The sequence below is a fragment of the Pseudalkalibacillus berkeleyi genome (assembly GCF_021608225.1).
Taxonomy (GTDB): Bacteria; Bacillota; Bacilli; order Bacillales; family Fictibacillaceae; genus Pseudalkalibacillus; species Pseudalkalibacillus berkeleyi.
The window spans coordinates 2,652,889-2,768,231 of sequence record NZ_JAKIJS010000001.1; the positions used below are offsets into that span (position 1 = coordinate 2,652,889).

Here is a 115,343-nt window from a genome sequence, read left to right on the forward strand (position 1 = left end):
CCTACTAATTTTAATGTACCAGCTGTTACACCTTCAGGACGCTCGGTTGTATCACGCATAACTAATACAGGCTTACCTAGGCTTGGTGCTTCTTCTTGAATACCTCCACTGTCGGTCAAGATTAAATGAGACCTTGAGAGAAAGTTATGAAAATCCAAGACTTCCAAAGGCTCAATTATTTTTACCCTTTCACAATCACCTAAAATTTCGTTAGCAGCTTCTCTAACTACCGGATTCATATGAATTGGATATATTGCCTTGATATCAGGCTGCTCATCGACAATTCTTTTGATAGCTCTAAACATATTTCTCATTTGTTCACCAAGATTTTCTCTTCTATGAGCTGTAATCATAATTAGTCTGCTATCCGCTGCCCAATCTAGATGCTCATGAAAATAGTCTTTTCGAACTGTCGTATTTAAAGCATCAATAGCAGTATTACCAGTAACATAAATATTATCTGAATTTTTACCTTCATTAATTAAGTTGTTTTTTGACATCTCTGTTGGAGCAAAATGGTAAGCTGCGACAATCCCAACTGCTTGCCGATTGAATTTTTCTGGATATGGCGAATAAATATTATATGTTCTTAGTCCAGCCTCAACATGCCCAACAGGAATTTGGAAGTATAAACAAGCTAAAGATGTTACAAATGTTGTGGAAGTGTCACCATGAACTAGGACTACATCTGGTTTAACTTCTTCTAATACACTTTTCATTTTTTCTAAAATATGTATAGTAACATCAAACAATGTCTGTTTCGGTTTCATAATTGAAAGATCAATATCTGGAACAACCTTAAAAGCACCCAATACCTGATCTAACATTTCTCTATGCTGACCTGTAACACAAACAATAGTTTCTATGTTTTTTCTTGTTTTTAGCTCTTTAACCAATGGACACATTTTTATTGCCTCTGGTCTAGTTCCAAAAACGACCATTACTTTCCTGCCCAATTTACCCACCATCTTCATTATAATTTATAGGAGCCATCAAATATACAAATATTCTTAGTATCTAGGACTAGCTTATCCTTTATAAGATCCATGTTGTTTTTGATATGCTCGTGTCCTACCATAACAACAAGAACCTCTATCTCATTTAAAAAGTCTTCAAAGTTCATAAATTGATGGTCTACAATTCTTTCTTTAACAAATGGATCAAAAACCTTAACTCCAAATGCTAAATGTTCATCCATTCGTTCTAATAGCTGAAGTGTTGGACTCTCTCTTGTATCGTCAACATTCTCTTTATAAGCTAATCCGTAAAGACCAACTTTAGATATATCTTTAATCCTATGCTCCCTCATAATATCTCTAATACGTCCTAAAACATGTCTTGGCATAGAATCGTTTATCTTACGTGCTGTTAAAATCAAGTTTGTTAAGTCTGGATAATCACCAACTAAAAACCACGGATCTACTGAAATACAATGCCCACCGACACCTGGACCAGGTTGTAGGATATTAACCCGTGGATGCATATTAGCAATTCTAATAATCTCATAAACATCCATATTATCAGTGCGACAAATCTTAGCTAACTCATTAGCAAATGCTATATTGATATCACGATATGTGTTCTCCACAACCTTAGACATTTCAGCTGATCTAATATCAGTAACAACAATCTCTGCCTTACATAAACTTGAATACAGGCCTTTAACTTTCTCACCAATTTCAAGGTTATCCGCTCCAATAGTTCTAGAATTGTGTTCAAGTTCATAAATCATATTACCTGGAATAATTCTTTCGGGAGCATGTACTAGATGTATGTCATCGCCAATTACAAAACCCCTTTTTTCTATCTCAGGGCGTATATATTTATCTATTGTTCCAGGAGAAATAGTTGATTCTATAATTACTATTGCACCTTTTTCACAAACATCAAGGGTACTATTCACGGCTGAGATTACATATTTAGGATCAAGCTTTTTGCTTTCTTTAATATAAGGGGTTGGAACTGCAAGAATATAAGTATGTGTATTTTGATATTCCGTAGTAAATTTAATTCCATTTGAAAGTGCCTCTTGAAACAGTTCTTCTAACCCCTCTTCTTCAAAAGTAAGCATACCTTCTGTTAATGAATTTACTAATTTAGTATTGTTATCGGTTCCTACTACCTTAACCCCACTTTTAGCAAACATAAGAGCTGTAGGTAAGCCTATATAACCAAGACCAATAATATTAATCATTTAGAATTCGCCCCTTCTAATATTGCCTTCAATTTTTCAAACTAATGTTAAACTGCATATTGCATTTCTTTTCATTTAGTGGACTACTAATAATCACACAATTTATTTCTTCTATTTTAAGGTAAAATAGACTTCTATAGGATTTTTTCAACTCTATTTCCACACCTACATACTCACTAATTGTAACGGTACAATTCAACTTACCTTTATCATAAAGTTCAAATCCACCTTCAATTATTTTCACTTCACAAGGGGTATGGAACAGAAATTTACAATATTCTCCTTTACCGATTACTTCATCCAATATCATAAACCCTTGCTCGTTCTTTTCAATATGCCTCAAGTGTTCATAGCCGTTTTTGGATACCATTCTTCCCTTAAATAAATTATCATTTACAATGATATTTCTGGGTTTAGTCCATTCGTAAATAAGAAATGGACCGCGCTTTTTCATTTGGTCCTTTCCATCAACCTTAACTGTATTGTGAGCAGCTGTTAAAGCCATTTCTTTTCCAATATCTGTTGCATAGGAGTATGTCCCACTATCGCAAAAGATATTTATGCCTTTATGCCAAAGGTCTATATGGAACTGATCCATCTGTGCTGGTCGAGTTTTAAAATTTTGTAGGACTGTCATTATATTGCCAGTATCTGTACGTAACGAATAAAATCCTGATTCATTAAATGCGGAGGATTTCTTTTCAATTATGGATATCGGTATTTCATCTAATTTTTTATCACCAAACCAGAGTAGTTCTTCATCATAATCTCCCGGTTTATAAACTCTCTTACCATCAATCAGACTAAAAATCGTATTAATTACCGCCCTAAAATCTCTATACCCACAAGTAGTTACTGGGAATATCAATGCCCCATCATTTGAGCCATAATTAGGTACATCACCTGAATTATCTTGCATTTGATACATCAATGTTACACTTTTCTTTATTAAACTTTTACTTCTATCTGAAATAGTTAATTTCGTTTTCTCGCTAATTTTCATCACTAGCTCTATAATTTGAAGGGCAAACCTTTGGTAATTAAATGAATATTGAATATAACCACCATCAGGAAGAAACTGTATTTGAATCTCTTTATCTAGTAATTCGTAAGCTTTTTTTAATCGTTTTTGATCATTGCAACTCCAGGCTCCAATTATTAAACCTACTATTTCTGAAAGAGTATGATTGTTTTTTATGCATTTATGAGCATAGAAGAAATTAGATAAGACTTTTTTATAACTACCCTCTATAAGCTTCTTTATGTTTAACTCATCTTTTTTCGTTGTTAATTTATTAGACTTGAAAATTTCAAAAGCTATTAATGCATTTATCATCCGCAATGTCGCCTCTTGACCACATTTGAAATGTGATCCAAACGGATATCTATTGTTCTGTAACCAATTGTTAAGCTGTTGGGAAAACCCTTCATAATACTTTGTATCCTTAGTTAACATAAAAGCTCTAGCAAAATAGAAAAAATGTGTGAAACGTGACGCTTCCCAAATCACTTTAATATCTCCACGCAGAGGGTCAAAGTCAGGGATTTGATACCATTTTAACTTTTTACTGACCTCAACTTTCGTTATTGGGTTTATATGCCAATTTATAGGGTTTCCATAGTCAAGTTCCATGGAAGAAAACCCCATAACTTTACCTACTAAAGCATTATCAGCTATCGTTACAATACCTTTTTTCTTTTCATTTGATACTTTATCTAAAAACTCATCGATCGCTCTTACATTCAGGTCAAGTATATCAACTCTTTTAACATTGACTTCTTTTTCAAACAACTTATCACTGTTTGGTATTGCCCTCATCATTTTCAACTTCGCTGAATAGAGTGAACGATTAAAAAGCCATGGCAATCCGTATTCAGTTATTAGTGATTTGATCATTGCAATACCTCATTTATTTGATTATTTAACACTTTCAATAACATTAATCAACTTACTAGTTAAATATTTAAAATCAAAATCTTCTGCACCTTTTCTGGCATTTTGCGCCAATGAATTATACTGCTCTTCCGAACTCTGTTTAATTTGTAAAATTGCGCCAGCCAACTCTTCAGGTGTACTATTTTCAAGTTCAATTCCACATTTATATTTATCTAAAATTGAATAACCCATCTTAACTGTGGAAATAATCGGCTTACCTGATGCCATGTACTCAAACAATTTATTTGAACTATTTCCCCTAGCCCAATTATACCGAGTCTGTGAATAATTAAGGATATTAACCGATGATTTACTGAGGATATTCGGTATTAAACGTTTATTCACAAAACCTTTCAACTTCACATTAGTCAAATTTTCCTCAACAACTCTTTTTTCTAGCATCTCCCTTTGATTACCATCACCATAAATTAAAAATTGGAGATCTTCTTTTTCTTTTAATATTGATGCGGCATCAAGAAGATTACCTACGTTATTTACTGGTCTTATAGCTCCGACATAAATTACGTTAAATTTTTCCGAGTTTAAATCTGTGTCATCAACTTCATTATTAGAAGCTAGTAATTTGAAGCTTCCTAGGTCAACGCCATTATTAATATAGTGACATTTATCAAGGTTAATATCTCCACCTTGTTCTACATCCCATTTCTTTTCTTTAATATAGTCAGTGTCACCCTCTTTAGTAAAAATTAGGGCATCTGCTTTTTTATAAATCCATTGTTCGCCAGCAGTGAGCCCTCTCCCTAAAAGACTGTTTTCTTTTGCTTTATTAAATGAAAATATAGCTTCTGGCCAAAGGTCGCGAATCTCACAAATGCAAGGAACACCAAACTTTTTAGCTATCTGTATTCCAGCAACCAAAGTTAATGGATGAACACTAGAAGCAAGGATGACATCTGGTTTTCCATTTAATTTTGCGTACTCTTTTGCTACTGAAAATAAATTGAAATAAAAGTAGCTCATGTTTTTAACTCTATCAATTCCATTCCCTATAGCGGTGAAAGTCTTTACAAACACAAAAGGAATATCATCAATAATGTCAGTAGAATATTTGTTCCTTTCCGTATCTATACTTTCTAGTTTATTATGAAATGTATTGGCACAAAACACGGTGACGTTATATCCTTGTTTAATTAAGTTTTCCGCAAACCAATAATGACGTCCTCCACGATTTTTATACATTTCTGTTGCATAGTGATTCCATAACCATATATTTTTCTTTTTCAAACTTAGTCCACTCCAATGCACATCACACTTATTTGTATATTATCCCTGCTTTATAAAATAAGTTCCAAATACAATTAACCGTAACTCTATAATGAAAATGATTTTCCCAAACAGTATCCGAACTCTTTTGAAGTTTGTACTGGAATACTATTCATGAAACTTTATAGGGTTTGCCGGAGCCCCTACAGCTGTACAATTAGCTGGTAATTCCTTCACTACTACTGCCCCTGCTCCTACAACGGTATTCTCACCAATGGTTACCCCCTGAATGATTGCCGAACCTGTTCCAACACTTACACATTCTTTGGTAACTACATTCCCAGATACATTAACACTTGGTAGTATTGTTGTATAATTACCTAAAGTAGCATCATGTCCTATAGTACAATCTAAATTAATGATTACATGGTTTCCAATCTGAATATCAGTAGTTAAAATATTAGCCGCGCATATGATTGAACCTGCTCCAAACCCTACTCTATCAGAGTAAATCACACTAGGATGTATTAAAACAGGAAAAGAGATTTTACTACCATTTAAACTTTCAATAGTTTTCTTTTTAGTAATAGGGTCTCCAATTGCACAAGCAACATTAACTTTTTGTTCCTTTAACCATTCAATGTCCCCAACAACTTTATATCCGCTAACTTCAGTACCTTGTATTTTCTCATTATCATCAACGAATCCAACTATATTCCATTCCTTATTTACTCTATTTATTTCTTCAATTAACCATGCAACTTCTCTTCCGAATCCACCTGCTCCAATAATAACTATATCTTTCATAATTAATTGTCCCCCAATCTTTTACTTCCTCTAAATGGTTCCATTGTTGCTGCACTTTCAGAATTGATACCTTCCCTAACAAATACCTTTTTTATTGTTAGAAAGATAATTTCCCAGTCTCCTATAAAACTAACGCTATCAACATATTTCACATCAAGATTAAATTTATCTTCCCAACTGATTGCATTTCTACCATTCACCTGTGATAACCCTGATAAACCAGGCCTCACTTCATGGCGACGCTTTTGATGTTCATTATAAAGAGGCAGGTACTGTACCAATAATGGTCTAGGACCAATAATAGACATATCACCTTTTAAGATGTTGAAGAGCTCAGGTAGTTCATCAAGAGATGTAGAACGAAGTAATCTACCAAACTTTGTTAATCTTACACTGTCCGGTAATAATCCCCCTTTCTCATCCCTTTCATCTGTCATCGTTCTAAACTTGTACATCATAAAGACTTTTTCATTCAGACCAGGTCGTTCCTGCTTAAATAATACAGGACTCCCTAACTTAACTCTCACGAGAATAGCAACTATTGGTAGAACGGGAATGATAGTTAGAGTGATAATTGCGACCAAAGAGAGAAGGAAGTCCATTGGTCTTTTTATAAACCTTTTATAAATACCACCCTTAGAATGTCTCATTACTTTAACCACAACCCTTTAATAGTCTTCACAACTCTTTCCAAATCCTTATCCGTCATCTTAGTATCAGACGGCAAACAAACACCATTCTCAAATAAACTTTCAGATACATCTGTTCCTATAAAATCATACTTCTCAAAGAATGGCTGCAAATGCATTGGCTTCCAAACTGGCCTTGACTCAATGTTTTCTTTTTCAAGAGCCGCCATAATATCAATCGGCCTAACCTTTCCTTTTAAAGTCATTGAACTTAACCAGTAATTTGGCTTATCCCAATCATTAATAGGCATGAACTCAACACCATCAAGCTCTCCAAGCTCGCGCTTATAAAACTCAAAAATATATTTTTTCTTTTCTACTCTCTGATCTAAAACCTTAAGTTGTCCCCGACCAATCCCAGCAACAACATTGCTCATTCGATAGTTAAATCCCAGTTCACTATGCTGATAGTGCCTTGCTTGATCTCTAGACTGAGTTGCCCAGAACCTCACTTTTGCAACTTTCTCTTCATTATTAGAAACTAGCATTCCACCACCAGAGGTAGTAATTATTTTGTTCCCATTAAAGGAGAAGATGCCATAATCACCAAATGTCCCTGTGTGTTGGCCTTTATAATAACCACCTAGTGACTCTGCTGCATCTTCTATAACCGTTACTTCATGTTTTTTACAAATCTCCATAATCTTATCCATATCAGCAGAAAGACCATAAAGGTGAACAACAATAACTGCTTTTACTTCTGGATACTTCTCGAAGGCTTTTGCCAAAGCATTAGGGCACATGTTCCAAGTCTCATAATCACTATCAATAAAAACAGGTAGCGCATTTTGGTAGATAATTGGATTAGCCGTTGCCGAGAAAGTAAATGTTGGACAAAAAACAATATCCCCCTCACCAACACCAGCAGCTCTTAATGCCAAATGAATAGCTCCAGTACCAGAAGATAAAGCAGCAGCCTCTTTCGAACCAACTTTAGCAGCTAGTTCCTTTTCAAATTCATTTACATTTTCTCCAAGAGGTGCAATCCAATTAGTATCAAAAGCTTCTTGTACAAATTTCAATTCATAACCTTCTACACTCATATGTGGTGATGAAAGAAATATTCTTTCGTTTACTTTTGTTGGCTTCATCTTTACGTCTTCCTTCCATTGATAGACTTAGGGTTTAGTAGTTTAGTACTTACCAGGAATATTTAATTGTATTTCCATATCAACTACTAAATTACTAAGTGTATTTATTCACACAAAAACAACCCCCACCAACCTTCGTTCTGGTGGGGGTTGTTTCATTAATTCGCATTACTTACTGCTAGAAACTCTTTCTCATTTGCCAAATCCAACACATATTCCGCTATTTCTTCCTGATTAAGGTTAAAGTGATTTTCTACCAAGTAAGATACTTTATCATAGTCCACATCAACCGATTTTCCAATAAAGATTTTCGGGAAAACCGCTTTTGGATGTACTTCCCCTTCTCCGAGTAACTCTTCGTACATCTTTTCACCTGGTCGAATACCTGAATAATTCAATCCTATCTCATTCACTGAATATCCTGAAAGTTGGATCAAATTTTTAGCAAGATCGACAATTTTAACGGATTCACCCATATCCAACACGAAGATTTCTCCTCCACGAGCAAGTGCCCCAGCTTGGATAACAAGGCGAGATGCTTCTGGTATCGTCATAAAGTATCTTGTCATATCCGGATGGGTTACCGTAACCGGTCCACCTGCTTGGATTTGTTTCTTAAATAATGGAATGACACTTCCACGACTACCTAATACGTTTCCAAATCGGACTGCTACAAAGTTCGTTTGACTCTTTTTATCTAACTCTTGAATAATCATTTCAGCAATCCGTTTCGTTGACCCCATTACGTTCGTAGGGTTAACAGCCTTATCAGAAGAGACGAGCACAAACGTTTTTACTCTGAATTCGTCCGCAGCTTCGGCTACATTTTTAGTACCTAGCACATTATTTTTTACAGCTTCTTTCGGATTATATTCCATTAATGGAACGTGCTTATGGGCAGCTGCATGATAAATGACATCTGGTTGATGTACATTCATCACCTCAAAAATTCTATCACGATCCTGAATATCCGCAATAATTGGGATGATTTTAATTTGCTCACCGTACTTTTGTCGCAACTCCATATCGATTTGATAAATGGAGTTTTCCCCATGACCAAGTAATAGGACCTTTTTCGGTGTGAACTTACAAACTTGGCGACAAATCTCAGATCCAATCGAACCACCAGCTCCCGTCACAAGGATCGTTTGACCTGTCAATTCTTTGGAGATGCTTTGAATGTCCAGTTCTACCGGATCACGTCCTAATAGATCTTCCACTTTCACATCTCGGAATTGGTTAATTGAAACATTCCCAAGCATGAGGTCTTCAATTTTAGGTAGTATTTGTGTCTTTATGTTCGTCTTCAAACATTCCTGATAAATGCGATTCAATTCAGATTTCTTTAATGATGGGATAGCGATAATAATATGATCTACTTCTAATTGTTCAACGATATCCTTTATATTTACTGTTGTTCCAGCAACCGGTACACCTAATATTTCAAGTTGTTGTTTTCTTACATCGTCATCTACAAATGCAACTGGGTATAGTTCTGTCAGGTTATTTTGCTTTAATTGACGTAACACCATCGTACCGGCAGAACCCGCGCCAATGATTAACGTTCGGTTTTGTTTATTGTTTGGATTCATGTATGTATCTCTATATACGCGCCAAATAAATCTTGACCCGCCCATTAAGAGCATATGTAACATCCAGGTAATGACCAGCGCTCTAAAATAAATGTCTTGAATAAAGATCATTTGGGCAAGTCCTGCTCCTAGCACAGAGAATGTAACCGTCTTAAAGATAATAATCAGTTCTCCGATACTCGCATACTGCCATACTCGCTTATACAACTTGTAATAGTAGGAAAAAATATGATGTCCAATTAATAAAATGAATGAACTAGCTAGTATAGAGGTGGAAAGTAGGATTTGATGGTAGTTTAAGAGGTAACTACTAGCGTAAATCGCTGTTAAGACAATAATAGAATCGATAAAGATTAAGAATGAAATCCTTTTCTTATACGTCACTCATTTCCACCTCACCCTCTAGTATTAATCTTTTCTCTTTCAATTAGTTGATCCAACTCAGTTAATACACTGTTTCTTAACTCTGGGTTGTTTATCGCAAATTGAATGGTCGTCATAATAAATCCTAGTTTTTCCCCGACATCATAACGTATACCTTCAAAGTCATATGCAAATACGTTTTGTAGTTGATTTAAACCTTGGATCGCATCGGTGAGTTGAATTTCCCCACCGGCACCTAGTTCTTGTTTTTCCAAGAAATCGAATATTTCCGGTGTTAAAATATAACGTCCCATAATTGCTAGGTTAGACGGTGGGTTTTCTTTAGGCTTTTCAACAAAATTGTTGACCTTGTACCGTCTTCCTTCCTTATTATTAGGATCAATAATTCCGTACCGATTCGTATGTTCTGACGGAACGGTTTGTACCCCAATCACTGATGAAGCCGTTTCTTCATATTGATTGATTAATTGCTTTAAGCACGGCTCGTCCGCTTGGACGATGTCATCCCCCAATAACACCGCAAATGGCTCATCTCCAATAAACTTCCTTGCACACCAAACCGCATGTCCTAAACCCTTTGGTTCCTTCTGTCTTATGTAATGGATATCTGCCATCCTTGAAGATTCTTGTACTTTTTCAAGTAACTCAAGTTTTCCTTTTTGAAATAGGTTGTGCTCTAATTCAAATGAATGGTCGAAATGATCTTCAATCGCTCTTTTGCCCTTACCAGTAACGATGATGATATCCTCTATGCCCGATGCAATTGCTTCTTCAACGATGTATTGGATTGTCGGTTTATCGACAATTGGTAGCATTTCTTTCGGCATTGCTTTTGTTGCTGGTAAGAACCTTGTCCCAAGACCCGCTGCCGGAATGATGGCTTTTTTAACTTTTTTCATATGAAAACACATCCCCTTTAAAACTGACTACCTTCTATATACATCCCTTACACTAAATAAGAAGCGTAAGCCTAATCTCTTATTCATTGTAAGAAATCCTCCTATAAATTCATCATTTATATATAAATTTAGTTATAACATGATGGGGCATTGAACCCCACCTCACACCAAACCAATGACAACAAGTGTCTAAGGTGTCAAAAAACACCCACAGCCTAGCCGAGTGCCTCCGTTGATAGTGGTTAGGAGGCATTACCAGTGAAAACATTAAAAATTTTTATTAAAATAGTCCAAGTATTTTCCGTCGTTTAATTGGTTCTGGTGTACTAGCTGTTATTGATTCGCCATTTATTAAAAGTGCTGGGTTCTCTTGCAATTCATAACGTTTTTTAATACCAAATTTCTTTTCAATCGCTTCATATGCCCCCCGCAAATGAAAGGATCGGTTCGAAATATTATGTGCGTCACTTGCGATGAAGTGACTTAGATTATGCTCAATAATCTGATATGAGAACTTTTGTATGTTTTTCCCGAAGTTCCCTACTACACTAGCAGCTGTCACTTGTGTTAGTGCACCTTCATTGACGAGCTCAAATAGTAAGTCTGGATTCTCTGTTAATTTCGTATTCCGTTCAGGGTGCACAATAATTGGTGTAATCCCCATTAGTTGTAATTCAAAAATAATAGACTTAGTGTGTCTTGGAACTTGGTTCGAGGGCAATTCAATATGTACATACTTTCTTTGATTACCTAATGTTAAGATTTCCCCCCGGTTTAACTCTTCAATAAAGTCCGCTGTAATTCTAGGTTCTTGTCCTTGAATCACTTCTATTTCTATATGGTTTTCCTTCAATTTTTCATTTAATCTAGCTACATGATTCTCAATTTCTAATCCGTGGTTTGGGAAATGATGATTGTGGTGAGGGGTGGCAATAATGGTCGTTATACCTTCTTCTATAGCTTTTTTAGCCATGTTCATACTATCTTCATATTGGCTTGCCCCATCATCAATTCCAGGCAAGATATGACAATGTATATCAATCATTTTTTACACCCCTAAACAAATACAGACTATTATCCTATTTAATCAATCTTGCATATATTATCTTACCATAACTATAATGGTAATCAATGGTATATCGTGTCTAATTTTGTCTAATTTCCATAATAATAGTAATAATTTTTATCGCTCATCTTTTTACGGTTTAATACAACACCTAGTAATTTCGCTTTTGCTGAAACGAGTAACTCTTTAGATTTCTGAGCTGCCTCATTTTCCGTTACACCACTTCCAACTACCAAGACGACACCATCGCATGTATTGGCGAGTATTTGCGCATCTGTAACCGCTAGTACTGGAGGTGTGTCGAATATGATTAGATCAAAATCATTTAATGCTTCTTTCGTCATTTCTTGCATCATTCTAGATCCTAGTAATTCAGCAGGATTTGGTGGTACTGGACCACTTGGCAAAATGTGTAAGCGTTCTACTTCCGTTTGTGTAACTGTTTCAAGTAAGGTCGTTTGTTTCGTCAATACATTCGTAAGACCTTTAGCATTACTCACCCTGAATGTATAGTGTGCTGTAGGTTTTCTTAAATCTGCGTCAATTAACAATACGCGTTTTCCTTGCTGCGCCATAACGACGGCAAGGTTTGCTGTTGTAGTGGATTTGCCTTCTCCTGGACCTGAGGATGTCACCATCAGTGTTCGATACTCCTCATCAATTGATGAAAAGTGAATATTGGAACGGATTGTACGATATTGTTCTGAGATCGGGGACTTTGAATTATAGTGTGTAATTAAGCTACGCTCTTTAAAATCTCTTACCGCTCTTTTCTGTTTACGCTTCAAAACGTTCACTCCCTACCCTAGCTTTACTCATTCGGTTAGATTGTTGTATTTGCTTTTCGTTCATCTCTGCTATGACACCGAGTACCGGTAGGTCTAACTGCTTTTCAATATCTTGTTCATTTTTAATCGTGTTATCAATGTATTCGAGTAAGAATGCAAGGCCGACACCAGCCATTAATCCAACAACTAACGCAATTGCCATGTTTAGCATTGGGCTCGGTTTTATTGGACTTATTGGGACTTCTGCTTTCGATAAAATTTTCACATTATCTACATTCATAATTGTCTTGATTTCAGATTCAAATGTACTTGCTACAGAATTTGCGATTTCTGCTACCATTTCAGGTTCAGCATGTTGAACCGATACAGTGAAAACTTGAGAGTTTTGTTCACTGTTTACTGTAACGACATTATTCAATTGGCTCGTAGACTCTTCTAGTCCAAGATCTTGTTGGACTTTCTCTAAAATTGTCGGGCTCTTAATAATGACTCGGTATGTATTAATCATTTCGACATTTGTTCTAACTTGATTGATGTCATAATTTTGTTGTCCCTCGTTTGATTGGTTGACGAGTATTTGTGTTGAAGATTGATAGATTGGTGTTAAGAACATATAACTGATAATCCCACTGATTGCTATTGCAATAACTGTAATTAATAGAATCATTGCGAAACGCTTTTTCAACGTGTCGAATAACTCCTTCAAACTAATCGTTTCTTCCATGTTTTCTCCTATCCCCTTTTACTTAATCTCTCTAGTCATCTTGTTGAATTATAGCATAGTACGTTGGAATTTTTAGCTATAATTATCAAACTTTATGTAAAAACTATGTAAAAATAGGTATTTCACCATACGAAATCATACAAATGTATTACATACTATATATCGTTCCTATTTAGAAATTCTTTATGGTTATTTACTCCTAATGTTTGTTTTTCTATTATCCTAAACAAAATAAGAGGATTGGAATTAAATTGAAAAAATATTCTAAAAAAACTTCTAGCGCTGTTTACATGCTAGAAGTTCTAGTTTCATTAATGATGGGGCGGCCAATGGAATGGTACTCTAATTCAGCAACTTTTGCTGACTCTAATGCATAACAATTACGTCCATCAAATATAAGTGGATAACTCATTTCTTCCTGATAATGTTGTAATGGAAATTTGATGATTTCTTTCCAGTCAGTGAGAATCAAAGCACAATCAGCATTAATTATTGCATCACTAATTGATTCAGCAAAAATTGTTGATGGCGGAAGTAATTCTTTCGCATTTTCATTTGCAATCGGGTCGTAAGCAACCACAGAAGCATCTTGAGATATGAGCTCATTAACAACATGAATGGACGCAGACTCTCTAACATCGTCCGTGTTTGGTTTAAAGGAAAGTCCCAAGACAGCTATTTTCTTTCCTTTTAAAGAACCGAGCCGTTTCATGGCTTTTTCAACGAGTAATTTTTGTTGATAGTTGTTTACCTTGATGACAGATTTCAGAAGTTCAAAATTATGCTCGACGTTACCGGCTAGTTGAACGAGCGCTTTTGTATCTTTTGGAAAGCAGGAGCCCCCATAACCAATTCCGGCTTGTAAGAACTGATTACCGATTCGTTGGTCCATCCCCATACCTTTCGCAACATCTTCCACATTTGCCCCAGTTTTCTCACATATGTTTGATATTTCATTTATAAAACTGATCTTTGTAGCCAAAAAAGCATTAGAAGCATATTTAATCATTTCAGCACTTCTCATGTCCGTTTTGTATATCGGAATGTTAAATGGTCGATTGACTTCCTCCATTAATTCAGCTGCTTTCTTTGAATCCGTTCCGATTACGATGCGGTCTCCTTCGAACGTATCTCTAACAGCTGATCCTTCTCTCAGGAACTCTGGATTGGAAACAACCTCTACTTTCACATCTTCTTTTAAGTGTTTTTTTACATATTGCTTCATATAATTGTTTGTTCCTACTGGTACTGTGCTTTTAATAACAAGGAAAATCGATTGTGTTATTTGAGTTGCAACTGATTTAACTGCTTCCTCCAAGTAAGTGAGATTAGCTGAGCCGTCTTCATTTTGAGGTGTTCCTACAGCAATATAAACAACTTCAGCAGATTTTACACCTCTACTGTAATTAGAGGTAAACGTTAATCGACCAGCTTCGATATTCCTTTGCATCATTTCTTCTAATCCTGGCTCATAAATCGGTGAGATTCCCGCTTTCATTTTTTTAACTTTTTCATGGTCAATATCGATACATGTCACTTGATGCCCAATTTCCGCCAAGCTAACACCAGTGACAAGACCTACGTATCCTGTTCCAACTACCGCAATTTTCATCTGTTTTTTCACCTTCTATAGCATGAGTGTAAGTATTTTATAAAAGTATTTCGTATTATGCGCTTGCCCGAAATAGTACTTTAGTATTATTTATAATTAGTCATATTTCCCCATAATTCCCTAAATCTTAATCCGATATAAACGTTAACAGACAATTTCTTCATTAAAAGGAGCACATACATGGTCTTTGATGGCATTCTTCTTGCAATATTAGTCGGTTTTCTTCGGAAAGGAAACTTGAAAGGATTTGGAGATTTACATATTAAGCATGGTTGGGTGTTTCCAGTCTTATTGCTCTCGCAATGGGTGATCTTCCTACTGCAAAATAAATACGAGCTACTCGGTACTGTAAGTAACTATATATTTATCGGTATTTATATCGTAGGACTCACATTGCTCTGGGTCAATCGAAAGCTCGGTCTCGGCATTTGGCTTATATTGATCGGTGTTCTGTTGAACTTTGTCGTCATGGGTGCAAACGGTGGACGAATGCCTGTTTCACTTGAAGCTGCTGGCGTACTCGATCCTGCATATGGCCAAGCCCTGCAGGAAGGTTATTACGGTAAACATACGCCTTTGACAGAGGATACTAAGTTTGGATTTTTGGGCGATGTCATACCTCTACCTGAGTTTTATCCAAGGGATCAAGTCATTAGTATCGGTGACATCATTATGAATATCGGTATCTTCCTATTCATTCAAATGTTGATGGTGAACAAACTCCAAACACGTAATCGATGGTCATTGTTACGTAAAGGAGGTGAAGAACATGTCAGTTAAAATGAAAACTGTACTTATGAATTTATTCGTAATCGGTACTGCAGTAGTAGCACTAACTTCTGGGTTCAAATTGGTTTAATACTTAGTTCGGGAGGAGCTGAATGAGCTTCTCCTATTATTAATTAGATACGAGGGTGATTCCCTATGCATATACTTAAGAAATTATTCATACCTGTCAATACATACCTGGCGCTGATAAGCGTAACAGGATTGACGATGTCATCGTTACACCTATTTAAGGTGAATTTTCCTTATTTACCTTGGATCTTATTCATTTTTTTAATCGCTATCATATTATTACTTAATCATTTTTCAATTTTAATGCCACCAAGAGGCAATTCTTTGACGATGGATTCGCCTGTATTCTTGAGTGTACTCTTCATTTATGGGGTATCAGCAAGTTTACAATTATTGTTCATTACAACAATCTTCTTCGTGTTTTTACAGAGAAATATTCAATGGTGGAAGCATGTATTTAACTTCTCACTATATGCAATGATGCTGATGTCAGCAAGTAGCGCTTTCACTTTTATCGGTGGTGATCAAGGACCCATAGAGACTAACAATCTAATGCCGTACGTAGTTGCCTTAACAATCTACTTCGGTATGAACGTTTCTATGATTGGTGTATACTTTTTTCTCACAATCAAGAAAGGGCTCTCAGACGAAATTCGCGGCATATTAATGGAAGGGACAAGTAGTTATTTCATTACACTCGTCCTTTCACTTGTCCTATCTTTCTTAATGGAAGTCCAAGTTTACATCGGTTTGTTGTTGTTTACTACCCTCGGTGTGCTACTGTCACTCGCTTTCAGGCAGTACTTCAACTTATATCAAAAAGTATCTGAAAAAGCGAATCGCGACCAGTTAACAGGGCTCTATAACCACGGTTGTTTCAAAGAGTTACTTGAAGAGAAGGTTCAAGATGCTATTGATAGCCACCAACCAATCAGCATGGCGATTATTGATATAGATGACTTTAAGAAGTTCAATGATACGTTCGGGCATTTAGAAGGCGACAAGTTGTTGAAGAATGTTGGAACCCTAATCCAAGATTCTGCCGATCAAAAGGATATTGTTGCGCGTTACGGTGGAGAAGAATTCGTCATTCTTATGCCTAATACTTCTGAAGATCTTGCCTTTAAGAGGTTGAATACGTTACGAAAGAAAATGAATGATACTTACTATGAGGGTGTAGAAGTATTTCCATATGGATGTCTTTCCTTCTCAGGTGGTGTTTTCCAATATAAAGAGGGCACGAGTGCTGACTTCTTACATAAGACAGACTTGGCGATGTATCTCGCAAAAAGAAAAGGGAAAAACATGATCAGCCGTTTAGATGAAGATTCCATGTATGGCGATGCGATCTTTTGTGACGAAAAGTTAAAGCTCGCAAAACAACAAGTCGATATTTTCCTTACAAAGGACTTAATGACTTATCGCCATTCGAACCGGGTTCATGACTATGCGAATGAATTCAGTAAACGGATTGACCTTACAAAGAAAGAGAAACAATTGCTCATACTTGGTTCACTTGTTCATGATATTGGTAAAATAGAAGTACCACGTGAGCTTTTGACAAAAGCTGGTAAACTATCATTAGATGAATGGGAAATGATGAAGAAACACGTTACATGGGGTAAGGATTGGGTCCAATCTATAAAAGGTTTTGAGGATATCATCCCATTGGTAGAGCTTCATCACGAACGATTTGATGGTAAGGGTTATCCCTATGGTTTGAAAGGATATTCGATACCGAAACTAGCAAGAGTCCTCTGTATCTTAGATTCCTTTGATGCCATGACAACTGAACGTCCTTACCAACCGACGAAAACATTCCAAGAAGCGATCAATGAATTACGCCGCTGCTCAGGAACCCAATTCGATCCCGACCTAGTAGAACCATTTATTGAAATGATTGAAGAATGTTATATGGAAGAAGAAGTGATGGTTTGAATGAATGAATAGATGCACAAAAAAACTCTCCGAAAGTGGGAGAGTTTTTTGTTTTATAGGTAAATTTTAGGTTGGTAGTCTACCAGATTCATGTTAGGATAATAGTATCTTTAAATTGGTATTGTATGGAAGGTGTGTTAAATTTTGAAGTATTTTGTAAAGGTTGTTTTGGGTGTGGCTCTAGCTTGTATTTTTGCTTTAGTTAACCAAGGGGAAGCGAGTGCAGAAAGTATTTCTAGCAAGTGTAGTTACACTCCGGTTAATGGTGAAAACCCGGATATGAGTACGACAAATTGTTTATTGACAGAAGCTGCTTTAGCAAAGAATGTTCCACCTGAAATTGTTAAAGCAATTGCTGAAGGTGAAAGTGGGAATTGGCGTCAATTTGATAGTAACGGAGATCCAATTGTTACTTCAGATAATGGAATCGGAATTATGCAGATTACAAATAAATCAGGATATGACGAAGAGAAGTTAAAAAATGACATCGTCTATAATATTGAAGCAGGTGTCAAAGTACTTGATGAAATGTATCGTCGTAGTGACTTACCTTCCATCAATGCAGGTGATCGAGATGTGTTAGAACATTGGTATTTTGCAATTATGGCATACAACGGCACGAAGCCAGTGAATAGTCCTATCGTTCAATCAACTGGTGATAGGAATACAGATGCTTATCAAGAGAAAGTATTAAAAATCATAGATGATTTGGGCTTAATAAAGCCTCAAACTCTACCATTTAAGAGTTCTGACTTTAAATATGATAGTAACAGCAGCAAAAACATAGAGTTCATTACGATGGACTATCATTTCACAATACCTCTTACTAAAACGAAGCATCGATTTTTGAAAGATGATCAAGTGAAAACGACGACTGCAACACGGTTACGTACTGGACCATCTACTGATACATCGATAAAAGCGTCCCTTCAAGAAGGAGAAGTACTTACGGTTAACGGACCTTTTGTATATGAAAAGGTTGCTGACAGGAAAAACCACTATGTTTGGTACCCTGTGAAGCGTAGCGATGGATCAACAGGATATGTTGCCTCAAGCTTTCTGAAGTTTAAATTTAAAGATGTACCTGCTAATTACTGGGCTGAGGATCACATCTACTACCTTTATGACTCTACACTATTGTACGGGATGGGTAATGGACAGTTTGGTCTTGGTAAGAATTTAACTCGAGCTCATGCAGCAATCCTAATGAACAGAGCGAAGAACATTTCAACTGAGAACCGACCAGACCCTGGGTTTACCGATGTACCTAAAGATCATAAATACTATGACGACATTGCAGCTGCAGTAGATGAAGGTCTATTCGTAGGAGTAAAAGAAACAAAATTCGATCCTGATGCAACACTCACAAGAGCACAAATGGCTGTCGTACTACAAAGGGTTTACGAATTCCCTAAAGCATCAAATGATCATCCATTTACTGATGTGAAAAATGGAAGCTGGTATGATGAAGCTGTCACACGCTTATATGATGCAGAAATCACAGCCGGTGTGACAAAGACGAAATTCGGTCCTGATGATAAGATTACCCGTGAACAATTCGCCGTGTTTATGGGAAGATCAATTCAATATAAATAAACTTAAAAACCAGAATCCGTTCGGATTCTGGTTTTTTTAAGGCTTCTTGCTATTAAATGAAACTTGAAAGGCCTACCAAACAAGTACAAATTAAATTGTACCTGGTACGTAACTTACTCCTCAACAATCAATGGAATTTCCATGTCTTCTCCAACCTCAAGGACAACATTTGAACGGTCTTTAACTGGTGCAAAGACCATTATGAAAACCCCAAGTTTACTTTCTATTTCGCCCTTACTAAAGTTTGGAACGATTCTTTCTCCACTAGCATCTAGAAACACGCCAGATTTTCCTTCAGCTACGGTATAACCAGAACCTTGGTTTATTTGTCGGGCATTTAAAAATTGATGTTCTAGTTTGCTTTTGGTTTGATATTGATTTCCATCTTGATCTGTATAGATCATGTCGGAGCCTCTAATTACAAGCCTTGTTTCTAGTTCAGAATACTCGACTCTTTCAATGGTGTATGTTTCATTTTTAAATGTGAATTCTTTATTCATCTCAACAATTTCACGGTCTGTGATGTAGGATTTATCTAAGTTGAACTCGAGAGGCCATACGGTCTTAACTTCGTCCATTCCTTTTTTGTCCCATATAGTGATGTTTTCAATTTCTATACGAATGTTTTGTCCTTCATATTCCTTAATAGAATCAAATGATAATGCTGTCGCAACTTTGTTTTCTTCTTTATTGTAATGTCTGCTTCCCCAACCGATATTATCAAGCTCTTGTCTCTGACCATCATCTGTTATTAAATAAACTTTACTAGTACCTTCATAGATGTCAATATAGTAATTTTCTAAATCTGTAGTATTACTATTAAAGGTCAATAACAGTTTTGTCTCAGCATTATCTGTCATCACATTCTCAAAATTTACTGCAATATCATTTTGTTTATCATAATATGTTTGACTAATGGTTTGTCCATGACCATCTTTTAATGCAACTTTTAGACCTGGATCATCAATGTGTTGACTCTCAAAGATTTTATCATATGCTTGTTTAATTGCTGCTCCTACCGGTGTATAGGTTATTGCCGAAAACGTAATCAAACAAGATGCTGCAATGAGTGAAAGTCTTTTTTTCGTATTATTTTTACCTTTTAAATCATTTTTTGCATGTTTAACTCCGAGCTTTGCTCGATCGTGTAGATTATTAGGAATGTTAATCTTTTCTACTTCTCTTTTAAAGTTACTCATGAAAATCAGCCTCCTTAAATTCCTTTTGAAGTTTATGAATTGAACGATAAAGGACCGATTTCACTGTTCCTAAAGGTAAATTTAAAAGCTTCGATATTTCCTTAAATGTATATCCTTCATAGTACTTCAGCATCACGATACTTCTCTCATGTTCATTTAGCTGCTCCAAGAATTCTTGCAATGTAATCGATAGAGATATGTCTTTATCCTCTATGCCGATCTGTTCATGAGATTCTGGTTTTAAATGAACCACTTTTTTGTTTTTACGAATGATGTCAATAGAACAAGTAATGGTGATTTTTATTAACCACGTTTTGAAATACTTAGGATTTTTTAGAGTTTCAATTTTTTTAAAGGAACGATATGCTACTTCCTGAACAACATCTAATGCATCATTTTCATTTTTTACATACACATAAGCCATCCGATAAATATCTGCTTCATATTTCTGAAATAGCTTTAAAAAGGCTCGCTCATTTCCCTTTTGGGCTTTTGTTATTAAATGAATCATCAGTATTCACCCTTTCTGTTTTGCACCATCTATTTATTAGACAAATAAACATGTAAAATGGCTTAAAACTTTTAATGAAATTTAGGCAACGGAAAATAAGCATTAAACCAGTCTTTAAATAAAGAAGCTAATCTGGTGGTTCCAGATTAGCTTCTTTGGTGATATTATGCGGCATCCTTTGTTTCAGATGGATTTTTATCTGCAGGTGTTTCTTCAGTGTTAGTTCCATCTTTACTAGGGTCTTCTGGTTGTTCTTCTTTCGGGTCTTCGTCTTTAGGTTGCTCTTCTGTTGGTTCCCCATCTTCTGGTTCACCTTCAGCAGGCTGTTCTTCCTTAGACTTTTCTCCTTCAGGTTTTTCTTCTGCATTTTGATCAGATGGTGTACCACTTTCATCTGTCTCAGGCTTTTCTTCTGTATTGCTTGGATCTGTCTCAGGCTTTTCTTCTGTATTGCTTGGATCTGTCGTAGGTTGTTCTTCTTTACTTTCTTCTACGTTTTGATCCGTTTCTTCTTTTTGTTCAGTTGGTTCTTTAGTTTCTTCGTTCGTTGGTTCAGTTTCCGGTTCGCTTGTTGCTGCCGGTTCTGTCTTAGTTGTGATGGTTACGGTGTACGTTTCGCTATCCCATTTGATGTCTTCGGTATTTAGCGTTTCAGACAAGAATCGCAGTGGTACAAGTGTTCTACCGTTAATTTCTTGAGCTGGTACATCAAGCTCAACTTCTTCTCCGTTTACGACCGCTGTTTTAGAACCAATTGTAAGTACGATTGTCTTATCTTCAGTCGTTACCGTTGCTTGTTGCTTTTCTTGATTCCATGAGAATTCAGCACCAAGCTGATCAAGGCTTCCTCTAATTGGAATCATCGTACGATAGTCAATGGAGATGGCTGGTGTGTCGTATTCCTGTTCTTTTCCATCAATAATTACCGTTACAATACGATATTTCTTGTTTCCAACTTCTAAATACTCTGGATCTGGTGTAGGTTCTTCTTCTACTGGTGTTTCAATTGAAGCAGTTAATGTACTACTATCCCAATAAACCTTTGCTCCTAGCGCTTCAGTTACGAAACGTAACGGAACCATCGTGCGATAACTTATCATTTTCGATGCTACATCTAGCGTCACTTTTTTACCATTAATGTAGGCTGTCTTAGATCCTACTTTAAGTGAAATTTTCTTATCGCCTTTAGTAATATAGACGGTTTCAGTCGATTGTTCCCACTTAATATCAGCACCTAGTTGCTCAAAGACTCCTCTAAGTGGTACAAGCGTTCTTCCATTTTCAAGGATAGCTGACTGATCAAAATCTTGTTTTTTACCGTCTATTTCAACTGTTACTTCAATTGGATCGTCCTTATGTTTAGCGTAGTATAGGTCGTAGCCTTTTTTTGCTGCATAAAGTCCAACCGCTTTATTTTGTTGCCATGTAGGACCAAATTCATAGATTGGTAGATGGCGTTCTCCAGGATAATTTCCAATTTCAACAGTAATTCCTGGACGTTTAAATTTGCTGATAAACCAATCGGTATAACCACCACCTGATGGGTTTGGACCAGGGTAGATGAGTCGATAACCTGTCATACTACCAATCTTTTTTGCAAATTGATGGTCTCGGTCGTATCTGCTACCCGATTGATGGAAGTTCCAGAAAAGAATTTTTCCTGCACTATGATAAGCGACTGCAACTTCAGGATCGATTTCATGTGTGAAGTTAACGATTGTCTTGGCTTCATCAGCTGTATGGGGTGCTTCTCCTTTGTAATTCTTCCAGCTTGGATGACCAGTATTGTTCTTAATATTTGCCCAATCTGCATTATACTGACGGTTTAGGTCAACACCCTTACCGTTAGCTTTCCACCTCGTAAAATCTCTGCTCCAGTAATTCATTTGAAGCAAATCATCGTGATAGCTTTGTGGAAATGCATTTAAACCTTCTTGTTGAAGAGTGACGCCGTCTGGATTAACCATAGGTACAAACCAGATCTTCGTCTTGCTTAACGTACTTTTTACGTTATAGCCCCCGATCGATTTGTTACCGTAATAGGCTTGTGCATATTGATCAATCATGTACATGTTCAAGTTGGTTGTTAACCATTCTCTTGCATGATGGGAGCCGTTAATGAAAATTTCCGCTTTTCCTGTCCCTAAAGAAACGGCATAAATGTCATTGCCCCATTCACTCTTCCCAATAACTTTATAAGAGATGAGTGCTGGATACTTCTTCTTTAATGCTTTGATGTCTCGGACCATTTCATTGTATGTATAAGTTTGGTATGGATCGACTGTGTCTGCAGCTTTAGCCGACGATGGTGATAACACGAGTCCCCCTGCGATTAGCACTAAACCGCATATGAGAAAGTGTTGAAACAGCTTTCTTAAATTCATTTGCTTTAGTATCCCCCTATGTAGTATTGGATTCTCAAGAGTAGTCTCAGATGCTCAGACTCGCCCCCTTTTTACAAGATTCATAGATATGTAACTACTATCGTATTATAGCACTAATTGTAGACGAAGAATTGTGAACATTGGTGTGTTTATACATTAGACGAACGAGGTTACGCAAGCAATTCACATTAATAGTCTTGAATTATCAGAATTATAATAAAGTTAAATAGGTGGAATTTAATGGATGTATTAATGTTGAGTACAAAAAGGGGGGGCTTATGAGGTATGATGGCGTGATTTTCATTATTGTTGGTCTACTGTTAATGATATTCAGTCCAGACATTGCAGATAAATGGACGGATTACATAGATTATTGGGGTGATTTGTATTACTACGACTATGTAGTTAGATCTATTATTATCATCTTAATAGGTTTCGGTTCTTTTGTATCGGGCATGTTTTTACTCATCATTCAATATCACTTTAATGATTAATACTTTTCCCTTCCACTGTGTTTCTTCTAAAATATTTTCGGTAATATTGGGAAAATCCACCTAGGACTTAGGCGATATTTCATAACTTTTTATGTCCATTTTCCCAAGTTATTAATTGGAAATTTATAGTATTATTATACATATGGTTTAATTTTAGAATATTTTGTATTTTAAAAAAGAATTAGGAGGGATTTCATGTCGATCACTGTAAAGTCGACGACGATAAGTGAAAGAATTGATCAATGGTATGAAGTTATCAAAGCCTTTCACACTGAAAAAGCGATGTCGATCAAAGAAGAGTTAAAAGGTAGTTTATCAACTATTGAAGAAGATCCGTATGCATCCAAGCACTATAAACTTATCTTGTTCCGCTACCATCTACTATCAAAGGATACGAATTCAGCTAAAGAAGTGCTTAAGGATCTAGAACCTTTTCAAGAAACTAATGAACTTCTTCAGTACTACTATTACAGCTTCAAGGGAATCTATTACTACATTCTGAATGATTACCAAGATTCGATTGAAAGCTTCAAGAAAGCTCAACCATACATAATTTTCACAGAACACCGAGACGAGATTGGTGAGTTCCATTACAAGATGGCAGCCTCTTATTATGAGCTTTTCAAAAACGCTTTATCGATTAAACACTTGGAGAGTGCGTTAACCATTTTCCAGAAGAATTATCAGTATAAGAGAAGCGCAGACTGTGAGCTTCTACTGGGGTTAAATCTACAAGATATTAAGGAATTTGAAGAGGCAGAGATTCATTTCCATAACGCATTACACTATTGTGATCACTTTAACGACGAAGAATATAAACATACAACACTCTATAACATAGGTCTCTTCTATCAATCACAAAATTATAATGAAGAAGCTATTCAATATTTTAATAAATCAAGAAACTACTTTGTAAAAGAAAATCAAACGAAATATACGATTAAGGCCACTTACCAACTGGCTAAACTCTACTATGTTATTAATAATGTAGAGCTAGCAAAACAGTATCAAACTGATGGGTTAATACTCACTCAGAAGGAAAACGATCATCGCTATTATCAAAAATTCCAAACCCTTTATACTTATTCAGAAGAAATGTTACCTGAACATGTTCATAAACTCTTAGAAGCATTATCATTCTTCAATGAAAATAAAATGTGGGATGAAATGACACATTTAGGTGAGTTTTTGACAAATTACTACCATAAAAAACAGGAATTTGAGGAAGCAAGTCGAATTTCTCAAACAGTGTTACTCGCAAAAGAAAAACTGTATGCATAAGGGGGGAATTAATATGAAGAAAAAATTATCCTTAATTCTGGTCAGCACAGGCCTTATTTTCACTGCGTTTGGTATGACTGATTTAAGTACTAACGCAAGAGATGCGATTGTACCTGATTCAGAAAAGCAGCTGCTCGTGGAGAGAGACGCTATTGTTCCTGATGCTGAAAAGCTACTTCTAGCACAAAGAGAAGCAATCGTTCCTGATTCCGAAAAGAAAACTGAAGCTTAAACGCTATTTAAAGCATCGTTCATTTGAACGGTGCTTTTTTATTTTCATAGGAAATCTCATGATATAATAGGAAATATTGGTTTTTTCGAGGGGTTTTTTATCATGAAAAAGGGTTTAAAAACGATCGGTATTCTTGCCGGTGTTCTTATTGTTGTTCCTATTATAGGGTATTTGCTTTTTATGTTCATAATAATGACTGACCATAATACGGAAGAAAGAAAATCTGCCAATAAGGTAGAGGATTATCTAGAGAAAAAGTATAACATTCCATTTCATGTTAAATACGAGTATACCCAATTTGTAGGTTCAACGATCGCAGCAAACCCTATCAACAATTCTGGTTTAACATTTCTCGTCAAAAAAAATAGACAGGGCAAATATGTAGATCACTTTCTTGACGCGCTCTATAAAGAGGACATTGATTCAGCAATCGAACGTCATTTAAGTTGGCAAAGTGACGAGGCTCCAGTAGAGAAGAAGGAAATCGATCCAGCATTAGAACATCACCCAAATTTGAAGGATAATGATACTGTAAGGGTAATGGTTTATTTTGATCCTAATGCTTCAGTTGGAAAGAAGTTCGACTTTAGTGAAGGATATCCGGACCTGATTGATATTCCAATTCCCCTTACCATCAAAGTTAATAGCGATCAAAAAAGAGAAATCTACCGCGGTGCTGTATTTGAGTATTTACATACAACGATGTCTATGATTCAAGAAGAGAATTTGCCTAATGAACAGGTAACATCAACCATTATGGTCGATGCTGGTGACGTCGTTCATTATTACACATATAAGATCCCTAGAGAATCTTATAATAGATTCACGTCAGTAGTAGATTTGAAGAAGTATGAGAAAGTTAAGTCGGTTAAACGTCAATAATTATTTAGAGATACAAGGGGACCGTAAAATGTTAAAGAAAAATCCGTTGGTTGTATTTGGGATCATAGGCGGAATCATTATTTTTATTCTTGCACTACCCTATTTGGGACTCATGTTCTTCAACCTTTTTCTTACTGTCACTATGAAAATCGGTGATTTGAAGGTTGCACACGAAATGGATCGCCATTTGGAAGAGAAGTATGACCTTAACTTCCATGTTAGCTCTGACTCAAATGGATTTGTCGGAACCGATTTTACCGCTTACCCTTGGAGAAACATGAAACTAAAATTCTCTGTAAAAGAAAATAAACAGGGTAAGTATGTCGATTATTTTCTCGATGCAATTTATAAGAAGGACATCAACACAGCTTTAGAACGTTATCCATTATTGAAAAACGATGAGGCTGTTAGAGTTATGATTTATTTTGATGTCAATGCCACAGTCGGTAAGAAGTTTGATTTTAGTGATGGGTATCCAGACCTTGCTGATAGTCCCATTCCCTTAACAATTAAAATAAGTAATTCTCAAAATCTTGAGGAGATCGACCGTGAAGCTGTCCTTACATACTTAAAAACATCGATGAAAATGGTTCAGGAAGAAAAGCTCCCAAATCATCAAATAACATCGACCATAACGGTCGATGCCGGAGAAGTCGTGCACTATTATACATACACAATTCCTAGAGAAGCATACTCAAGCTTCAATACTGTAGAAGACATGAAAGAATATGAGGAAGTGAAGTCGGTTAAGCGTCAATCATAATATTCATGTAATGAGTTGTGACAAATTTTTCATTTCATCAAACAAGCGTTTGTTTGACGACAAACAGTGCTGTAAATGAGTGATAGAGAGGAATGTTTCCTATTTTCAAAAAGTTGCTTATTGTATTTTTCTTCGTGCTTGGTGGTGTACTACTTTATATTAACGCACTCCCAATCATTGATATGACTTCTAATTTGTTTAATATTTTTAGTAGTGCAGTTAATAAGGAAACTAATATTGAAAATGAAGTTGAAGAATATTTGGAAAATAAATATAATCTCCAGTTCAAGGTGAATGCTGACGTTGATTTTGAACAAGGTACATCAATTGCTGCGTACCCAGTAAATGAATCATCCTATATCTTTTCTGTAGAGGAAACTAAGAATGGCACTTATATGGACAATTTTATTGGTAGCCTTTACAAGCATCAGATTATATCAGCTTTAAAGCGATATCCTACCTTGAGTAACAATGATTCGATTAGGATCATCACTCAGTTCGATCCTAAAGCGACAATGGGAAAAACATATGACTTTCATATTGCTTACCCTAGCTTGTCTGATCGTTTAGCCGTTCCATATTTGAAGCTATCCGGAAATCAAGAAGGCGATGATATTAACCGTGAAGAGGTGTTTGAATGGCTAAAGAGTATGATTACGTTTATCCAGAAAGAAAATATTCCACACAATGAATTAAACGCAACCATAACGGTCAAAGCACCGGACGTTTATTACTACTATACATATACAATTCCAAAGGATGCATTTCCTAAGTTTCAATCGATTGAAGACATCAAAGCCTTTGAAAAAGTGAAAGCAGTTAAGCCTCAGCCTTAAGTCTAAACTAAAAGCTATCTGAATGGAGTTTCAGATAGCTTTTATTTGTGCTTTTTCGGGACAAGGGGACAGTCCCGTCGACCCGCTTTTTAGTTTTATGCAATGCACTGTGAGTTTATTTTATTGAATGGTTCGAATGGACGCATCGACACGATTTTTATTTCGTCAATCAAATGTTTGATTGAACAGTTCAAACGTTGATGGATAAGGATGTTTGGTGTTTTGGGTCAAGGTACCTGTCCCTCCGACCCACTCACTTTACTCCCAGCTTTTGATTCGTTGGATGATTTTTTTGTTGAATTTGGTGAGTAGGGTTTCTTTACCGTCTGATGTTTTTTGCTTATGCCACTCGTTGTAGCTGGCTACTGCAATTAGTACTGAGCCTCCAATTAATAGGTAAACCCACCACGGCATGTTGCCCCAAAACGGTCTTGTTTGTAGGAATAAGTTTAGCAATAGCACTCCAGCTCCAACAAAGAAGAAGGATTTGATTCTATAGGCCATCCCTCCGAGCATCGAAGCGAGTGATAGAGTACCGACAATGATAGCATCATAAACTGTCGAGCTTGCCATTCCGTCCTGAACGAGCAGTAGTGAAACGATAATCAATACCGCCCACTGTATTCTATTTGCAATCAGCTTGTGTTCGGTTACTTTTTTCAAGTAAATCGCTAAGGCGACCCATGGTAACACGAAAAATTCTCGTTCGAAGAGCACTGGAATTTCCCCATTGTTTAATAGTGCATAGTAAGGTTGTATTAAATATCCTATCGCAATAAATACGAGCCACTTAGACGGGACATTTACAATGCGATTACGTTGTAAAAATAACCATACTGAAATCAGGAGACCTGGTAACAGTTTCGTCCAAAGTGCTTCTCCGGAGTATATATACAAGCTTACAAGTGTGAAGAGACCGAAAATGGTGTACCAATCGATTTGTCCCCATTTATTTTCGGTAAAGGCTCGATCATAGATCCATTTATAAATGGTCATTCCTACAATTGTAAGGAGGACCGCTAATCCGCTATATGCAAGGAATGCGAAATGCTCCCATAGTGGATGTGATTGACCAAATAGTCTTACTGCAGAATAAACCATTAGGAGTGGGACGATCGAAAAGAGATCCCACTTTTCTTTATGCATAATGAACAAGACACCTGTTGCAGAAACCAAGGTTAATACAAACGTATCTAAATCAAATGGGTAAACACCCATATATACAACTATACTTATAAGTGAAAACGGAACAAGATAAATAGCGATTCTTCTTGGCCATTCCCCTCTGCTTAAATACCAAGCTGCCATCATTAAAACAGACGATATGAAATAAGCATAGTGATCATAACTTGCCATATCTAAGCGGTTAATGATCAAATGAACGAAAAGTGTAAAGGATGTGAGCGAAGCGTAAAGAAACGTTTTTATCTTCCACTCTTCGTTTGCCATGTACAAGCTTGTTCCGTAAATAATCGTCGTAAGTAAAACCGGCCAAATGGCATGGTCACCATAAAAGAAATAGCTTGCAAGTAGTGCCACTGGTAAGTAAAGATGTCCAATCCACCAGAATCCTCTTGTTAATAGAGGGGCTTTCTTCATAATGATGAGACCAATGATGAATAAGAGCGCACCGCCAAATACATATTGTAGCGAATTAAGTATGTCAGACGTTATGCGCCACTCTGAATGAATAGCAAGTAACAAAGTCAAATACGATAGTAGCGAAAGACCGCTAATGACGTATGGCATGACGATCCATTTTGTTCGCTGATAAAGGAGAAGCGCCATTCCAACTCCGCCTAGTACAATGATCGCACGGAGAAATAGATCCACTTGTAAGGAAAATGAAGCGACAAGTCCCAGTCCGTAGAACACCTGCGATACGAAGAATGCACTTGTAGAATATCCGTCACGCTTCAGTACTTTCCATATAGCACTGCCAAGTAACAACGCAATTCCACTTCCAATGAAGTTAACCGCTTCGAAAGGCTGATTGATCGTATAAAAATTGCTTACTTGCTCAATGAACATAACAATCGCAAGGCCGAAGGATATTGCATGAATCCACGGTGCACTTACCTTGAAAGTTTTTCTTTTTTCAAATTGGTCGGCAAGTAATGCAGCAATACTGAACAACAAGAACATCGTCCCGCTCTGCCACCAGTTCATTAGTACAATGCCATATAAAATGGATATTCCCATTACTAATGCACTGACATCTCTCGTACTTTCTTCAATGTTTTTAAAGAAATTGAGCTTGTTATAGCAACCTAAAAGACAATAAAGAAGAAAAGCTGCAATAAATAATGGTAATTCAATTGTGTTATAACCCATCCATTTTTCACCTAATAAAATCACTTCATAAAGTGAACTAATAAGGAAGACCGGGCTTAAGTACATAAATAGCCTTTGTTTCGTTACGTTTGAAAGGTAAATGAAGTTCATGGATATGATGATGTATGCAACCATTAAAGCGAATGAAGGTTCATTCAATTTTATTAGGATACCTTCAAAGCTAATATAAATAAATGCACATCCTGAAACGAAAGCACTCGTATATCGAAATACCTTCTTTAATGGGAATTGATCACTCAGGAAGTTCGGTAAAACTAAAAACAGAACTCCTAGTAATGCATAAAAGATACTTCCGAACTCATCTAAAATCGAATGCTCAATCAATTGGTAGGCACCATATACGAGCATTGCACTAAACACGAAGTGGTACTCTTTTCGATTAGTCACATAAATCATAGACATATAAAGTACCGCAGTTAAGATTAAATTAAAGCTATAGAAAAGCTCTTGATTATAAAATACAAGCATGAGTAAAGTAGATAAAATCAAGTTCGCCTGTATATACGAAACAAACTCTTTAGAAATCCAATTAAGTTTTTCGTTATTTCTTACAAAACGATAACCTATAATTAGCATGGCGTTGAACAGCATAATTCCAAGATAAAAGCCGTCAACTGGTAGATACATAGCGGCAATTGCGAAGCCCGCAAATAAACTGAAGGTTATATAAGAGAACCAAACGAATAGTCTTGATGATAGCCTTTTAGATAAGGATAAATATACTGGTAGTATCGCTAAACTGCCAGCTGCTCCAAGTATATAGCGACCTTCCCCTGCAACTGAAAAATAGGCACCAAACAATTCAAAATAACCGGCAGACAAAATAACAATCGGTAAAAACAAACTACCAAGTACATAAAATGCAAAAGTCGTTTTGTTGATCTTAAGTACATTGCTACTAAAGTAAGCCAATCCAAAAAATAGGATTGACACTAATGCAACAAGCCCAGTTTTCATCCAACTATCAAGTGTTTCCCAAGTACTCGTCGCAAGAACCAGTCCACCGATTAACAGCATAATAACCCCTAGGTTCAGTGACCAAGTAATGTTCCGCTCTCGTACCTCCTGTGGTGATAACACTTTTTTCTCTTTTTTAGGCTTTGGTGGTGCAATAGGTGCGCCCTTAGGACGATCCTCTATCATTGCTTGACGATCCTTTTGAAGCTCTGCCTCTGAGCGACCCTCACTCAGCTCTTCATGTTTCTTTTGCAATTCCGCTGTTTTCTGCTCTGTCTGATCTATGTAGAATTTACTCTGCGCTTGATAAACCCTTTCAAACTCTTCTGAAGAAATATACCCCTCTCTCTGAAGATCCTTCAACCCCTCTTTAATAATGACATTCTTCTTCTCCGACGAAATATAATCCATCAAACCACCCCCTGTAATAATGGGTCATGGGGACAGGTCCCTTGACCCATTTAAACATCCAACTCTACAAAACTCATTTTATGAAACTAGTACCCTATGTATTACATCGACCAAGTATGCTTAGAAATTTATACCAATTTAGATGAGATGTCAATGTGGGGGCGTGTTGTGGGTCGGGGGGACAGTTGGGTCGGGGGGACTGGTCCCTCGACCCACTTTGAGGGATTTAACTTGGGTAAAGTTATCTAATCGTTGTTACAGAGTCGACACCTCTTCTTCCACTCTTAATCAAGCGTTTAATTGAAGGCTTAAACTGTTTTCCTTGCTACCGAGCACCCAGAGCACCTCTTTGAGTGTTCAGTATCGCGGTTTTCTCTTACCTGTGACTCATGAATCAAAGTGAGTGCACTTGTCGACATTCTTGTGAAATGTTCAATAAAACGTTTGATTGAACCGGTCCAGCTCCTGATACATAAGGATTCTTGGATTTAATCAAACGTATGTTTAACTCATTCCAAAGGACATTATTTCGTCCCTACCATTATAGGCAGACCCCTTTTAGTTTTTGCTCTAAGAAGCAATATGAACATTAATTCTGATATATGCACGATAAATCGATTTACAATTACCAAGCTTTTGGATGATTATCACTTGATAAAAAGTCTGTTAACGAGCAAAAAAAAAGCATCCATTGTGGGATGCCTTTCTACTTAAAATATTTATTATGTTCGAAGTCTAACCTTTCCACTTTAACGGCAGCTAAATTTTGACCATCTGCTAATGCAGACTCAACGCCAAATGTTATGGTGTCTGTTCCTAGGAGGTCATCTTCACTATAAGATTGTACAGTGAATTTGAGGATGTACGAGTGACTTAATTGTCTCCCCTTTTCACTTTGCATGATTTCGACTACATCATACTTATTGTCAAACCAGTTATACTGAACCCTTACCAAATCCTTTTGATAATAGTCCTTCACTGCACGATTAATTTCATTTTGAAATTGCATTAACATAAATTGATCAAATGCTTGTTCCATACCTACTGAATCATGTTTATGCTGCTCTTCAGCACTAACGGAAATGCTGTTGAGACTAAAAGCCAAAACAGAAACAACGATCACAAACCACTTTTTCATCACATCATCTCCTTTGGGTTATTATGAGGAGATGGATGAAATGTATACAGCTATTGCCGACATAATTTTCAAGTAGTCAATCAAGCGTCTGATTGACCTCTACGATAGTGTGAAAACAGAACATCCTCTAAAAGAATTGAACGGAGACAAATTTCTCATTTAGTTAAACAAACGTTTATTTGAGGTCTTTTGATTGTGGTTGTTATCCAATATTTCCTCCCATACAAATCCTGAATGTAGGTGTTATACTTAACCTGAAAGGTGGTGAAAATGATGGAACAAAACCAGATTTTACAAGCGATTAATGAGCTACAAAACCAGATGAATGAAGGCTTTAATCGATTGGACATGCGAATGGATAACCTTGATTCAAGAACGGAACGAATCGAATCTAGAATGAACAGTCTTGAATCGAGAATGGACAAACTTGAATCTAGGATGGGAAGCCTCCAATCGAGAATGGACAGAGTTGAAACTAAATTGGATAGTCTTGAATCAAAAGTGGACAAGCTAGAGGATGGACAAGAACACATTAAAGACCAGCTTGAGCTTTTTTTACATGAACATTGGGCGCATAAAAATGATATTCACAAACTGAAGAAGCTCATTAAACTTGAACAAAGGTAATCTACAGAGTGCATAACCTCATATAGAACTCCTCTTAATATTTTAGCAACCTCATACATTTCAATATCAGCAAAAAGTGTCAGGTGCTTTTTAGGATTCCTTGTACATAAAGGATCTCAAAAAGTGCCTGACACTTATCCTTGTACTACAAATATTTAATAGGAATATAGACGACAATCTTCTCATTTCGTCAAACAAATGTTTGTTTGAGCAAATAAAGCTAGTAAATCCTCGCTTAATGTGATTGTACAGACGTTAAAGTCAGAAACTTCTATACAAGGAACATCTTCTTTTAATAATTGCCATTGCCACAAGTACGAGCTTTCTCCATTAAATGAAGGTTCAATGTATTTGTTGAATAAAAATATGGCAGTGGAATTTAATCCACCAGAAATCACTACACTATCTTGCATACCATCCCAAGGTTTCTGAATGGTTCCACTTAAACTCAAAAATTCATCCTTACCTGTCATCAGTGGATTCTCTTCATCACATTTTCCAATGGGATATACAATGTTGAAGTGATTCGCATAAGTTAGGCAGGATTTATAAACCTTCTCCCAATCATCAAAATCCATAATGTTCGGATAGACTTTTTTCATTTTTTCCCTTCCTCCAAATGAAGCTTAATTGTATTCGACATGAATTGTATTCCATCAAACAAACATTTGATTGAACTAGAAAGAGTGCCTGGCAATCTTATCGGCACCCTTGGTATATCAAATATCGGTTGTTGTAATGAATAGTGGGTCAAGGGACCTGTCCCCATGACCCACTTACACACCCCAGAATCTTTGGGTGATTTGTTGTTGGGTGGTGGGGTGTTTGTGTTGTGTGGCTAGGCTTGCGACGATGTATCCGATGAAGGATAGGACGATTGGGACGACGACGGTATGCATGCCGAATAGGTTTGGTTCGTTCAAATGGATAAGCATGTACGAGCCTACCCCGACAAACATTGATGTGAATGCTCCGTATGCGTTACCTTTCTTCCAGTATAGGCCGAGTACGACTGGCCAGATGAATGCCGCTTCAAGTCCTCCGAAGGCAAAGAGGTTCAGCCAGATCAGTAGGTCTGGTGGGTTGACTGCCATCAAGAAAACCAAAACGCCTAAAAGCGCGGTTACCGATAGACTGATTGTTTTCACCTGTCTTTGGGACGCAGATGGTTTTACATAATTGACGTAGACGTCCTTAATGACCGCTGAGCTTACTAGTAATAAAAACGAATCGACTGTCGACATGACTGCGGCCATTGGGGCTGCGAGAACAATTCCTGCGAGCCAGCCTGGTAAAACTTCGAGCGCAACGAGCGGCATGACCTTGTCGCCTACCTCAACGCCCGGTATGACAACCCGAGCAAACACACCGATTAAATGCATCCCTAGCATAATAAACCCGACGACGACTGTTCCGATGATCATCGCTTTGTGCATCGCTTTTGAATCCCGGTACGACATCGCGCGAACAGAAACTTGTGGTAACCCTACTACCCCTACACCAACCAAGATCCAGAATGAGGATACGAAAAGTGGCGTTAGCGAACGGTCTGCTCCGTATGGTGAGACGAGGTTCGGATTCTCGAGAGTGAGTTCGGTCATGATGTTCGTTAACCCGCCACCCGCAATGATCGTTCCGATCAGCAGTAACAACGTTCCAATAAACATGACGATGCCTTGTAAGCTGTCTGTAATCGCAACCGCGCGAAAGCCTCCAATGACAACATAGACGAGGACGGATATGGCAAAAATAAACAATGCCGTCGTATAAGATAGTCCTGTGAACGATTCAATCAGTCTTCCCCCGCCTATCCATTGAGCTGCCATTGCACTGAAAAGGAAAATGATGATACTTGCCGCTGACAATAGAACGACCCACTTACTTTGATAACGTTCTTTTAAGAAATCGATCAGGGTGACCGCGTTGATTTTACGAGCGATAATCGCGAACTTCTTCCCAAGAACCGCGAGCGTAAAATAACCCGTTACGAGCTGGGACATGGCAAGCAACACCCAACCGAGTCCGAGGTTGTAAGCGACACCTGGTCCTCCGACAAAACTGCTCGCACTTCCGAACGTCGCAACCATCGTCAATGCCAAGATAAAACCATTTAACTGGCGGCTTCCTAGAAAGTATTCTTGCAAGAAATCCGGAGCCTTTGAGATATGCTTTGATGCATAAATTCCGATCAAAAATACTAGTACAAGGAATCCGATTAACGGTATGATCACGTCCCAATTCATTCTGATTCCTCCTCTTGATCCTCAAATGGAACCTCCACAAAAAAGAGCTTTACCATAACGAAGACGAGAAGTGAAAAGAGAATAAATCCGACGATGCAGCTATAGAAAAACCAAGTTGGAAATCCAAAAATGTATGTATACTCTTCCGGTGGTTTTTGCCCTAATCCATAGGCAAACCCGAACCACCATATGAAATTCACGATAGCTAGTCCAACACCCATCAAAGCCTCACGATTGGCAATTCGAAAGCGTGGATCTTCCTGAAATTGATTTTGATCTTCCTTCAATGCAATCCCTCAAATCTAATCCTTCATTTTTTCCTATTTTATCAGATTAAATGGATTGAGTAACGCGCTCCTCTTCTGAAATCACTTTTGTTCCTGCTAGAAGATCTCCAACTCTTCTATGATCTTTTCTAACAAAACCAATGAATAGTTCTATTGGACCCATAAACATAAATGTGATATTTCTTAGTATGACTCTAAACAAAGAAGATTTTTCATTGGTAGTAACGTCTACAATCCTTAATTTCTTTATTATTTTCCCTAGACTTCTACCACCAAAAATATCTTTGCTGACAACAATAATAATAAGTCCAATATTATATACAAGAGAATATTCGAATGAAAAATAATCGGCGTTACTCCCAAATAACAAGGGCATAATTAGTATGGTGTATAGACTAAAGGCTATACCGATAAAAATCATATCAATTATAAAGGCAACAACTCTGTTACTTAACACTGTATTTCCGATCATATCTTCTACCTCCTGCCCGCCCTTATTTTACCACTTAATTGTAATACGAGATCTAAAATTGGTAAGATTTTGTTTTGATAGATACATAGTTGATGTATAATCATATCTAGATGTAAATTTCATGAATAAGAGAGGGTTTATATGTTAAAAAAATTCATTTGGGCGTTTGTGATCATGATAGGAATTGTTGTGGTCGGAATTGCAGGGTACGCCTATTACTTGTATGATTCTGTGAAGGATACAGCGAACGATATTCATGAGCCGATTGATCCGGAACGGGAAAAAGAACAACCAAAACCAAAAGTTGATGATAAAAATGCACCACAGCCAATATCAATTTTATTATTGGGTGTCGATGAAAGAGAGAATGATCAAGGAAGATCAGACACAATGATTGTAATGACTGTGAATCCAGAAAAGAAATCGATGTATATGTTTAACATTCCTAGAGATAGTCGAACTGAAATTATCGGTAAAGGTATTGACGACAAAATCAATCATGCCTATGCATTCGGTGGTACAAAAATGGCCGTTGAAACGGTAGAAAACTTTCTTGATATACCAATCAACTACTATATAAAAGTGAACATGGAGTCATTCCAAGATATAGTCGATGCAGTCGGTGGCGTTACTGTCGATAACCGACTTGCTTTTTCCGACAATGGATTCAGCTATCCTAAAGGACAAATTCAATTGGAAAACGGTGAAAAAGCTCTTACATACGTCAGAATGAGAAAACAAGACCATCGAGGCGACTTAGGGCGAAATGAGAGACAACGTCAAGTCATAAAAGGCGTGATTGATAAAGGGGCTCGAGTAAGTTCCATTTCAAAGTTTGATAACATACTAGATGTTATTAGCGATAATGTAAAAACAAATATGACTTTTTCAGAAATGAAAGATATCCAAGCCAACTATAAAGATGCAAGAAAAGATTTGAAAACTTTTGAAGTTGATGCAAGAGGAACAAACATTAATGGCATCTTCTACTTCATCGTCTCTGAAGAAGAGCGCAATTCCATTAGCGAGAGATTGAAAGAACACTTAGAGATTAATAGCAGTAACGCTTCAACTGAAGAAGACGCAGCGTAAACCAGCTGTACTATGAATAATTGATTAATGAAATAAAAGTGTCCTGTGAAATAACACAGGACACTTTACTTTTATTCTTAGCGATTGACACCTCTGGTATTTCATAAACCAAGGTAGTTCATGGCGGTGAAACTATTTTTTTACTGGCTAAACTAAGTATTTGGAGATGTGGGAATGTTGAAATATATTTTGGTAATACTTGTGCCACCATTTTACCTGTCTTTAGAATTCATGAGGTTTTTTCCAGAGGTAAGTCCATTTCAATTAATGATTCTACTTGGACTAATAGAAATGATTATGATCTATAAGAAATGGTACATAAAACACTGGTCCTCAATCATTCTTTTAAATTCAGTTACTAACTCTGGATACATGATCTATGTACTTGTCGGCTTGGGGTGGGATTTATCCGTATAAAAAGCCTCTTTTAAAATCTAATATTACAAAAAAAGTTACTCTTTATCCATTTCTAACAAGTGTAGAAGATTTTTTTATGCTTTCATATCTGAAATTTAATTTTTCCTAACAAAGTGCTTCGCAAAATGTGTAATAAACCATGACAATATTGCTGATTATATTTAAACCAACCAAAAGCAATACCAACTTTTTAATATGCTTAAATTTATGTAGCAATAATAATTGTACAGTTAATAGAATTGCAAAAAGGTAGGGGGTTACATCGTTCTTTAAAGCAATACTCACAAAGAATGCATAACCGTAAGGAGGTATCATAAGTACAACCATGTATTTCAGTAAATTTAATTTGTGTTTAACAAGCATAAAAATCGAGCTTAATATTGCAATGATTAGCACAAAAGCCAAATAATAAATAAACCCTATTCCCATTAATGCATCACCTTTCTATCTCCTAAACAATTATATACATAATTGACTTAACAAAATACCATAAATGTTAGAATTTGGTTCGCTACATTTTATCTCTTAGGTTACGATTTACATTTTCAGGGTATTGTGTGTGTATGACTTATGGTTTTTTGAGGGGATGGTTTGTATGAAGAAAGCGATGATTATTGTGAACCCTTCTTCTGGGAAGGAAGAGGCGGAGAAAAATCAGCATAGAGTGGAAGAAGTGTTACGGAATAAAGGCTATGATGTGATTGTTAAAATGACGAAGAAGCAGCTTGATGCGACGAAGTTTGCTCGAACCTCTTGTGAGGATGCCTATGACCTTGTCGTATCTATGGGTGGAGATGGCACGTTAAATGAAACGGTTAATGGGCTCGCGAACCAGGAGCATTGTCCACGCTTCGGGATCATCCCGACAGGCACAGTGAATGACTTTGCTCGTGCACTCAACATTCCTTTAGACTTTGAGGAGGCTCTTAGTTTGATAGAGCAAGGGGACACACGTCCTGTCGACATCGGAAAAGTGAATGATCAATATTTTATGAACATCGCTGCTGTCGGTGCAATTGCTGAGGCGACTTATGAAGTTTCTCCTAAGCAAAAAACGATGCTTGGACCGCTCGCTTATATGCTTGAAGGGCTCAAGACTTTAAGCTCTAAAAAGTCGTACAATATTCAGCTGAAGCATGATCAAGGTGAATGGGAAGGCGAGGCGTTGCTTGTGTTGGCCGCCCTTACGAACTCAGTTGGTGGATTTGAAAAAGTCGCGCCTGATGCAGAAGTTGATGATGGTAAATTGAAATGTCTCGTCGTGCATGATGTCGCTCTCCCTAAGTTCATTAAAATCGTCACTGAGTTATTAGGTGGAAAGCACGTTGATGATGAAAACGTTGAATACATCAGTACTTCAAAACTAGAAATCTCTTCATCAGAAAAATTGCACTCCAACATCGATGGTGATGAAGGGGATACACTGCCGTTAAACATTGAAATTCTGCCAAGACACCTGGATATATATGTACCATAATGAAAAGAAGTGACCGAAATAGAGTTTTTTCGGTCACTTTTTTTCTTTTTCTATAACTATTGCCATCTATTTCATCCTACCTGCTAACAATCATTTCATATGAGCTGTTTAATTCGATCATTTCAGCTGTTAATCTGCTCATTTGAGCTCCTAATCCGATCATTTGAGCTCTTAATCTGATCATTTGAGCTGTTAATCTGCTCATTTCAGCTGATTATCCGCCCATTTGAGCTCCTAATCCGATCATTTCAGCTGTTTATTCGATCAATTTAGTAACATAGTCCCTACTCTAGTTCGCATCTTACCAATCTCACCAACGAAAAAAGCTGACTAAAGGTATAGCCCTTTGAGTCAGCTTTTTCTTAGTATGTGGTTAGACGCAAGAACTTCTGGACGGCATATATACCGCGTTGAAGATAGGTCAGTTTATCATTGTGGGTTTCAAAGTCTACGGTATATTTACCTCCGTCGTTGTTCCAGAGTCTTTCAAAATATGCATCCACCTGTTTCATGACTTCTGTGTCATTTGATCCTTGTATTTGTATGTCTGCCTCAAGGTTGAACGCTTCTAGATTTCTTTTTGTGTAATTAGCAGATCCTGCAATGATTGTGGATTCTTGATTCCCTTTCACATAAAGCATTTTCGTGTGATATTGCTCCATCGTTGTGTTGTACCAACGGATATCGACTTTCCCACCAGAATCCTCCACCATTTCCATCGCGACTGGAATGTTCGGGAGACCGGTTTTCTTGTTACCGAATGCTACTTGATTGGGATCCAATATGATTTTTACATCGACTCCACGGTCAGTTGCTTTGATTAATGGTTCTATTACTGATCGGTCAGCAATGTAGAACATGCCAAGATGGATTTCTTGACCAGGTTTTGTTTGTTCGATTGCCTCAACGATGTGTTTGTGTGCTTTTCCTTCAGTAAAGTATTGAAGTTTATATTTACCTTCTTCTTTATTTGCGTCTTCTTTCGGCGTGTACGCTGGAAGTTCCACACCTTTTTCAGACATGCTTACTGCTGCTTGTTCACCATTGATGATTTCTTGAGTGATTGGACCTTTCACTTCAAAAGCGACGTTGTTGTGGTAGCCAGATGCATCATGCGGATTTGCGGATGACACAAGTGCTGACTTGTCTGTTGCAACAATTTTACGATGATTCGCCTTAACATTTAAAAGCTTAAGGTAAGACCTCGCGGTTAATTCAGGGGCTGTATTAGCAAATGGATTCCTGATCCACCCATCCCCCTCCTGACCGAACCACTGGAAAAACATCCGCCATACGCCTGAGTAAAGGGGCGTTGGATCGCGTAATCGATTCAAGTTCGTGTAGACGACTTCGACGCCGTGATCCTCCAGCTTAGATAATAGCTTAGACTCGTACGAATTATAGCCTGTGTTGATTTCGTCTGATATGAAAACCACGTCAATATCTGAATCTTGTTGCTTCTTTTTGATAATCGCTTCCGCCAAGTTCTCACTGATCGGTGGGAACTCTTTCTTTTTGTCATGATATCCATTAAACATGAACATATCGATGACGATAAACTCATCCGCTTCAGAAATCATTTCATTAATGCGATTGAAAATATTCAGCTCATGATTGATTTGATCGCCCTTTTTATAGGTAAGATCATAGTGAAACTTCACGTCATCAACCTGATAGATATCACTTTCGTAAGAAATACCCTCTGGAATGGGCTTATATGTTTGGTAAACCATTGTTGTTATGTAAATGAGAATGAGCGCCCATATTAGCCCCCACTTTATCGTTTTCTTCGTTACTTTTATCTTTCCCAATGACTTTTCCCCCGCTTCTTCTATATCTAGGATCAAAAACACACGACCATAATCCTATTCATTCCCTAAAACGAAGGGTCTGACACCTTATAAAAAACGACGGACCTTGAGACTTATGAAAAAGTATCCAGAATCGGTTCGACAAGATTTTCATTTCGTCAATCAAGCGTTTGATTGACACCCGATAATCATTGACATAAGAAGGAAAGCCGCCTGTCTGCAGTAGACTGACGGCCATCATTTTTGTGTTTTAGTAGTTTTCTAGTATTTCATCAATTTCTTCAATGAGTTCTTCAGCAAATTCCTTATCGATGTGTTTTTTACTCTTTTTCTTAATCCATGTCTTGAGTTTTTTCAGTTTCTTTTCTTTCTTTTTTGCTTTTTCTAGATCTTGAATTTTGTCTATTTTAGCATGAAGGGATTTGGCGATGCCTTTGTTCTTGAATTTCCCTTCTGCCATTCCCTCGTCTACCATTTCATGAAGCTCTTCCAGTTTTTCCTCTTCGCTTTCCTCTTCACCAAAGTAGAATGTTTGGAACGCTTCTTTATTAAAGTTCTGGTCAATGGATCGGATATCGAGTTGATGAACCTGGTCGTCATAATCGTCTTCAGAGAAAGTGAGCGTGTTTCCTTCTACTATAGTCCACTCTCCACCATTCAAGCGATACTCAGTTTTTAATAGTCCAACACCTTCACCGTCGGAGGATTCAATTGTAAATACAACATCGGCTTCTCCACTTTGCGTCACGTTTGTCATCGGTGCTACGTAATCACTACTGATTCGAGCATCTGGATACATTTCAATTGGTTCTGCAAAACGCTCAATATAGTTGATCGTTCCGTCTAAGTCGATTGGACCTTGAACTGGATTTTCTCCAAGCTCGTCTAATCGATATCGGTCTGTTCCGTGTGGATACATATAGCTGTTCACGACAACGGTGTACGTTGCACCAGGATCCATCTCACTACCATCTGGTAAGTATAGGCTTACGACTTCGTTCGTCTCTTCATTCCATGTGTATCGGAAGCCACCGATACTTAAGTCTGGACCATATGTTGGGTGGAATTGTGTGTTCAATACGTTACGTAGATCGTCACCTGTTAACTCGATTTTTACTAATGTGTTTCCGAAAGGTTGAATGTTGTAAAGCTCACCCCAAGTGATTTCACCGGCATCAAGATCGTCACGGATTCCGCCACCGTTCATGAGCGCAAAGTCCGCATCCATCTCCGTACGCATGCCTTCAGCAATCAAGTTTCCAAGTGCGTTATCTCCAACGAGTCCTTTTTCCGCATATCCGCCTTCAAGAGCGATTGCTGCTTCTCCAACCACCTCGTTTAGCTTCGGTCCTACGATTTCTAAATATTCATCTAGCATAGCTGTCACTTCAGCATCAGGTGTTACGCCGTTTTGCACGACATCTACAATTTCAGCTGTTTTACTGACAACGTCGTTTGTCACCGGGTCGATTTCTAGATCGATGTCTGAGAACGCCATGCCGTATTCCCAAGACTGGACGATCAGCTTGTTATCGACGACTGCATTTACTTTTACATGGTTATGACCAGCAACAATGACGTCAACTGCGTCGTTAATGTTGTTCGCTAAGTCTGCTGCTTCTCCGGTCGCATCGTCACCTTCAACATCTACTGGCTCATGTGCTAAGACGACAATTGCTTCAACGCCTTGTGACTGAAGCTCTGGCACATATTTGTTCACTGCTTCGGCTTCATCTGTAAAACGGATGTCCTTGATGCCTTCAGGAATGACCATGCTTGGTGCGTTGTCTGTTACGATTCCGATAAAGCCGACTTTCGTACCACCAATTTCAAAGATTTTATATGGATCAAGAAGGAGTTCTCCCGTTTCCTTGTACTCAACGTTTGCCGCAAGTAACGGATAGTCCATTCCATCGTAGTTATCAAGTCCATTCGGATGCTCGCCACCGTTTACGAGGCGAAGTAATTCATCAACACCTTCATCAAACTCATGGTTACCAGCCGCTCCGACATCAAAGCCGACTGCTTCCATTAATTCAACTGTCGGTTCATCTTGCAAAAGTGCTGAGACCGGAGAGCTTGCGCCAACCATATCCCCAGCGTGAACCGTTAATGTATTCGGGTTTGTTGCTTCCCGCTCCTTTAGGTAAGTTGCGAGATAATTAATGCGTCCGTAAGATACGTCGCCGTCTTTCTTTGTCACGTCAATTTTACCGTGAAGGTCGTTCAGCCCTAAAAGCTGTACCTTAATCAACTCTCCACTACCACTTCCAGCTTTCGTATATCCAGCGTCAATTGCCGCTTGTTCTTCAAAGAAAAAGACGCGATTCTCGACCGGGATATCCTCCCATTTGTCCGGTGTTACGTATTCCTTTGTAAAATAGTCACCTACAAACTTATCCGGTCCGCCTCTTAAGTTAAAACGGAACTCATATGGAAGCTCTTCTATTGGGTTGTTCGGGTCCCACATGCCGCTTCCGTTTTCAATCGCTTCTTTCGTTGCAGTACTGTACGCCTCAAAATGTTCCAAGTTCGGGTGAATGAAATAAGGTACGGCGCGTCCAAGACGAACCATTTCTTTGTTTACGTCCATTTCGCCTTTATGGATGTGCGCGAGTAATCTTCCATAAGCGTCTTGTGGCTCGTCACCAAGTTCAACGGTTACCTTCGTACCTGCTGGTAATAAACGCTTCAGCTCTTCAGTCGCAGCTTCAGCATGCGCACCTTGAGATTGGTCGTTGTAATTCGTTTCTGGTGTATCAATCGATAGCATTCTAATTTTTGTTGAGCCGATAATTGGATCTTGAATGTGAACCGTATCACCGTCTACTACCCGGTCGATTGTCGCTTCATAGGATTCTTTCGGTTGTGGAGCTGGTGGTTGTTCCTCTGAAAGCTTGAAATCTTCCACTGTTCTCGGTAAAAGTTGATAGTCATTGTACTGGCCTACAATTGCAGTAACATCGTACCACTTGCCTTCTTGTATCGTTGAAACGTCAATGCCAGTTGCATTCTCAACTCTTATGGTCGTACCTTGTAAGCTATCATCAATAAAGGAAATGTTGTAACCACTACCTGCATTGCTAGTCGGAACGGATTGTACATACCCGTTGACCTGAACAAGTGATCCTTCTAATGGTTCAGCATCACCGTTATAGAGTGTTGCAAGATCAACTTTCTGCGCTGCCGGGATGTCGTTTCCACTAGAAAGGATCTCGACCGTACCTGGTACGATTTCTGTGAGACCTTTATAACTCTTAATTTCTCCAGTCACTTGTATGCGCTGACCTTCCTGTAAATCTACTAAATTCTCGTTAAAAGAAAAAACATTGATCCCTGCTGTGTCATCTTGTATGTATGCTGATAGATTACTGCTTGTAAAATCAGCTGTAACGATGCCCTCTACTGTTACATTTTGTCCAGTCATCGTTTTTGCATCTGTAATAGATGTTGTTGCCGCTTGTGCCATTCCTGTCGGTAGTAACGCCGCAAGCATCGCGACTAGGACGAGTAAAGTTGTCCATTTTTTGAGTAAATGATGCTTCATATCATTAGCCTCCCTTAAGCTGTTTTATATACACTAGTTATTACTTTACTAGACTTTCATTTAGGTGGAATGAACAATTTGTAAAAGTTAGGAAAGATCATCCTCTCTTACCATTAAAAGGTCTGACAACTACGATATTGTCCTCATACAACATCCATACAACCTTTTAAAAAAGCAGGTCTATTACACTATTTAACTATTTACAAAGATTGGACTATAATGTAAAATAATTCCTACACGAAAAAACAGATGTCTGACATATTGGGGGATTCAAAAATGAATAGAACTAGAACTGTAGCGATTGATAAAAATGATGAAGTTTATTCCTTGCAAAAGCTGATGTATGAATATAGTAAACAACTTGATAGTTTCTCTGATCCTTTAATAGTGAAGATTAGTCAGCAGCTTGATGAGAAGCTGAATTACATACAAAAAACCAAAATGAAAAACTAAAATACATAACTCGCTCATTGTCGCATTGACAATGAGTTTTTTATTTAATTGAGGTACTGTTGATTTTCGTTATAGGGTACTCGCTTTCCGCGGGCGGTTCGGGAGCCTCCTCACTTGTACAGGATGTACTGGCTTCGACGTTCACCACAGGACGTGGTGGCATTTAGTCGAAGATCCTTAATAAGTGTGCGGGGTCTCTCCTGACCCGCTTTTCCCGCTGGAGTCTCGCACCCTCACCTATAATCAACAAAGAAAAATTTAACATAATTCGTTGTTTCGTATTTATTTTTTGTTTAGTAACTTGTAGCAACCAGATCTTTCTGTCTTTCTAACAGCTCCAATTTCCACATTGCAAATAAAATCCAACCTTCGCTTGCGCTTGGCTTTCTCAAGTTTTCCCTTTTTGTGGGCAAGTTCTCCTAGGCTCGTTCATAGACTGAGAGTAGACAAGGGGGAATGCAGCTTGGAAAACATCTCGGTCATTGTCATTGCGATTATCGGTTTCATTACGTTGTTTGGCATAATCGGCAATATGCAAGCAAGAATTAAACTGACAGATTGGTTGAAAGAGCTCAGCCACATTGACTCGGCAACGGTCGACGCTGGCAGAAGTTCAAGATGGATGAACAACGCGATTGAGGAGTATCGCAATTTCCACCTATCGGGTGTTGCGAATGTGAACAGCCCTGTATTGGTTGAAAAACATTTAATGAAAGAACCGATAAGGGTGCTCGGCATATTCAAGGTTCCGACTGGGAACATCATCCGATTGATTCACGGACTCCCTTCCCTTGCGATTATTGTAGGTGTACTCGGAACTTTTGTCGGTCTGACCATAGCGATCATGGCGATGCAAGATACACTCGTCGGAATTGGTAATCAACCAGGAGGCGCAAACTTATCTGTATCATCAATCGTAACAGCGATTTCTGAGCCGTTTCGTGGGATGAGCATTGCTTTTGTGACCAGTATCGCCGGAATCGGAAGCTCACTCCTTTTATCTCTCGTACAATCCGGATTTTTAACGGGTGGAACGTCTCTCAGCTATTTGCAAGACCGGGTCATTTCGGAGGCGGAAGGTGTGCTCGATCACGTTGTTCAAGAAAAGCTACAAAATGAAAAACCGAAAGATTCACTTGAACGTCTTTTAGACCGGCTCGTTTCGAAGGTGCAAGAGAGCTTTCAAGAGAGCATCGGTGATTTTAGTGAAAAAATGATCGGCTTCACTTCCGGGCTTGAGGACGCCATGAATGACGTAAAAGGAATTTTGTCAGCGCAACGTGACCATACGGAGCAGTTTAAACAGAGCTCAGATGTACTCGTCATGTTCGGCGATCGTTTTTCCGATACGATTACGAAGCTTGAGTCTGTACAGCATTCAGTTGATAAAGGGCTGACGAAACTCGGTGATCATGTGTCTGGATTTGAAAAACAATATAAAAGAACGAGCGAGCAGTTAGAGCAGGGGCAAAAACGGATGGAGCATGTAATGAAACACTCTGACCGGATGATTGAGGATTCGCAAAAGAAAACGGAAGAACTTGGCCGTTCCCTCGTTGGTGGAGTGGAGACGGTGCTTTCACGGTACGAAACGAAGCAGGAGGACTTTGAAAGAAGAATGGCTCAGCAAAACGATGAGTGGTTTCACCGTTATCAAGATAAAACAGAGCAATACGGGAGAGCGAACGATACCTTCGCCGGTTCTGTGCAACACTTAGAGAAAGCGTGGTACTCGACGATAGAAACGTTCAAACGAGATTTTATAGATCAGCTTGGCTATATGTTTGAACGAGAACGGCAATCCCGGCAAGAGCCTGGTAAAGACCAAGAGATGCGTGAGCTGATTAGGGCCCTCGATTCCGTCTATCAAAACTTATCTCGTGAATTTAAACAGACGCATCAATATTTCGGAGATGTCTATCATGTGCTACAGCGTTTGTTAGATGCGACGGTTCAATCCGCAAATGCGCGCCATGACCGCGACCCTTACGATCAACCACGCCGAATCACAATTCAAGATCAGAATCACCGGTGAGCGCGATGAGAAAAAGAAGATGGAAAAACGACGAGGAAGGTGTTCAAGGCTATTTCTGGCCGTCCTTCACAGATATGATGGCGATGATGGTTCTGGTCATGCTATTCATCGCGATTATTGCCTATATCCAGAGCATTTACAACGCTTACGAACAGACGGAAGTCCGCCATGAGCTTGCTAAAGTGGCAGACGTGAAACAACACATATCGGATTTGATTGAAAAACGATTAGAAGAAAACGTCGGTAAGGATAAAATCATTCGCGGTCCGAACAACACGATCTCAATCGAAGGAAATATCTTATTCGATACCGGTAGTGCCGATATTAGTGCTTCTGGAAAAAAAGTACTCGGACAGCTCTCGGATGCGCTCGTTCAAATCATTGACGAGCAAGAGCTGAGCAGATACTTGTACATTATATTAATCGAAGGTCACACCGACTCCGTTCCATATGACAACTGGTCCTTATCGACGGAACGAGCGGTTTCGGTTGTGAAATATATGGCTGAGGTGAACCCGAAGTTTAAAGAGCCTAAATACGCACAATATGTGGCGGCAACTGGTTATTCAGAGTACAAACCGATTGAAGAAGGCAATACAAATGAATCCCTTCAGAAGAACCGCCGTATCTCCTTCCAAATCATCTTGGACGACGAAAAATGGCAGAACAAACTAAAAGGGATCATTAATGAGTATTAATCAGAGAGGAGCGACCCGTTTTGGTCGCTCCTTTTCATATTAAGGCATGTTTTTATGACTAATTCTAGGTCTATCCAGTTCGCTCGTGGAACTTTTGTGTTCACTTGGGGAACTTTGGAGCTTACTTGTGGAACTTTCCTGGCCGCTTGTGGAACTTTGCGACTCCCTTGTGGAACTTTCGGGCTCACATGTGGAACTTTGCGACTCTCTTGTGGAACTTTGGAGCTTACTTGTGGAAAATAGTAAGATGTAATCACAAAAACTCCTGCCATTCACCAGAATTCGGGTGGAGAACTACTATAGTCCGCAGACTCCTTTCGACAACTATTCGTTTCCACCTAGCATGCCTTGAAATACTTTCTTTACTTTAGGTACTACGTAATGGCTACCCTCTCTATCCTTTACATCTTCGATCATCATTGAAATGAGAAGCTGTGGATTTTCAGTGTTCCATGCAACGAACCAGCCGTTCTCTTTCCCTTCCGCTTCTTTCGATTTCTTCAGTTCAGCAGTACCCGTTTTACCTGCTAATTTTATGTTGGCTAGTTTGGGTTCATGTCCTGTTCCATAAGGTTTCTCAATGACTTGAACGAGATCCTTGGTGATGGTTTTCGCTGTTTCTTCAGTCATTACATTCTCTTTCCAGGTTTGAGACTTGGTTTCGTCTGCAAAAAGGATTGGCTTAATCATAGCTCCGTTATTGATAAACGGAGTATATGTTAACCCTAAATGAAGTGAACTCATCTCCACTTGACCTTGACCATAACCGGTATCTGCGAGTTGACCTTCACTTTTGAATCCTTCATTTGTAATTTTGGATTTCGAAATACCGATTGGAAACGGAATTTTCTCATCAAATCCAAACTTTTTCGATTCTCGTAAAAAAGCATCTCCACCGATATCTAGGATTGCCTTTGCAAAATAAATGTTATCCGAGCGGACGAGCGCATCTTCTAAGTTCACCTTTGTATCTGGACTTTTCACACGCGTCACAAAATGGTCTCCCCAATTGTCCTTTTGCCATCGGTTGTTCGCTGGAATTTGTTTTTCTTCAGCTGGTTTGATCAAGCCAGTTTCCACACCAATTGCTGCGGTGATCGGTTTAAAGGTAGAACCTGGTGCATATGTGCTCGTGAACCTATTGGTGAGCGGTTTTAATGGGTCCTCCGATAATCTCGTGTATTTATTACCTGTCACGCCGAAGTTCGGATCATAGGAGGGTGTACTCACGAGCGCGAGAACTTCACCAGTAGTTGGATGTATGGCAGCAGCAGATCCAGCATCTCCTTGCATTTGGCTATAAAGTAAGGATTGAATGGATGCATCAACCGTTAGTGTGATGTCCTTACCTTTCACCGGTTCTTGTTTCGCAAGGATATCCCGAATATTCCCTTCAGCATCCTTAATGACGATTTCACCACCAAGATCCCCTCTCAATTCTTCTTCGAAAATAAGTTCTAGACCTGATTTTCCAATTACATCGTTCGCTTTATAGCCTTTGTCTTTCTTTTTTTCTAACTGCTCTTTCGTAATAAGATCCACATATCCTGTCAAATGTGCAGCCGCAGACTTTAGCGGGTATACTCTTGCTTTTTTCTCAACAAATTTCGTTCCATTCAAAGGACGAATCGCTTCAATTTTGTCGTGATCGTCAGCTGCAACCGCTCCGAGTGGAACATAAGAATCTGGTTTTACCCATGATTGATTTAACTTTGCGTCGATTTTTTCTATTGGAACATCAATTAACTTTGCCAGCTTTTCCTTCACTTCTTCTGCATCTTCCTTCATCCAGGCGGGTACAAGACCTACCTCTTGGATCACACCATTTACAGCTAATCCTTCCCCATTCACATCAAAAATTTCTGCGCGTTCAGGTTTCGAAACGATTGCCTTAACTTGGTCACCCTTTTTCATGCCTACCAAAACATTTGATGGATTCCAGTTAATGGACCACTTGTCAGCCTCTTCCCCTTTCTCAAAAACAAGATCTGTTTGATAGGAGCTTTCGATTGGACCTGCGATCGTTTCCATTTTGACAACATAATTAAATGATGGTTTGTCCTCTTCATCATATTCTTTCTCTTCTTTAGGTAGTTTGTATGTAACTTCTAAGTCACTCATCTTTATTTCTTCGTAGCTCGTTGTGTATGTCTCAGTAAACTCCTTTTTGCTGAATTCTTTTTTCTTTTCTTCAGTTATGTAACTATACATTTTTTCATAGTCCTGTTTCTCCCAAGCTTTCATATAACTTTCGAAAGTGGTTTCTGGCTTCGGTTTGTCTGAACAGCCAACTAACGCGATCAAACAAATGATCAAAAATACTAATTTTCGCAATTGAGATCCCCCCTGACAAATACTGTATCCTATACTATCATTTCTACTATATTTTTCCTAAAGAAATACTACATTGTTAAAAGGATTTTACAGTCCATCATGGAAGTACTTACCCATATAGAAAATATAGGGTGAGGCATATTATGAAACAGCATTTATGGAAATACGTCCGGGGAGTCATGTGGGATTATGAGAGCGTTCCTGATTCAGTCGAGTTTGTGGAACGAGATGAGCTCCTTATGTATAAAACGGAGGGGTCTAACAGCATCCTTTCAAATAAAGTTGCGAAGTTTGATACTGATGAGAATGTTGAGCGCTTATACGATCAAGTTCGTTCTTTTTATGGTGAAAAAGCTTTTTCCTGGTGGATTGGTCCAGATTCTAAGCCGGATCATCTTGCTTCATTCTTACAAGATAAAGGTTTTACGTATGAGGATACTTACTATGGAATGGTTTTACCTGTAAATGAGAACAGTCGAAAAAATAAAGATGAGTATGATGTTATTGAGGTTGAATCTGAAAAAGATGTCCGAAATTACGTAGAAGTAGGCGCTCAGATTTGGAATTATGATGAAGCGACGATTGCACATTTGGTTAAACAAAGACTAAGTTATGTGAAAGATGAGAACCGTCGCGGCGGTTTACTCATTATGCTAGATGGTGACGAACCTGTAGGTCATGCTGGATATCGGTTTAGTGCTGATGGAGTCGCTATGTACTTAGCTGGTTCTGGAGTCATACCGCAATACCGGAAGCAAGGTATTTATCGTTCACTATTAGCTAAAAGGATGGAGCTAGCTCGTTTGAACAGCGCTAAATATATCGTTACTCAAGCACGCAAGGATAACTCTGAACCGGTTTTACGAAAGCTCGGATTTGTAGAATTAGGGAATTATGAGGTATACCGAACACCTATTAAGTGATAGAAGGTTATGAAAAAAGGAAGGAGCATCTCAATGGGGTCTAAGCATGAAGGAATTGGTGGTTGGTTGATTCTTATGGCAGTTGGTCTTATGATGGTTCCACTCATTCGTCTCTATTCTCTTTATCAAAGTTATTGGACCGTATATCATACGCCCGCTTGGAGTTCTTTGACAGAGTCCGGAAACCCACTGTATCACGCATGGTTCCAACCAACTTTCTGGCTGAATATTGCAGTTGACATTGGATTTATCGGATTATCTGTTGCAGCGCTATGGCTGTTGTTTACAAAGCATTCGTTGTTCCCAAAGTTCATGATCTATTACCTAGTTGGTTTGACCGTGTTTGCCATTATAGATGGTTTGATAACGAATTGGATATTCGGCTCACTCCCACTTACAGCTGAAACATTGGATTATGTCAAAAACCAATCATACAGACAACAAGCAGGCTCTCTACTTTTATGTTTAATTTGGATCCCTTACTTGTTAAGGTCACAAAGAGTTAAAACTACATTTGTAAACAGTCCAAAAAAGCAAACCGTCGCCGATAACAATTTGACGTTTTGAGAAAAACTTCTTATTTCTTAGCGTCTTGTTTTTCTAGTTTGTCGTGTATCTTTTTCACATACTTACTCGTTTCAGAGCTATCAATACCCATTCTTACACCATAATAAATGATCCCAAACAGCAAAACAGAACTGATTAACATACCTATTATCATCATAAAAAAACACAACCTTTCTGTGAGATGATTGAGATTTAGTCTAACATAATGGATGAGAGGCAACAAAAAGGCTGCTCCATCAGGAACAGCCTTTTTGTTATTCTACAATTGAATTAATCATCGTCATTTTCATCGTCTTCGTCGTCTTTTTCATCTTCATCTTCGTCATCTTCGTCTCTTTCATCATCGTCTTCGTCATCGTCTTTATCTTCGTCACGGTCACGATCTTTTTTCTTTTCTTTCTTTCGTTTTTCTTCACGCTCTTTATCTTCATCATCTTTACGCTTTTCTTTTTCATCATTTTCATCTTTATCTTCGTCTTCGTCTTCGTCGTCATCTCGGTCATGCTTTTTATTGCGCTTTTCTTCTTGCTTTTCTTTCTTTTCTTTTGCTTTTTCTCGTTTTTCTTTAGCTTTTTCTTTTTTATGTTTTTCTTTTTTATCAGACTTTACTGGAGCTACATCAGACTCATCTTCTTCATCTTCATTTCCTTCATCATCCTCTGATGCGTCAGAATCTGAATCGTCGGACTCATCTTCGTCAGTGTCTCTATCATCATCCGAGTCTTTCTCGTCATCATCGGATTCTTCGTCTTCATCTTCATCTTTAGCCTTTTTGTTTTTCTTTTTTTCAAGCTTCGCAATTTTCTTATCTAGCTTTGCGAATGCCTTTTGGATATTTTTCATTAGAGACTCTTGTGCTTGAGGATTCTCAACGTTTCCAAGAGCTAATAAGAGTGCGTCAATGTTGTTGGACAACTTCGCGCGCAGTTCATCCATTTCAGAGTCTTCGTCGGTTTCATCGTCACCAGGCTCACCTTCTCCAGAAGTCGACTCACCTTCAGATCCGTCAACATTTCCATCCTCATCTTCTTTACCTTCTTCATCTGAAGCTTCTTCTTTTTCTTCAGACTTATTAAACGCTTCCTCTTGGGCTTTAATCGCTTCTTCAAGCGTTTTCTCCGCTAACTCAGTCTCACCTGCAGCAAAGAGAGCATTCGCTTCTGCAATACGGTTAGATGCAATATCAGCTAAAACTTGTGCCTTTTCATAATCGTCTGACGCAACCGCAAGGCGTACATTTTCAATCATTGTTTTTACGAAATAAAAGAAATCCCCAGGAACTAGTGAAGGTTCTTCTACTTCTTCCTCTGATTCATTTTCAGATTCTTCTTCTGAGCCTTCTTCTGATTCTTCTTCATTTTCTTCTTCAGTAATAGATTCCTCATTTTCCTCTGAAGATGTTTCCTCTTCGGTTGCTTCTTCTTGGCTCGACGTTTCATCTGATAACTCTACTTTTGGAGCATCTGTGTTTGCAAATGCAGCTGGAGTAGCACCAAACAAAAGTAAAGATGCCGCACTTAACATCGCAATCCATTTCTTCATCATTGACCTCATCCCTTCAGTATTTTTTGCATAAAAAAAGCAGATTACGAAGGTTGCAACTTGCAACCTTGTAATATGCCTAGGAGTCCTTGTATTGCGTACTTTCTTATGTATGACGGGTCCTCAGGCAACTGGCTGACATAGGTGAAACACCCTTAGTCCCTATAGTTTTGCGCCACTACCTTTCGATAGTTTTGCCATTATCTGCTTGTTAATAGTTTTAAGTATACAACAATTCGACAACATTCTCGAAGTCCAATAGACCTGTTTTTTCAGAAAATTCATAGTACCTTTTAATCATTATTGTTGGTTAAAAAGTACTATGCTGTAAGGATAATCCTTACTAGCAAAAAAAGAGAGCTGCAGTTAGCAGCTCCAATGTGAGGGTAGGGTAGGTGTGGTGCCTACTATTAAATTTTTTAAAATATAATCAAGATCCCTCTTCAGATGATTCACCGTCTTCAGTGGATGTTTCGCTATCTTCCTTAGAAGTGCCACTGTCATCGGTGTTTGTTTCTTGCTCTTCTGATGAAGGTTCTTCATTAGCGGGTTCATCTTCAGTTCCATTACAAGCTGTAATTAACATGATTGCGAGTAGTGCAGAGCCTAGTTTAGCGAGAAAACTTTTTTTCACGTTCAATCCACTCCTTATGTCGCAAAATTACCGGCTTGTTTCCGGCTAATTTCACTATAGTAGATTTTTCGTGAAATTTGTTAGGATTTACCGAATGTATATACATTCATTACCAAGTTTACTTCACATTCATACTGGCTTAACAATCAACGTCTTAAAATAGCTCGAACAGGGCTTGCATCCGAATCTGCTAACGGAAGAGGCAGAGCGATGAGTTCATAGACACCCTCTTCAACCTCATCTAGTATGACACTTTCGAGAATATGGATATCGTGATTCAGTAGACTGTGATGGGACGCCAAATCTTTTGAATCGAGTTGATCAACAGATGGTACGTCCACTCCGATGAGTCTAATCCCATTTTCTTTTAAAAATGGCGCTAATTCTGGTGAGAGATACGTAATAGACTCAGGAAATTGACTGCGGTCTTTCCAAGAACTTGTCTTGATCAACAACCGCTCCACATTACTTAAATCATAGCCTTTGAGGTCATCAGGTGTAATCGACTCCCTGTTTTCCAAATGGACGACGAGCGCATCACCAACATAGAGTTCTGGTTGTAGATCGAGCATTCTTTTTCCATCGTCATCAAAATGGTACGGCGCATCTACATGCGTTCCGGTATGTGTACTTAAGCTGAGGTTACCGACATTTACAGAGCCTGTTTCCTCTTTTGTCCAGTTGAGCTTGAACGTAAATGGCGTATCACCCGGCCAAGTCGGAACGCCATCCTTCAATGGCTGCGATATATCCCAAATCTTCAACTCCAATTCCCCCTCGACTCGCTTATGCGTCTTCTTTTTTACCTAACGCAAACATAATTTCCGCTTCACAAGCTACTTCTCCATCGACTGTTGCAACAGCTTTCCCTTTACCCATCGATCCGCGAACGCGTGTCAGTTCGACTTCTAGGCGTAGCTGGTCTCCTGGGCGTACTTGTCTTTTAAAACGGCAGCTGTCAATACCTGCAAAGAATGCAAGACGTCCGCGATTTTCTTCTTTTATCAATAACGCAACTGCACCAACTTGAGCGAGCGCTTCTACGATTAGAACACCAGGCATAACAGGGTATTCAGGAAAATGTCCGTTGAAAAACTCCTCATTTGCAGAGACATTCTTCAGTCCGATTGCTCGCTTACCCTCTTCTACTTCAGTAATTTGATCCACAAGTAAAAATGGATAACGGTGCGGAATAATTTCCTTAATTTCATCAATATTCAACATATATGTATCCTCCTATAGTTAACTCTTTTTCCTAATGATAGCATAATTCATTGTTGGAGAAGAAATTGATATGAAGTACCTGTAGGTGATTTTTCATATGAACATAACTGAACATAATTTCTAAACAAAGTGTATTTATGTATAAAAACCCTTTCAATTGATGGTGCTTTACTATTCAGTATAAATGTCTCTCTCTATATGCTCTAACAAATTAGAAATTTCATTTAAATATTTAACTTGTTCCTTTAATTGTAGCCCAATGTACAATAACACAAAAAATAATGCTATTAATAAAACAAAGTAGAAAATATCTTTTATCTTCACATTATCACTCCCCTATTAGCTTAACTGTTAATGTCAACGTTCTAAGTCAGCACTTGTTTATAATACACATAAATGTAAATGATTTCTATAACGGTCTGATTCATAGTATAAATTAAATTCTTATTTGTTTTCCTATGATTTGACGGTCTTTTCGGATCAAATCTTTGCCCTTTCTAAACAGTTGTAGGGATTCGCTTATGTACATTGTGAGGAACAAGCTCTGACCCCAATAGAAAACCCAGATGTACGCTAAATTTAGGGTACATCTGGGTTTATAGAATGGATCAGTTTTCCTTTTTAACTAAATCTACAATATGTTGCCATGTGTCTTTGCTGAAGGCGTCTTTCACGTTTCCGTCTCCGATGACGCTGAAGCCGATTGCGAGTCCTGCAGCGAGACAGAGAATGAAAATGAGAACAATGATAATAAGGCGTAGCCAAATTGGGATGACACGCACACGAAGCTTTAGGCTCTCTTCGTTCTTCATCTCTTCTCTAGAAGGGGCATCCGCTTTTTTCTTACTCGCTTTATATTGTTCTCTTGATGTCGATTGTCCGTTGGAACCTGAATTATTCTGAACCATAATAACTCCTTATTCATCCTACTTATCGTATCGAATTCACAAGTCCCATCATTTGATCAGCCATTGTAACGGCCTTAGCGTTCATCTGATAAGAGCGTTGTGTGGTTAAGAGCTGTGTCATTTCGTGAGAAACATCAACATTGGATTGTTCCAATGCACCTTGCTGTATGAAGCCGTCTCTACCTTGGACTCGAATAAGCGCCTGATCAAGCTGAGTGCCAGGCTCAACGCGATAACGGTTATCTCCAGTCGATTCTAGTAGTTGCGGTCTCGTCACTTCTACTAACGAAAGTCTGCCTGCATTTACGATCGTTTGGTCTGGCATTGTCACCTGAACCGCTCCATCTGATCCGATGTTTATCGAGCTAAATCCTGCTGGTACGGTGATCGGTCCATTTTCTCCAACTAAGCGATCTCCATTGGCGGCAGTCATTTGCAATTCATTCGGGTTTCCTTCTACTGGTGTTACGTAAAAAGACCCCTCTCTAGTATATTCAACGATTTCCTCACCATTTTCAAGAGTTTTTCGCACTTGGAACATCATATTCGGGTTTAATAGCGCAATATCCAACGAACGACCGGTATCTACAACTGTACCTTGTTCCATTCGTAGTACCGTTCCCGTTACTCTAGCACCATTCCCTAATCGGATGTTGTTAGGCGTTAACCTACCTACTTCTTTATTCTGATTAGGTTGGTTATTCATTTCTTGTGTGAGCAAATCAGAAAATTGTACGTTACGTCGTTTGTATCCATATGTATTACTGTTCGATAAGTTATTTGAAATCGTGTCTAACTGTCTTTGGAGCTGCCCCATTGAAACAGATGCAGTAATCATCGATCGATTCATTATTCTACCTCCTTGAAGTCCATATGTTTTAGCCTAAGCGTCCAATTTCATTAGATGATTTTTCCATCGTCCGATCATACGCTTGCAAAACTTTCTGGTTCGCTTCAAAAGTTCGGTAAGCGTTCAACATTTCAACCGTCGTCTGCTCTACATCAACGTTGGAGCGTTCTACGAAACCTTGCTTCAGTTGGTAGGAAACATCGGGGTTTCCTATCGCGCTACCGAATCCAGCCTCTTCTTCCAATCTGAAAAGTCCGTTGCCTTCTTTTTCTAGTAAATTAGGATTCTCAACTAAAGCAACGTTCACTTGTGCATTAGCCTGAGGTATGAAGCCATTTGAATCCATTTCAAAATCGGATCCTCCAACTACAATCCTGTTTCCATTTGTATCGAGTACAAAGTCCCCATTAGATGTAACGAGATTGCCGTTCGCATCAACAGAAAAATTTCCATTCCGGGTCATTCGGAGGTCTCCCGCTTCATTTTGTACGGTAAAAAAGAGAGCACCTTGCGTTCCGGTTTCTTCATCTGTAGGTACAGCACCTTGGAGTAGAGCAACATCTAAGCGATTTCCAGTTTCCTGAATGTCCCCTTGTTTAAACTTCGGCAAGGCTTCTTGCATATAAACGGCAGTTGCAAGCGTTCCTAGCTGCTTTTTAGTAGGGACTGAATGGTCTCCCATGTTCGTCTCACCTAATCGACTCATCAGCATTTGCGGAAAAGCCCGAAGTGAAGCTTGATCTGCCTTGTATCCTGGCGTATTCACATTTGCTAGATTGTTCGTTAACAAGTCCTGACGTCTTTGCTGGGCAATCATTCCGGAAGCTGCTGTGTAAAATCCTCGAAACATGCTGCTCTCCTCCTATGTTTTTTACATTGGGCTTGTTGATTTTCGCTTTGGGTACTCGCTTTCCGCGGGCGGTTCGGGAGCCCCCTACTTGCACAAAGGATGTACTAGTTTCGCCGTTCACCACAGGACGTGGCTGCACTTAGTCGAACGTCCTAATTGTTAGACGAAGATCATAAATCCCTTATGCGGGGTCTCCCCTGACCCGCTTTTCCCGCAGGAGTCTCGTACCCACGTCTTCAATCAAAATTCTAAAATCTATTAATAACCGTACTGTTTGAACATCCTCTTAAAAGCTTGTCCACGATTGTTCTATTTGATAGATTCAATTCATATATTTATGATAACTTCTGTTTTGGTAACTTATCAATGTGTTCTAGCATTAATCCTGTTCCTCTAGCGACACACGTCATCGGCTCGTCGGCTACGTGGACAGGTACTTTCAATTCTTCTGAGAAAAGTTCAGCAATACCGTGCATAAGCGCACCACCACCCGTTAGGATAATGCCGCGATCAATAATATCTGCTGAAAGTTCAGGCGGCGTTTTTTCAAGAACGCTTTTCGCCGTCATGACAACCGAGTAAATCGATTCTTGAAGTGCTTCTTCTATCTCTGAAGAACGGATCGTAATATTACGCGGGAGACCGCTTACCATGTCCCGACCACGAATGTCCATCTCTTCATTTCGAGAACCAGGGAATACGGTTGCTACTTGCATCTTAATGCTTTCAGAAGTACGTTCACCGATTAACAACTTATACTTCTGCTTAATGTATTGTAAAATGTCTTGGTCGAACTTGTCCCCTGCAACTTTAATCGAAGAGGCGGTGACGATATCGCCCATGGAAAGCACGGCAACATCAGTTGTTCCACCGCCTATATCAACGACCATATTTCCATACGGCTGGAATATATCCATGCCCGCACCAATTGCAGCAACTTTCGGCTCCTCTTCAAGAATGACATATTTGCCTCCACTTTTCTGAGCAGCTTCACGTATTGCCTTTTGTTCGACCGTAGTAATGTTCGTCGGCGTACAAATTAAGATCCTCGGCTTTGAGACTAATCCCCTCACGTTGATCTTTTCTAGAAAATATCTAAGCATGGCTTCTGTTCCTTCAAAGTCAGCGATGACGCCATCCTTCAAAGGTCTAGTCGCAACGATATTTCCTGGCGTTCGGCCGACCATTCTACGTGCTTCTTCTCCAACTTCTATTACGCGGTCCGTATTTTTATCAATAGCTACGACGGATGGCTCATCAAGGACAATCCCCCGTCCTTTCACGTAAATGAGTACATTCGCCGTACCCAGATCAATTCCAACATCCCTTGAAAACATCTGGTAAATCCCCCTATATCAGACTAGTTCTATTGTTAGATCGAATTGTTAAATTTATGTAGTTCATCCATTATTATAGTTTACCATAGTTTGTGTTGAATAGGGGTATAATTTGTCAAAAAATAGTACCTAATCACTACCCAGAAATTAATTGACCACCTTTTCGGTCGATTTTTTGTATTTTTCCCGGGTTGCCTCTCCACCTCTAAGATGTCGTACCGATTTATGGTACTCTAAGATCTCCTTTACACTGTTGGCTAGCTCCGGGTTAATTTCAGGTAATCGTTCCGTTAAATCTTTGTGGACAGTACTTTTAGAAACACCGAATTCTTTCGCGATCATACGAACGGTTTTTCTTGTCTCCACGATATACCTGCCTATCTTGATGGTTCGTTCTTTGATGTAATCGTGCACACCACTCGCCTCCCTAAATTGGATGTAAGAGGTGCGATATGAGACTTCAATATCTAGGCTGCGAAATGTTTAATTGTCATTTCCCCCTAAGAATGAATGACCTGCTAAGCTCGCACGCAGCTGTACTTAGACTTCTCATCGCGTTCCCCTAATGTTCGTTTTGTAACATTTTATTATTAGGAATGAGGTTATATACCTAAAAGTCAAGTGGGACAAGGGAATTTGTTTACTTTTTATTGGAAGGTTGTTTTGGTTGTTTAAAAGGAGCATTCTAAAACCCAAGTCCCACATGGGTTTATGATCATTGATCAACACGATTTGTGACCTTACATCGAAAAGTTTATTTTCTGAAGTATCTGACTTTTTATTATTCCAATCATGATTATTTTCCTAAAAAAGCTTGTAAATGATGTTGGTAAAAATTTGGACAATCAGCTACGGTCACGATTCATGATTGTCATGCACTCTAGTCCACCTGACAGTGTATGAGGAAATATTTTGATTTCTAGGACTTTTCGACAGTATTAGTGGTTTTATTGTCTTGATATGGGGAATCCAATAGTGTACGCTGAAAGTGTTAGAATTTTCTAAATAATATTAATGGGAAGGGGCCATTGAATGTTTAAGACATATGAAATAGAATCTTTCTTTGATGAGATGCTCCAGGAAATCGGAAGGCCGCGTAGTCATTATCAAACACTTTATGATCGATTGTCGGACCTTCCCGATGAAGAATTGAAGACACGTCATGAAGCTGCTCAACAAAATTTCCTCAGACAGGGCATTACGTTTACTGTCTACAACGATAATCAAGGCTCTGAGCGAACGATCCCTTTCGACTTCGTGCCTAACATTATCCCGAAGGATGAATGGAAGAAGCTTGAAGAAGGATTGATCCAGAGGGTTAAAGCATTGAATCTCTTTCTAGATGATATATACAATGACCAGCAAATCTTAAAGGACGGGCTCATCCCTCGCGAACTCGTCGTCACATGTAACCACTTCTATCCTCAAGTTGCGAAAATCAAAGTTCCACGCCGGAATCACATCTTTATGGCTGGGATCGATCTTGTAAAGGATGACAACGGAGAATTCCGTGTCCTTGAGGATAATTTACGGAATCCGTCAGGACTTTCCTATGTGTTCCAAAACCGTTACGTCATGCGGCACATTTTCTCTGACTTTTTCCATGACTATGAAGTTCAGTCTCTCGAAAACCAGTTTACTCACATACATGAAGCACTATCCTCCATTGCTCCAAACGGGGTAAGTAACCCTAACATTGTACTCCTCACACCAGGGATTTATAACTCTGCTTATTTTGATCATAGTTTCATAGCTCAACAGTTAGGCATCGAGTTAGTTGAAGGTCGGGATTTACTCATTCGAGATCGGGTCGTCTATATGAAAACGACACGTGGATTGAAACGGGTGGACGTCATTTACAGACGTATTGATGATGATTTCCTTGATCCACTAGAATTCCGTCCAGATTCAATGCTTGGTGTCCCGGGTCTCATAGATGCTTATCGTGCTGGAAACGTAACGATCAGCAACGGTATTGGAAACGGGGTTGCTGATGATAAGGCGATCTATCATTATGTGCCGAACATGATCCGCTACTACCTCGGGGAAGAACCGATGATTAAGAATGTAGAGACATACTTTTTGCGTGATGAAGAACAGCGAAACTATGTCCTTGAAAACTTAGATAAACTTGTCGTGAAGCAAACAGATGGTTCGGGTGGATACAACCTGTTAATTGGTCCACATGCTTCACAAGAAGAACGCGATGCCTACCGCGTGCAAATTGAGAAAAATCCGAACAACTACATTGCCCAACCGATGATCAAGTTGTCCCGCCTTCCTGTCTTTAGAGGGGAAAAATTTTCGGGCTGTCACATTGACCTTCGCGCCTACATCTTTAATGGTGAGAAGCCACATGTCTTTCCAGGCGGATTGACAAGGGTTGCATTAAAGGAAGGTTCTATGGTCGTCAATTCTTCACAAGGAGGCGGCGGCAAAGACACATGGGTGATGACCGAATAATGAGGAGGGACAAGCATGCTAAGTAGAGTATCGAATTCACTTTATTGGATGTCACGTAATATTGAGCGTGCCGAGAATACGGCCCGCCTAATTTCTGTACGTCTGATTGGCAGTATTGAGCATAAAGAAAATCACTGGGATGAACTCGTTTCGATCGTAGGGGCAAATGAAGATTTCGAAAAACAATTTGATCGGTATGATGCAAAGTCTGTTATGGATTTCATGTCCTTTTCGAGTGAGAATGCAAATTCGATTTTAAATTGTGTAAAATTAGCCCGAGAAGATGCGCGTGCGATTCGCGAAATCATCCCTCAAGAGCTATGGGAAATGATCAACGCCTTCTATTGGGAGGTTAAACAGTATAAACATGAAAATTGGTCGCCTGAAACGATTGATGATTTTTATCAAATGATCATTAGACAATCGGCATTGTTCCAAGGCATGGTTGAAGCGACACTTTCATTTGATGAAGCTTACCTTTTTATCAAAATGGCGAAGTTCATTGAGCGTGCCGAAAAGACGTCTCGGATTTTGAATATTTATTATTACCGCTCAGAAGATCCTGAACATAACGACCCTTCGCTATATCGGCATTGGTTTGCAGTGCTTCAATCCGTCAGTGGGCATGAGGCTTACTTGAAAAAGCATCATCCATTCATTACTGGAGAGCGGGTCATTGAATTTTTGTTATTTGATGAGTCTTTCCCGAGGTCGATTCGATATTGCGTGGATCAGGTGTATCAAGTCTTTCAGAAGCTTGAACAAGGAAAAATTGAGCACTATTCAGAGGAGCTTCTAGAGTTGATTGCAAAAATGAGGCACAGCTTCCAGACGATGACCGTGATTGATGTCATGACCGATGATATTCATCAATTTTTACAGGAATTCCAGTCGAACTGCTTCAAGCTTGGTCGCTTAATCAACAAAACCTACTATTTAGGGGAAGTTGGTGTATGAGATATAAGATCACCCAGCATACACACTACACTTACGAACAACCAGTAAGTCATAGCATTAACCAGTTCCGCTTGAAGCCGATTGATGATCTGAAGCAGGATTGCATGTCATTCGAGAAAATCATTACGCCAGCGGCCCCATCATATGTTCATTACGACTATTGGGGTAACCACGTGGAGACGTTCTATGCTTGGGAAGAACATACGGAGTTGATGTTAGAAACAACCTCTGAGGTAATGATCGACCCTTATGCATTCAAGGATGCGATTTCCTTCAGTTCTCAGATGAATGATGCGATGTTTTCTAGCTCGTTCAGACATCAGTATGCAGAATATTTGATGGCGACAAATTATACGAGTTTACCTGCTGAAGTGTGTAAGGAAGTGACCACACCACTTTGGGAGGAATCAACAAACCCGTTCGATTATGTAAAATTAGTGAATCAATACATTTACGAAACGTTCACGTATGAGCCAGGAACGACTACAGTGAACACGACTGCAGCTGAAGCATTAGAGAATAAGGTTGGGGTCTGTCAGGACTATACACATCTGATGCTAGCGCTGTGCCGCTATAGAGGTATTCCAGCGCGTTATGTAAGTGGATATTTATATATCGGAGAAAATTCCGCTATGCGAGGAGATGCAGCTACACACGCTTGGGTTGAGGTCAAGCTCCCGACAGCTGGATGGGTCGGATTCGATCCTACGAACAATATTGTAGCAAAAGATCAGCACATCCGAATCGCAGTCGGACGAGATTACTCAGACATCGTCCCACTGAAAGGCGTCTATCAAGGTGGCATGCAAAACCTCGATGTAAAAGTGAGTGTACATGCGATTGAAGAAAATATTCCGGTGAAGTAAAGAAAGCGTAGGGGCTGAATGATCGCCCTCACGCTTTTTTGGTGTGTAGAATTAATGCTTTTTCAAGAATTCAAGAATTTCTAGATCAATGTAGCCTCGCTTTTGCTCGCGTTCTTCGAAGTTCTCTTGGTGAATGAGTACACGGAGGGCATCAAGCACCGCTTCTTCACTATGCTCATCACTTCGTTCAACAAAGCCGAGCCGCTCAAGCTGAAAGGTGAGCTCACTGAATATCTCGCCATCAATTTTTACAACATTCTGCTCTTTTGATCGTGAAAAATAAAGCTGATGCAATTCGTGTAGTCGAATCAATTCCATGATCGGTTCATGGTGATCATCTACTCGGAGGTCGATCGCTCTGTCATTGAATCCACCGTATCCGCCTTTCTCTTTAACGATTAAAAGCGCTGCCGACTGCTTTCCTCTGCTGTCTCCTCCAGCCTGCTGACCAGCGTTGAGGGCTGTTAGTAGACGCTCGGCGAGTGTTCCATCAGTCGTTTCAAATGTTGAACCCATTTGCGTGACGGTATCTTGATTGACGAGAATGTTCCCTTGGGCCGCAAAGTTTTTCCCTGTTAATCCACCAGCCCAATCATAACACTCCGATCCAGTAAACGTTGCGGCATTTCCTTTCGCATCGACAATACCAACTTGACGAAGCTCCCGTTCACGATCCTTTTCGGTTAATAGTCTCATTGTTTCTTCAGCGGATTTTCCAGAAGCCATATGCTCGAGGCCTTTTGGTCCATAAGACGTGTTCGCAAATGACTGGGTCGCTACTGCTCCAACCCCCGCCTTTGCCCAAGGGACGACTGACCCCACTCCGATAAACTTGGACTGGACAGCAATACCGATCTCTTCCGTTTCAGGATCATAACCAACAATAGAAAACGTTGCGACTAAATCTTTTGGAATTTTACCTGTGTACATCAAGTCTCCCTCCTTACTATACCCACATAATTCTCGACACCCCCTACTGACACCTTCTTTAAAATTAGCGTTCATTATTGAGGAGTTAAGCACAAGGCGTGGAGTGTCCGGAAATTCATTTTCTGTCCGCCGTATGCTCGTTTGACCGCTACCGCGGATAGTAAGCACCTCTTTCTGTCCGCCGTTTTCCGGTTTGACCTCTACCGCGGATAGAAAGCACCCCTTTCTGTCCGCCGTATGCTCGTTTGACCGCTACCGCGGATAGTAAGCACCTCTTTCTGTCCGCCGTATGCTCGTTTGACCGCTACCGCGGATAGTAAGCACCCCTTTCTGTCCGCCGTATGCCCGTTTGACCGCTACCGCGGATAGTAAGCACCTCTTTCTGTCCGCCGTATGCCCGTTTGACCGCTACCGCGGATAGTAACCACCCCTTTCTGTCCGCCGTATTCCCAATTGATCTCTACCGCGGATAGAAAGAGAACCAAAAGAAAAGCCCTGGACTTTGTCCAGAGCTTTGTAAGTTGATTTTAATCTGACGCGGGTTGAGTTTATGCGCCAGACTTGTCTTCATCCTCAGTTGAGTTCTCATTAGGCGAAGCGTCGTCGTTTTGAGTTTCGTTTGCATCATTTTTTTCAGCTGGGTCAACATCAGCGTTTTCCTCAGCATCTGTTGCATCTGTGTTCGTTTTGTTAGCATCCTGCTTTTGATCAGGAACGTCAGTGACTGACTTGTTGAAGTATTCTTCAGGATTAACTGCTAAGCCATCCTTACGTACTTCAAAGTGTGCATGCACCTTAGATTCCTTATCCAGAAGATTCATTCCAGCATTACCTAGAACATCTCCTTGTTTTACAGTATCGCCTTTTTCCACTTGTAAGTCTGCAAGACTAGAGTAATGTGTCATAACACCATTGTCATGCTCGATGTGAACAACATATCCAAGAAGTGGTTCTTGTGTTGCTTTCACAACTTTACCGCTTAAGCTCGCTTTCACTTCAAATGGCTCACCGCTCTCGGTAGCATAGTTGAGTCCTTTATTCTGGAAGTAGGTATTATTATAGAATACGAGAGCTGCTTCTTGTGCTGCTTCTGATGCTTCACTGTCATAGTACTTCTTTTGTACTTGTACAGCTTTGTCATCGACTGGAGACTTGAACACTTCTGCATCAGCAATTACAGGAACTGAATCTCTTTCATCATATCCGATTGGATCGGCTTCTTCATTTAGCTTGTCCCCAATCGAGTTTTGATACCAAAGAACAGATGCTAGAATTACTGCTGCAAACCCAAGATATACTGCTGGATAAACCCAACGCTTCTTTTTGTACCACTTTGCCTTAAGAGGATTAACTGATTTTTGTTTTTCTTCTTCTCTCATTTAACATCACCTCAGCAACATTGTCGGCACTTTTTTCAAATTATATACATCGGCTGAAATTTTTTCTGAATAATATTTCGACAAACAGGGGAAAGTAACGAGTTGCTAGGCTGGAAGCCGCTTCTTTAACGCTTTAAAATAGGCAATTACATCAGAAAGGCTTAGAGGAAAATCTCCTCTAAGCCCATTTAATATTTCAGTTATTTGTCTTATTTTTGTGCAGTTAGTTTCGCTGTGTATGCTTTGGTGTCGGTAATTTCAACACCGTTATAGTAGTGCTTGACGATTTGTTTGTAGTCTTCACCTTCTTGAGCCATGCCATTTGCGCCGTATTGGCTCATACCGACGCCGTGTCCGTAGCCACGTGTTTGGACGATTACTTGGTCGTCCTTTTTCAAGATTGTAAAGTCAGATGATTTCAAGTTGAGATTGACTCGGATTTCCCGGCCGGTCATCTTTTTTCCGTTAATATCGATTTCATCCACATAGTTACCGGATGTGCGTTTGAGGACCTTACCAACTTCACCATCACCAGTCAGTTTTACCTTAAGCTTTGATTCTACTTCCTCAACGGAAAATTTTTGTTGATAATAATATTTCGGTGAGTCCTTATCCCAAGGGCTTTCTACACTGCGTAAATAAGGGAAAGAGCTTGGATAGTAATCTTCAGAGTTTTGTGTATGACCGTTACTTGTCGAGAAAAATAATGCCTCGATTGGCTTTCCTTCAAATGTGAGAATCTTACCTTCTGTTTCTTTTACGGCTTTTCTGATCTTGTTGATTTTATATTCGTAGTCTTTTCCCCATGCTTTCTTTAAGTGCGCATCACTTTGAAAAACTTGGTGTAGGACTGTGTCTGTTACATCTGCTCCTTCAGGGAGATTCAAATCCGTTTGACTCAACAGCATTTTAATGATGTACGTTCTTGCCGTCAGTGCTTGAGCCTTTAGTGCTTCCATTTCAAAATCCGTTGACATTTCTGATGCGACAACCCCAACAACGTAATCTTCTAGTGGGAGTGTCTCAATGGCTTTTGCTTCTGTTTTATATACAGAAACATCGACTTCGGAATTTAAAACAATCGGCTCATCTGGAATAACGGTGTCGGACTGTGTAGGTTGAGCGATTAATTTGGCTTTGTCATCGAAAGGCAAGACAATCATTGCAGGCAGTAGAAGTATAAGTGCGAGTAAACCAATAATAAGAATGTAGTAGGGCATCCTGTTTCGATTAGACTTCATAAGCAATCCTCCAAAATATGACGGTTTATAGTATAGCTTATGGGCTAGGACAACCATTTAGAACCGGTGACCAACAGATTTCAGCCTCTAAAACCTCACAAACAGCATGTCCCAAAGAATAACACTGCTAAACCTTTTTTTATTTCAGACTGAGTCAGTTTAATCGAACCACTTCTCCCTCACCGCATGTAAAAACGAAAAAACCGTCACCTAGTGTTTGGGTGACGGTTTCACATGATAAATCTAAATATATTATGCCATATTAGGCTTTGCGTTCAATGTTTGGTCGTTTTGTTCATTTGTGATTTCTTCAGTTTCTTCGTTCACACGTTCAACGTCTGCACCTAGTGCGGCTAATTTACCAGAGAAATTAACGTATCCGCGATCTAAATGCTTCAATTCAGTGACACGTGTGTAGCCATCGGCAATTAATCCCGCTAAAATCAATGCTGCTCCTGCACGGAGGTCAGTTGCTGCTACCTCTGCACCTTGAAGCTTTGCTGGTCCGTTCACTACTGCTGAACGTCCTTCAATTTTAATATCACCATTCATACGACGGAATTCTTCCACGTGCATGAAACGATTTTCAAAAACCGTTTCCGTAATAACGCTTGTGCCTTCTGCTGCTAATTGTAAAGCCATCATTTGTGACTGAAGATCAGTAGGGAAACCTGGATGTGGCATCGTCTTGATGTCAACTGGTTTCAATGTTTCAGGTCCGATAATGCGAACACCTTCACTTGTATCAGTGATTGAAACACCCATTTCTTCAAGCTTAGCAACGAGTGGTCTTAAATGCTCCTGTTGCGCATTTGTAATCGTAACGTCACCGCCAGTAATAGCAGCTGCGACCATAAATGTACCAGCTTCAATGCGGTCGGCAATAACTTGGTGGTTAGCACCGTGCATCTCTTCAACACCTTCAATTCGAAGTGTGCCAGTTCCTGCTCCATAAACTTTCGCGCCCATTGCGTTTAAGTAATTTGCAAGACATTCGATTTCAGGTTCTTTTGCTACGTTTTCAATAATACTTGTGCCTTCAGCTAATGCTGCAGCCATCATGATGTTTTCAGTTGCACCTACACTTGGGAAGTCTAAATAGATCTTAGCTCCTTGTAGGCGTCCTTCTTTCTTCGCTTCAATAAATCCGTTTCCGATTTTCACTTCAGCTCCCATAGCTTCAAAGCCTTTAAGATGCTGATCAATCGGTCGAGATCCAATTGCACAACCACCAGGTAATGCAATTCTTGCGACTCCAACTCTAGCTAGCAATGGTCCCATCACTAGGAAAGATGCTCTCATTTTTCGTACATATTCGAACGGCGCTTCCGTTTTCAAAGTACGTGTTGCATCAACCTTGATTTGGTTATTCGCGTAATTAGCGTCTATGTTCAAATGGCGTAATACTTCTTGAATTGTATAAACATCGGCAAGTGCAGGCACCTCCGAAATAGTGCTTGTTCCTTTACTTGCTAAAATCGATGCTGCGATGACAGGCAATACGGCGTTTTTTGCTCCTTCAACTTTTACGGAGCCTTCTAACCGCCTACCACCACGGACGATGATTTTTTCCAAGATATTTCCCCTCCGCGTCCAATTTATATATTAATATTCAGTCGTTATAATCGGTGTTCCAATAGTAATGGTTGTCTTTCCGCCTATTCCGTCATTTCGAAGTCCAATTTGCAAGTTCATATCGTGTTGTTTCGTTCGAATGGAATGCTTCCATTCGTCAGTATATGCTGATAAGGACAGAAATGTCTCTTCATTTAAAGATTCGATGATCGTTGCGTCAAATGACTGAACGAGTTGTTTCGCTAAATTTCGCAAAACAATACCCATCATATCATCCATTCCACCTATAACACAAGTATAAATAGTAGGATTATTTCCAAGCAGCAATCGGACTTTGTCACTATAGGACGGTTTAAATGCTTCCCAAACTTTTTGAGACCAAGTTTTTCCCTCAAGTTCATAAATAATGTACGTCTTATACTGTTTTTTGTGGGGGTAAGCGAACACGGTAACCTTTTCAGTCAGTCCGTATGCATTTTTGGTATAACCCTGGACTTCCCAATGTTCGTCGGTTTCGACAACCCTATCCCACCGTAAATCTGGTGTTTTTGCCTGCAGGCTTTCTACTAACAATACATACCCACTAAAATCTGAAACAAAACCAATTTTGCTTTTTCCGTATAAAGACCATTCTTGAATTGCAATTTCAGAGGCTTTCATTACACGGGTAATGTCGATAAGTTCTGTATCATTTATAACAGGTTGCTTCGCTTCAGCTCCTGAAAAACATGCAAGCAAAATCACCAAACTTAAATTCATGATCATGAATTTCTTTTTCATCTTCCCCACACCTCTCGCCCACTAAGATAAAAGTTCTCCCTTAGTTACATTGTGGACCCTGAGCAAATGTCTCATACATGGAAGATGTAGTCATAAACCGACATATTGTATAGGTTATGCGCAGTTTTATGAAATGCTTGCGATACCTTTAATAACTTAGACGTAAAATAAGTACTTAAGTTGCAGTGACCAAGATAAATAATTCAAGAAAAATGTACTGACCAACGATGCGATCGCGATTGTAAGCAGGATCATAAGTAATCTTGCTTGTACGACTTTTCCACTTTTAATGAATTTTTCAAAGTTCAATCCTTGTATTGCCCACCAGGATACAGCTAGAAAAACAAGATTGATTATAATGCTTAACAGTGACTGCTGACCAAACGGTTGCATAAACGTACCTCCATCAATTGCTCTATATATTTTTCGACAAGATTTACACTTTTCCTGCTGTATATTACATGCTTTTACATTTTCATCCTAACGTCCTACAAAAATGTTATTTCCCACGCAATATACGACATCATTTTCCCCTGTACTTGTCTATCTACTGAAATTTCCGATTTGCCTAGGATAACTGCTTTCCTCCCATATGAAAAGTAATCCGAATTGAAAAAGCACCCTAATCATCATAGGGTGCCTTCTCGTGGTGTTTATTTTTCAAGTAGTTGGGTCATGTCGAATCCGTTATGAAAGAATTCGAGGGCTGCACTTGGATAGATACCGAATGCTAGCGTTCCGACTGTACAGATGACCATTACGAGTAGAAGCCCAACCGATGGTCGGATGCGATCGACCACACCGTTCCGGAAATACATTTGTACTAGCACATTAAAGTAGTACACGTATGAGATAACTGTCGTCGTAACCATGACAGAGGCCAAAACGTAATGCCCGGTGCTCAGCGTACTCATGAAAATTCCAAATTTCCCGATAAAACCAGCGGTAAATGGAAGTCCGGCAAGGGAAATCATAAATAGTGACATCATAACCGCTACAAGTGGTGATCGTTTATATAATCCGGAAAATGCAGTGATATCTTCAGATTTATCTCTTTCTGAAATAAATTGGATCACTGCAAATGCACCAATGTTCATTAACAAATAGGCGAGTAAATAGAACCATGTCGCTTTAAATACGAGTAGTGATAATGATACGAACGGCACGAGCACATAACCTGCGTGTGCAATACTTGAGTACGCAAACATGCGCTTAATGTTCCTTTGTCTGAGAGCAATAACATTTCCGACAATCATCGTAATCCCTGCAATAAACGCGATGTACGGCTGAAGCTCCAGAAGGATCGTGGTATGCCATCCGCCTTGACCAGAAAGAAAGCTCAGAATGAACACTTTCAGGATTAACACGAATCCAGCAGTCTTAGATACGACACTTAAGAAAGCTGTAATCGGTGTTGGTGATCCTTGGTACACATCTGGCGCCCACATATGGAAAGGAGCTGCCGCGATTTTAAAGGACAGACCAACGAATAGCATGACAAAAGCGATCAGTAGCAAGAAACCGTTTTGTTCGACGATTGGATCGGTTAGCGCTTCGCCAATGGAATAAAGATTCGTTGTACCAGTCAATCCATATACGTAGCTCATCCCAAATAATGTGATCGCAGTGGCGATACCGCCGTTTACGACATATTTAAAAGCTGCTTCATTAGAATGTAGATTTGTCTTTCTAATTCCGGCTAAAATGTAAGACGAAATCGAGAGTAGTTCAAGCCCTACAAATAGCGTGATCAAATCTGCACTTGATGCCATCATCATCGCACCGAGTAAAGCAGTCAATATTAAGTAAAAGAATTCACCACGATATTGCCAGTTCTTTTCTCCTTTATAATCCATCGCTAGCAACAAAATCAGTCCAGTGGCAAACAGGAACAATAATTTAAATGCTAAGGCAAATGCATCAAACCGGTACGTATCAAAGAGGATAGAACCTGTGGGATCACCAATTTGTAACGTTGCAAACACGATGGCGATTACGACACCAGCAATTGCAAACAGTGCGAGCGGCTTGCGACTTGCCTTGTTCGGCATAAACAAATCAATGAGTGACAGCAACGTTGCAACAATCAGGATCGTAAATTCAGGGGCCATCATTCCCCAGTCAAAGCTCAGTAATTTTTGCGTAGTCATGACATCGCCCCCTTACCTGCTGTCATCGCTTCAATTGTAAGGTGCAACATGTCAGATAGGATCGCTGGGTAAACACCAATTAATATAATGAAGAAAGTCAAAATCAGTGCCGGAAGCCATTCGACAAATCGGGCTTCTTTAATTGAAATCAACATCGGTTTCGTTTCCCCAAATGTAATCGTAAGGACTGCGCGCAGTATATAAACAGCAGTCAATATGATACCAAGCGTTCCGATCGCTGCTAAGACAGGCATCGTCTTGAACAAGCCGAGGAAAGCCATGAATTCACTAATGAACCCGGACATCCCAGGTAAACCAAGTGACGCTAATCCACCGACAAGTAAAAAGCCTGCTGTAATCGGCATCACTTTCGCTAGGCCACCTAGATGGGTGATGAGCGATGTGCCTGTACGTTGGTAGATCAACCCGACAATAAAGAATAACAGCGCAGATATTAATCCGTGTGAGACGACTTGAAACATCGCCCCTTGTGTACCTGCTTCGGTCAAACTTGCAATCCCAATGAGCACGATCCCCATATGGGAAACACTTGAGTAAGCAAGTACCTTTTTAAAATCGATTTGTACGAATGCGATAAACGCCCCATATAACAGATTAATCACGCCGAGTAAGGCAATCCAGAAGGCGATTTTCTCAAATTCACCTGGGAAGAAGCCAACCCCGAATTGTAATAGTCCGTATGCCCCGATCTTCAGCAAAATACCTGAGTGGATCATGACAATTGGAGGAGGTGCTTGCACGTGTACTTGTAGCATCCACGAGTGTAGCGGTACAATCGGTAATTTGACTCCTAATGCAACGAGCAAAGCAATCAGGAGTCCGAGCCGGAAGTCCTCCCCCATATATAACCGTTCGAGCATTTCTGGTGATTGGCTTAAGTATGCGGATAAGCCTGTAAAATTCATCGTTCCTGCCTTCATATAAAGGATGATGAATACGATCAATAATATCGCTGACCCTAGACCGTTATAGATTAAGAAGCTATAGGCTGCCTTCTCTTTATCAAGGTAACCCCACTTTCCGATTAAGAAGAACGTCGGAATTAACGTAATCTCGAAAAAGATGAAGAAGAGTAGTAAATTCTGTGAAGCGAAAACCCCAAGCATACCGATTTCTAACAAGAGGAACAGCATGAAGTAGCCCTTCCATTGATCCTTAATCCAAACAGAGGCTGCTGCCGCTAAGGTAGAAACGATTGCCGTTAACAGCAGCAACACGACAGAAAGCCCGTTCACCCCAAGATCATAACTGATGACAAAGTCGTTTCCAGCATCGAGCGGTTGTATGTGGAAATCGATCCATTTATACTGCTCAGCAAATTGGAGCGCTTCTTTCGTTTGGTCAAATCCGATAAAGACGAGAAATGCTAAAGCAAGTGGTAAAAGTGTCGCCAACAAGCCGACCCACTTAATGACCACTTCATCTGTTTTCGGTACGAATAACAAGACTAAAATTCCGAGTAACGGGGAGAAAATCAATGCGGATAATAATATCGAATCCATTATGTTAAATACCCCCCTAACAATGCAACGATGAGTAGTAGGATTGCCATCCCGCTAAATGCGACTGCTCCGTACAATTGAACCTGCCCGCTATGCATCTTCGATCCGAGCTTACTGACCCATGCAACGATACCCGTGATGAGTTGGACTAGTCCTTCTACAACGAAACGGTCGACATAGTACCAGAGATAACTGAAACCTCTCGTCCCTTTAACAAAGCTGTAATCATATGTTTCGTCGATAAAATATTTGTTCAATAAAATGTAGTGGAAGTCTGGTGACGCTGCTGACAGCCTCGCAACCTTTTTCTTCGCGTAAACGAGCCATGCCATGAAGATGCCAAGTAATGAAACACCTGTTGCGACGACAGGAATCCACCAATGTGTATCGTGGTGATGAATGTCCAAGTAAGGATTTTGTGCTAAGAAGTCTCCTAGCAACGGTGCCATCGGCGTGTTAATGTACCCAGCCACAATTGCTAGAACGCCTAGGATCACCATCGGAAAGACCATGACGCCTGGTGATTCGTGTACCTTCAGCTTCTTGTCCGATGCACGGGATTCACCGGTAAAGACGAGGAAAAATAGGCGGAACATATAGAACGCCGTTATAAATGCTGCAACGACCGCTATCCAGAATAAGCCGAAACGACCATCTGCATAGGTCGATGCTAAAATTTCATCCTTACTGAAAAATCCAGACAGTAAAGGGACGCCAGAAATCGCCATTGCCCCGATTAAAAACAGTGGAGCGGTCCATTTCATTTTCTTCCAAAGCCCACCCATTTCATGGATGTTTTGTGTATGTACTGCATGTATGACACTTCCAGCCGCAAGAAATAGCAATGCTTTAAAGAAGGCGTGCGTCGTTAAGTGGAAGATTCCCGCAACATAACCTGAGGAACCGAGCGCGAGCATCATATACCCAAGCTGACTGACAGTCGAATAGGCGAGCACTCGCTTGATATCTGCTTGTGCTAAACCGATTGTAGCTGCAAAAATGGCAGTAAATCCACCGACGACAGCAACGGTTGTCATAGCGGTTTCGGATGCTTCAAATAACGGGAACATCGCGGCTACTAAGTAAACACCTGCTGCAACCATTGTAGCGGCATGAATTAAAGCCGATACGGGTGTTGGACCTTCCATAGCGTCCGGCAACCACGTATGTATCGGGAATTGACCTGACTTACCCATTGCCCCGACAAAGATTAAGATGGCTGTTAATGTAATCCATCCTTCTGATATATCGCCACCCGATACAGCGTCAAAAATGGCATCGAGCTCGAAACTACCGACTTGCCAGAACAATAGGATCATCCCGATGAATAATCCAACGTCCCCGATACGCGTCATGATAAATGCTTTCTTCGCCGCTTCACGTGCTTCACTTTTATAAAAGTAATAACCGATCAATAGGAACGATCCTACCCCGACGAGCTCCCAAAAAATATACAACTGAAGCAAGTTCGGTGATAAGACGAGACCTAGCATAGCAAATGTGAATAAGCCTAAATATCCGAAAAAGATAGGGAAACGTTCATCTCCGTGCATATACCCTTTCGAATATACTTGAACTAAAAAGCTGACGAGTGAAACAATAACGAGCATAAGTGCATTAAGCGGATTGATGAGATAACCGACTGTTAAAACGGTATCTCCAATTGCAAGCCATTCAAACGTTGACTTGACCGACTCTCCACCCCACTGCCCTGCAAAAATGATGGCAGATAAGATGAGAGATCCAAGTGTCAGCAAGGAGCCGACAAGTGCTGATGCTTCCTTCAACCTACGACCAAACAATAAGAGAAGGACGAAGGATAAAAGCGGTAATGCAGGTATGATCCAAATAATCGGGTTCATAATTCGACCTCCTCCTTATCGTTTCAATATGTTCATTTCATCTACGTTTACTGTTTTACGGTTTCGGTATAGCGCGATGAGAATCGCAAGCCCTACCGCAGCTTCTGCAGCAGCAACCGTAATGGTGAATAAAGCAAAGATTTGTCCCGTTATGTTCGGATTGATTCCAAATTTCGCAAATGCGACGAGATTGATATTCACTGCGTTGAGCATTAATTCGATAGAAATCAAAACAATTACAGCATTCCGTTTCGTTAATGCACCATACAGACCGATACAAAATAAGATTAAAGCAAGGACAAGATAGACGGATAAAGGAACACTACTCATTGTCCTCTGCCTCCTTCTCATCATCCCGTTTTGCAAGAACAATTGCGCCGACTAAGGCAACGAGTAACAGAACGGACGTCAATTCAAATGGAATGATGTATTTCGAGTAAAGCTCAATTCCGATTTTCTCTGCGTTATCGACATGCAGTTCAGCCGCCTGTTCACCAAAGCTGAGGTCATTAATCTGTAAGAACATAATAACGAAGAACACCGCAATACCTGATAGGACAATGATCGATTTCGGTAAAGATACCTTTTTTTCGGCTCGATCATCGTGTCTTGTCAGCATAATGCCAAATAACATGATGATTGTAATGGCACCTGAGTAGATCAGGATTTGAACAAACGCGAGAAATTCTGCCGATAGCATAATATATAAACCAGCAATCGATAGAAACGTAAACACGAGCGCGATGACCATATGGACGACCTTTGTCAGGTTCAACATGAGTACACCGCTTCCGATTGCCACGAGTGCGAGGACGAAGAATAAGATCAACTCACCATTCATGCCTTATTCTCCCTTCGTACATTCCGATCATTTTCATCGAGCCATTCTAGATTTTTGAACAGCTCATCGCGGCTATATTCTGCAAGCTCAAAATTGTTCGTCATGACAATCGCTTCTGTCGGACAAACCTCTGTACATAAATCGCAAAGAATACAAATCTCGAAATTGATATCATACGTATCGATGATTTTCCCTTTTTTATTCGGGTCCGGATGCTTCTTACCAGTCAGCTCGATACAATCCGTCGGACAGATGTTGGCACATTGGTTACAGACGATGCATTTCTCCGGATAAAACTTCTGGATGCCGCGGAAACGGTCTGGCATTTCAATCGGTTCGTCCGGATATGACGTCGTAACGTTCTGTTTCGTTAAGTTTTTGAGTGTGTATTTTAACCCTTTTACGAGTCCTTTCATTGTAATCCCTCCGTTAGAACCAGATTTCCTTGATAACCGCGCTTATGAAAATGTTCAGTAACGCTAACGGTAAGAGCACTTTCCATCCAAATGACATGAGCTGATCCGCTCGTAGACGTGGTAAAGTTGCTCGGATCCAAATCATGACGAACACGATGAAACTGAACTTGATTGCAAACCAGATGACGCCAGGTATGAAGTCTAGGAAAGGAATTGGGTTCCATCCACCTAAGAAAAGAATCGTCGTGATCGATGCCATTGCAAACAAGTAGACGTATTCAGTGAGCATGAAGAACGCCCACCTGAACCCAGAGTACTCGACATGGTAACCGGCAACAAGCTCCGACTCGGCCTCTGGTAAATCAAATGGTGTTCGGTTCAATTCCGCGACTGAAGCGATGATAAAGATGAAAAATGCAAGCGGTTGAACGAATAAGTAAGCTAAGTTCTGCTGTGCTTCAACGATTTCAACAAGATTCAAGCTACCGGTAAGTAAAATAATACCAATCACCGACATGACGAGCGGGACTTCGTATGAAATCATTTGAGCTGCTGAACGCATGCCCCCGAGAAGTGCATACTTATTATTCGATGCCCATCCACCCATCAAGATCCCAACAGTGGATATACCGGAAATCGCAATGTAATAGAGTAATCCGATTCCGATATCAGAGAACCTGAGTGATTCGGAAAACGGGATGACAGCAAGCACCATGAATGCTGGAGCGAACGCAATGACTGGTGCGAGAATGAACAATGGTCTGTCTGCCGCTTTTGGTATTGTGTCTTCCTTTAATAAAAGCTTCAGTACATCAGCGACCGTTTGCAGTAATCCGAGTGGACCACCGACACGGTTCGGTCCGACACGTAGTTGCATGAAACCGATGACTTTACGCTCTGCTAAAATCGCGTACGTAACGAAACCAAGTACCATCATGAGAAGTCCTGCACCTAAGGCGAAAAAGATCAACGTATTCAAGTAGGAAGGTGCTGAATAGAGAAGATCTTGGATCATTAGCCGTCAACCTCCCCGAGTACGATATCGATCCCACCGAGAATGGTGATTAAGTTTGCGATATTTTCCCCTTCTAAAAGCTTCGGTAAAATTTGCAGGTTATAGAAGGACGGTCGTCGGAACTTCAATCGATAAGGTTCCTTTTTTCCTTTTGAAGCGATATAGCATCCAATTTCTCCGCGTGGAGATTCTATGCGGACGTATGTTTCACCTGCTGGCGGCTTGATGATTCTTGGCACTTTTGCCATAATCTCACCTTCAGATGGAAACTGCTCTACTGCTTGTTCGATAATTTTTAACGATTCTTCGATTTCAGCCATTCGGCATTGATAGCGCGTCCACGCATCTCCACCATCCTTGACAGGAACATTAAAATCGAAGCGGTCGTACAAGGAATACGGCTCGTTTTTCCGAAGATCCCAATCGACGCCTGTGCAACGTAGGTTTGCACCACTTAATGAGTAAGCAAAAGCATCTTCCTTCGTATATGTGCCGACACCTTTTACACGATTCAAGAAAATTTCGTTGCCACTAATCAGATCGTGGTAACCCGCAAGCTGTTCACGCATATGCGGTACGAAATCTCGGACTTTCTCAATCCAACCTTCTGGCGCATCCCACTTAACGCCCCCAACACGCATGTAGTTGAACGTCAGTCTTGCACCAGAAATTTCGTTTAAAAAGTTGATGATCATTTCCCGCTCTCTGAATGCATACAGGAACGGACTCATCGCACCAATATCAAGTAAATATGTACCGAACCAGACGAGGTGACTCGCAACTCTACCAAGTTCCATCACAAGTACGCGAAGGTAATCCGCTCGCTCTGGAATTTCGAGCTCCATCATCGTTTCAACTGCATGACAGAGGATGTAGTTGTTCGTCATCGCCGAAAGGTAATCCATTCGGTCTGTATAAGGAATAATTTGTGTGTATTGCAGATCTTCGGCAAGCTTTTCTGTTCCGCGATGGAGGTAACCGATCACAGGTGTTGCTTCTTTAATGATTTCTCCATCAATTTTCAGGACAATCCGAAACACGCCGTGTGTACTTGGATGTTGAGGTCCAACATTTAATAACATTTCTTCAGTACGGATCATAGGTTACACCTCCACATCGTATGGTTCATAGTCTTTGCGCATCGGGTGTCCAACCCAATCATCTGGCATAAGGATGCGCGTCATATTTGGATGTCCTGTAAAATGAATGCCTAGTAAGTCGAACGCTTCCCGCTCTGGCCAGTTTGCACCAGGCCATAACGGTGCGAGTGATGCCACTTCAGGCTTGTCGCGATCAACCTTTACTTTCAGCGCGACGGGCTGGTTGTTTTTAAATGAGAAGAGATGGGTATAGATTTCCATATGTGTTTCAAAATCAGTACCGTGCAGTTCACTTACATATTCAAAATCAAACTGTTCATTGTACTTCATGAATTCTGCTAGTTTATAGTATTGGTCGTGCTTGGCAACAAGTGTTGGTACGTCCTTTGCCAATCGGTTAATATATGAATCTTCTAGGATGTCATCGCCAAGATTGTCCTTGATCACCTTGACGTATTTGTCTAAGAGGGGTTGATTGGTTGATGGCTTTTCTTCTGCTGGTTCATCTTCTGTTGGGCTAGCACCTGCGCCTTGCTTCGCTTTTGCGGCAGCGGCCGCCTTTGCTTTTGCCTTAGCAGCGGCAATCGCCTTCGCTTTTTCGTCGTCCGTTGCTCCTCCGCCTGATGCTTTTGCCTTTGCGGCAGCAGCTGCTTTTGCCTTGGCTACAGCGGCTGCCTTCGCCTTAGCTTTTTCATCGTCCGTTGCTGATCCACCTGATGCCTTCGCTTTCGCGGCAGCAGCGGCTTTTGCTTTGGCTGCTGCGGCTGCTTTCGCCTTGGCTGCAGCCTTCGCCTTTTCGTCAGCTGGGGCGCCTTCACTTGGTGATTCTTCAGCTTCTTTAGCTGCTTTTTTCTCAGTAGCTTTTCGTTTCGCCTCTTCTACCGCTTTTCGCTTCGCTTCCGCCTTCTCTTCTTCGTTCATTTCTGAGAACGGTTTTTCCGCTGGTTTTTCAGTGGCTGCTTCCTTTGCTGCCTTCTTCTCCGCAGCCTTCCGTTTTGCCTCTTCTACTGCTTTACGCTTCGCTTCCGCTTTCTCTTCCTCGTTCATTTCAGAGAACGGTTTTTCCGCTGGTTTTTCTGAGGTTGCTTCCTTTGCTGCTTTTTTCTCAGCAGCTTTTCGTTTCGCCTCTTCTACCGCTTTTCGCTTCGCTTCCGCTTTCTCTTCTTCGTTCATTTCAGAGAACGGTTTTTCCGCTGGTTTTTCTGAGGCTGCTTCCTTTGCTGCCTTCTTCTCCGCAGCTTTCCGTTTCGCCTCTTCTACTGCTTTACGCTTCGCTTCCGCTTTCTCTTCTTCGTTCATTTCGGAGAACGGCTTTTCTTGATCGCTCATTGATCCGTCACCCGCTTCCCAGTCTTAGCTTCATAGCGGATTTTTTCTTGTAATTTATTGATTCCATAGATTAAAGCCGCCGGATTTGGCGGGCATCCTGGAATATACACATCAACAGGGACGATTTGATCGACCCCTTTTACAACTGCATAAGATTTTATGTATGGTCCACCTGCTGTTGCGCAAGAACCCATGGCGATAACCCATTTCGGTTCTGGCATTTGATCATAAAGTCGCTTTAGAACTGGTGCCATCTTCTTTGTAACTGTACCTGAAACGATCATCACGTCCGATTGGCGCGGTGATGTGCGGAAAATCGATCCGAAACGGTCAAGGTCATAATGTGACGCACCTGTCCCCATCATTTCAATGGCACAGCAAGCTAACCCGAACGTGAGCGGCCACAGCGAGTTACTTCTAGCCCATGCCTTCACTTGCTCGAGCGTGACAAAGAATACATTCTTTTGAAGCTCTTGATGGTCTTGTGGGGAGATATCTTCTAGTCTTACATCCATTTTAGCACCTTCTTTTTCCACGCATAGATGAGTCCGATCAACAACATGATGATGAAGATCGTCATTTCAATCAATGCAAAAATCCCGAGCTTTTCATACGCGACAGCCCAAGGGTATAAGAAAACGGTCTCTACATCGAAAATAACGAATAATAGAGCGAAGATATAATAACGAACATTGTATTGAACCCAGCTTTGATGAAAGGGCTCGATACCACTTTCATAGGTTGTCTGCTTTTCTTTGGTCGGTTTCGATGGTCGTAATAGTTTCCCAGCTGTCAAAGCGACAACAGGTAAAAGGATTCCTAAGAGCAGGAACATGAGGACGACCAGATAATTGTTTTGATACAAGTGATAGAGCTCCATATGTACCCCCCGATCTCAATCTGTCAATCAATGTCATTGTTAGAAAGTTTTCAAAATTGTAATCGTTATCAATTATACCAAATACCATTTTGAGTGTCGACACGCTGTACGATAATGAATTCCATATTCAGTAAATGATTCGAAATAAGGAAATATCCCCTACAAATATCGGTAACTTTCTATTGATTTTTACATTCACCCACCTTTAGTAGATAAAAAGTTTTGTGGGTCGAGGGAACTGTCCCCCTGACTCGCTATAAAAATACGCCGCCATAAACGAGTGCACCTGCTATGACAATCGCTGGATGTACTTTGAAGCGGACGAGCGTTAAATAGCTGGCTGCCAAGAGGATAATCGTTTGTAAGATACCGCTGCTTTCATAAGAGCTTTGAAAAAACTGAAATGCCATAACACCGAGCAGTACTGCGATGGCTGGACGCACTGTCACCGTCATCCGCTTCACTTTTTCAGACTCTTTGTACTTCATTAAAACTTTCAACAGGATGATCATAAGTAGTAAGGAAGGTGCTATCGTTGCGAAAACACCGACGACAGCACCGAGCCAACCACCTTCTACGAATCCGATATAGCCCGCCATTTTAGTGGCAATCGGTCCTGGTAATGCATTGCCGAGCGCTAGCACTTCACTAAACTCTTGGGTAGACATCCATCCGTATCGGTCGACGACTTCATTTTCCACTAATGGAATCGATGCCGGTCCACCACCATATCCAAGAATCCCTGGAATGAAAAAGGCGAGAAAAATATGCCAGTAAATCATGCTACCTCCCTCCGATTCTTACCGAGAAGTGCGTATCCGAGTAACAGCCCGATCATAATACCTGGGTGGAGGTTCAGGACTTCCATCAAAATAACTGAAAGCACGATGATGACGATGGCTTGTGTCCATCCGAGACCTGCTTTCGATTTTTTCGTAAACTGCCAAGTGAGCTGAGCGAGCATAAAGCCAACGACAGGAATAACCGCATTCGTCATCCCTTGGACCCAAGGCTTATCTTTGTACATCGTTAATGTGGTAAGGAGGACAATCATCGCAATAATAGATGGTAAAATCGTTGCCATAACTGCGTTGATCATGCCTATCACACCAGCCACCCGAAAGCCGATGTAACCAGCAAGTTTGGTCGCAATCGGTCCTGGGAGTGTGTTTCCGAGTGCGAGTAAATCTCCAAATTCTTCATCGGTAAACCAACGATAGTGCTCAACAACTTCCTTATGTATGAGCGGAATGGACGATGGTCCACCGCCATAACCGAAAATACCGACTCGAAAAAAGGCGAGAAACAATGAAAGCTGTTTGTTCTTCATCATCACCAAGCAGCGACACTGCCATCTGTTCTAGATTCCGTTCCCCCAGCTAAAACGCCCGTCTCAGGATCGCGCCAAATGATTTGTCCTCGTCCAAACGGTCCACCATCCATCGCCACTTGGATGTGGTGTCCTTTTCTCGCTAACGCTTGAGCAATATGGTTCGGAAAGCTGGGCTCAACGAGAACCTTCTTATCCTCCATCCATTGCCATCTCGGTGAGTCGAGTGCGGCCTGTGGATGAAGGTGGAAATCGACGGTGTTCATAACAACTTGTAGATGGCCTTGCGGTTGCATGAAACCACCCATAACACCGAACGGGCCGACTGGCTGATCTCCTTTTGTCAAAAATCCTGGAATAATTGTGTGAAATGTCTTTTTTCCGCCATCAAGGGCATTATCATGATTGGGATCCATCGAAAAATTGTGACCTCTATTTTGGAGTGCGACCCCCGTACCAGGAACGACGAGTCCAGAGCCAAATCCCATGTAATTACTTTGAATGAAAGAAACCATGTTGCCTTCCTCATCTGCAGTCGCAAGATAAACCGTTCCGCCTTTTGGAGGCGTGCCAGGTTCAGGTTGCATCGCCTGCCCACCGATTAATTGACGACGTTCTTCTGCGTATGTATTCGATAAAAGTGATTCCACTGATGTCGTCATACTCCGACCTTCCGTTACATACTTAAGCCCATCCGTAAATGCGAGTTTCATAGCTTCGATTTGCTTATGATACGTTTCGACGTACTCTTTTCCGGTAAACTCGTAACCCTTTAGAATGTTGAGCGCTATAAGTGTCACGATCCCTTGTCCGTTAGGTGGAATCTCCCAAACTTTGTAGCCCCGGTAATCAACACCGATCGGATCGACCCATTCTGGTTGATAGGCTGCTAGATCTTCTTTACGCAAAAAACCACCGTAATGTTTGGAAAATGCATCGATTTCGTCTGCAATTCTCCCACGGTAAAATGATTCTGCTTTCGTTTCAGCAATTTCTTTTAACGTAGCGGCATGACCTTCAGAACGCCATACCTCTCCGATTTCAGGTGCTTTTCCGTTAGGTGCAAAAGTCTCAAACCAATGCTTGAATTCCTCATCATTCAGTACATTTTTAAAGTGTTCCGCTGCCGCTCTCCAAAACTTCCCGAGCGTTGGTGAGACCGGATATCCGTCCTCCGCATATTTAATCGCTGGCGCCAACACTTCTGTTAGCGGTAACTTTCCGAAACGCTCGGATAAAGCAGTCCAAGCGGATGGCGCACCTGGCACTGTCACAGGTGTCCAACCGAATTTCGGGATTTCATTGATTCCTTTTTCCTTAAGAGCTTCAATCGAGATCGAATGGGGTGATGGTCCACTCGCGTTGAGCCCGTGGAGTTTGCCTTTTACCCAAACGAGTGCAAAAGCATCTCCGCCAATTCCATTCGAGGTTGGTTCAACAACCGTCAGACATGCCGCGGTTGCTATTGCAGCATCAATGGCATTGCCCCCTTTTTTTAAAATATCCAGCCCAGCTTGTGCTGCCAACGGTTGCGATGTCGCAACCATTCCTCTTTTCCCAAAGGTCGTCATCCGCTGTGACGGATATGGATTGTATAAATAGTCATGATTCATAGCAAACATCCTCTCAAGATCTTCGTGGGTTATGTCCATTATATCGAGTATGAGCGAACGTTCAATTCTTTTGTCTGAATATTCTGGTTCAATTAGGTGAAAAAGTGAGAATTTTTTTGTTGTTTTGAGCAGATTGAAAGCTTTTTGTGAAAACTTGGGGGACTTTCATGCTGTTTTGTGGAACTTTTGAGTGAACTTGTGGAACTTCTAGGTGTACTTGTGGAACTTTTGCCTCGACTTGGGGAACTCGGTACTTCTTTACTACAAAAAAGCACGAAATTCAGAAGCCTAATTCTGGGGGTGTTCTTTAGTAACGGTTACATTTAAGGCTGAAATTTTTCTACAACGTAGAACAAATTTTAATCTGAAATTAATGTCCTAAATGAAGATATGAAAAAAGACCCTTTCGTTTCCGAAAGGGTCTTCTGACATTTATTTTCCCGCAAGGTTGATTCGGTTGATTGCACGGTCCAACGCTAGTTGTGCTCGTGCGAAGTCAACACCCTCTTGCTTGGATTTTTGCAGACGGTTCTCTGCACGCTCTTTCGCTGCTGCTGCACGGTCAACGTTAATGTCTCCCGGACGCTCAGCTGCTTGAGCGAGAATTGTAACCTTTTCAGGTCGTACTTCTATAAATCCACCACTAACAGCCAATGTCTGTGTATTGTTGTCCTTCTTAATGCGAACTGCATTAATGGTTAACGGAGCTACGAGCGGAACGTGGCCTGGCAGGATTCCAAGCTCACCGCTGGTGGCTTTCGTGCTGACCATTTCTGCGCCTGTCTCTTCATACACAGGGCCATCAGGGGTGACGACACTTACTGTGAATGTCTTCATGAAACCCCTCCTCGGGCCTTAATCATGTTATGAAGTACAAATACTCCGGTAAAAATAGCTCTCGCATATTTTATCTTCATTTTGTACATTCATCATAAATAATTTTTTATGCCATTTGCTCTGCTTTTGCAACTACTTCTTCAATGCGTCCTACTAGACGGAATGCGTCTTCTGGAACGTCGTCATGCTTACCATCAAGAATCTCACGGAATCCGCTGATCGTTTCTTTTACAGGTACGTATGAACCTTTTTGTCCTGTAAACTGTTCAGCAACGTGGAAGTTTTGAGATAAGAAGAACTGGATACGACGTGCACGTGATACAGTCATCTTGTCTTCGTCACTCAACTCATCCATTCCTAGGATTGCGATGATATCTTGAAGTTCTTTATAACGCTGAAGTGTTTGTTGAACTTCACGCGCAACGTTGTAGTGCTCTTCTCCAACAATTTCAGGTGCAAGTGCACGAGAAGTTGAAGCAAGTGGATCCACCGCTGGGTAGATACCCATTTCAGAAAGCTTACGCTCAAGGTTCGTTGTTGCATCCAAGTGAGCGAAAGTTGTTGCTGGTGCTGGGTCAGTGTAGTCATCGGCAGGTACGTAGATCGCCTGGATAGACGTTACAGAACCTTTTTTCGTTGATGTAATACGCTCTTGCAATTGACCCATTTCAGTAGCAAGTGTCGGCTGATAACCAACCGCTGAAGGCATACGTCCAAGAAGTGCGGATACCTCAGAACCTGCTTGTGTGAATCGGAAAATGTTATCGATGAAGAACAATACGTCTTGTCCTTGCTCATCACGGAAATGTTCCGCCATAGTAAGTCCAGTCAATGCAACACGTTGACGAGCTCCTGGTGGTTCGTTCATTTGACCGAATACCATTGCTGTCTTGTTGATTACACCGGAATCTTTCATTTCGTAGTAAAGGTCATTACCTTCACGTGTACGCTCACCAACACCTGCGAATACGGAAATACCACCGTGTTCTTGTGCGATGTTGTTGATTAGCTCCTGGATTAGAACTGTCTTACCTACTCCAGCTCCTCCGAACAAACCGATCTTACCACCCTTTACGTATGGTGCAAGAAGGTCAACGACTTTAATCCCTGTTTCAAGGATTTCAGTTTTTGTTGTAAGTTCGTCGAATTTCGGTGCTTCACGGTGGATTGGGTCACGTTGAATACCCGCTGCCAATTCTTCATCAAGGTCAATCTTTTCACCTAATACGTTGAAAACACGACCTAATGTTACGTCACCGACTGGTACCGAGATTGGAGATCCAGTATCGAGTGCTTCCATTCCTCTTACAACTCCGTCGGTAGATGCCATTGCGACGGTACGAACAGTATCATCACCAAGGTGAAGTGAAACTTCAAGAGTCAGCTCAATCGCTTTCTCTCCCTCAGTGTTTTGGACTTTAAGTGCATTATAAATCTCAGGTAGGCTCCCGCTGTCGAATTGTACGTCGACGACTGGACCCATGACTTGAGTGATGCGTCCTTTGTTCATGTTTTTCCCTCCTAACGTCCTATTGAGGATGCTTTTATAATTCTGACCTACAGGTCGTTATGTCTATTCTAGTGCAGCTGCTCCACCAACGATTTCCGTAATTTCTTGCGTAATCGCGGCCTGACGAGCGCGGTTGTAGGAAAGCGTGAGACTGCCAATAATATCGTCGGCATTGTCCGTCGCACTCTTCATCGCTGTCATACGAGAAGCATGTTCACTCGCTTTCGCATCTAGCAATGCACCATAAATCAAGCTCTCTGCGTACTGAGGAAGTAACTCTTCAAGAATTTCTTCTTCAGATGGCTCGTATTCATAGGAGCTTTTCGCTTGTTCCTCTCCACCGATGTCAGTAAGTGGCAACAACTTCTTTTCTGTGAGATCCGATTGTATCGCACTCACATAATGGTTGTAGTACATGTACAATTCATCGTATGTTTCTTCAGAAAATCGCTTCACTGCTTCACTTGCAATGGACTTGATGTCAGCGAATTCAGGTTGATCATCCATTCCGACGATGCTATCAAGTACCGGCATATTGCGGTTTTTGAAAAAGCTAAGTCCGACTTTACCAACGACGATGATTGTATATTCGTCCGTCGACTTATGTCGTTCCTTGATCGTACGGAAAACATGACGAAGAACGTTACTGTTATAAGGACCAGCTAATCCTCTGTCAGATGTGATGACGAGGTAACCAGTCTTTTTGACAGGTCGTGACTGGAGCATAGGGTGACGTGCATTCGTGCTGCCACTCGCTATTCCAGTAACAACCTCTTGGATTTTTTCCATATATGGCACGAAGGATTTTGCGTTGTTTTCAGCTTGATTCAATTTCGCTGCTGAAACCATCTCCATTGCCTTCGTGATTTGTTTCGTCTTTTTCGTAGAGTTAATACGCGTTTTTATATCACGTAACGATGCCACTCGTTTCACCACCTTTATTAAGGGGACGAAATACAGGAGTCCGTCCCATTATGATCCGAAAGAAAACTTAGTTTACCGACAAATTACTCAGATACAACGAAAGTTTTCTTGAATTCGTTAATCGCGCTGTTCATTTCGTCTTCGTCTGGAAGGTTTCCAGTTTCGCGAACACCAGCAAGAAGTTCCTTGCGGTTGTGTTCCATCCAAGTGTGATATTCTGCTTCAAAACGTTGAATATCTTCAACTGGGATGTCGTCTAAGAAGCCGCGAGTCAACGCATAAAGGCTGGCAACCTGCTTTTCAACAGCAAGTGGCTTGTGAAGACCTTGCTTCAATACTTCAACCGTACGTGCACCACGGTTCAATTTCGCTTGAGTTGCTTTATCAAGGTCAGATCCAAATTGTGCGAATGCTTCTAGCTCACGATATGATGCTAAGTCAAGACGTAGCGTACCGGCAACTTTCTTCATCGCTTTAATTTGTGCGGATCCTCCAACTCGGGATACGGATAGACCTGCGTTAACCGCTGGACGTACACCTGAGAAGAAGAGATCAGATTGCAAGAAGATCTGTCCATCTGTAATTGAGATTACGTTTGTCGGAATATAAGCCGAAACGTCTCCTGCTTGTGTTTCGATAAATGGAAGGGCAGTTAATGAACCTCCGCCTTTCGCATCACTCAACTTCGCTGCACGCTCAAGTAAACGAGAGTGTAGGTAGAAAACGTCACCAGGGAATGCTTCACGACCTGGAGGACGACGAAGTAGTAGTGAAAGTTCACGGTATGCCGCTGCTTGCTTAGAAAGATCATCATAGATGACAAGTACGTGCTTACCGTTATACATGAAGTCTTCACCCATTGTTACACCCGCATAAGGAGCAAGGTAAAGAAGTGGAGCTGGTTGTGAAGCACTCGCTGTTACAACGATTGTGTAATCAAGTGCGCCTTGTTCACGAAGTGTTTCAACAACACCTGCAACTGTTGATTCTTTTTGTCCGATTGCAACGTAGATACAAATCATATCTTCGTCTTTTTGGTTGATGATCGTATCGATCGCGATTGCTGTTTTACCAGTTTGACGGTCTCCGATGATTAACTCACGCTGTCCACGACCGATTGGAATTAGAGAGTCAATCGCTTTAATTCCAGTTTGAAGTGGTTCGTGTACGGATTTACGATCCATAACACCTGGTGCTGGACTTTCAATTGGACGTGTTCTTGATGTTTCAATTGCACCTTTACCATCTACAGGTTGTCCAAGAGAGTTTACAACTCGTCCAAGAAGTTCTTCACCTACAGGTACTTCCATGATGCGTCCTGTACGTTTCACTTCGTCTCCTTCACGGATATCAACATATGGTCCAAGAATGATGATACCGACGTTGTTTTCCTCAAGGTTTTGGGCCATACCCATTACACCATTGGAGAATTCAACGAGCTCACCAGCCATGACATTGTCTAATCCATGGACACGTGCGATACCGTCACCAACTTGGATAACTGTACCGACATCACTAACTTCTATTTCAGAAGAGTAGTTTTCAATTTGTTGTTTAATTAGCGAACTAATTTCTTCTGCTTTAATGCTCATGAATTTCACCCCTATCGTACTCGTCTCACTCGGAGACTAATTGACGTTGAATTCGGTTCAACTTACCACTTACACTACCATCGAAAATACGGTTCCCGATCTTGACCTTGATTCCACCGATGAGGTCTTGATCAATGACGTTTTCAACACGTAGTTCTTTGACATTGACACGTTCAGCGAATGTTTTCGAAATCGCTTGTTGTTCTTCATCTGACAAAATTCGAACAGAATAGACGGTTGCATCCGCAACACCGCGTTCTTCATTCGCCAGTAAAATATATTGGTCGACCATATTCGAGATCATCGCTTCACGTTTACGGTCTACCATTAATAGAATTGTACTTTGAACAGGTTGAGAGATTTCAGTACCGAAAACCTTTGTGAGAAGTGATTTCTTCTCAGTAACAGAAATTTTCGGATGGTTTAAAATCGTAAGCAATTTATCATTGTCTTCAATGACAGCTTGAACATTACGAAGCTCTTTCTCTGTTAGATCAAGAGAACCATTATCTCTTACTACTTCAAAAAGAGCGGCTGCGTAACGTTTGGCTACGGATTCTACGTCCTTGCTCATCGTCCTTCGCCTACCTCTTTAAGATAATCATTCACAAGCTTTTGTTGAGCTTGCTCATCCAATTCCTTGGAGATTACCTTAGAAGCAATTTGTACAGATAACGATGCAACTTCATTGCGCAACGTAAGTACAGCTTGTTCTTTCTCGCTTTCAATCTCAGAAAGTGCAGATTCCTTCATACGGTTCGCTTCTTCGCGAGCTGCTTTAAGGATGTCTTCACCTTGTTGCTCACCTTGCTTCTTAGCAGCTTCAATCAATGCTTGAGCTTCTTTACGTGCTTCTTTTAATGCTTCTGTTTGTTGATCCAAGTAAGTTTTAGCTTCTTCACGACTCTTTTCAGCTTCGTTAATTTCGTTCGAGATATGGCTTTCACGTTCTTTCATAATGCCCATTAATGGACCCCAAGCATACTTTCGTAGTAAGAAAAGTAATACTAAGAACGCAAATAACTGATAAATGATATCGCCGGCATTAAAACCACCCGCACCTAAAATAAATGTTTCAGGATTCAAGATATGCACAGCGGTTCCTCCCTTCATAGGTCATACATAAGGAATGGCGAGGTCCCACATAGAACTTCGCCATTATGAATATTCTTGGTAAGACTCGAGTCAGTTTAATGACTAATCTTATGAACCAAGTACGATAAACGCGATAACGACACCAATGATTGGAAGTGCCTCAACTAGTGCGATACCGATGAACATTGTTGTTTGTAGAGTTCCGCGTAATTCTGGTTGACGAGCGATTCCTTCTACTGTACGTCCTACGATAAGACCGTTACCTACACCGGCACCAATTGCCGCTAGACCTACTGCAATTGCAGCTGCGATTAAATTCATTTAAATTTCCTCCTTGGAATGTATTATTCTATAATTTCTTCCCATAATTGGGGTTGTACATAGAGATCAGAATGAAACAGTTTGTTACAGTTCTTGCTTTCAGTGAGACCTAGTGTTCATCACTGATTTTGTGAGCCATGTAAACCATAGTCAGCATCGTAAAGATAAATGCTTGGATGACACCTACGAAAATACTAAACCCTTGCCATACTAACATCGGCAGGAAGGACAATACACCTGCAAAAACGGAGACTGTACCGGCTGCGGCTAACAAGCCTAGCAATACTTCACCCGCGAAGATGTTACCGTAAAGTCGTAGACCTAGCGTCAACGTGTTGGCAAATTCCTCGATGATTTTCAGTGGGAACATAAATTTCATCGGTTTGAAGAAGTCACTACCGTATGATTTAGCTCCCTTCACTTTCACCGCATAGAAGTGTGTTAATACTACTACCATTACAGCGAGTGTGAGGGTGATCGTCGGATCGGCTGTTGGTGATTTCCACCAAAGCTCATGGTCGATGGCAATAGCGAACGGAAGTCCTAACATGTTGGAGACGAATACATACATGATAATCGTCAGACCAAGCGTAAGAAATCGTCCTCCTGTTTTCCAGTCCATCGTGCTGTTAATGATTCCTTTAACGAAATCAATCAGCCATTCCATAAAGTTCTGCATACCGGAAGGACGCATTTGTAAGCTGCGTGAACCGAGTACTGCAATAATGAACACGATCACTGAAGCGATTGTAATCATCAACATATTTGATGGGTTAAAAGATAATCCTAATAGTTCAAGTGAATGCGGCGCTTCGTGTTCCAATTCTTTCACCTCTCTTCCCCAAAGTTCATTTAGAAGCAAAATAAAAATCTATCAACATGATCAGATAAATCATGAGTAAACCTACTACTACGAAAATCAAATCGAAATACTCAGGATAACGTGTGGCAATCAGAACAGCGAGTCCCGCAGTCATTAATCTCGATAGCGAGCCCATCGTCTTCACTTTTGTCCCTTCAACAACAGCTTGTCCAACTCGACCGATCTTACGGTGCATTGACCAGACGTTCAGGATGCTGACAGCTGTTCCTAACAAAAGCCCGAGAAACATCTGCTTGTAACTCGTGAATCCCCACCCTAAAACAAAAATGGCAGCTAAGTATAGACCGTATTTTATGTAGCGATTGAATGCATTGTTGTATGTTGAGAGGTCAGTAGTCATTGTTCCTCTTCCCCGAAGAATCTCTGAATTAATTTGATTGTCCCGTATACCCCTGTTGCCAAACCAATAAACAGTCCGATAATCATAAGAAATGGTTCTGTGTCCAAGCTTCGATCCAACCAGATGCCTCCGAATATGCCGACTAAAATGCTGCCAACTAACTGTGAGAGGATCCCAGACATAAGTGCCATAGAATGGAACGGAGTTCGTTTTCCAGTGCGCGTCATTTCGCACCCCTTTTCTTTGGACTTGGTTGTGCGTCATTTCCTAGTCAAAACTAGTCGAAATATGGAGTATTAAGACGAAATTTAAATGTTGCTAAAATGTTTATATACTGGGTATGAAAACCTTATCATACATCCTTTGTAAGAATACTATAGCCACTATTACATGTCAATTACGTTACAGACGATTTCTATGGTAAGATTTGAAAACTTTTTGAACCTTTTGTACAGATTTATCGACAGATTATTTTGTACCGAACAAACGGTCTCCTGCATCGCCTAATCCTGGAACGATATATCCCTTCTCATTCAAGTACTCATCTTGGGCACCGAGATAAATATCTACATCTGGATGCGCTTCTTGAACCATTTGTACACCTTCTGGCGCTGCGATTAAACACATCAGCTTGATGTTCTGCGCACCGCGCTTTTTCAATGAGTCAATTGCAGCTACTGCAGATCCACCTGTAGCAAGCATTGGGTCGATAACAATGAGCTCACGTTCTTCAACGTCACTTGGAAGCTTGACGTAATATTCCACTGGTTGGAGTGTTTCAGGATCACGGTATAAACCAACGTGACCTACTTTAGCCGCAGGAATCAACTTCAAGATACCGTCAACCATTCCTAATCCAGCGCGAAGGATTGGCACTAATCCTAGTTTCTTACCCGCAATCGTGTATGCTTTTGCTTCTGAAACAGGTGTCTTAACTGTAACCTCTTGTAAAGGAAGCTCTCTTGTGATTTCAAATGCCATCAATGCAGCAACTTCATCAACAAGCTCGCGAAATTCCTTTGTCCCAGTCGTTACATCACGAATATATGTAATCTTATGTTGGATCAGCGGGTGTTCGAGAACGTGTACTGTACTCATTCATCATCTCTCCTTCAAAAGTTTATGAGGCGAACAACTTGTCTTAAAACCATTGAACCTAAATCTTCACAGGTTTTTTGCCTCTCGAAAATTGTACAGAAAAAAGATAGCAAGTTCAACACGAATCAAAAGGAAATAAAAGGATAGTGCCAAATGCTTACGGTGTTTGACAATTTAGTGAATATTCGGTTGGATATATGTGTCATATTTTTTGGTCGATAGAGTTTATGAGAGTGATCTGTAGTGTCATTGAACTCTATAGGCGCTCCGTAACCGGATTTGTGCTCTACCACGACCTCAATCAACCTCTATGGGTGCTCCGTAATCTGGCTTTTGCTCTACCGCGACCTCATTCGACCTCTTTTGGTGCTCCGTAACCGGATTTGTGCTCTACCGCGACCTCATTCGACCTCTTTTGGTGCTCCGTAGCCGGATTTGTGCTCTACCGCGACCTCATTCGACCTCTATGGGTGCTCCATAGCCAAGTTTCCGCTCTACCGCGACCTCATTCGACCTCTTTTGGTGCTCCGTAACCCAGTTTCCGCTCTACCGCGACCTCATTCGACCTCTTTTGGTGCTCCGTAACCCAGTTTCCGCTCTACCGCGACCTCATTCAATCTCTTACCCTTGTTACATAAAAAAGGTGATCCAGTTTAGGTAAACTGAATCACCAAAAGGTTTTATACATACAATGCAAATTTTGATGAGAGTTGATCGACTCTTTCAGCAGCTTGTTGCTTTGTTGCCTCATCTTCCGGGTTTCGAAGGACGAGTGCAATGATTGAAGCAATCTCTTTCATATCATCCGTTGTAAAGCCACGGGTTGTAACAGCTGCGGTTCCTAGACGAAGTCCACTCGTTACAAATGGACTTTCTGGATCAAACGGAATCGTATTCTTATTCGTTGTAATACCGATTTCATCTAAAAGATGCTCAGCAACTTTCCCTGTTACTTTCATGCCTCGGACGTCTACGAGTAATAAATGGTTGTCTGTTCCGTCTGAGACGAGAGAAAGTCCTTCTGATTTCAAAGCTTCCCCTAAAGCATGGGCATTTTCGACGATTTTCTTAGAGTATGCTCTAAAGTCGTCTTGTAACGCTTCACCAAATGCGACTGCTTTAGCCGCGATTACATGCATCAACGGTCCACCTTGAATCCCAGGGAAAATGGATTTATCGATTTTTTTCGCGAATTCTTCTTTACAGAGGATTAATCCGCCTCGTGGTCCACGTAACGTTTTATGGGTCGTTGATGTCACGAAGTCAGCGTAAGGCACTGGACTCGGATGCAACCCTGTCGCAACTAATCCTGCAATATGGGCCATATCGACCATGAGATATGCGCCAACTTCATCAGCGATTTCACGGAACTTTTTAAAATCGATTTCTCTTGGGTAAGCACTTGCGCCAGCAACGATTAACTTTGGTTGGTGCTCAATCGCTAACGCGCGTACGTCATCATATTGAATTGTGTGGTTCGTTTCATCTACACCGTATTCAACAAAATTGTAAAGCTTCCCACTGAAGTTAACTGGACTTCCGTGAGTAAGGTGTCCTCCGTGAGAAAGGTTCATACCAAGCACTGTATCGCCTGGTTCTAATACCGTAAAATAAACCCCCATGTTTGCTTGTGCGCCAGAGTGTGGCTGGACGTTCGCGTGTTCTGCTCCGAACAGTTTCTTTGCACGGTCTCTCGCTAAGTTTTCCACGACATCAACATGCTCACACCCACCATAATAACGGCGTCCTGGGTATCCTTCCGCATATTTATTCGTAAGGACCGACCCTTGCGCTTCCATGACGGCTTGGCTGACAAAGTTCTCAGATGCAATCAATTCTATTTTATTGCGTTGACGACCTAATTCATCCTGTATCGAATCAAATAGTTCTGCATCTTGCTTCTTAAGTTGTTCCATGGTTTCACTCCTTTACTGACCTCAACTGCATTTTTTGAAATTTCACAACGTTTCTATTTTATCATTATTACAATAGTCTCGTAATGGTAAACGCATAATTTGTTTAGAACGAATTAAGAAAGTGCTACCTCGAGTACCTCGATCATCCTTTTCTAGATAAATTTTTATTTTTCTAGATAATCGCAGTTTTTTCTAGATAATCGCAGTTTCCTCTTATAATGGGATTTGCGAAGTCTAATCCTACTTAAAATTAGGTGGAAAAATGGATATTTCAAGCTTATCTAAGCTGTTTTTATCCATTTTTCGTTCAATATTGTTTCGATTTTAACCAAATAGCAAATCAGAAAGGTTCTGCTTGTATCAAAAAAACCGACCCGGATCATGCCCGAGTCGATTCTCTTTTAACTAACAAGAGGTCAGTTCTTCTTTTGATGGGTAGACTGCTCGTTCGCCACCGATCAGCTTCGGACGGGTTCGAGCGAGTGTCACATGTGCTTTACCGATGGATTTCACATTTGTTCGGACGGGCACTGCTACATGCTTTAAATGCATTCCGATAAACGTGTCCCCGATATCAATACCTGCGTCTGCCTTAATAAACTCGACGATTACAGGATCCTTCAGATGATGATAAGCATAGGTTGCAAGGGCTCCTCCTGCGGAACGAACTGGAACGACAGTGACTGGATCATATCCGCGAGCCACAGCCACTTCCCTCTCCATAACCAATGCACGGTTCAAATGCTCACAGCATTGAAAAGCAATCTGAACGTCTGTTTTGTTCCGAAATTGAGTAATCCCTTCAAACAACTGAGCAGCAACGTCCATCGTCCCTGATGTACCAATGTCCTCTCCTATGACTTCACTCGTACTTGCACCAATCACGACTAAATGATTAGAAGACAAAGGAGTTGATTGCTCAAGATCCTCCAACGCTTTCACTACTTGAGGTTGAATCTGATGTAGAGATTCATCCATATTACTCTTCCTTTCCCCAGTTCACTTTTCTAAAAGGAATACGTTACGCTTTAGTTTCTACGTCCATAATCTTGTTTACACGTCGTTCGTGACGTCCACCTTCAAATTCCGTTTGTAGCCAAACTTTTGCAATTTCTCTTGCAATGCCAGGTCCTACGATTCTTTCTCCCATTGCTAACACGTTTGAATCATTGTGTAATCTCGTTACTTTCGCACTGAACAGATCATGCACCAATGCACAACGCACTCCATTTACTTTATTGGCAGTAATCGACATACCAATGCCTGTCCCACAAATTAAAATGCCTCTGTCGACTTCACCTTTAGAAACTTTTTCAGCGACTGGTAAAGCATAATCCGGATAGTCTACTGATTCCTCACAGTTACAACCTACATCTTCATACTCGACGCCGAGCTCGTCCATTACTTCTTTAATATCTTCTTTAATTTTGTAACCAGCGTGGTCACTACCAATTGCTACTTTCATTTAAGGGAGCCTCCATTGTGATCATTTGGGTTTATTGTAAGTGGAATCGGGATCGACTTTCAAATGACCTGATTCCTACTCTCTTTATCTCAAGTTTTGAGCTATTTTTCAACTATATTTTTTCTGCAACTTTCGTATGAGTGCTTGCAATTCATCAAATGTTTGACGATATATGTCTACCGGTCCACCGAAAGGATCCGAAACGTCTTTAGATGACAAAGACGGTTCACTCTGATCATCTTCAGATACGTGTTCTTTTAATGTAAAAACATCGTCTTTCCGTGTTGGAAATTGGGAAAGAATGGCGTGTTTATGTCCTTCTGTCATCGTCAAAATCAAGTCTGCCCAATCCATCGAATCTTTAGTAAGGGGCTTAGACGAATGATTGAGCTCCACGCCTTCTTCCTTTAATACTTGTATAGATTGTTGACTGGCCGGACTTCCTTCAGAGGCAAATATACCTACTGAGCGGACGTTCATCGTTCCATCGGAAAAATGCTTTAATAACGCTTCTGCCATTGGGCTGCGGCATGTATTTCCCGTACATACGAATAATATATTCATAAAAGCCTCCTACTGCTAGCATATCAGTTTATCCATATTTTAATCGAATCTTGGTAAATCGTTCAACTAAATTGTCACCACAACAATTTCAAACCGAACGATAATAAGATGCATCCACCTAGCGCTTCACCATATGATCCGAACCATTTCTGCGTTTTCCTTCCAATCATTAATCCGAACCATGTCATGATCATACTAATGATACCGAACAAAAGAATCGTAATAATAATTTTAGCCCCAAATATTCCTAAGCTTAAGCCCACCGAAAAACTATCGAGACTAACGCTAATTGAAAAAAGCCACACACCAGTCCCTTTAGGTGAAATGAACGGTTCATCAGAAGATCTGAACGAGGAATAGATCATTTGAAATCCTAGGAGGATGAGTAGAATACCGCCTACTAAGGTTGCAACGTTTCCAAAATGAAGGGTGAGCTGTTTGCCGACAGTCATACCGAGCAAAGGCATAACCATATGGAAAACACCGATGAGGATACTGATTTTCATAATTTGACGGAGTCGGAGTGTGATCATGCCCATCCCTAATCCCATTGAAAAGGCATCCATCCCAAGTGCAATTGCCATAATTGTAAGTGTTAATAATTCCCCCACAATTGATAGATCCATGTTTGTCCGCTCCTTTCATCCCTTCTACAAGCTATGCATGTCTATTTCGAATTAGACATTCAATGGAAATATGTAGTTGCAACAAGGAAATCAAGGGAAAATCGGGAATGTATAACTATAGGTCTAATTGTCAGAAATTCTAGAAATGAATCGAGCGGAGGATAAGCATGAACCCATTTAATGCAAACACCTCAGATTTCAAAACAAGTAACTATTCACCACGTAAATCATTTGGATTTGAGGTTACTGATCAAGTACGAGACAGCTTAATGTTTATCGTAGAGAAATTTGAGGATACTTATCGGTTTGTGATTTGTCACGGGAGTCTCCTTCAAAAATTCGGGTATGACCCTAATTCCTTTAACGGTAAAAGGTTAGAACACTGTCTTCCGAGTAGCCACGCCATCAGAAGGGTTATTTCTTATGATCAGGCTTGGAAAGGTCATGCTGTTACATATGAAGATACGCTCAACGGAATACCGTATATGGGTTCCGTTTCTCCCGTTTATGATCATTCTGGAGAGATTACTAAACTGCAAGGTTTCTGTGTCGACATGAGTGAAAAAAAACGAGTTGAAGAACTGCTTAAGAAGCGAGAAAATTATTTTCGCACACTTGTACAGCATCATCCAGATGGCATTTTCACCTTAAATCGTAACGGTGAATTTCTATTTAATAATCCGGAAGTCTCCAATATTTGTGGCTATCCTGAGGAAGAATTATCGGACAATCATTTTCTAAAATTGATTGTTCCTGAGGAAAAGGAAGCAGCTATTAACTATTTCAAAAAAGCGAGTAAAGGTGAGTTACTACAGTTTGATACGGTCATTTACCATAAAAACGGTCATAGAGTTGAAATTGAAGTAACCAACATTCCAATCATGATTGAAAATGAAGTACACAGTGTATACGGTATCGTAAAAGATATTTCCGAACTTCGGAAAAACCAGAAGGAAGTCCATTTCTTGAAAAATCGGATTTCCTCTTCCATCTACCATTCAGCTGATTCCATTGCCATTTTTGATATGAACAATCATCTTGTCAGTGCCAATCCGGCTTTCGAAAAATTCTTCGGTTGGAAAGAGTCTGAACTAATGGGTAAACGTGTACCTTACGTCCCAGAAGAGCTAGTAGAGGAATATACGAAAAGGATTAACGATGTTAAGAGGGGGAGAAATTCTACTAATATTGAAACGACTAGAATACGAAAAGATGGAACGAAATTTTATGTTAGCGTCACACTCTCACCTTTAAAAGTAGAGGATGGAAAGATCGTTGGCTATACCTCGATCACACGTGATATCCATGCGCAAAAAGTAGCTGAACACGAACTCAGAAACAAAAATCAACAATACAAAATCATTACAGAACATACTATGGACTTGATCAACGTATTTGATTCACAAGGTAAGATCAAATATTCCTCCCCCTCTCACAAAACAATACTTGGATATGAGGATCTACAAGATAGACCTTGGACGGACCTCGTACATCCAGACGATTTACCTGATCTAATTGAATCGATTAAAGTGTTAAAAGAAACACAACAACCGATCAAAACAGAGTTTCGATTAAAAAACGCGCATGGTGATTGGATCATATTAGAAAGCTACGGTACAGCAGTCCTTAATTGTCAAAAAGAGCTCGATTCGATCGTTACAATTTCTCGTGATATTACTGAACGAAAGACAACCGAAGACTTTCTTAGAAAATCAGAAAAGTTAGCCGTACTCGGACAGCTCGCTGCTGGTATCGCTCATGAAATACGCAATCCACTTACGTCTTTGAAAGGATTCACCCATTTATTAAAAGTGAATGCCACGCCAGAAGAGAGCGAATACTATCAAATTATGCTTTCGGAATTAGAGAGAATTAACACCATTGTTGGAGAATTCATGATGCTCGCGAAGCCACAACCGAAAAATACGAAACGAAATGATTTACGAAAAATTTTACAAGAAGCTGCCTCTCTATTAGAAGCACAAGCTAACCTACACAACATTCAGTTTGTTATGGATTTTGACGTGAATCTTGAAATTGACTGTGAAGCCGATCAATTGAAACAAGTGTGCATTAATCTGATGAAAAATGGAATGGAAGCGATGGAAGAAAGCGGAGGCTTACTCTTTATTAAAGCCATACATCAAGAAGATACGATCATTGTCTCATTTAAAGATGAAGGGTGCGGCATTCCCAAGGAGCAACTCAACCATATCGGGGAGCCGTTCTATACGACGAAAGAAAAGGGAACCGGACTCGGCATGATGATATGCAACAAAATCATGGAAAATCACAACGGATTGATTGAAATAGAAAGCGAACTTAATCAAGGAACCACCGTGAAGCTTGTGTTTCCAAAGTAAAGAAATTGAGGTCTGAATCTACCAATATAAAAAATAGCGTGTTTTGAGAATAGAATAATCAAAACACGCTCTTCTTTATGAATCTAGTTTAAGACATCCTTAATCGCTTGTTCCAAATTTCCTCTCACTTTAGCTTTGTCTCTAAAGGATAACCCTTCATTCACCATCTTGCTTGCTATTTCTGCTCGTGTTCCTGTAATGACTGCCTTGCATCCCATCAGTGAAATACCATCAATAACTTTCAACAGCTGGTGAGTGACTTCCCCTTCCATGTCTGCAACCCCTGATAAGTCGATAATCAAGGTATGGATGCCGCCTTTGCCTACTTCAGCCAAAACTTTGTCCCTTATCGCTTCGGAACGATACGGATCTATTGTACCGATTAATGGGAAAATAGCGGTATTTGCACTGATCGGAATGATTTGAACAGAAAGATTTTCAACCAATTTTCTTTCTGCTTCGAGAAGTTTATCCTTATATGTTGAATAGCTTATGAAAAATACATTCAAAAACTTATCAATTTGTTCATTTATCGTTTTTTCTAAAATATAGAAATCTTTTTGGAAGTCTGTGCTGTTTTCTACTTGGTCATATTTTGAAAGGAAGCTCCAAAGTGTTCTCCTAATTGCGTGGACCCAATCAAGCTTTAACATTAAGGTCATAGCGTGCTTAGCCCACACCACCCCTTCTTGCTCGGCGAATTTTACAAGGTCCTCAGTCTGTTGCTCGACAACATACCCTATGAGTTTATGGGCATTATCAATAAGGTTAATATTTCCTATCAGCTGGATTTCTTCTATCTTTTCTCTTACACTTCCAGCCTCTGCTAACAAGTTTTTTTCGATTTCTTTTTGATGCTCCATTAAGAATTCCTTGATCAGTTGACCTTCTTGCAATATTAGGCTCACTCCACTCACTCCCATACATGTTATGACATACTTATCTTAATATTAGCAAGATTCAATTATATAGTAAATGATAGATTAAGACGATACATCCCGTGATGTATCCTTTCTTTTCTCATATAAAAAACTGCACCTCCAATTGTTAGTTGTGTCTAACAATTAGGGTGCAGTTCAACTCTTGTCAGTCCCGATTATGGTTGTCAGCAATCATTCTGTTGCCGGCTGCTTTCATAAGTCTGTTCATTAGCGCTTCTCCAATGCCGTCTACCGGATACATTTCAGCTAAAATAATATCCACATCCGTATCATCGAACGATCTGAGCTGGTGGTATAAGTTTTGCGCAACGTCTTCTACTTGATTCGAAGAACCTAGGCATTTAATGACATTTGCTGTAACGTGTTCTGCTCGTTCGTTACTAATGAGGATACCAACTTTTTGACCTTCAGCTTCATACTGATCAATTACCTTTTGAAAAAATACGTGATTCCCCTCAACTAGAAATAGTGGGGCATCAGGTGCATAATGAGTATATTTCATTCCAGGTGATCTAGGTACTTGTCCACTTTCGAACAAAGCTTCATCTAATTTCACATGATCCACGATCTCCTCAAGCTGCGCCTTCGAGATGCCACCTGGTCGTAGAATCGTTACCACGTCTCCCGATACTTCTACCACCGTGGATTCTAGACCAACGCCAGTCGAGCCTGCATCAATAATTCCTTTGATGCGTCCATTTAAGTCTTTGTATACGTGTTCACCCTTAGTTGGACTTGGTTTACCAGAACGATTTGCACTTGGCGCAGCAATCGGTAAGCCACATGCCTTGATTAACGCTAGTGCTACAGGGTGGTCTGGCATTCGTACCCCTACACTCGATAATCCCGCAGTCGTCCGTTCGGCGATTCTCTCATTTTTCGGTAAAATAATCGTCAAAGGGCCCGGCCAGAAAGCATCCATCAACTTCTGAGCTGTTTCAGACCAAGTTGTTGTAGCTTGCTCCAATTGCTCGATTTCAGCGATATGGACAATGAGTGGATTATCACTCGGACGACCTTTTGCCTCAAAAATCTTCTCAATCGCTTCGTTCGAGCACGCATTTGCACCTAGGCCGTAAACGGTCTCAGTCGGAAAGGCGATGACCTCTCCTTCCTTCATCCACATCGCTGCTTCTTGAATGGCAGGGTGCTCGTGCAAGTTATCCACATTTTCCACATTCCATCTAGACGTTTTCCACTGTACCATGTGGGTAAATACTCCTTTAAACTGCATATTAATCCTGACTTTCCACAAATTACCCACAACCCTCCAGAAACTGTGGACAGTATTGTGGATAACTACTGTGTATGAATCAGTTGTCTCTTCATAATTGCGATTTGATCCTTGTCATACTGTTGCAAGTGTGGACTGTTCAATAAATCTTCAGGCATTTTTTCAAAAGGAACTTCTGTAAACCCTAGTGCATAAAAGATAGACGTCACTCTTGTGAGTAAATAAACCGTCTGTACTCCTTGATGATCAGCTAGGCGTATAATCGCCTTTAATAATTGCAGTAATAATTCTTCAGAAGAATAATCCTTAGCTAAAACGAGAGATCGTATAAGTCCATCAGTACCAAAACGTTCTAAGCCAACAGTTCCGGCCATCTTCTTTTTGTCTGTTTCTAGGATGATGAAAGTTTGAATACATTGATCAATACCTTCACTAGATAATCCCGCTTGGGCTACAAATTGTTTAATAGATGGGGCATCGTTCGTTTCAGCAGGTCGAAACGATAGCATTTCACCCTCTCCTTCCTAGCAATTCTACTCTATTCTATGAAAGGAGAGAAGAGAATATCCCATATTTATTTATTAATAACTTGCACAGGAGGTGCTGAGTTCGATGTTTACCACAGGACGTGGTGGTTCTTAATCGAACATCCTTATTGTTAGTCGAAGATCATTATTCGTTGCGGTAATTAATATAGAATTCCTGATGTTATTTTAGGGTGCGCATCACGCCTCCAAAGAAAGAAGGAATCTATTATTCTAAGCGAATAGATTCCCTAGTGATCCTGCTATTTTTTCAAAGAGTTCGAAGACAAAGAACTTTACTTCTGGTTCTTCAGCTGTTGCGTTGGTTGCTTCTACTTTCTCACCATTTTCAGGTTCAACTGCATCTCCATTATCGAAATCTAGGAAACATAGAGGCGGGAATAGAACGCACCACCAGTTGGACCCTGTCCCTTCTCCAATTGAGATCAACACTGCTTCATACTCTCCTGCTGGATAGACGAACTCACCGTACATTTTAGTAGGAAAAGCTACATTTCCGAAATCAACTGTGAACGTTTCTTGGATGCCACTTTGCTTCAAAGATTGTTGGACAATCTTTTTTATTGTAGGAAGTTCGCGCTTAATGATCGTGCGCGCCTCATCTAACGATTCAATTCCGAAAACCCAATTGGTGATTTGTTGATTCACTTCGTCTCTGATAGATCGTTTCAACTCTTGATCTGCTGAAGAATCACTATTTGCTAGAATTCTTAATCGGATTGATTCTTCAGGAATGCGCTCTTGTGGAATATCGTTAAATGACGCGTTCGCCACTTTAATTTGAGTTTCATAGAATACAACCATAACCATTAAGGATAAAAGTATAAGTACAATTGTTTTTCGTTTCATTCTCACCCACGCCCCTTCTGGTAAACAGTTTAGACGCAGGTCGAATATTTTATACTCTTAATCTAGTAAATTTTTTGGTAAATGGATTTGCCAAACTTAGCTTTTGATAATCGCCCATTAGTGGCATTCAACTACCAATTGTTCCAATCACGATTCGTTCATTTTTGTTAATGTCGGTGAGGACTTCTGTTTCAATACTTGTTCCGAACCGTTCGTTTAGTAGAGACGCGACCATATCGCCTTGATTATAGCCAATCTCAAACGCAATTAGCGCTCGATTAGCGACAACTTCCGGCAGTTGATCGATCATCTGCTTATAAAATTGATAGCCATCCTGCCCCCCGACGAGCGCTCTGATCGGTTCGTGGTCCTTCACGACCGTATCTAACGTCTCAATATCCGCTTCTGGAATATAGGGTGGATTGGAAACGATGACATCAAAACGCTCACCTGTATGAAGAAATGGCTGTAGTAAGTCGCCTTGCATCCATCGAACATCTGCATTAAGACTTTCACCATTTTGACGGGCAACGACTAACGATTGTTCAGCGATATCAACGCCCGTTACACTTAATTCAGACCTTTCAAGCTTCAACGTAATCGCAATAATCCCGCTACCCGTACCAATATCAACAACACGTAGTGCTTCTTTTTCCGGAAAAAGTTTACGCATCCGTTCAAGCACAGCGAGCACAAGCTCCTCTGTTTCCGGTCTTGGAATCAGCACTTCAGGCGTTACCTTGAACGTTCTCCCGTAGAACTCTTCTTTCCCAGTAATGTATTGAACAGGTATTCCTTCTGCATGCCTTTGAACATAATCGACAAAACGGCTTTCCTCATCGGACGTCAGTGATCGCTCAAACGATGATAGCAACTCGCTCCGCCTCATGTCGAGGACGTCTCCGAGTAACCACTCACCTGCGTTTGGCTCACGGTTCTTTTCTGTTAAAAAAGAAGAAGCCCAGCGGAGGGCTTCAATCACATTCATCTGTTTCATTATGCATCCGCCTGTTTCATAGCGTTCGTTTGGTCTTCTATAATTAATGCCTCAATGAATTCTTCCACTTTACCTTGTAAAATTTGATCCAGCTTCTGAATCGTTAGCCCGATTCGGTGATCGGTTACACGGTTTTGCGGGAAGTTGTACGTACGGATTCGCTCTGAGCGATCACCTGTTCCAACCGCTGATTTACGGTTTGCAGCGTATTCGTCTAATGCTTCCTGTTGGAATTTATCATAAATACGCGCACGTAAAACTTTCATTGCTTTATCTTTATTCTTGATCTGAGACTTTTCATCCTGACAAGATACTACCGTTCCAGTCGGGACGTGTGTCAAACGGACGGCTGACATCGTTGTATTTACACTTTGCCCACCTGGTCCGCTCGATGCGAACGTATCAACACGGATATCTTTTTCATGAATATCAACTTCGACTTCTTCTGCTTCAGGTAATACCGCAACGGTTGCAGTAGACGTGTGAATCCGACCACCTGATTCAGTTGAAGGAACGCGTTGAACGCGGTGAGCACCGTTTTCATATTTCATTTTAGAGTACGCACCTTGACCGTTTATCATGAAAATGATTTCTTTATAGCCGCCAATTTCAGTATAGCTCGCTTCAATGATTTCTGTTTTCCAGCCTTGCATTTCAGCATATCGGCTATACATTTTATAAAGGTCAGCCGCAAATAATGCCGCTTCGTCTCCTCCAGCAGCACCACGGATCTCAATGATAACGTTCTTGTCATCATTCGGATCTTTCGGTATCAGTAGAACTTTAAGTTTTTGTGTAAGCTCTTCATGGCGCTCTTTCAACTCAGAAAGCTCCATTTTTACCATTTCCCGCATTTCAGAATCGAGCTTTTCTTCGAGCATTTGCTCTGCTCCTTCAAGCTCTTCGGTAACCTCTTTATACTCGCGAAAAGTCGTCACCGTTTCTTCAATGTCAGACTGCTCTTTCGAATATTCCCGTAACTTATTTGAATCACTAATGACATCCGGGTCACTAAGCAATTCATTCAATTTGTTGTATCGGTCTTCAATCGATTGTAAACGCTCTATCACACCTGTTCACCATCCCAATTTATCATTAAGAAAAGCATAAGCGCCTGAAGCTTTGTCACTACAGTAAGTCTGAAGTGAACGCAAGAGCCTAGACGCTATAGCTAGACAAAACATCTTCGAACCATTAAAAAGTTGCTTAACATTAACATTATAGTATACGTCCGATGGGTCGTCAAAGTCCAACCGGAAAAGATGGCCCGATTAAACCTACCTACTTATTAAATTTTTTCGAGATATGGTTACCTCATACAACATTTATGATGGTTCATTCGTTATGTAGTAGGGAATAGTTTCTTTGTGGTGTTTTATATTTTTGCATTAAATTTAATTCGTTCGTAATCAGACCTACATTGGTTCATTCGGATCGCTGACGTCAATGAGTCAATCACAACTTTTTCGTCGGTAAGAATGCTGAACACGTGTGGAGATGTCGCAAAATGTCCGAAAAAATGCGTACAACCCTCGTATCGCTTATTTTCAGATGTCCACTTTCTCGGTTGAAATGGAACGATGAAGTTACCTATCTCCTCATAAATTGGATCCAGTGGCTCTGATTTCAGCCGCTTTATTAAAGCAGGTAAATTATCAGGATTTTGTCCTCCCCAATCAGGTCCATTCGCATCGATGTATAGCATGTGCAAAAACCCCTTTCACCATGTAACATTCGAACAAGAGCAGGTATTCTTGAGTGTATAATGAAAGAAGATAAGAACAGACATACTATCTAGAAAACGGAAAGCGATCCAAGATGCTGGACAATGAATCTAGACACATACTAAGAATTGAATTTGAAAGGAGTCGAAATTAAATGAAATACGTCATTATTGGTGGAGATGCAGCAGGAATGAGTGCTGCGATGCAAATCGTTCGCAATGACTCGAACGCACACGTCACGACTCTAGAAAAAGGGAGCATTTACTCTTATGGTCAATGCGGACTACCTTACGTCATCAGTGGATTGATTCCTGAAGCGGAGGACCTCATCGCACGCGATGTTGAAACGTTTCGAGATAAATACGGAATTGACGCTAAAATTCACCATGAGGTAACAAGTGTTGATACCGAAAGTCGAATCGTAAGTGGGCATCATACTCAAACTGGAGAAGCCTTTACATACGAATATGATCGGTTGCTTGTAGCGACAGGTGTTCGCCCTATTGTGCCAAACTGGAAAGGAAAAGATTTAGATGGGATTCACACATTAAAAACGATACCAGATGCGAAAGAAATCATGGAGAGTTTAGACCATCAAGTCAATCAAGTGACTGTCATAGGCGGCGGTTATATCGGTCTTGAAATGGCTGAAAGCTTTGCCCATTTAGGTAAAAAAGTACGCCTAATCGAACGGAATGAACAGGTCGCAAAAATTTTTGATGAAGATATGGCGAAATATATTCACGAGGAAGCCGAAAAGAACGGCATTGAGCTTTGTTTTAAAGAGCAGGTTGAAAGCTTCGGTGGTGATGACCATGTTACAAGTGTCAAAACAGACCAAAATGAGTACGACACAGACCTCGTTTTAATTGCGATCGGAGTCAAACCGAATACAGACTTTCTAGAGGGTACACCCGTCCATCGAACTGAAAAAGGCGCTGTCATTGTCGATGCATATATGAAAACGAACGTAGAAGGTGTGTATTCAGCAGGCGACTGCGCAACTCATTACCACAGAATTAAAGAGATGAACGATTCGATTCCATTAGGGACGACAGCCAATAAACAAGGCCGGATTGCAGGTATGAATATGATCGATCAACCGAAAGCGTTCCAAGGCATCGTCGGTACCTCTGTATTAAAATTTGTGGATTTAACTTTAGGCAGAACGGGGCTTTCTGAGCGTGAAGCCAAAGCGCTGAATCTACCTTATGACACCGTACAAACAGAAGCAAAAGACATTGCAGGATATTATCCCGGTGCCGAAAAGCTCCATGTAAAGCTTCTTTTCAATACAGAAACTCAGCGATTATTGGGTGGACAGTTTATCGGTAAAAACGGTGTCGATAAAAGAGTGGATGTCATGGCGATGGCGCTGTTCCACAAAATGACGCTACATGACCTAGAGGATCTCGACTTAAGTTATGCGCCACCTTACAACGGCGTATGGGATCCAATCCAACAAGCTGCAAGAAGAGCAAAACGTTAAAGCAAAGTGGGTGTCCCAAAACATCTATGAAAGAAGTTGTATGGGGCATCCTACTTTAGTTCAAAAGAGGGTTATCGTGCATATATCGAGATTATCGTGCATATATCAAAGTTATCGTGCATATCGAGTTAAACACAAAAAATAGGAGCTTCCCATTAAGGACATTTTAACTTAATCCTTTTGGGTCAGCCCCTTTTTTGTACTTATTTATTATCTAAGCGAACATGGATTTCATACCTCGGTACCGAAAGCTGGACCGCGTCTCTGATCTCTTTTCGCATGTCCTTCATCTGCTTTTTAGAATAGTTCTTCGGCACATTTACATGAACCCAGGCATCATTTCCATTAATCGTGACGAACTGCGCATTCCTACCCGTCGTATCCTTTACCGCTTCTCGAATCTTATCCTGATCATCGCTAATTGTAAACCGTTTGGAAGTTAAGTTCCGGTAGCTGTTCGGATTTTGATTCGTCTCGTAATTATAACTACGGTTAGGCTTACGATTGGTGGCGTGGAAGTTGATTGCACCGTGGCCGACGAGAGGATTTTTATCCCCTTTCGTCTCATAAGCTGAAGGTTCTTTATCTGCAATCTCCTCCGCAGATGGAGGTTGCATCGGTGAACAAGCAGCTAAAAGCACAATGCCACTAAGAAATACTGCTTTATTCAACATAAACACCCCCGTACGATTAGCATAACCACAAACGAACCGCATCTTCCTAACAGATACTGGATGTAAAAGCTTCATTCAATATGGAAAAGGAACCACATAAGCGGTTCCCCTTTAATTTAACATTATTTTTTTTTAAAAAGTTTGCGGTTGTTTTTTCTTGGTCGTTTTCGGGTGTTCAGGTACTTGATGACAGTGTCGACATCTTGGTTCGTATGATTCTGAGGCACCGACTAAAATAATCGGATCGTTATATGAAGCAGGTTTATCATCGATCAACCTTTGCGTTCGACTTGCCGGGCTGCCACACACGAGACAAACTGCATGAAGTTTGGTGATGCTTTCAGATAGAGCTAGTAGGTCAGGCACAACGCTAAAAGGCTCGCCTCTGAAATCTTGATCAAGTCCAGCAACGATCACACGTTTCCCGCTATTCGCAAGCTGCTGGATTACTTCAACGATTTCTTCATCAAAGAACTGCACCTCATCAATCGCTACGACTTCCGTATCAAACGACACAATGTTTGATATTTCTGAGGAGTTTTTTACCGGAAGCGCAATTACTGAGGTCCCGTTATGAGAAACCACTTCCTCTTTACTGTACCGATCATCAATCATCGGTTTGAAAACTTGTACATTTTGTTTCCCGAACGTAGCACGTCGTACTCGTCGAATCAACTCCTCTGATTTTCCCGAAAACATGCTGCCACAGATAAGTTCGACCCAACCGTCCTTTTTCATTACGTACATGCCCGTATCTCCCTTCGCCACATTCCTTGTTAGTTCTTAGTCGGATTTTTTATGGAAAAATCCGTACCTTTTTTCTCTTTATGTATTCTTTGTCTATTGTAACAAATCATAAGTGTATAATTGGATGTATTTTTCCCCATTTAGGTTTAATATCATTAGAAAAAATACGACATAATCGTTAAAACACAGTGAAACGCCTTATTTCATGTTTTTTGGAGCTCAACAAACACTGTGATTGAGGTGAAATTTTTAATTATCTAGAAAAATAAGGAATTATCTAGAAAAACAGAAAAATATCTAGAAAAATAAGGGATTATCTGGAAAAAATCAAATTTATCTCGAAAAACGCGAATTTATCTAGAATTCGACCCCTTTAACAGATAAAAAAACAGGCAAGAGGGCGATCCCCTGCCTGTTTAATCAATACCTTATTTAAGGTTGTATTTTTTCTTAAAGCGATCAACACGTCCACCAGCGTCAGCAAACTTCTGACGTCCTGTGTAGAACGGATGACATTCAGAACAAATTTCAACGCGAATGTTTTCTTTAATTGAGCCTGTTTCAAATTCGTTCCCACAAGCACAAGTAACTTTCGCCGTTTTGTAATCCGGATGGATTGCTTGTTTCATTCCATTCATCTCCTTCTGCCCTGAACCCTTAAGGAACAGAGTTATTTGCACACATAGGGTAGTATATCAGTAATTGGAATAGATTTCAACAAACTATTTGACCGTCATTTTTTTCGACTGGCCACCAGAACGCTCTTTCTCGAACATCTGGAAAAATTCTTCGTTTGTCTTCGTTTTCTTAATTCGCTTCATAAAGTGATCAACGAAATCGTAGGAGTCATCCATCGTCTTACGCATTGCCCATAAGTGCTCAAGATGCTCTTTGGCAATCAGCATTTCTTCTTTTCGTGTTCCAGATCGACGAATATCGATCGCAGGGAAAATACGACGTTCTGCTAGTTTACGATCCAAGTGAAGCTCCATATTACCTGTACCTTTGAACTCTTCATAAATGACATCGTCCATACGAGAGCCCGTTTCAACGAGTGCGGTTGCCAAAATCGTCAGACTACCTCCGTCCTCGATGTTACGCGCTGCACCGAAGAATCGTTTCGGCTTATGGAAAGCAGCAGGATCGATACCACCTGAAAGTGTACGACCACTTGGCGGAATGACAAGGTTATACGCTCGCGCTAAACGAGTGATACTATCCATCAAGATAACGACATCTTTCTTATGCTCAACGAGACGCATTGCACGTTCAAGTACAAGTTCCGCTACTTTGATATGGTTTTCTGGAACTTCGTCAAACGTAGAGCTGACAACATCACCTTGTACAGAACGTTCAATGTCGGTAACTTCCTCAGGACGCTCATCAATCAAGAGCACGATGAGCTCCGTTTCAGGGTTATTCGTCGTTACACTATGTGCAATTTCCTTCAATAGCGTTGTCTTTCCCGCTTTTGGTGGCGCGACGATCAATCCACGTTGACCGAAGCCGACAGGTGAGATCATATCCATGATTCTTGTTGAGACGTTTTTCGTAGACGTTTCTAACGTCATTTTCTGCTCAGGATAAAGAGGTGTCAACGCAGGGAAATGAACACGTTCCTTTGCCGTATCTGGATCTTCACCGTTAACCGCAGCAACATGTAACAATCCATAATAACGTTCATTTTCCTTAGGAGGACGAACTTTTCCTGATACTTTATCTCCGTTTCTCAAATCAAAGCGTCTGATTTGGGATGCAGAAATATAAATATCCTCTGAGCTCGGCGAGTAATTGATCGGACGTAAGAAGCCAAATCCTTCTGAAGAGATAACTTCTAAAACACCTTCCATGAAGGATAGATCTTCTTTCTCAGCCTGCGCCTTTAGAATCGCAAAAATCAATTCCCTTTTCGTCAGTTTACTGTAGTATGAAATTTTCAGTTCTTTGGCTCTCACATAGAGATCCTTTAGTTTCATATTTTCTAATTGTGATAAATTAAAGGACATAGTACACCACTTTTCATGCATATTTAAATAAATTCATTTATCTTTTCTTCTTTAGATGTGTAAGTTTGGATCGCTCGTCTATGGGACAAACCTTGGAAGGAATGAAACGTATCAGAAGTGTATTATAAAAAGAAGTTTTCATAGATTGTAGCATTATGAACCTATCGTTACCTTTATTTTACCCAAAATATACACCAATAATCAAGAAAAGCCTAAGTGCCTAGTTCAGATGCGATAAAAAAGATTGGTCATTCGCACCTAAGAATTGAGCTAGACAATAGAAATCACAATGCCGTTTTAATCAAAACAGCATTGTGCCTTCATGTTCTATGGTTTTATGACAAGATTAGGCTTTTTCTTCAAGCTGTGTTTTCCGTCAATGAAACGGACTGTTCCAGACTTCGCTCGCATGACGACCGATTGAGTCGTTCCTGAAGCTCCCTTGAAACGAACCCCTTTCAACAGCTCACCGTCCGTAACGCCAGTTGCTGCAAAAATTGCATCGTCACCTTTAACGATATCATCCATGTAAAGGACGCGTTCGATGTCATCGATGCCCATTTCTTTACAACGTGCTAGTTCCTCATCCGTTTGTGGTAACAGCTTACCTTGAAGCTCTCCACCTAAACATTTCAATGCTACGGCTGCGATCACACCTTCTGGAGCGCCCCCGCTGCCAAGAAGAATGTCGACACCTGTATCATCAAATGCTGTATTGATCGCTGCGGCAACGTCACCGTCTTGAATGAGCTTGATTCGTGCGCCTGCTTCACGTACTTCATCGATGATTTTCTGATGGCGTTCACGGTTTAAGATAACCGCCACAACATCTTCTACATCTTTATTCTTTGCAGCCGCAACGGCTTTCAAGTTGTCCGTGACTGAAGCGTTAATGTCAACTTTCCCAACTGCTTCTGGTCCAACTGCAATTTTATCCATATACATATCTGGTGCGTGTAAAAGATTGCCTTCATCCGCAATCGCGAGTACCGCAAGTGCGTTCCATGTTCCGTTCGCAACGATATTCGTACCTTCAAGAGGGTCAACAGCAACATCAACACTTGGACCAACGCCTGTTCCAAGGTTTTCACCGATATAAAGCATCGGTGCTTCGTCCATTTCTCCCTCTCCAATGACAACCTTTCCTTTCATCGGAACTGTGTCAAATACATCTCTCATTGCGGAAGTAGCAGCATCATCCGCTTCTTCCTTACAACCTCTCCCCATCCAGCGTGCAGAAGCTAAAGCCGCTGCTTCTGTGACACGGACGAGCTCCATAGATAAACTTCTCTCCATACCAATTCCCCCTAGAAAAACCCTATAATTAAATGCATTTATTTTTTCGAAAAAATACCAAACGGACCTGTTAAGACTGGTTTACTTCATCCAACTCTTCAACATCAAAATTCTCGCGCCATACTTTGGCTCCTAATCCTTGAAGCTTTTCAACGAGATTTTCATAGCCACGATCGATATGTTCAATGTTCGTAATTTCAGTGATTCCTTGCGACATTAATCCAGCGACAACGAGCGAAGCACCGGCTCTAAGGTCAGTTGCTTTCACTTTTGCTCCTTCTAGAGGCGTTGGTCCGTTAATGATCGCTGAACGTCCTTCAACTTTTACATTAGCGCCCATACGTCTTAACTCATCAATATGCTTAAAACGGGAGCTGTAAATCGTGTCCGTGACGATACTTGTACCTTCCGTACTCGTCAGAAGTGCTGTAAACGGTTGTTGCAAGTCGGTTGCAAACCCAGGATAAACGAGTGTTTTCACATCAACTCCGTTAAGCTCACGGTCTCGTTTCACGAAAACGGAATCGTCAGACTCCTCTATATGAATGCCCATTTCCCGAAGCTTAGCAATCAATGATTCTAAGTGGAGTGGAATCACATTATCAATCGTAACACCATTCCCCATTGCTGCAGCCAAGATCATATACGTGCCTGCTTCAATTCGGTCAGGAATGATAGAGTGACGGCAACCGTGTAACGAGTCAACACCATCAATTCGAATGACATCTGTACCTGCACCTTTTATGCGCGCACCCATACTTGATAGAAGTGTCGCAACATCGATGATTTCCGGTTCTTTTGCAGCATTTTCGATAATTGTTCGACCTTTTGCCCTAACGGCCGCCAGCATGATGTTAATGGTCGCACCAACACTTACTACATCCAAGTAGATTCGTGCACCGACAAGCTCATCTGCTCGCAAATAAATCGCACCTTGTTCATTCGTTACGGTTGCACCTAGTGCTTGGAAACCTTTTATATGTTGATCAATTGGTCTTGGTCCTAAATTACATCCACCAGGAAGACCGATGACCGCTTTTTTGAAACGACCGAGCATCGCACCCATCAGGTAATAGGAGGCTCTTAACTTTTTAACTTTACCGTTCGGTAGCGGCATAGAAATCATATTTTCAGGATTCACAATAAGTGAATTGCCTTCTAAGCTCGCTTCCCCACCGATGTCTTCTAGTAAGTCACGTAAAAGTCCTACATCTGAGATGTTCGGGAGATGGTCGATCGTTACGGTTGAATCAGCCAAAATCGCAGCCGGAATAAGCGCGACCGCGCTGTTCTTCGCACCACTGATTTGTACCGTTCCTTCTAAGGGATGTCCACCCTCGATCATTAATTTCTCCATTGCTTTCTCCCTTCTTCATTAACAAATTCAAGAAGTTATCACACGTCTAAAGTTAGTGTAAGCAAATCTAAAGATTTCATCCAATTTTTTCCTTAAAATTAGACTCTGTCATTTTTGAATGTTGATTTTACGAAATTTCCTCTGTCGTAAATTCCGCTTCAATCAAGCTTCGTCTAATAAAGCAAGGAATTAGATAAATATCTAATTTTATTTCTGACTCTTGTTCCAATCGGCCAAGAACTTTTCAATTCCTTGGTCTGTTAAAGGATGGTTCATTAATTGAGTTAGAACTTTCGATGGAATCGTCGCAATGTGCGCACCACGAAGTGCTGCTTCCGTTACGTGAATCGGGTTACGGATTGATGCAGCAATGATTTGTGATTTAATACGATGTACATTGAAAATTTCTGCGATTTCAGAAATCAACGAAAGGCCATCTTGCCCAATGTCATCAAGTCGTCCAAGGAATGGTGATACGTATGTAGCACCTGCACGAGCCGCTAACAATGCTTGGTTCGCTGAGAAAATAAGCGTCACATTTGTTTTGATGCCAAGCTCAGTGAATGTCTTTACTGCCTTTAATCCGTCTTTCGTCATTGGCACTTTAACCGTGATGTTAGGAGCAATTGCTGCAAGCTCTTTACCTTCTTCGATCATTTCTTCGTACTTCAATCCAATGACTTCTGCACTGACCGATTCAGATACGAGTGATGTAATTTCACGTAAGCGCTCATGAAAATCAACACCTTCCTTCGCTACTAATGAAGGGTTCGTTGTTACACCGCCTAAAATACCAAGCTCATGAGCTTCACGAATTTCATCTATATTTGCTGTATCAATAAAAAATTTCATTTGGTCTACACTCCTTATGTTTTAAAACGTTCGTTTGTATTTGTAAATATTAGTGGGTTTTCTGGTATTAGGAGGGGAATATGCTGCGAAAGTTAGTTTCGTTGTTAATATGAAGTGCAAAGGAAACCGATAGTACGGTTTCCTTTAACACCTTATTATTAATGATTACGCTTTGTTTGAAGAACCAAATTCACGCATTTTACCTTTAACTGTTTCTTTAATGGCTTCGCGTGCAGGCCCTAAGTATTTACGTGGGTCGTAAAGTTCAGGCTTTTCAGCAAGTACTTCTCTTACAGCTTTAGAAGCTGAAATTTGGCTTTCAGTGTTGACGTTTATCTTTGCATGTCCAAAAGTAATGGCTTTCTTAACATCCTTTGTAGGGATACCTGTTCCACCGTGAAGGACAAGTGGTACACCAGTCAATTCACTGATTTCCTGCATACGATCGAAACCTAGATTTGGTTCACCTTTATACGGTCCGTGTACAGATCCTAGTGCAGGAGCAAAGCAATCAACACCCGTTTCACGAATCAATTGGTCACACTCAGATGGAATCGCATAAGCTGCTTCAGCATCGTCAACGATTACATCATCTTCTTGTCCACCAATACGTCCAAGCTCGGCTTCAACTGATACGCCAACAGCGTGAGCAACTTCTACAACTTTTTTCGTAAGCGCAATGTTCTCTTCTAGTGGATAATGAGAGCCATCGATCATAACAGAAGTGAAACCAGCATTGATCGCTTGCACACACTTCTCAAAGCTTGAACCGTGGTCTAAGTGAATCGCAACTGGGACAGTAACGTTGTACTCTTCCATTAGAGACTCAACAAGGTTTACCACTGTCTTGAATCCACCCATATAGCGTGCAGCACCTTCAGATACACCACAGATTAATGGTGACTTCTCTTCTTCTGCAGCTTGAAGAATCGCTTGTGTAAATTCCATGTTATTCAAGTTATATTGACCAACTGCGTAATTTTCCGCCTTGGCTTTTTCGAGCATTTCCTTCATTGAAACTAAAGGCATTGACAATTTCCTCCTTGTGCGGGCTTTTGCCCATATATTCATTCTAAGATTGACGAGCATTTCGCCATTCTTATTAAAGACGCTTTTCGTACAATAAAAACAATTATAGCATATCAATTTTGACTAGAATCCGCAATCCGTACGCAAGAAAAGCGGAATCGCCTTGCACAGGTGCGTGGAGCGCTGGAGGTTCCTCGTAATAACACGCTTTTAGTGTTGTAAGAGGAATCGAAGCGACCTCGAGCACCTAGGCGATGCAGCTAGACATCAAAAAAAGCGGAATCGTCCATTCTAGCTCTGATGGTCACTGGAAGTCTCATGAGGAGGCCGTTGCCGCCGTAAGAGGTCTAAAGTGATCCTAGGAGCTTAGCACATACGTTTCATTACATACAAAAATAAAGGTGATTCCATGAAACGCTGATTCCTCATACTCGATATCTTAATCAGAGTATGTGAGAAGTTAGCCTTTTTATTTGGAATCAACCCCTATTATCTGCGAACTTTCATCCAATTATGAGCGAATTGGTAAATTATTCTTAACGACTTCGCGAATTTCATCAATATCAAAAGGTTTTGCAAAGTGTGTGATGGCACCTAATTCCATCGCTTCGTGAATCATATCAAGTTCACCGTAAGCCGTCATAATAATGACCCCTACTTCTTGATCAATTTTCTTCACTCTTCGCAAAATCTCCAAACCATCCATACCT

111 protein-coding genes and 1 riboswitch (2 of these 112 only partly in view) are annotated in these 115,343 nt (G+C 40.4%); of the genes, 23 read left to right on the forward strand and 88 right to left on the reverse strand.

The genetic code is table 11. The features are described 5' to 3' along the window. The 13 genes from wecB to L2716_RS13940 form a co-directional block, all read right to left on the reverse strand. Nucleotides 1-941 carry the 5' portion of a non-hydrolyzing UDP-N-acetylglucosamine 2-epimerase gene (wecB, locus tag L2716_RS13880; protein ID WP_408005327.1) on the reverse strand. 139 nt of this gene lie to the left of the window's left edge, so the window shows 941 of its 1,080 coding nt (coding positions 1-941); it begins with the start codon at nucleotides 939-941; its stop codon lies beyond the left edge, outside the window. A gap of 32 nt (nucleotides 942-973) precedes the next feature. Continuing rightward, nucleotides 974-2,194 (reverse strand): nucleotide sugar dehydrogenase, encoded by a 1,221-nt coding sequence (locus L2716_RS13885; RefSeq protein WP_236336989.1) that lies wholly within the window; start codon nucleotides 2,192-2,194, stop codon nucleotides 974-976. Between the two features lie 28 nt (nucleotides 2,195-2,222). Beyond that, nucleotides 2,223-4,091 (reverse strand): heparinase II/III domain-containing protein, encoded by a 1,869-nt coding sequence (locus L2716_RS13890; protein ID WP_236336991.1) that lies wholly within the window; start codon nucleotides 4,089-4,091, stop codon nucleotides 2,223-2,225. A 21-nt stretch (nucleotides 4,092-4,112) separates the two neighbouring features. Continuing rightward, nucleotides 4,113-5,375, reverse strand: a complete 1,263-nt coding sequence (locus L2716_RS13895; RefSeq protein ID WP_236336992.1) for a glycosyltransferase family 4 protein — start codon at nucleotides 5,373-5,375, stop codon at nucleotides 4,113-4,115. A gap of 147 nt (nucleotides 5,376-5,522) precedes the next feature. Beyond that, a complete protein-coding gene (locus tag L2716_RS13900) occupies nucleotides 5,523-6,161 on the reverse strand; it encodes an acetyltransferase (protein ID WP_236336994.1) in 639 nt (212 codons plus the stop codon). A gap of 2 nt (nucleotides 6,162-6,163) precedes the next feature. Continuing rightward, complete coding sequence (locus tag L2716_RS13905; protein WP_268963992.1) at nucleotides 6,164-6,811, reverse strand: sugar transferase; 648 nt, start codon at nucleotides 6,809-6,811, stop codon at nucleotides 6,164-6,166. Beyond that, entirely contained in the window at nucleotides 6,811-7,941 is a 1,131-nt protein-coding gene (locus L2716_RS13910) for a DegT/DnrJ/EryC1/StrS family aminotransferase (protein WP_236337011.1), read from the reverse strand. The genes L2716_RS13905 and L2716_RS13910 overlap by 1 nt, the downstream gene beginning before the upstream one ends. A gap of 158 nt (nucleotides 7,942-8,099) precedes the next feature. After that, complete coding sequence (locus L2716_RS13915; RefSeq protein ID WP_236337014.1) at nucleotides 8,100-9,917, reverse strand: polysaccharide biosynthesis protein; 1,818 nt, start codon at nucleotides 9,915-9,917, stop codon at nucleotides 8,100-8,102. An 11-nt stretch (nucleotides 9,918-9,928) separates the two neighbouring features. Further along, nucleotides 9,929-10,816 carry a UTP--glucose-1-phosphate uridylyltransferase GalU gene (gene galU / locus L2716_RS13920; RefSeq protein ID WP_236337016.1) on the reverse strand — a complete coding sequence of 296 codons (888 nt, stop codon included), beginning with the start codon at nucleotides 10,814-10,816 and terminating at the stop codon, nucleotides 9,929-9,931. 280 nt (nucleotides 10,817-11,096) lie between these two features. Then, on the reverse strand, nucleotides 11,097-11,861 hold the full coding sequence (locus L2716_RS13925) for a tyrosine-protein phosphatase (RefSeq protein WP_236337018.1): 765 nt from the start codon (nucleotides 11,859-11,861) through the stop codon (nucleotides 11,097-11,099). Between the two features lie 110 nt (nucleotides 11,862-11,971). Then, nucleotides 11,972-12,670, reverse strand: coding sequence for a CpsD/CapB family tyrosine-protein kinase (locus L2716_RS13930; RefSeq protein ID WP_236337027.1), 699 nt, complete (start codon nucleotides 12,668-12,670; stop codon nucleotides 11,972-11,974). Continuing rightward, a complete protein-coding gene (locus L2716_RS13935; protein WP_236337041.1) occupies nucleotides 12,660-13,394 on the reverse strand; it encodes a YveK family protein in 735 nt (244 codons plus the stop codon). Before L2716_RS13935 ends, L2716_RS13930 begins: the two co-directional genes overlap by 11 nt. Before the next feature lie 286 nt (nucleotides 13,395-13,680). Next, the gene (locus tag L2716_RS13940; protein ID WP_236337043.1) at nucleotides 13,681-15,006 is read right to left on the reverse strand and encodes a UDP-glucose dehydrogenase family protein; all 1,326 of its coding nucleotides are present in this window, start codon (nucleotides 15,004-15,006) and stop codon (nucleotides 13,681-13,683) included. A gap of 180 nt (nucleotides 15,007-15,186) precedes the next feature. On the opposite strand from L2716_RS13940, the gene L2716_RS13945 reads away from it, so the two are divergent. The 3 genes from L2716_RS13945 to L2716_RS13955 all read left to right on the forward strand — a co-directional run bounded on the left by L2716_RS13945 (nucleotide 15,187) and on the right by L2716_RS13955 (nucleotide 19,338). Then, nucleotides 15,187-15,786 (forward strand): DUF5317 domain-containing protein, encoded by a 600-nt coding sequence (locus L2716_RS13945; RefSeq protein ID WP_236337045.1) that lies wholly within the window; start codon nucleotides 15,187-15,189, stop codon nucleotides 15,784-15,786. Nucleotides 15,787-16,134: 348 nt separating this feature from the next. Continuing rightward, complete coding sequence (locus tag L2716_RS13950) at nucleotides 16,135-17,742, forward strand: diguanylate cyclase (RefSeq protein WP_236337885.1); 1,608 nt, start codon at nucleotides 16,135-16,137, stop codon at nucleotides 17,740-17,742. Nucleotides 17,743-17,886: 144 nt separating this feature from the next. After that, a complete protein-coding gene (locus tag L2716_RS13955) occupies nucleotides 17,887-19,338 on the forward strand; it encodes an S-layer homology domain-containing protein (RefSeq protein WP_236337055.1) in 1,452 nt (483 codons plus the stop codon). A 113-nt stretch (nucleotides 19,339-19,451) separates the two neighbouring features. On the opposite strand, the gene L2716_RS13960 is transcribed toward L2716_RS13955, so the two are convergent. From L2716_RS13960 to L2716_RS13970, 3 genes are all read right to left on the reverse strand, one after another. Beyond that, a complete protein-coding gene (locus L2716_RS13960) occupies nucleotides 19,452-20,537 on the reverse strand; it encodes a hypothetical protein (protein WP_236337057.1) in 1,086 nt (361 codons plus the stop codon). Further along, nucleotides 20,530-21,048 (reverse strand): RNA polymerase sigma factor, encoded by a 519-nt coding sequence (locus L2716_RS13965; RefSeq protein WP_236337066.1) that lies wholly within the window; start codon nucleotides 21,046-21,048, stop codon nucleotides 20,530-20,532. The genes L2716_RS13960 and L2716_RS13965 overlap by 8 nt, the downstream gene beginning before the upstream one ends. A 164-nt stretch (nucleotides 21,049-21,212) precedes the next feature. Continuing rightward, nucleotides 21,213-23,432: a stalk domain-containing protein gene (locus L2716_RS13970; RefSeq protein ID WP_236337067.1), complete on the reverse strand. Its 2,220-nt coding sequence runs from the start codon at nucleotides 23,430-23,432 to the stop codon at nucleotides 21,213-21,215. Between the two features lie 278 nt (nucleotides 23,433-23,710). Between L2716_RS13970 and L2716_RS13975 the strand changes: the two genes are divergently transcribed. From L2716_RS13975 to L2716_RS14000, 6 genes are all read left to right on the forward strand, one after another. Continuing rightward, a complete protein-coding gene (locus tag L2716_RS13975) occupies nucleotides 23,711-23,926 on the forward strand; it encodes a hypothetical protein (RefSeq protein WP_236337069.1) in 216 nt (71 codons plus the stop codon). A 195-nt stretch (nucleotides 23,927-24,121) separates the two neighbouring features. Continuing rightward, nucleotides 24,122-25,207, forward strand: a complete 1,086-nt coding sequence (locus tag L2716_RS13980; RefSeq protein WP_236337071.1) for a response regulator aspartate phosphatase — start codon at nucleotides 24,122-24,124, stop codon at nucleotides 25,205-25,207. A 13-nt stretch (nucleotides 25,208-25,220) separates the two neighbouring features. Continuing rightward, nucleotides 25,221-25,439: a hypothetical protein gene (locus L2716_RS13985; protein ID WP_236337074.1), complete on the forward strand. Its 219-nt coding sequence runs from the start codon at nucleotides 25,221-25,223 to the stop codon at nucleotides 25,437-25,439. A 102-nt stretch (nucleotides 25,440-25,541) separates the two neighbouring features. Continuing rightward, entirely contained in the window at nucleotides 25,542-26,321 is a 780-nt protein-coding gene (locus tag L2716_RS13990; protein WP_236337076.1) for a hypothetical protein, read from the forward strand. Between the two features lie 28 nt (nucleotides 26,322-26,349). After that, nucleotides 26,350-27,084, forward strand: a complete 735-nt coding sequence (locus L2716_RS13995; protein WP_236337087.1) for a hypothetical protein — start codon at nucleotides 26,350-26,352, stop codon at nucleotides 27,082-27,084. A gap of 113 nt (nucleotides 27,085-27,197) precedes the next feature. Further along, entirely contained in the window at nucleotides 27,198-27,920 is a 723-nt protein-coding gene (locus L2716_RS14000; RefSeq protein WP_236337089.1) for a hypothetical protein, read from the forward strand. A 258-nt stretch (nucleotides 27,921-28,178) separates the two neighbouring features. Here the strand turns inward: L2716_RS14000 and L2716_RS14005 are convergent, their stop codons facing one another. Together L2716_RS14005 and L2716_RS14010 are read right to left on the reverse strand one after the other, a co-directional pair. Then, nucleotides 28,179-31,643 (reverse strand): hypothetical protein, encoded by a 3,465-nt coding sequence (locus L2716_RS14005; protein WP_236337091.1) that lies wholly within the window; start codon nucleotides 31,641-31,643, stop codon nucleotides 28,179-28,181. A gap of 706 nt (nucleotides 31,644-32,349) precedes the next feature. After that, the gene (locus L2716_RS14010; RefSeq protein WP_236337093.1) at nucleotides 32,350-32,781 is read right to left on the reverse strand and encodes a DUF3888 domain-containing protein; all 432 of its coding nucleotides are present in this window, start codon (nucleotides 32,779-32,781) and stop codon (nucleotides 32,350-32,352) included. A gap of 273 nt (nucleotides 32,782-33,054) precedes the next feature. Between L2716_RS14010 and L2716_RS14015 the strand changes: the two genes are divergently transcribed. Beyond that, nucleotides 33,055-33,408 (forward strand): hypothetical protein, encoded by a 354-nt coding sequence (locus L2716_RS14015; protein ID WP_236337094.1) that lies wholly within the window; start codon nucleotides 33,055-33,057, stop codon nucleotides 33,406-33,408. Between the two features lie 182 nt (nucleotides 33,409-33,590). Here L2716_RS14015 and L2716_RS14020 read toward each other — a convergent pair whose 3' ends face one another. From L2716_RS14020 to L2716_RS14035, 4 genes are all read right to left on the reverse strand, one after another. After that, nucleotides 33,591-34,010, reverse strand: a complete 420-nt coding sequence (locus L2716_RS14020) for a hypothetical protein (RefSeq protein ID WP_236337096.1) — start codon at nucleotides 34,008-34,010, stop codon at nucleotides 33,591-33,593. 174 nt (nucleotides 34,011-34,184) lie between these two features. Further along, nucleotides 34,185-35,651, reverse strand: a complete 1,467-nt coding sequence (panF, locus tag L2716_RS14025; protein WP_236337099.1) for a sodium/pantothenate symporter — start codon at nucleotides 35,649-35,651, stop codon at nucleotides 34,185-34,187. Next, complete coding sequence (locus L2716_RS14030; protein ID WP_268963993.1) at nucleotides 35,648-35,938, reverse strand: YhdT family protein; 291 nt, start codon at nucleotides 35,936-35,938, stop codon at nucleotides 35,648-35,650. Before L2716_RS14030 ends, panF begins: the two co-directional genes overlap by 4 nt. Before the next feature lie 46 nt (nucleotides 35,939-35,984). Further along, nucleotides 35,985-36,410 (reverse strand): RDD family protein, encoded by a 426-nt coding sequence (locus L2716_RS14035; protein ID WP_236337100.1) that lies wholly within the window; start codon nucleotides 36,408-36,410, stop codon nucleotides 35,985-35,987. A gap of 141 nt (nucleotides 36,411-36,551) precedes the next feature. Here L2716_RS14035 and L2716_RS14040 point away from each other — a divergent pair, with 141 nt between their 5' ends. The 3 genes from L2716_RS14040 (at nucleotide 36,552) to L2716_RS14050 (ending at nucleotide 39,396) form a co-directional block, all read left to right on the forward strand. Further along, a complete protein-coding gene (locus L2716_RS14040; protein WP_236337102.1) occupies nucleotides 36,552-37,502 on the forward strand; it encodes an LCP family glycopolymer transferase in 951 nt (316 codons plus the stop codon). A 174-nt stretch (nucleotides 37,503-37,676) separates the two neighbouring features. Next, the gene (locus tag L2716_RS14045; RefSeq protein WP_236337104.1) at nucleotides 37,677-37,919 is read left to right on the forward strand and encodes a hypothetical protein; all 243 of its coding nucleotides are present in this window, start codon (nucleotides 37,677-37,679) and stop codon (nucleotides 37,917-37,919) included. A gap of 595 nt (nucleotides 37,920-38,514) precedes the next feature. After that, the gene (locus L2716_RS14050) at nucleotides 38,515-39,396 is read left to right on the forward strand and encodes a diacylglycerol/lipid kinase family protein (RefSeq protein WP_236337114.1); all 882 of its coding nucleotides are present in this window, start codon (nucleotides 38,515-38,517) and stop codon (nucleotides 39,394-39,396) included. 76 nt (nucleotides 39,397-39,472) lie between these two features. On the opposite strand, the gene L2716_RS18345 is transcribed toward L2716_RS14050, so the two are convergent. The 3 genes from L2716_RS18345 to L2716_RS14060 form a co-directional block, all read right to left on the reverse strand. Next, nucleotides 39,473-39,601, reverse strand: a complete 129-nt coding sequence (locus tag L2716_RS18345; protein WP_268963994.1) for a hypothetical protein — start codon at nucleotides 39,599-39,601, stop codon at nucleotides 39,473-39,475. A gap of 157 nt (nucleotides 39,602-39,758) precedes the next feature. After that, nucleotides 39,759-41,207: a phospholipase D family protein gene (locus L2716_RS14055; protein ID WP_236337116.1), complete on the reverse strand. Its 1,449-nt coding sequence runs from the start codon at nucleotides 41,205-41,207 to the stop codon at nucleotides 39,759-39,761. Nucleotides 41,208-41,457: 250 nt separating this feature from the next. Continuing rightward, nucleotides 41,458-44,754, reverse strand: coding sequence for a 5'-nucleotidase C-terminal domain-containing protein (locus L2716_RS14060; RefSeq protein WP_236337126.1), 3,297 nt, complete (start codon nucleotides 44,752-44,754; stop codon nucleotides 41,458-41,460). Nucleotides 44,755-45,030: 276 nt separating this feature from the next. Here L2716_RS14060 and L2716_RS14065 point away from each other — a divergent pair, with 276 nt between their 5' ends. From L2716_RS14065 to L2716_RS14075, 3 genes are all read left to right on the forward strand, one after another. Further along, nucleotides 45,031-45,207: a Spo0E family sporulation regulatory protein-aspartic acid phosphatase gene (locus L2716_RS14065; protein ID WP_236337129.1), complete on the forward strand. Its 177-nt coding sequence runs from the start codon at nucleotides 45,031-45,033 to the stop codon at nucleotides 45,205-45,207. Between the two features lie 463 nt (nucleotides 45,208-45,670). Beyond that, complete coding sequence (locus L2716_RS14070) at nucleotides 45,671-47,242, forward strand: hypothetical protein (RefSeq protein ID WP_236337131.1); 1,572 nt, start codon at nucleotides 45,671-45,673, stop codon at nucleotides 47,240-47,242. Between the two features lie 5 nt (nucleotides 47,243-47,247). Next, complete coding sequence (locus L2716_RS14075; RefSeq protein WP_236337133.1) at nucleotides 47,248-47,940, forward strand: OmpA/MotB family protein; 693 nt, start codon at nucleotides 47,248-47,250, stop codon at nucleotides 47,938-47,940. A gap of 324 nt (nucleotides 47,941-48,264) precedes the next feature. On the opposite strand, the gene L2716_RS14080 is transcribed toward L2716_RS14075, so the two are convergent. Beyond that, a complete protein-coding gene (locus tag L2716_RS14080) occupies nucleotides 48,265-50,274 on the reverse strand; it encodes a penicillin-binding transpeptidase domain-containing protein (RefSeq protein ID WP_236337135.1) in 2,010 nt (669 codons plus the stop codon). 143 nt (nucleotides 50,275-50,417) lie between these two features. On the opposite strand from L2716_RS14080, the gene L2716_RS14085 reads away from it, so the two are divergent. Both L2716_RS14085 and L2716_RS14090 read left to right on the forward strand, forming a co-directional pair. Beyond that, entirely contained in the window at nucleotides 50,418-51,197 is a 780-nt protein-coding gene (locus L2716_RS14085; RefSeq protein WP_236337137.1) for a GNAT family N-acetyltransferase, read from the forward strand. Between the two features lie 33 nt (nucleotides 51,198-51,230). After that, nucleotides 51,231-51,764 (forward strand): DUF2569 domain-containing protein, encoded by a 534-nt coding sequence (locus tag L2716_RS14090; RefSeq protein ID WP_236337139.1) that lies wholly within the window; start codon nucleotides 51,231-51,233, stop codon nucleotides 51,762-51,764. Between the two features lie 10 nt (nucleotides 51,765-51,774). On the opposite strand, the gene L2716_RS14095 is transcribed toward L2716_RS14090, so the two are convergent. The 10 genes from L2716_RS14095 to spoIIID form a co-directional block, all read right to left on the reverse strand. Next, entirely contained in the window at nucleotides 51,775-51,921 is a 147-nt protein-coding gene (locus L2716_RS14095; RefSeq protein WP_236337140.1) for a hypothetical protein, read from the reverse strand. Between the two features lie 113 nt (nucleotides 51,922-52,034). Next, entirely contained in the window at nucleotides 52,035-53,309 is a 1,275-nt protein-coding gene (locus L2716_RS14100) for a DUF5667 domain-containing protein (RefSeq protein ID WP_236337149.1), read from the reverse strand. 120 nt (nucleotides 53,310-53,429) lie between these two features. After that, nucleotides 53,430-53,515: riboswitch (cyclic di-GMP riboswitch) on the reverse strand. 221 nt (nucleotides 53,516-53,736) lie between these two features. Beyond that, on the reverse strand, nucleotides 53,737-53,940 hold the full coding sequence (locus L2716_RS14105) for a hypothetical protein (RefSeq protein ID WP_236337151.1): 204 nt from the start codon (nucleotides 53,938-53,940) through the stop codon (nucleotides 53,737-53,739). Nucleotides 53,941-54,086: 146 nt separating this feature from the next. Continuing rightward, nucleotides 54,087-54,704: an arylformamidase gene (gene kynB / locus L2716_RS14110; protein WP_236337163.1), complete on the reverse strand. Its 618-nt coding sequence runs from the start codon at nucleotides 54,702-54,704 to the stop codon at nucleotides 54,087-54,089. Between the two features lie 22 nt (nucleotides 54,705-54,726). After that, entirely contained in the window at nucleotides 54,727-55,164 is a 438-nt protein-coding gene (gene fabZ, locus L2716_RS14115) for a 3-hydroxyacyl-ACP dehydratase FabZ (protein ID WP_236337172.1), read from the reverse strand. Nucleotides 55,165-55,772: 608 nt separating this feature from the next. Continuing rightward, nucleotides 55,773-56,072 (reverse strand): DNA-directed RNA polymerase subunit beta, encoded by a 300-nt coding sequence (locus L2716_RS14120; RefSeq protein ID WP_236337175.1) that lies wholly within the window; start codon nucleotides 56,070-56,072, stop codon nucleotides 55,773-55,775. A gap of 22 nt (nucleotides 56,073-56,094) precedes the next feature. Next, nucleotides 56,095-56,922, reverse strand: a complete 828-nt coding sequence (locus L2716_RS14125; RefSeq protein ID WP_236337177.1) for a flagellar hook-basal body protein — start codon at nucleotides 56,920-56,922, stop codon at nucleotides 56,095-56,097. Between the two features lie 28 nt (nucleotides 56,923-56,950). Then, on the reverse strand, nucleotides 56,951-57,772 hold the full coding sequence (locus tag L2716_RS14130; RefSeq protein ID WP_236337179.1) for a flagellar hook-basal body protein: 822 nt from the start codon (nucleotides 57,770-57,772) through the stop codon (nucleotides 56,951-56,953). A 335-nt stretch (nucleotides 57,773-58,107) separates the two neighbouring features. Next, a complete protein-coding gene (mreB, locus tag L2716_RS14135; protein WP_236337181.1) occupies nucleotides 58,108-59,109 on the reverse strand; it encodes a rod shape-determining protein in 1,002 nt (333 codons plus the stop codon). Between the two features lie 147 nt (nucleotides 59,110-59,256). Beyond that, on the reverse strand, nucleotides 59,257-59,523 hold the full coding sequence (spoIIID, locus tag L2716_RS14140) for a sporulation transcriptional regulator SpoIIID (protein WP_221567262.1): 267 nt from the start codon (nucleotides 59,521-59,523) through the stop codon (nucleotides 59,257-59,259). A gap of 618 nt (nucleotides 59,524-60,141) precedes the next feature. On the opposite strand from spoIIID, the gene L2716_RS14145 reads away from it, so the two are divergent. Genes L2716_RS14145 through L2716_RS14155 form a run of 3 tightly spaced genes read left to right on the forward strand, consistent with a single transcriptional unit; the run spans nucleotide 60,142 to nucleotide 63,395 of the window. Next, nucleotides 60,142-61,572, forward strand: coding sequence for a circularly permuted type 2 ATP-grasp protein (locus L2716_RS14145; protein ID WP_236337182.1), 1,431 nt, complete (start codon nucleotides 60,142-60,144; stop codon nucleotides 61,570-61,572). Nucleotides 61,573-61,587: 15 nt separating this feature from the next. Next, nucleotides 61,588-62,529, forward strand: coding sequence for an alpha-E domain-containing protein (locus L2716_RS14150; RefSeq protein ID WP_236337184.1), 942 nt, complete (start codon nucleotides 61,588-61,590; stop codon nucleotides 62,527-62,529). Further along, on the forward strand, nucleotides 62,526-63,395 hold the full coding sequence (locus L2716_RS14155) for a transglutaminase family protein (protein WP_236337193.1): 870 nt from the start codon (nucleotides 62,526-62,528) through the stop codon (nucleotides 63,393-63,395). The genes L2716_RS14150 and L2716_RS14155 overlap by 4 nt, the downstream gene beginning before the upstream one ends. 51 nt (nucleotides 63,396-63,446) lie before the next feature. Here the strand turns inward: L2716_RS14155 and L2716_RS14160 are convergent, their stop codons facing one another. From L2716_RS14160 to L2716_RS14335, 36 genes are all read right to left on the reverse strand, one after another. After that, nucleotides 63,447-64,325 (reverse strand): DUF1028 domain-containing protein, encoded by an 879-nt coding sequence (locus L2716_RS14160; protein WP_236337195.1) that lies wholly within the window; start codon nucleotides 64,323-64,325, stop codon nucleotides 63,447-63,449. 548 nt (nucleotides 64,326-64,873) lie between these two features. Next, a complete protein-coding gene (spoIIQ, locus tag L2716_RS14165) occupies nucleotides 64,874-65,704 on the reverse strand; it encodes a stage II sporulation protein SpoIIQ (protein WP_236337197.1) in 831 nt (276 codons plus the stop codon). A gap of 209 nt (nucleotides 65,705-65,913) precedes the next feature. Further along, a complete protein-coding gene (spoIID, locus tag L2716_RS14170; protein WP_236337207.1) occupies nucleotides 65,914-66,945 on the reverse strand; it encodes a stage II sporulation protein D in 1,032 nt (343 codons plus the stop codon). A gap of 252 nt (nucleotides 66,946-67,197) precedes the next feature. Beyond that, nucleotides 67,198-68,520 (reverse strand): UDP-N-acetylglucosamine 1-carboxyvinyltransferase, encoded by a 1,323-nt coding sequence (gene murA, locus L2716_RS14175; protein ID WP_236337237.1) that lies wholly within the window; start codon nucleotides 68,518-68,520, stop codon nucleotides 67,198-67,200. 30 nt (nucleotides 68,521-68,550) lie between these two features. Then, nucleotides 68,551-69,300 (reverse strand): YwmB family TATA-box binding protein, encoded by a 750-nt coding sequence (locus L2716_RS14180; protein WP_236337261.1) that lies wholly within the window; start codon nucleotides 69,298-69,300, stop codon nucleotides 68,551-68,553. Nucleotides 69,301-69,456: 156 nt separating this feature from the next. Next, the gene (locus tag L2716_RS14185; RefSeq protein WP_236337263.1) at nucleotides 69,457-69,693 is read right to left on the reverse strand and encodes a DUF1146 family protein; all 237 of its coding nucleotides are present in this window, start codon (nucleotides 69,691-69,693) and stop codon (nucleotides 69,457-69,459) included. Between the two features lie 260 nt (nucleotides 69,694-69,953). Continuing rightward, entirely contained in the window at nucleotides 69,954-71,450 is a 1,497-nt protein-coding gene (gene nuoN / locus L2716_RS14190; RefSeq protein WP_236337279.1) for an NADH-quinone oxidoreductase subunit NuoN, read from the reverse strand. Continuing rightward, nucleotides 71,447-72,973 carry a complex I subunit 4 family protein gene (locus L2716_RS14195; RefSeq protein WP_236337281.1) on the reverse strand — a complete coding sequence of 509 codons (1,527 nt, stop codon included), beginning with the start codon at nucleotides 72,971-72,973 and terminating at the stop codon, nucleotides 71,447-71,449. The genes nuoN and L2716_RS14195 overlap by 4 nt, the downstream gene beginning before the upstream one ends. After that, complete coding sequence (gene nuoL / locus L2716_RS14200) at nucleotides 72,973-74,835, reverse strand: NADH-quinone oxidoreductase subunit L (protein ID WP_236337283.1); 1,863 nt, start codon at nucleotides 74,833-74,835, stop codon at nucleotides 72,973-72,975. The genes L2716_RS14195 and nuoL overlap by 1 nt, the downstream gene beginning before the upstream one ends. A 15-nt stretch (nucleotides 74,836-74,850) precedes the next feature. Further along, nucleotides 74,851-75,165, reverse strand: a complete 315-nt coding sequence (gene nuoK, locus L2716_RS14205; protein ID WP_236337284.1) for an NADH-quinone oxidoreductase subunit NuoK — start codon at nucleotides 75,163-75,165, stop codon at nucleotides 74,851-74,853. Then, nucleotides 75,158-75,676 carry an NADH-quinone oxidoreductase subunit J gene (locus tag L2716_RS14210; protein ID WP_236337289.1) on the reverse strand — a complete coding sequence of 173 codons (519 nt, stop codon included), beginning with the start codon at nucleotides 75,674-75,676 and terminating at the stop codon, nucleotides 75,158-75,160. The genes nuoK and L2716_RS14210 overlap by 8 nt, the downstream gene beginning before the upstream one ends. Next, nucleotides 75,673-76,092 carry an NADH-quinone oxidoreductase subunit NuoI gene (gene nuoI, locus L2716_RS14215; RefSeq protein WP_236337290.1) on the reverse strand — a complete coding sequence of 140 codons (420 nt, stop codon included), beginning with the start codon at nucleotides 76,090-76,092 and terminating at the stop codon, nucleotides 75,673-75,675. Before nuoI ends, L2716_RS14210 begins: the two co-directional genes overlap by 4 nt. Nucleotides 76,093-76,105: 13 nt before the next feature. Then, nucleotides 76,106-77,107 (reverse strand): NADH-quinone oxidoreductase subunit NuoH, encoded by a 1,002-nt coding sequence (gene nuoH, locus L2716_RS14220; protein ID WP_236337300.1) that lies wholly within the window; start codon nucleotides 77,105-77,107, stop codon nucleotides 76,106-76,108. Further along, on the reverse strand, nucleotides 77,107-78,207 hold the full coding sequence (locus L2716_RS14225) for an NADH-quinone oxidoreductase subunit D (protein ID WP_236337302.1): 1,101 nt from the start codon (nucleotides 78,205-78,207) through the stop codon (nucleotides 77,107-77,109). Before L2716_RS14225 ends, nuoH begins: the two co-directional genes overlap by 1 nt. 3 nt (nucleotides 78,208-78,210) lie before the next feature. After that, nucleotides 78,211-79,536, reverse strand: coding sequence for an NADH-quinone oxidoreductase subunit C (locus tag L2716_RS14230; protein ID WP_236337321.1), 1,326 nt, complete (start codon nucleotides 79,534-79,536; stop codon nucleotides 78,211-78,213). Then, nucleotides 79,533-80,051, reverse strand: a complete 519-nt coding sequence (locus L2716_RS14235) for a NuoB/complex I 20 kDa subunit family protein (protein WP_236337323.1) — start codon at nucleotides 80,049-80,051, stop codon at nucleotides 79,533-79,535. The genes L2716_RS14230 and L2716_RS14235 overlap by 4 nt, the downstream gene beginning before the upstream one ends. Then, nucleotides 80,042-80,416, reverse strand: coding sequence for an NADH-quinone oxidoreductase subunit A (locus tag L2716_RS14240; protein ID WP_236337326.1), 375 nt, complete (start codon nucleotides 80,414-80,416; stop codon nucleotides 80,042-80,044). The genes L2716_RS14235 and L2716_RS14240 overlap by 10 nt, the downstream gene beginning before the upstream one ends. A gap of 254 nt (nucleotides 80,417-80,670) precedes the next feature. Then, entirely contained in the window at nucleotides 80,671-81,198 is a 528-nt protein-coding gene (locus L2716_RS14245; RefSeq protein ID WP_236337334.1) for a chromate transporter, read from the reverse strand. Next, complete coding sequence (locus tag L2716_RS14250; RefSeq protein WP_236337336.1) at nucleotides 81,195-81,746, reverse strand: chromate transporter; 552 nt, start codon at nucleotides 81,744-81,746, stop codon at nucleotides 81,195-81,197. Before L2716_RS14250 ends, L2716_RS14245 begins: the two co-directional genes overlap by 4 nt. 2 nt (nucleotides 81,747-81,748) lie before the next feature. Further along, nucleotides 81,749-83,359, reverse strand: a complete 1,611-nt coding sequence (locus L2716_RS14255; RefSeq protein WP_236337337.1) for a gamma-glutamyltransferase family protein — start codon at nucleotides 83,357-83,359, stop codon at nucleotides 81,749-81,751. Nucleotides 83,360-83,791: 432 nt separating this feature from the next. Next, on the reverse strand, nucleotides 83,792-84,196 hold the full coding sequence (locus L2716_RS14260) for a F0F1 ATP synthase subunit epsilon (RefSeq protein WP_236337339.1): 405 nt from the start codon (nucleotides 84,194-84,196) through the stop codon (nucleotides 83,792-83,794). A gap of 106 nt (nucleotides 84,197-84,302) precedes the next feature. Further along, nucleotides 84,303-85,706 (reverse strand): F0F1 ATP synthase subunit beta, encoded by a 1,404-nt coding sequence (gene atpD / locus L2716_RS14265; RefSeq protein WP_236337342.1) that lies wholly within the window; start codon nucleotides 85,704-85,706, stop codon nucleotides 84,303-84,305. A gap of 63 nt (nucleotides 85,707-85,769) precedes the next feature. Next, nucleotides 85,770-86,630 carry a F0F1 ATP synthase subunit gamma gene (locus tag L2716_RS14270; RefSeq protein ID WP_236337343.1) on the reverse strand — a complete coding sequence of 287 codons (861 nt, stop codon included), beginning with the start codon at nucleotides 86,628-86,630 and terminating at the stop codon, nucleotides 85,770-85,772. A gap of 83 nt (nucleotides 86,631-86,713) precedes the next feature. Beyond that, nucleotides 86,714-88,222, reverse strand: coding sequence for a F0F1 ATP synthase subunit alpha (atpA, locus tag L2716_RS14275; RefSeq protein ID WP_236337345.1), 1,509 nt, complete (start codon nucleotides 88,220-88,222; stop codon nucleotides 86,714-86,716). A gap of 25 nt (nucleotides 88,223-88,247) precedes the next feature. Further along, on the reverse strand, nucleotides 88,248-88,796 hold the full coding sequence (locus tag L2716_RS14280; protein ID WP_236337347.1) for a F0F1 ATP synthase subunit delta: 549 nt from the start codon (nucleotides 88,794-88,796) through the stop codon (nucleotides 88,248-88,250). After that, nucleotides 88,793-89,308: a F0F1 ATP synthase subunit B gene (gene atpF, locus L2716_RS14285; protein ID WP_236337887.1), complete on the reverse strand. Its 516-nt coding sequence runs from the start codon at nucleotides 89,306-89,308 to the stop codon at nucleotides 88,793-88,795. Before atpF ends, L2716_RS14280 begins: the two co-directional genes overlap by 4 nt. A 117-nt stretch (nucleotides 89,309-89,425) precedes the next feature. Beyond that, on the reverse strand, nucleotides 89,426-89,638 hold the full coding sequence (gene atpE, locus L2716_RS14290; protein ID WP_236337349.1) for a F0F1 ATP synthase subunit C: 213 nt from the start codon (nucleotides 89,636-89,638) through the stop codon (nucleotides 89,426-89,428). 109 nt (nucleotides 89,639-89,747) lie between these two features. Continuing rightward, nucleotides 89,748-90,461 (reverse strand): F0F1 ATP synthase subunit A, encoded by a 714-nt coding sequence (gene atpB, locus L2716_RS14295; RefSeq protein WP_236337888.1) that lies wholly within the window; start codon nucleotides 90,459-90,461, stop codon nucleotides 89,748-89,750. Between the two features lie 25 nt (nucleotides 90,462-90,486). Continuing rightward, on the reverse strand, nucleotides 90,487-90,861 hold the full coding sequence (locus L2716_RS14300; protein ID WP_236337351.1) for an ATP synthase subunit I: 375 nt from the start codon (nucleotides 90,859-90,861) through the stop codon (nucleotides 90,487-90,489). Then, nucleotides 90,858-91,052: an AtpZ/AtpI family protein gene (locus tag L2716_RS14305; protein WP_236337353.1), complete on the reverse strand. Its 195-nt coding sequence runs from the start codon at nucleotides 91,050-91,052 to the stop codon at nucleotides 90,858-90,860. Before L2716_RS14305 ends, L2716_RS14300 begins: the two co-directional genes overlap by 4 nt. A 277-nt stretch (nucleotides 91,053-91,329) precedes the next feature. Then, nucleotides 91,330-91,959, reverse strand: coding sequence for a uracil phosphoribosyltransferase (upp, locus tag L2716_RS14310; protein WP_236337355.1), 630 nt, complete (start codon nucleotides 91,957-91,959; stop codon nucleotides 91,330-91,332). A gap of 680 nt (nucleotides 91,960-92,639) precedes the next feature. Then, nucleotides 92,640-93,875 carry a serine hydroxymethyltransferase gene (locus L2716_RS14315; RefSeq protein WP_236337358.1) on the reverse strand — a complete coding sequence of 412 codons (1,236 nt, stop codon included), beginning with the start codon at nucleotides 93,873-93,875 and terminating at the stop codon, nucleotides 92,640-92,642. A 405-nt stretch (nucleotides 93,876-94,280) separates the two neighbouring features. Next, complete coding sequence (locus L2716_RS14320; RefSeq protein ID WP_236337360.1) at nucleotides 94,281-94,853, reverse strand: TIGR01440 family protein; 573 nt, start codon at nucleotides 94,851-94,853, stop codon at nucleotides 94,281-94,283. 43 nt (nucleotides 94,854-94,896) lie between these two features. Then, on the reverse strand, nucleotides 94,897-95,340 hold the full coding sequence (gene rpiB / locus L2716_RS14325; RefSeq protein WP_236337370.1) for a ribose 5-phosphate isomerase B: 444 nt from the start codon (nucleotides 95,338-95,340) through the stop codon (nucleotides 94,897-94,899). Nucleotides 95,341-95,448: 108 nt separating this feature from the next. Beyond that, complete coding sequence (locus L2716_RS14330) at nucleotides 95,449-95,904, reverse strand: low molecular weight protein arginine phosphatase (RefSeq protein WP_236337372.1); 456 nt, start codon at nucleotides 95,902-95,904, stop codon at nucleotides 95,449-95,451. A 74-nt stretch (nucleotides 95,905-95,978) separates the two neighbouring features. Next, entirely contained in the window at nucleotides 95,979-96,530 is a 552-nt protein-coding gene (locus tag L2716_RS14335; protein WP_236337387.1) for a manganese efflux pump MntP, read from the reverse strand. A 167-nt stretch (nucleotides 96,531-96,697) separates the two neighbouring features. Between L2716_RS14335 and L2716_RS14340 the strand changes: the two genes are divergently transcribed. Further along, nucleotides 96,698-98,893, forward strand: a complete 2,196-nt coding sequence (locus tag L2716_RS14340) for a PAS domain-containing sensor histidine kinase (protein WP_236337396.1) — start codon at nucleotides 96,698-96,700, stop codon at nucleotides 98,891-98,893. A gap of 83 nt (nucleotides 98,894-98,976) precedes the next feature. Here L2716_RS14340 and L2716_RS14345 read toward each other — a convergent pair whose 3' ends face one another. The 7 genes from L2716_RS14345 to L2716_RS14375 all read right to left on the reverse strand — a co-directional run bounded on the left by L2716_RS14345 (nucleotide 98,977) and on the right by L2716_RS14375 (nucleotide 105,164). Continuing rightward, nucleotides 98,977-99,801 carry an STAS domain-containing protein gene (locus L2716_RS14345; RefSeq protein ID WP_236337398.1) on the reverse strand — a complete coding sequence of 275 codons (825 nt, stop codon included), beginning with the start codon at nucleotides 99,799-99,801 and terminating at the stop codon, nucleotides 98,977-98,979. Between the two features lie 178 nt (nucleotides 99,802-99,979). Further along, nucleotides 99,980-101,041 carry an L-threonylcarbamoyladenylate synthase gene (locus L2716_RS14350; RefSeq protein ID WP_236337408.1) on the reverse strand — a complete coding sequence of 354 codons (1,062 nt, stop codon included), beginning with the start codon at nucleotides 101,039-101,041 and terminating at the stop codon, nucleotides 99,980-99,982. A gap of 92 nt (nucleotides 101,042-101,133) precedes the next feature. Continuing rightward, complete coding sequence (locus L2716_RS14355; protein WP_236337417.1) at nucleotides 101,134-101,577, reverse strand: GNAT family N-acetyltransferase; 444 nt, start codon at nucleotides 101,575-101,577, stop codon at nucleotides 101,134-101,136. Between the two features lie 249 nt (nucleotides 101,578-101,826). Beyond that, nucleotides 101,827-102,462, reverse strand: coding sequence for a stage II sporulation protein R (gene spoIIR, locus L2716_RS14360; protein ID WP_236337429.1), 636 nt, complete (start codon nucleotides 102,460-102,462; stop codon nucleotides 101,827-101,829). Between the two features lie 127 nt (nucleotides 102,463-102,589). Further along, nucleotides 102,590-103,450 (reverse strand): peptide chain release factor N(5)-glutamine methyltransferase, encoded by an 861-nt coding sequence (gene prmC / locus L2716_RS14365; RefSeq protein WP_236337889.1) that lies wholly within the window; start codon nucleotides 103,448-103,450, stop codon nucleotides 102,590-102,592. An 8-nt stretch (nucleotides 103,451-103,458) separates the two neighbouring features. Beyond that, nucleotides 103,459-104,529 carry a peptide chain release factor 1 gene (gene prfA / locus L2716_RS14370; RefSeq protein WP_236337431.1) on the reverse strand — a complete coding sequence of 357 codons (1,071 nt, stop codon included), beginning with the start codon at nucleotides 104,527-104,529 and terminating at the stop codon, nucleotides 103,459-103,461. Between the two features lie 305 nt (nucleotides 104,530-104,834). Beyond that, entirely contained in the window at nucleotides 104,835-105,164 is a 330-nt protein-coding gene (locus L2716_RS14375; RefSeq protein ID WP_236337432.1) for a hypothetical protein, read from the reverse strand. Nucleotides 105,165-105,337: 173 nt separating this feature from the next. Between L2716_RS14375 and L2716_RS14380 the strand changes: the two genes are divergently transcribed. Then, a complete protein-coding gene (locus tag L2716_RS14380; protein WP_236337434.1) occupies nucleotides 105,338-106,672 on the forward strand; it encodes a CoA-disulfide reductase in 1,335 nt (444 codons plus the stop codon). A gap of 203 nt (nucleotides 106,673-106,875) precedes the next feature. On the opposite strand, the gene L2716_RS14385 is transcribed toward L2716_RS14380, so the two are convergent. From L2716_RS14385 to L2716_RS14425, 9 genes are all read right to left on the reverse strand, one after another. Beyond that, nucleotides 106,876-107,421: a hypothetical protein gene (locus tag L2716_RS14385; protein WP_236337443.1), complete on the reverse strand. Its 546-nt coding sequence runs from the start codon at nucleotides 107,419-107,421 to the stop codon at nucleotides 106,876-106,878. 57 nt (nucleotides 107,422-107,478) lie between these two features. Next, entirely contained in the window at nucleotides 107,479-108,093 is a 615-nt protein-coding gene (locus tag L2716_RS14390) for a thymidine kinase (protein WP_236337445.1), read from the reverse strand. A gap of 428 nt (nucleotides 108,094-108,521) precedes the next feature. Continuing rightward, nucleotides 108,522-108,722, reverse strand: a complete 201-nt coding sequence (gene rpmE / locus L2716_RS14395; RefSeq protein WP_236337455.1) for a 50S ribosomal protein L31 — start codon at nucleotides 108,720-108,722, stop codon at nucleotides 108,522-108,524. A 93-nt stretch (nucleotides 108,723-108,815) separates the two neighbouring features. Further along, entirely contained in the window at nucleotides 108,816-110,099 is a 1,284-nt protein-coding gene (gene rho, locus L2716_RS14400) for a transcription termination factor Rho (protein ID WP_236337457.1), read from the reverse strand. 327 nt (nucleotides 110,100-110,426) lie between these two features. Beyond that, nucleotides 110,427-111,395 (reverse strand): class II fructose-bisphosphatase, encoded by a 969-nt coding sequence (gene glpX, locus L2716_RS14405; protein WP_236337459.1) that lies wholly within the window; start codon nucleotides 111,393-111,395, stop codon nucleotides 110,427-110,429. A 70-nt stretch (nucleotides 111,396-111,465) separates the two neighbouring features. Next, nucleotides 111,466-112,752: a UDP-N-acetylglucosamine 1-carboxyvinyltransferase gene (gene murA, locus L2716_RS14410; RefSeq protein ID WP_236337480.1), complete on the reverse strand. Its 1,287-nt coding sequence runs from the start codon at nucleotides 112,750-112,752 to the stop codon at nucleotides 111,466-111,468. Nucleotides 112,753-112,959: 207 nt separating this feature from the next. Continuing rightward, nucleotides 112,960-113,604: a fructose-6-phosphate aldolase gene (gene fsa / locus L2716_RS14415; RefSeq protein WP_236337482.1), complete on the reverse strand. Its 645-nt coding sequence runs from the start codon at nucleotides 113,602-113,604 to the stop codon at nucleotides 112,960-112,962. A gap of 165 nt (nucleotides 113,605-113,769) precedes the next feature. Further along, complete coding sequence (gene fba, locus L2716_RS14420) at nucleotides 113,770-114,633, reverse strand: class II fructose-1,6-bisphosphate aldolase (RefSeq protein WP_236337484.1); 864 nt, start codon at nucleotides 114,631-114,633, stop codon at nucleotides 113,770-113,772. A gap of 511 nt (nucleotides 114,634-115,144) precedes the next feature. Continuing rightward, nucleotides 115,145-115,343, reverse strand: the 3' portion of a protein-coding gene (locus L2716_RS14425; protein WP_236337486.1) for a response regulator. Its footprint extends 170 nt past the window's final position; only the last 199 of its 369 coding nucleotides appear in the window; the start codon falls outside the window, past its right edge; it ends in the stop codon at nucleotides 115,145-115,147.

Excerpts from the sequence above, each read along its gene's own strand:
- L2716_RS13885 (WP_236336989.1), bottom strand. The coding sequence starts at position 2,194 with ATGATTAATATTATTGGTCTTGGTTATATAGGCTTACCTACAGCTCTT.
- L2716_RS13890 (WP_236336991.1), bottom strand. The coding sequence starts at position 4,091 with ATGATCAAATCACTAATAACTGAATACGGATTGCCATGGCTTTTTAAT.
- L2716_RS13900 (WP_236336994.1), bottom strand. The coding sequence starts at position 6,161 with ATGAAAGATATAGTTATTATTGGAGCAGGTGGATTCGGAAGAGAAGTT.
- L2716_RS13905 (WP_268963992.1), bottom strand. The coding sequence starts at position 6,811 with ATGAGACATTCTAAGGGTGGTATTTATAAAAGGTTTATAAAAAGACCA.
- L2716_RS13910 (WP_236337011.1), bottom strand. The coding sequence starts at position 7,941 with ATGAAGCCAACAAAAGTAAACGAAAGAATATTTCTTTCATCACCACAT.
- galU (WP_236337016.1), bottom strand. The coding sequence starts at position 10,816 with ATGAAAAAAGTTAAAAAAGCCATCATTCCGGCAGCGGGTCTTGGGACA.
- L2716_RS13925 (WP_236337018.1), bottom strand. The coding sequence starts at position 11,861 with ATGATTGATATACATTGTCATATCTTGCCTGGAATTGATGATGGGGCA.
- L2716_RS13935 (WP_236337041.1), bottom strand. The coding sequence starts at position 13,394 with ATGGAAGAAACGATTAGTTTGAAGGAGTTATTCGACACGTTGAAAAAG.
- L2716_RS13940 (WP_236337043.1), bottom strand. The coding sequence starts at position 15,006 with ATGAAAATTGCGGTAGTTGGAACAGGATACGTAGGTCTTGTCACTGGT.
- L2716_RS13945 (WP_236337045.1), top strand. The coding sequence starts at position 15,187 with ATGGTCTTTGATGGCATTCTTCTTGCAATATTAGTCGGTTTTCTTCGG.
- L2716_RS13950 (WP_236337885.1), top strand. The coding sequence starts at position 16,135 with ATGGATTCGCCTGTATTCTTGAGTGTACTCTTCATTTATGGGGTATCA.
- L2716_RS13960 (WP_236337057.1), bottom strand. The coding sequence starts at position 20,537 with ATGAGTAACTTTAAAAGAGAAGTAGAAAAGATTAACATTCCTAATAAT.
- L2716_RS13965 (WP_236337066.1), bottom strand. The coding sequence starts at position 21,048 with ATGATTCATTTAATAACAAAAGCCCAAAAGGGAAATGAGCGAGCCTTT.
- L2716_RS13970 (WP_236337067.1), bottom strand. The coding sequence starts at position 23,432 with ATGAATTTAAGAAAGCTGTTTCAACACTTTCTCATATGCGGTTTAGTG.
- L2716_RS13975 (WP_236337069.1), top strand. The coding sequence starts at position 23,711 with ATGAGGTATGATGGCGTGATTTTCATTATTGTTGGTCTACTGTTAATG.
- L2716_RS13980 (WP_236337071.1), top strand. The coding sequence starts at position 24,122 with ATGTCGATCACTGTAAAGTCGACGACGATAAGTGAAAGAATTGATCAA.
- L2716_RS13985 (WP_236337074.1), top strand. The coding sequence starts at position 25,221 with ATGAAGAAAAAATTATCCTTAATTCTGGTCAGCACAGGCCTTATTTTC.
- L2716_RS13990 (WP_236337076.1), top strand. The coding sequence starts at position 25,542 with ATGAAAAAGGGTTTAAAAACGATCGGTATTCTTGCCGGTGTTCTTATT.
- L2716_RS13995 (WP_236337087.1), top strand. The coding sequence starts at position 26,350 with ATGTTAAAGAAAAATCCGTTGGTTGTATTTGGGATCATAGGCGGAATC.
- L2716_RS14005 (WP_236337091.1), bottom strand. The coding sequence starts at position 31,643 with ATGGATTATATTTCGTCGGAGAAGAAGAATGTCATTATTAAAGAGGGG.
- L2716_RS14010 (WP_236337093.1), bottom strand. The coding sequence starts at position 32,781 with ATGAAAAAGTGGTTTGTGATCGTTGTTTCTGTTTTGGCTTTTAGTCTC.
- L2716_RS14015 (WP_236337094.1), top strand. The coding sequence starts at position 33,055 with ATGGAACAAAACCAGATTTTACAAGCGATTAATGAGCTACAAAACCAG.
- L2716_RS14020 (WP_236337096.1), bottom strand. The coding sequence starts at position 34,010 with ATGAAAAAAGTCTATCCGAACATTATGGATTTTGATGATTGGGAGAAG.
- panF (WP_236337099.1), bottom strand. The coding sequence starts at position 35,651 with ATGAATTGGGACGTGATCATACCGTTAATCGGATTCCTTGTACTAGTA.
- L2716_RS14035 (WP_236337100.1), bottom strand. The coding sequence starts at position 36,410 with ATGATCGGAAATACAGTGTTAAGTAACAGAGTTGTTGCCTTTATAATT.
- L2716_RS14040 (WP_236337102.1), top strand. The coding sequence starts at position 36,552 with ATGTTAAAAAAATTCATTTGGGCGTTTGTGATCATGATAGGAATTGTT.
- L2716_RS14045 (WP_236337104.1), top strand. The coding sequence starts at position 37,677 with ATGTTGAAATATATTTTGGTAATACTTGTGCCACCATTTTACCTGTCT.
- L2716_RS14050 (WP_236337114.1), top strand. The coding sequence starts at position 38,515 with ATGAAGAAAGCGATGATTATTGTGAACCCTTCTTCTGGGAAGGAAGAG.
- L2716_RS18345 (WP_268963994.1), bottom strand. The coding sequence starts at position 39,601 with ATGAGCAGATTAACAGCTCAAATGATCAGATTAAGAGCTCAAATGATC.
- L2716_RS14060 (WP_236337126.1), bottom strand. The coding sequence starts at position 44,754 with ATGAAGCATCATTTACTCAAAAAATGGACAACTTTACTCGTCCTAGTC.
- L2716_RS14065 (WP_236337129.1), top strand. The coding sequence starts at position 45,031 with ATGAATAGAACTAGAACTGTAGCGATTGATAAAAATGATGAAGTTTAT.
- L2716_RS14075 (WP_236337133.1), top strand. The coding sequence starts at position 47,248 with ATGAGAAAAAGAAGATGGAAAAACGACGAGGAAGGTGTTCAAGGCTAT.
- L2716_RS14085 (WP_236337137.1), top strand. The coding sequence starts at position 50,418 with ATGAAACAGCATTTATGGAAATACGTCCGGGGAGTCATGTGGGATTAT.
- L2716_RS14090 (WP_236337139.1), top strand. The coding sequence starts at position 51,231 with ATGGGGTCTAAGCATGAAGGAATTGGTGGTTGGTTGATTCTTATGGCA.
- L2716_RS14095 (WP_236337140.1), bottom strand. The coding sequence starts at position 51,921 with ATGATGATAATAGGTATGTTAATCAGTTCTGTTTTGCTGTTTGGGATC.
- L2716_RS14100 (WP_236337149.1), bottom strand. The coding sequence starts at position 53,309 with ATGATGAAGAAATGGATTGCGATGTTAAGTGCGGCATCTTTACTTTTG.
- fabZ (WP_236337172.1), bottom strand. The coding sequence starts at position 55,164 with ATGTTGAATATTGATGAAATTAAGGAAATTATTCCGCACCGTTATCCA.
- L2716_RS14120 (WP_236337175.1), bottom strand. The coding sequence starts at position 56,072 with ATGGTTCAGAATAATTCAGGTTCCAACGGACAATCGACATCAAGAGAA.
- L2716_RS14125 (WP_236337177.1), bottom strand. The coding sequence starts at position 56,922 with ATGAATCGATCGATGATTACTGCATCTGTTTCAATGGGGCAGCTCCAA.
- L2716_RS14130 (WP_236337179.1), bottom strand. The coding sequence starts at position 57,772 with ATGTTTCGAGGATTTTACACAGCAGCTTCCGGAATGATTGCCCAGCAA.
- mreB (WP_236337181.1), bottom strand. The coding sequence starts at position 59,109 with ATGTTTTCAAGGGATGTTGGAATTGATCTGGGTACGGCGAATGTACTC.
- L2716_RS14145 (WP_236337182.1), top strand. The coding sequence starts at position 60,142 with ATGTTTAAGACATATGAAATAGAATCTTTCTTTGATGAGATGCTCCAG.
- L2716_RS14150 (WP_236337184.1), top strand. The coding sequence starts at position 61,588 with ATGCTAAGTAGAGTATCGAATTCACTTTATTGGATGTCACGTAATATT.
- L2716_RS14155 (WP_236337193.1), top strand. The coding sequence starts at position 62,526 with ATGAGATATAAGATCACCCAGCATACACACTACACTTACGAACAACCA.
- L2716_RS14160 (WP_236337195.1), bottom strand. The coding sequence starts at position 64,325 with ATGTACACAGGTAAAATTCCAAAAGATTTAGTCGCAACGTTTTCTATT.
- spoIIQ (WP_236337197.1), bottom strand. The coding sequence starts at position 65,704 with ATGAGAGAAGAAGAAAAACAAAAATCAGTTAATCCTCTTAAGGCAAAG.
- spoIID (WP_236337207.1), bottom strand. The coding sequence starts at position 66,945 with ATGAAGTCTAATCGAAACAGGATGCCCTACTACATTCTTATTATTGGT.
- L2716_RS14180 (WP_236337261.1), bottom strand. The coding sequence starts at position 69,300 with ATGAAAAAGAAATTCATGATCATGAATTTAAGTTTGGTGATTTTGCTT.
- L2716_RS14185 (WP_236337263.1), bottom strand. The coding sequence starts at position 69,693 with ATGCAACCGTTTGGTCAGCAGTCACTGTTAAGCATTATAATCAATCTT.
- nuoN (WP_236337279.1), bottom strand. The coding sequence starts at position 71,450 with ATGACTACGCAAAAATTACTGAGCTTTGACTGGGGAATGATGGCCCCT.
- L2716_RS14195 (WP_236337281.1), bottom strand. The coding sequence starts at position 72,973 with ATGGATTCGATATTATTATCCGCATTGATTTTCTCCCCGTTACTCGGA.
- nuoL (WP_236337283.1), bottom strand. The coding sequence starts at position 74,835 with ATGAACCCGATTATTTGGATCATACCTGCATTACCGCTTTTATCCTTC.
- nuoK (WP_236337284.1), bottom strand. The coding sequence starts at position 75,165 with ATGAGTAGTGTTCCTTTATCCGTCTATCTTGTCCTTGCTTTAATCTTA.
- L2716_RS14210 (WP_236337289.1), bottom strand. The coding sequence starts at position 75,676 with ATGAATGGTGAGTTGATCTTATTCTTCGTCCTCGCACTCGTGGCAATC.
- nuoI (WP_236337290.1), bottom strand. The coding sequence starts at position 76,092 with ATGAAAGGACTCGTAAAAGGGTTAAAATACACACTCAAAAACTTAACG.
- nuoH (WP_236337300.1), bottom strand. The coding sequence starts at position 77,107 with ATGATCCAAGATCTTCTCTATTCAGCACCTTCCTACTTGAATACGTTG.
- L2716_RS14225 (WP_236337302.1), bottom strand. The coding sequence starts at position 78,207 with ATGATCCGTACTGAAGAAATGTTATTAAATGTTGGACCTCAACATCCA.
- L2716_RS14230 (WP_236337321.1), bottom strand. The coding sequence starts at position 79,536 with ATGAGCGATCAAGAAAAGCCGTTCTCCGAAATGAACGAAGAAGAGAAA.
- L2716_RS14235 (WP_236337323.1), bottom strand. The coding sequence starts at position 80,051 with ATGGATGTAAGACTAGAAGATATCTCCCCACAAGACCATCAAGAGCTT.
- L2716_RS14240 (WP_236337326.1), bottom strand. The coding sequence starts at position 80,416 with ATGGAGCTCTATCACTTGTATCAAAACAATTATCTGGTCGTCCTCATG.
- L2716_RS14245 (WP_236337334.1), bottom strand. The coding sequence starts at position 81,198 with ATGATTTACTGGCATATTTTTCTCGCCTTTTTCATTCCAGGGATTCTT.
- L2716_RS14250 (WP_236337336.1), bottom strand. The coding sequence starts at position 81,746 with ATGAAGAACAAACAGCTTTCATTGTTTCTCGCCTTTTTTCGAGTCGGT.
- L2716_RS14255 (WP_236337337.1), bottom strand. The coding sequence starts at position 83,359 with ATGAATCATGACTATTTATACAATCCATATCCGTCACAGCGGATGACG.
- L2716_RS14260 (WP_236337339.1), bottom strand. The coding sequence starts at position 84,196 with ATGAAGACATTCACAGTAAGTGTCGTCACCCCTGATGGCCCTGTGTAT.
- atpD (WP_236337342.1), bottom strand. The coding sequence starts at position 85,706 with ATGAACAAAGGACGCATCACTCAAGTCATGGGTCCAGTCGTCGACGTA.
- atpA (WP_236337345.1), bottom strand. The coding sequence starts at position 88,222 with ATGAGCATTAAAGCAGAAGAAATTAGTTCGCTAATTAAACAACAAATT.
- L2716_RS14280 (WP_236337347.1), bottom strand. The coding sequence starts at position 88,796 with ATGAGCAAGGACGTAGAATCCGTAGCCAAACGTTACGCAGCCGCTCTT.
- atpE (WP_236337349.1), bottom strand. The coding sequence starts at position 89,638 with ATGAATTTAATCGCAGCTGCAATTGCAGTAGGTCTAGCGGCAATTGGT.
- L2716_RS14300 (WP_236337351.1), bottom strand. The coding sequence starts at position 90,861 with ATGACTACTGACCTCTCAACATACAACAATGCATTCAATCGCTACATA.
- L2716_RS14305 (WP_236337353.1), bottom strand. The coding sequence starts at position 91,052 with ATGGCACTTATGTCTGGGATCCTCTCACAGTTAGTTGGCAGCATTTTA.
- upp (WP_236337355.1), bottom strand. The coding sequence starts at position 91,959 with ATGAGTACAGTACACGTTCTCGAACACCCGCTGATCCAACATAAGATT.
- L2716_RS14315 (WP_236337358.1), bottom strand. The coding sequence starts at position 93,875 with ATGGAACAACTTAAGAAGCAAGATGCAGAACTATTTGATTCGATACAG.
- L2716_RS14320 (WP_236337360.1), bottom strand. The coding sequence starts at position 94,853 with ATGGATGAATCTCTACATCAGATTCAACCTCAAGTAGTGAAAGCGTTG.
- rpiB (WP_236337370.1), bottom strand. The coding sequence starts at position 95,340 with ATGAAAGTAGCAATTGGTAGTGACCACGCTGGTTACAAAATTAAAGAA.
- L2716_RS14330 (WP_236337372.1), bottom strand. The coding sequence starts at position 95,904 with ATGAATATATTATTCGTATGTACGGGAAATACATGCCGCAGCCCAATG.
- L2716_RS14335 (WP_236337387.1), bottom strand. The coding sequence starts at position 96,530 with ATGGATCTATCAATTGTGGGGGAATTATTAACACTTACAATTATGGCA.
- L2716_RS14340 (WP_236337396.1), top strand. The coding sequence starts at position 96,698 with ATGAACCCATTTAATGCAAACACCTCAGATTTCAAAACAAGTAACTAT.
- L2716_RS14350 (WP_236337408.1), bottom strand. The coding sequence starts at position 101,041 with ATGGTACAGTGGAAAACGTCTAGATGGAATGTGGAAAATGTGGATAAC.
- L2716_RS14355 (WP_236337417.1), bottom strand. The coding sequence starts at position 101,577 with ATGCTATCGTTTCGACCTGCTGAAACGAACGATGCCCCATCTATTAAA.
- spoIIR (WP_236337429.1), bottom strand. The coding sequence starts at position 102,462 with ATGAAACGAAAAACAATTGTACTTATACTTTTATCCTTAATGGTTATG.
- prmC (WP_236337889.1), bottom strand. The coding sequence starts at position 103,450 with ATGAATGTGATTGAAGCCCTCCGCTGGGCTTCTTCTTTTTTAACAGAA.
- L2716_RS14375 (WP_236337432.1), bottom strand. The coding sequence starts at position 105,164 with ATGCTATACATCGATGCGAATGGACCTGATTGGGGAGGACAAAATCCT.
- L2716_RS14380 (WP_236337434.1), top strand. The coding sequence starts at position 105,338 with ATGAAATACGTCATTATTGGTGGAGATGCAGCAGGAATGAGTGCTGCG.
- L2716_RS14385 (WP_236337443.1), bottom strand. The coding sequence starts at position 107,421 with ATGAAGCTTTTACATCCAGTATCTGTTAGGAAGATGCGGTTCGTTTGT.
- L2716_RS14390 (WP_236337445.1), bottom strand. The coding sequence starts at position 108,093 with ATGTACGTAATGAAAAAGGACGGTTGGGTCGAACTTATCTGTGGCAGC.
- rpmE (WP_236337455.1), bottom strand. The coding sequence starts at position 108,722 with ATGAAACAAGCAATCCATCCGGATTACAAAACGGCGAAAGTTACTTGT.
- rho (WP_236337457.1), bottom strand. The coding sequence starts at position 110,099 with ATGTCCTTTAATTTATCACAATTAGAAAATATGAAACTAAAGGATCTC.
- glpX (WP_236337459.1), bottom strand. The coding sequence starts at position 111,395 with ATGGAGAGAAGTTTATCTATGGAGCTCGTCCGTGTCACAGAAGCAGCG.
- murA (WP_236337480.1), bottom strand. The coding sequence starts at position 112,752 with ATGGAGAAATTAATGATCGAGGGTGGACATCCCTTAGAAGGAACGGTA.
- fsa (WP_236337482.1), bottom strand. The coding sequence starts at position 113,604 with ATGAAATTTTTTATTGATACAGCAAATATAGATGAAATTCGTGAAGCT.
- fba (WP_236337484.1), bottom strand. The coding sequence starts at position 114,633 with ATGCCTTTAGTTTCAATGAAGGAAATGCTCGAAAAAGCCAAGGCGGAA.